Below are 109,014 nucleotides of genomic sequence, written 5' to 3'. Positions count from 1 at the left end.
TATAGGTGGTAGAGATCAACCGCGCGCCGCCCCCAGCCTTCGGGCGATAGCTGGCAGGTTCCATCGTGCAGGATGTAGGCCCGGCCATCGATGCCCAGCCCCGCGACGACGATACCGATGTCGTCCCCGCCGCCATCCCCGCGCGTGCCGGACGGGTCAACCGAGACGACGATGCGGCGCATGTCGGGTGCCGTGGCAACGCGGTTGGCATCGATGCCCGGAATGGTCTTGCCATCCGGGGCCGTGCGATCCTCCAGCGACCAGAGCGCGCCGTTGATCTCGCTAGCCCACTCCCCAGCCTCGAACCGCAAGCGCTTGGCGGCCGACATCGATGCGAGCACGTCGAAATATTTGGGCGGCAGGTTTTCGGCATTGTCGGAAGGGTTGACCTTCATCTCGGCATAGTCTTCGGGGTTCGGCAGCGGTTCCTTGGTGCCGGGCTTCACCTTCGCGCGAAACATCTGGTAGGACCAGTGCAGCTTGGAGGGCGGGTTGCAGTCGAAATAGGCCTTCAACGGCAGATGCGTGCGCCCCGTGGCAGCGGCGATGGCAGGTGCGAGCTCGACGCTCTGCGCAAGGCGAGACAATGCCACTTCGACCGACGACCACGGAATCTGGCTGCTCTCGTTGAAGTACAGGGTCGCATATTCCGCGCCCAGCACCTTCTCGACGCGCTCCTTGTCGTCCAGGCCGGCGATCCAGATTTGCGAGCCGTTCGGAAGCTCGACGTAGAAATCGCTCTTGTCGAACCGCACGCGCAGTGTCGGGAAGCACAGCTTGAGCACCTTGGGCAGGGTATCGGCCCAGATGCTGGTCTTGGCGTGGTTGAACCGGAAGCGAAATATCACATGCCGGGAGCCAGGCGCGTTGATGGCTCGCTGGACGATCGCACGGCACAGCAGGAAGGTCTTGCCCGAGCGCGAGCCGCCGCGCAGCATGATGTAGGTTGCTGCCGACGCCAGCAGCTTGTTGGCGAGGCGCTGCTTAGGGGTGAGCTTGGCGATCGGCGGGCCGCCGTTGTGGCCGATAGTGGCAGGGGCAGGGGCGGTGGTCATTCAATCAACAAATCGACCGCCTTAATCAGCAACGCAGCCAAAGCGATTGACCCAAAGAATGCCAGCGGGCCAAGCGTGGGGCCTATTGCGTGATGCATGATCATAAAAATGATCACCCCGAACATTGTGAGTATTGTCGCACCCAAAGCGTTCCGCGGGCTCACAGCGCCGCATCCTCGGGCAGCACGTTGATGGACATCTCGCCGCTGTGCTCGATCTTGTCCTTGAACGCCTGCACCCCGACATGCTTGCCGATCAATTCAAGGTTTTTGACCTTATCCGGCCATTTGATCTTCTTCAGGATGCCGACCATCCTGCGGTCATCCCCGCTGCCCTCGAACATCTCGGCTACATCCACCCCCGAGAGGTATTGCCGCCAGACCTTGGGCCAGTCCGAAACGGGCTTCAGGCTCATGGCATCGTCCAGGATGTCGAGCACGTCCATCTGGTCGATCTCGACAAGGCGATTGAGTACATAGGCGGCATCGATACCGGTCTGCTCGGCGCGCTTGGCCTGACCGTCCGTAACGGCGGCCTGCACGTCAACATTCGTCAACAGACGCTGCCCCTGCTGCTTTGCCGTCTTGGCGCTGTAGCCCGCCCGTATGGCCGCCTGCGTGGCGTTGAGATCAATCAGGTACTCCCTGACGAAAGCCTCCTGTTTCGGTGTCAGCGCCATGCTCAATCCCCCTTGGCCGCGGTCAATCGCAGCCCCATCACATACCGCTTGGCCCGGTCGGACCTGCGGTGCGGGCGAACCGGGCAACCGGTGATCCGGCTGCGCGCGGCCCGCAGTTCGTCGCCGCCCGATTCTTCGATCCATCGGGCGATCACGCGCCAGTTGGTGCGGTAATGCTCCGTCAGTTCCTTCGAGTGCCCCATCTCCAGGAAGCGCTCGCGGAAATCGCGGGGGCAGGGGCGCTGCGGACGCTCGAGCCCGGTGTCGTGCCGCTTGCCATCGGATCTGCGGCTTTCGGTTGCCATCATTGCGCGCCCTCTTTGCTGAACCGCAGCGTGCCGTCTGCGTCGAGATAGCCCTGCGTAATGCCGATCTGGCGCCAGCGGGGAGGCCAGGCGTCGACATCGGCCTGCGTGACGCGCCCAGCCCTGAGGGCGGCGATATCGCGGTCTAGCCGCGCCTGCATTTCCTCGGCGATTTGCTCCCGGGCCCCTTGGCGCGGGTCTGCCGGTCGTTTCCACTTCGCCAAGATCTCGTTGCATTCAGCGATGGTCGGAAACCACTTGCATGTCGCGATTGCCTGTTTGGCGAGGAACGCCAGCGCGGGCTCTGGCTGGTGTCCAAACATCCGGTGGTAGATCTTCAACATCGCCTCTCCGGTCGCATCGTCGACGTTACGCTTGGGCAGCACAGCGGCCATCGAGCCCATGATCTTGGCGAACCGCTTAGGATCCACCGGTGGCAAGGCGCAGGCGGGGCTGCGGGCGATCATCGCCAGCTCCGCCATCTGGTCGTCCGAAAGGGTCGCCGGCATCGTGCCCGCCCATGGCTGCGTCAGCGCAGGCGTTGAAAAACCCGTCGCGCGATCGGGATTGACCACCGCTGCCGCCAGATTTCCGATTGTCTGTTCCATTCCCGAATTTCCTGCTGTTCAGAACCCATGTTGCCCAGGCGGCTTGCCAGTCTCGAAACCTGTCGCCGCGCTTGCGATGGTGGGCGACGAAGTGCTCGACCTGGTGTTCGAGCGTTCCGGGCGGCCAACTGTCTACGATCTTGCGGGACTTGGTATCGGGGCCGAATTCAGCGGGTTGCCAGTCGTCGGGCAAAACCGTCTCGACGCTCGCGCGCTTTCTCTTCCCTTTATCTGTTTCTGTATCTGCTTCTGTCTCTGGGGCCGTTTCAGAAACGTTTCCCTTTGCGCGATGCTTCTGGACCCGCTCGGTCGATGTGTCTGATTTATATTGGAATTTTGACCAGTGATGCGGCTCATAGCCGTCGTCTAGGGCATCGATAAGACCCCCGCTTATCAGTCGATTAAGACCCCCTTTAAGATGGTCTAAGCGCATGCCTAAGACCAGCTTAAGGACGTCATCAGCAGGGATGTGCCCATCGTTTTCGGATGCGACGGCGAGCAGGTTCACCCACAGCCGGAAGTCCTTATCGGACAGCCGCAGCACCTTCGGATTGCGCATCGCCTCGGCGTAGAATCGGAACCACCGGCTCATAGCGTCCATCCCATTTCTTGAGGTGTGTGAGCGCGCTTGAGCGAGTTGCAGGCCCTGCAGGCAACGACCAGATTTGCGATCGTGTCCAGCCCGCCACGAGAGTGAGGAACGACGTGATCAAACTCGAACGGGCCATCAACGCAGCCGCAATACCGGCATTTATCGCCATCCCGATCGCGAACCGCGCTGCGAACTGCTGCCGGTATCGTGTCCCGACCGCGGCCGAAAACTGGCCTGCGCTTGCGGTTCGGCGATGTCGCGGTAGCGATAAGGCCCGATCCATTGCCCTCGAACCGATCAACTGCAAACGTCGATCGATCCAGGATGGTCACAACAACGCCGCGCCCAACCATGCAACGCGAGATCATGCCCGCCATCTCCAGACGCTTCAAAAATCGGTTTACGGACAGGTCATTCCAGCCAAAGGCGGAGCCAAACTGCTTGATCGTTCCGTAGACCTGGCCGCCTGAGAGGGTCATTTGCGCGCCATTGACCGCGACGGTGACAGGCTCAAATGCAGCGCTGGCGACCAGCTTGAACCAGCCCACCAAACGCTCTGCGCCTTGCAGCTCAGGGTGCTCGAGCATCGCCCGCGACATGACGGCAAAGCCGCTCACCCCAGCATCCTCCGCTTGGAGAAATATGCCTCGTAGACGACATCGATCTCGGCATCGTGCGCGAGCGTCGCCAAGTCAGGGTTGCGCCTGATACGCTCGCGGATCAGCTTCTGGCCGTGAATGATGGTGCTGTGATCGCGCCCGCCGAACAGCTTGCCGATCTGCGGATAGGACAGGTTGGGCCGCCACTGGCGAATGAGTGCCGCAGCCAGGTGTCGCGCGGTGACGAGCTCCGAATATCGGCGTGGGCTTTTCATGTCCTCGACCGAAACCTCGGTGTGCTTGGCGACGATCTCGATGATCCGCTTGGCGGTGATAGGCGCGCTCGTCGGTGCAGGCTGTGCCATGTCGATCATGCCTCACCCCCGATCGTGACCTCAAGCCGCCCCGGCTTTTCAGGCTGGGCGAACTCATAGGAAGGCAGGAACCGGGCGTCGTTGACCTTGAGCGCGTCGGCGATACCGTCAAACACGGGCTTGATCCGGTTCGGGAAGTTCGTGCGGTCGCCACGCCGATCAGGCGGCACGAAGCGGACATGGACGCGGATATCGCCTTTTGCCGCGACGCTGATCTTGGCGTTCAGGGTCTCTGCCCAAGCTGTCTTGCGATGCGCCGCGACCGTGGGCGATTTCCCGCGCCAATGGCCCTTGTTGTGCCCGCTCAGGCTCGATGGCGGCCAGGGCAGAGTGATGGTGACCGCTGCCATCGGTCAAGCCGCCTTCGAAAGCGCGTAGTCACCCAGCGGCGTGCCAGCGAGCATTCCCAGGGCGATCTTGTAGGTCTCGAGCACCGCTTCCATTTCCGCGCGGTCATGAGGTTCCATCTTCCGGAGCTTCACGACCTGGCGCATGATCTTGACGTCGTAACCCTGCGCCTTCGCCTCGGCGTAGGTGTCGCGGATGTCGTCGGCGACGCCCTTCTTTTCCTCTTCCAAGCGCTCAATGCGCTCGATGAAAAGGCGCAATTGCTGGTCGGCCGTCACGGTGGAATCGCTCATCGTCTGGTTCCTCGAATTATGCCCGATCAGCTCAAACGCCTCGGGCGGTGGTGGATTTCGCGCGTCCTCGGCATCGGTCAGCCGGGCCTCACCGAGCGTCAGGCCGGATATCTCGCAGGCGCGTTCAAGCGTCTCGCCATCTCGGCGTGCGCGGCGGTAGAGGCGGAGATTGAGGGAGCCGCCGGTCATGTCAGGCGACCTCGATGAACAGGTCAGTCTGCAAGCGTGCCTGCTCGAGCCGCTTGACAGCGCGCTCGAAATATTCCGGGTTCTGCTCAATGCCGATAAACCGGCGACCAAGCTGAACAGCGGCAACGCCAGTCGAACCAGTGCCCATGAACGGGTCTAGGATAGTCTGGCCCTCGTTCGTGAAGTCGACGATTATCTCGGCCATCAAGCGACGCGGCTTTTCGGTGGGGTGCAGCCCGTCGCGCTCAGAGCCATTGACGCAATGCGTGTAGACCCCGCGCTTGCCGCCAGCATTCCAGCGCGCAAAGCCCTTGCCAGCCCAGCCACAGACAAACATCTCGGCCCCTTGTGCAGGCCCTTGGCCATTCATCTGCGGCGTGCTGTCCGGCTTTATCCAGACGCAGGCGCGCTTGTATTTGATCGGGCTGGGATTGATGGCATCGGCCCACCGGGCAACACCCTCAGCCGTGCAGAATGCTATGAACCAGCCGTCGCAATTACCCGATGCCAGCGACACTACATCGGCACGGATTTCGTCGATCGGGGCGAAGTCCAGCGGCTTCCAATGATGGGAGCCATCAGGCCGAACCAGCCCCTTCATGCCCGATTTGCTGTCGTGCATTATCTTCTCGTATGGCGGGTCGGTAATCCAGTGATCGAGCCGGCCAAGCGTCGGCACGATCTGCAGGCTGTCGCCGCAGTAGAGCGTTGCGCTGCCGATGTTGACGCAAGCATTCATCGCGACAACACCCTCACAGCCTTATCCAGCCCACGATTGCGCGCCATTTCCAGCGCCCGCGCCCGCACAGCCTGTCGATAGGTCAGCTGCCGTGCCTCGCGCTCAGCGGCGGCGAGCTGCGACAGCGTGCGTCCGGCGTCGGCGGGGTTGGGCTTGCGGCGGAAGGGGTTCCAGCGGATCATGCTGCGGGCTCCAACAATGCGGCGTGTGCCGTTAAAGCAAGAGCGGTCATCGCCTGCGCTGGCCAAGACGGTTTGGGCAGATCGAGGTGCAGGCCTTCGTCGAAGCGGACCAGGGTTTGCTTGTCGCAGTGCGCAACATCAGGCCCCATGGATGCGTCTGCCGATACGCTGCAGTCACCAGACGACCACCACCAGCCCTTGGGGACCAACGAGATCGATGCCTCAAAATCAGAGGTATACGGTTGCGAGAGCCACGGCATGTCGGGGAATAGCGCTCGGCAAATCTCTTGCTCGATCGCAAAGTTGGGAGCTGTGAGAGCCTTTACGCGCTCCGCGAGCGCTACCAGTTCCTTTCTCGACGCGCTCACGACCGCCCAACCTTCACAGCCAGGTTGCCGATCCGCCGCGCGCGTTCAGCCAGCGCCGCCTTGTCCTTGTGGCAGATCGTGCCATCGGCCATCCGCTCGATATGGTCGGCGGCATAGCCCGAGGTCTCGACCAGCAGTTCGTGCAGCAGGCCGTCACCGCTGCCGTCATCGACGATCTGCTTGCCAGCCGGCTCAAGGCACAGGCTGGTCAGGTGATCGGGAATGATGCGGCAGACGGCCACGAAATCACCCAGCGCCATCTGGGCCGGTGCAAGACTGCGTTTCCAGCTTTGCACGGTCGAAAGGGGGATGCCGGTTTCAGCAGCGATGCGCTTGGCGGTCAGGCCGTAATCGCGCTCGGCGAGGCGCAGCATGGCCTCCTGCTGGGCCAGAACGTCGTGTTTTGTTCCGTCTCGGTCAGCCATGATCGTATCGACTTTCCTTGCTAATTCAGGGGTCATGAAACCTGCGATTTCATCAATCCGTGCTTGCGATGCTTCCAGGCGCTCTGCGGACCCCGGATCCCCCGCACGCCTTTTGAACCGAAGCAGCATCGCCTTCGCAGCCGCGCACGGTGTCGGCTGTCAGGGAGTAGCGGGGGCCGGTGTTCTGTGTGGCGGGATAGGCGCTGAAGGGGGCCACCTCTCCCGCCGTGCCCAAGGCGCGACCCGAGGGCAAAGGAAGTTCGGAAACGGGAATGAAGCGCAGGGGCTCGACAACCATGCCCGGCCCGCCGTCGATCAGGGTGACCAAGCATGGCGCGGGGTGGCCGTAGACCTTCATGCGCAGCCCTCCGCTGGCGGGATTGCCGCCCCGCCAGCATCGGCTACAATCGTGTTAGGACTCACGATCGAAAGGACAGGCCAGCCATGGCCACTACAATCAACGGCCACATTCCCGTCACGGGCGATTGCGGCCACAAGTTCGATGTACCGCTGGCTGGGCTTGAGAGCGCATTCCAATGCCCCGTCTGCGGTGCGGAGGACAGGTTCAGCGAAGAGCAGGTCAACAGCATCCTCGCGCAGGTCCGCGCCAAGGTCGCTGCCGAGGCCCGCAAAGAAGTCGTCAAATCCCTGCGGGGCAGTGCCCGACGCTTCAATCGCCGCAAGCGCTGACTGGATCGATTCCACCGCGTTGTCGGCAATGCAGGTGAGGGTCAGGGTGACCGGGCCGATCTGCGCCATGTCAGCGGCCTCCCGTGGTGCGCGGCGCGCTCATGCGGCGGCGTCCTGCTGGGCGGGGCGCGACATTTCCCTCTTGCGAGATGCGTCCCGAGGCGCGCCGAAAATCAAATCGTGCGCCGTGACCTTGCCGTCAGTCGCATCAACTATCGCCTTGATGGCGCTATGCGACGCCTGCTGTTCACCGAAGAGAATACGCCCGATCGATGCGGCACTAAGCCCGGTCTTTCTGGCAAGCTCTGCTGGCGTCATCGCGCCGCTGTCGAAATAGGTGTCTAGGGTCATGCCGCATACTTACACCCCATGTAAGTTAACGGTCAAGCCCGAATTACACCGGGCGGCATTATCTGCTTACACCGGGCGTAGTATGATCGCGGCCATGGCTGAGCGACGCATCTATCTCAAGGAATGGCGAAAATTCGCCGGAAAAACTCAGGCGCAAGTTGTCAGCGCGATGCAGGGTTTCGACGATCCGAACCTGCCCACGACCGAGGCCAGCCTGTCACGGCTCGAAAATGGCAAGCAGCAGTATAGCGAGCGGGTGTTGCTGGCACTCGCCGATGTGTACGGTTGTCAGCCATGGGAGTTGATCGGCCGCAACCCGCTGAAGGAGGGCAAGGTCATCGACATGATGATCCACCTGAATGCGCGTGAGCAGGAGCGTGTTATGGCGTATATAGAAGGCTTGAAGGCTGCCAATAGCGGGGATTGATCGCGTGAAAATGAGGCTTGCACTGGGGCTCGCGGCGCTGGCATTGATCGCCACGCCCGCTGTTGCCGGGAAAAAGCAAGCCCAGGCCGATGCCGACTGGTGGGCTCGCCTGTCCTCGAGTAAGCCCGATGATATCTCGGATCTGATCGGCGTCGTAGATGATCCCATGGAAACCTTTGTTCGCGTCGATAGCAGGGCGGTCTATCAGGCGCAGAATATGGAGGGCGGTGTCAGCAAAGCCGACTCCTATCTCATAGCCGAGATCGATCGCAAAACCGGGCAGGCGACCTATACCTATGTCTTTCACGCGGTTTACAGCGCGCGTTCTGGCTTTCGATTGGTCCGTATGAATGCCGAGGGGCCGGAAGGCGCGGTCCCGCTGGATATGGTGAACCTGCCAGGCGATGTGGACGGCTGCCAGCGCTACGGGTGCCTATTCGCCATGGAGGCACATGCGATCGTGCCGCGCGCGGTGCTCGACTATGCCGCAGCGAAGCCCGCTGACAGCCCTTGGAAGATGCGCCTTGCATTTGACGGCGGCCATGGCGATCGCGAAACCGCGCCGGTAGAGGTTGCCGCGTTCCTCGCCAAGGTCGATGCCGTCACCGCCCAGCTCGCGCGCTAGGCAAAAACCAGTTTCCTACATCGCCAGCACATGCCACCGTGTAAGCGGGCGATTCGTCGCGACCATGGCGGCGATAAAAAAGTTACGCCCCATGCAATTTAGGCTTGCAGGGAACTTACACGGGGTGTAATTATGTCTCCACACCACGGAGACAGTCCATGCAGCACAATCCCAAGCACTGGCACACCGCCCCCGCCGCGCAGGCGCTGATCGGCCTGATCGCCGCATCTGGCATTGAGCCGACGAACCGCCCGTTCCGCAACGCCCTGTCGGCGGATTACGCGCCGCACTACATCGACAACCTGGTCTATGATTGCTTCGAGTTCGAGCAGCTTGCCGGACTGCAGCAGCAGGCGCTGACCGATGCGCTGAATGCTCGCCATGCGACGCCGGAAGGCGGGAAGCCGGGCAGCGCGACCTATGACGACTTCGGGTATCTGGTGAGCCAGAACCTTGGCGAGCTGGTCGCAGCCGAGATTGCCGCTCGTCGGCAGGTGGTGGCAGCATGAGCGCGCCCCTGACGATCGAAGACGCCCTGCTGAAAATTGCGACGGACAATGACCTGACCACCGTTACGATCTGCGTCACTCCGCAGTTCACTCCCGGTCCCTACGCTTTTCACGCGCGCGGTCATTATGACGGCCCGGCAAAGTCTGGCATCGGGTGCAGCGGGGGATATGGCGCGACTGTTGCCGACGCTTTGCAGGCCATGCTCATCGAAGCGCGCGCCAATCGGGTGCCCGATGTTGCCTGTTTGCCTGCGCTGGAATTGCAGGTGACAGCATGAGCGCCCGCCTGCATCGCGAAGCCGCCTGCATTCGCAGCGTCGAGACGGACGGCATCAGCTACGTCCCGCACGGCAGCGACGTGTCGTTCGACTGTCCGACGCTCGCCCGCTGGTGCGCTGACCCGGCCTATCGCGCCGAGGTTGCCGCCACCGAACAGCACCAGCGCGACCTGCACAACACCATTATCGACTGCGCCATGATCCAGGCTGGCACTCGCTGGCCTGCGCATTGGAGCGACGAGGAGAAGGCCGACGCGACTGCGCGGCTGTTGAACAAGAAGGAGATTACGGCATGACCCTTGAAGAGCAGCTTGTCGCACTCATGGAAGCGCACAACCTCACCAGCATCAGCGTCGGCCTGATCCGCAGCAGCGATCCCGATCTTGGCATTTTCCCGAACGTATATGCGCAGGCAGATGGCCTGTGCGGAACATGCGGCCATCCCGGCGACGGTCTGGTTTCGGCTGTGCAGATGGCCTTGAGCGATCTTGCCGCACGGCGCGCGGGCCCGCCTGTTGTCGAGCTTCCGGCCATGGAAGGTGTCAGCGCATGACCAGCGACGACGTAACCGCGCTGCGCATGTGGGCGGCCATGTTTGCGCTCAGCTTCATTGGCTGGGCTGCTGTCATCGCATGGTGGCTCGCATGACCCCGCACGCAACCCGCATCCTCACGCTCGCATGGCGCACCCAGCGCCCGCTGGTCGGGTGGCTGGTCGCAGGATGGACCGTTTTTACCGCCGCCGTTGTGGTGATTGGAGGATAATCGAATGTCTGCTGTCTACAAAGCAATCGCTGCCGTGCAAGGCGAGCTGGCCAAGGTTGGCATTTCCAAGAACGGGCAAAACACCCAGCAAAACTATAGGTTTCGCGGCATCGATCAGGTCTATGGCGCGCTTTCGCCATTGCTTGCCAAGCATGGCCTGTGCGTCCTGCCCCGCATCATTGAACGCGAGATGCACGAGCGCGTCACCGTCAAAGAATGGAACGGGCAGAAAAAGGAAAGCGTCCTTTTCTATGTGACCGTGACAGCCGAATTTGACTTCGTGTCGGTCGAGGATGGCAGCACTCACACCGTCCGCACCTATGGCGAGGCGATGGACAGCGGCGACAAGGCCACCAACAAGGCCATGAGCGCGGCTTACAAATACGCGGCATTCATGGCGTTCGCGATCCCCACCGAGGGCGACAATGACGCGGATGCGACGACGCATGACGTTGCGCCGCGTCAGGCAAAGCAAGAGCCGCAGCGCAAGGCCAAGCCGACCGCCGGAATCACCGAACAGCAGCTCGACGAAATGAAGGCGCTGATCCCCAACCAGACGGCCCTTACCACGCAGATCATCGTCGAGGGATGGAACGTCAGCGCGCTCACCGAACTGACCGCAGAGCAAGCCGCCAAGACCATCAACCGGCTCAAGGCAGAATGCCGGAAGGCCGCGCCGCAGCGGGATGAAATCCTGGCTGACGAAATTCCTTACTGAGAGGGAAAAAGTCATGATGTATCTATCTAGCAAAGGCCCGGTCGCAATCGACACGATGCCGTTCCGTTATGCCAAAAACGCTCTGGAAAAGTTGCGGCGGGAGGCTCCCGAGCGCATTGAAGAAATTGCCGCGCTCGAAAAACATGTCGCCGCGCTGGATGCCAACAAGGACGAGAACCCGCGCGTTGCCCCCGGCGACAATAACCCGCCCGAGGAAGCGCCGGCCAAATCAGATGGCCGAGCGGCTGTCGATATTCACGTCGCCGATCTTCTGGTCGAGGCGAAGAATTGGGCTGATGGAACCCCGATCGCCAATCAGCAGCAGGCCGATGAAGTGGCGAAGCTGCATCGCATGCTTGAGCAAGCCAAGAACCTCGTCGAAGAAACCGCAGACGCCGAAAAAAAGCCGTTAAACGAAGCGCTCAAGAACATTTCTGATTGGCAGAACGGCTACACCGCTAAGGGCAAGAAGACGATTCCTGACGGGTTGCTGACAAATGCGCACCGGGCAACTGGCTTGCTCACGGCCAGATGGCTGCAAAAGCTGGAAGACGACCGGAAGGCGCGCGAAAAAGAAGCCGCAGATCGTGCGGCTGAAGCAGCCAAGGTGGCGATCGCCGAACATCAGCAGGCCAAGGACAGCACAGACCTTGAGGTCATTGACCGCGCCGAGGACTCTCTCGCCATTGCAAAGTCGCTTTTGCAGCAGGCCGAGGGTGTGTCGAGAGAACGGGTGCGCGTTGGCGGCGCTGGCTTTCGCGCGGTTTCGCTGCGGACTGTCTACCACGCCGAGAGCACTGGCGAGCCGGGGTGCTGGGCCCAAGCTTATGGTCATTACAAGCAGATCCCCGAGTTCATGGATGAGTTTCGCGCACTGATCCAGCGCTGGGCGGATCGTGACGCTCGCATTGAGGCGCACCGGGTGCGCGGCGTGCCTGGCTTCAATTTCCGCGAAGAAAAGGTAGTTTGAATATGTCCGACCTCAACCAACTTACCTTCACCGGGCGCTTGGGCGCTGACGTTGAAGTGCGCAGCTTCCAGAACGGGGGCAGGGTGGCCAACTTCCGCCTTGCCGTTGGCGAGCAGTGGAAGACCAAGGAAGGCGAAAAGCGCGAGCGCACCGAATGGGTATCCGTCGCGGTGTTCAGCGATGGCCTGGTCGGCATCTGCGAGCGGTTCTTGCGCAAGGGCAGCCGCGTGCTGGTGCAGGGCAAGCAGCAGACCCGCGAATGGACCGATCAGCAGGGCAATAAGCGCTACTCGACCGAATGCGTCCTGCAAGGCTTCGACGCCAAGATCGTGCTGCTCGACGGCAAGCCGCAGGGCGGTGCGCCGGGCAGCGCATCGCGCGACGATGACCTGAACGACGATTGGCCGTCTGATGACGGTTCGGACGTGCCCTTCTGATGTTGCCGCCCCGCATCTCCCGCAAGAGCGACAAGGCCGAGAAGCCCCGGCGCTGCCCTGCGCACCGCGCTTGGGTCCGTGGCCACGCCTGCTGCGCCTGCGGATCGCAGACCGCTATCGAATGCGCGCATGTCCGCACGGGCACTGATGGCGGGACGGGCATCAAGCCATCCGACCGCTGGACCATATCGCTCTGCAAGGAATGCCATGCTCGCCAGCATCAGCAGGGCGAACAGACATTTGAGCGGGAAACCGGCCTGGACATGAAGGCGATGGCGGAATCGTTCTACCGCGCCAGCCCGCACCGCCACAAGATGGAGAGGGAACATGCCTGAAAGCGCCCCCCTGCTGTGCACCAAGAGGCTTGGCGGCCTGTTCCCAGCGAACCCTGCCACGGAAAAGGCTCTGGCTGCTCTGGATCACAATGGCCCGGTGCGGATCGAGATCAAGCGGACGCGCGGCAACATGAAGCGGATGGCGCTTTATTGGGTCGTGCTGGGCAAAGTCGCGCCGATCCTGTCCGACATGTGTCAGGGCGATGCGATCGACGAAAATATGCTGCACCGCATCCTGAAGGACCGGCGCGGGCTGTTCACTGAAACCGTGCTGCCGTCTGGCGAGGTCATCAAGAACTACGACAGCGTGTCGTTCCACAAGATGACCGAGAACGAGCGCGCTGCCTACATCGACTGGGCATTCGAGACGCTGGCCAAGTGGCTCAATGTGCCGGTCACGACACTGACGGAATTTTAGCCTTCCACCCCGGAACCGGGCGGCGCGGTAACCAGAATGCCGCCCGGTCACTTTTTCGAGGAGATGATTGATGTTCGGATTTGTCACCAAGGCCAAGCACGAGGCGGCGCTGGCGAAATGGCACGAGAGCAGCGAGCGCACCAACGCGCTGATGAAGGAGGCGGCGGACAAGATCGCTGAACTCCGCGCCGAGATCGACCACCTGCGCCCGCTGGCGAACAAGTGGACGGCCGACATCGCCCAGGCGAGCAAGAACCTCAAGCAGAACAAGGGGAAGGGGAAGTGACCCAGGCCCTGCTTCACCCCGTCAACCAGCCGATCTGCGAGGTCGATGTCTATCTCTCTGAGGAAGGATCGACGTTCTACAGGGTCGGGCGCAATGGCGTCACCCGCATTGAGGCCTGCGCTAAGCCGGGCGTCTACTGCGACATTCCCTACGTCCGCGTCTGGAAGGGCGAGGTCTGCGAGGCCGAGTTCTGCCAGCACAACATCGCGGGCGTCTATTTCGGAGATCCGGAATGACCCCCGCCGACCGCACCCGCCGCATCCTGCGCGAACACCTCGGCGTCGATGCCGAGCAGCTGACCGATGATGCGCACCTGGCCGATGACCTCGGCGCTGACAGTCTCGATCCGGTCGAACTGGCGCTGGCCGTCGAGGACGAGTTCTCGATCACGGTGACCGACGACGAAACCGCCGCCTGCACCACGGTCGGCGACTGGATCAAGCTGGTCGAGGGGAGGGTGGGATGACGAGCGAGCAAATCGAATTAGCCCGCCATGCTCTGGGCTTGGACGGCCAGCGCAAGCGGTCATACCGCAATCGCTACGTCACCGGCCCTGGTGGCAGCGATCATCCGGCTTGGCTGGCGATGGTGGAAGCTGGGGACGCCAAGAAGCGCGACGGCAGCACGTTGCCATTTGGCGGGGACGATATCTTCTGGCTGACCCGCCAAGGCGCGGAAAAGGCTCTGCGCAAGGGTGAGAAGCTTTGCCCCGAGGATTTCCCATCATGACCGCCCCCGCCCTTAGTGAGCCGCTGAAAGCCTCTAGTAGCCACGCCTTCGCGCGCCAGGTCTCAAACCGGGGCTTCCAACCGCTCTACCACGCTGGCGAGCCGAACCGCTGCCCCGGGTGCGGCGGCCAGCACTGGCATGTCGGGCGGATGTCGGCCGAGTGCGCCACCTGTGCCACCGCGATCCCGCTCGCCGATGTCGCCGCGCAGCCGATGGAGCCGCTGTTCACTGTCACCCGCAGCGCGACGGCGGGGAAGTTTCCGAGGATGCAGAACGATGGTTGAGATGAAAGCCTACGCCGTTCTTGAAGGATTTGAGAACACGGGCAGCATTATTTTTGCCCGCCACGCCGTCACCGCCCGCAGGATGGGCGCGGACCGCTACGCCGATGGCGATTTCAGCCTCGTCTCATGCTGCCGAGCCAAATGGGCTGATCAGTATGCAGAAACCGGGATTGTTCCGGCATCCGACATGGTTTGGAATGGATGGAACTTTGAGTGCCACTATTGCGGCGCGCGGATTTGCGCCGACTATCGCGCATTCAAAAGCTGGACCCCCGACTATGTGATTGGATATGGCGAGGGGGCCGTTTTCTGCCACAAGGGATGCCAGACCGCGCACGAACACGAAGCCGCTTTTGATGAACGCCTGAAGGTGCGGACTGTCGCGCACTATGCGCAGCGGCTCGCTAATCGCTTTCCCGGCATCACGCCCAAGCCGATCGGTTCGGGTTTCCACGGCTCGCATGTCTACATCGACGGCGGGCGCATCAAGCAAGTGATCATTGAGTTTGACTGGCCCGGTCAAAAGATAGGCCCCGCTGCGTTTCGATGGGACCGCAATGTCAGCGGCACACATGGTGTCACCTGCTGCTTTGGCGACAAAGAGGCTTTTGAGGCTTTCGCTGCCGCTTCGAAGGAACCCGCCCATGCCTGACACCCCCGAAATCGAATGCCCGGCCTGCAATGGCTGCGGCGAAGTTCAGACGACGATCCCGAGCGCGTCGCGTGCACGCATGGTCGGCCACGATGATCTCGACCCGAGCGACTTTACGGCCCCGTGCGGGGAGTGCGAAGGCGCTGGCTGGCGTCCGATGACCGACGAGGAGCGCGACAACGCTGCGGCGGATGCGTTCAGCGATATTTGCGAGGGCGAGCCGCTGATCACGATGGACGAGCGCCACGCGATGGCCTGGCGCGAAAAGCAGGGGTTGCGGTGATGGTTGACCAGACCGATTACGCGATCAACGCCGACGATGCCGAGTGGCTTGCGGGTGCAACGATGCTGCCTTCCGACATGCGAAGGGAGGTCATGTCTGCGATGATGGAGCACATTGGACCTGACCGCATGGCCGCCCTGTTTTCCGAGTTCATCGGACTTGCCAATTCGGTCTGCGCGAATGCTGCCGAGATGGTGAGCATGCAGCGCATCATCGACGGGCACGAACACCCTGACCGGGAAAGCGATCGGGTCAACCTGCCGACGCCTTTTGGCGCGCTGCAAGGCGTCATTTTGGCCAGCAAGGTCGATGCGCCCGAAGCCTGCGGCGGCTGTGCTTTCCGCTTGGGCACCATCGCCAATCAGTCACCGATCACGACTGCCGATGCCGACTTTTGCAGCGACCCGCTGTCACCGCCGTTCATGTGCCACGAGCATCTGGACGATCAGGGCAACCCGACGAGGGGATGCGCGGGCTTTGCGAAACTACGCGCCGCACGAAAGGCCGAAGTCCATGCCTGACACCCCGCCAGCCACCCGCGCGGCAGAGGCGCAGATCACGTTCGAGCGTATCGAGCTTGCCGCAGGCCCCCGCATTCTGCCGCCATGGGCGCGCGATCTGCACGTCGAGTTCATGCACGGATGGGGCAACCGTCCGCGCTACAAGGTGCGCTGCCGAACCGATCCCTTGGAGTTCACCCGCGACGGATCGCCGGTCTGGACATGGCAGAAGCACAAGGCCGATTCCCGGTGTTGGAAAGCAGAGCGCGATGGCGTTGCTGCCGTCCACTATCACGGCGGGCGCATTTCGATGCAGACGTTCGATAAGCACGTTCGCTGGATCGAAAAGCCGTCAAAGGAGAACAATTGGAACGGCGAGGAGGAACGCAGCGAGTATCGGATGCTGGCCACGTCTCACAGCGAGGGTTACGGCGGGCGGCACTTCGATATCACGATGGCCGAATGCGAGCTGCCAGTCTTTGCCGATGGCGTCACCACGCTGACCAAGGTTGAGGCTGGCACGCCGCTGCGGCTGCGCGGCCCCTGGCACGGCGGCGCACCGGATGGCTACCTAGAAATCAGCTACGATATCGACGAGAAAATCGACGAGTCTATGGGCTGGCGAGCGCATCGGCGTCCACCATGGTATCGGCGTGGCGGCTATTTCGGCCTCTACATCAAGTCCGAGGTCTTTCTCGACATAGCCGCGACCTTCCAGCCTCATCTCGAATGGGCATGGGTCACCGATCGCGTTGGCCGTCAACTTGAGCCGCTGATCCCGCAGACCGGCCTGCCCAAGGGGCTTCATGTCGATCCGGCTGACTGCCCCGGCCATGACTATACGCGCAGCGGCAGCTCGACGAAGGACAATCCCTTTGATCAGTGCAAGTTCTGTGGCGAGCGACGCGATCCGAACTGGGCTTCGCCCTACGGAAAGGCCGCAGCATGACCACCACCCCCACCCGCGCGCAGATCGAGCGCGAGATAGCCGAGGGGCTGGACCGGCTTGCGGCGGAGAGGAACTTGAGCCTCAGAGACATACCCGAGGATAGCTATCTGTGGACGCAGAACCGGCACTTCGCCCGCGCTTTTCGCATGGCCGCCGATCATGTCCGGGCGGGGCTTTATTTGGAGGAGAAGGCGCGTGGCTAAAGACGGCTGCACCGGCAAGGTCCGGCACCCCGACAAGACCTCTGCGTGCATCGCTGCCCGGCGCATGAAAAGCGCCGCCATGGATGTCTATCAGTGCCGCAAATGCGCTGGCTGGCACATCGGCAACAGCCGCAAGCCCAACCGGGTGCAGAAGCGCATCGACCAGATTTTGCAGCGGACCGATCGGGACGCTGCCAGGCGCGCGGCGCGTTATCGTGCGGCGGCCTATGTGGAGGAGCGGAAGGGATGACGGCAGCGGCGCGCAACCAGCAGGCGGATATGCCGTTCAGCGTTCGCAGCCTAGCCGAACGATGGTCATGCTCGGAGGGCATGATCCGCAAGATGATCAAGGACGGAACCTTGCAATGCTTCACGATCGGGACGTTAATCCGCATCCCCGTCGCCGAAGTGGAGAGAATCGAATGCAATCCCAGCCAGAATACACCGTCCAAAGGTTCAGGGGAGGGTTCGCCCTCGTCTGGGCCAAAGACCGGTCCCGACCCATCGGAGCCCCCGGCAACCGGGGAAGGCGCACCCTCTACGCCGCCGATCGGGCGGGCGCGGAATCCGAGGCGCGTCGCATCTGGGCGGGAAGCGACAATTCACCGTGGACCCTGGGCAGGATCGTGACCGCCTACATCGCCACGCTCGAGGCAGACCAGAAGCCGTCGACGCAGCGCCGCAAGGATGGCTGGCGCGCGATGCGGACGTTTTGGGAGAACACCGACCCTGAGTTGATCGATGAAGCGATGTGCCGGTCCTATGCCGACCAGCGCAAGGCCAGCGCCTCCACCGTGCGCTATGAGCTCCTGATGGTCAGCACGGCGGTTGGCTGGGCCCGCAAGGCCGGTCACACCAGCGCGCGGCCCGAAATGTGGTTGCCGTCCGCGCCCGAGCGCCAGACCCGGCACCTGACGCACAAGCAGTTCGAGCAGTTCTATGCTGAGGTGAAGGCTCCCCATGCCCGCCTCTATGTGCTGCTCGGCCTTTTCACCATGGCCCGGCCGTCCGCAATTCTGGATCTGACATGGGATCGCGTCGATTTTGACCGCGGCCTGATCGATCTCAACCCGCCTGGGCGCAAGCAGACCGCCAAGCGCCGGCCAGTGGTGCCGATGAACGACGAGCTGCGCGCTGCGCTCGAGGACGCATACCGAGCGCGGCAATGCGCCTATGTGGTGGAGCGCGGTGGCAAGCAGGTCGCGAACATCAAGAAGGCGTTCCAAGCGGCGTCGGAACGATCGGGAATCCATGCCACGCCCTATAGCCTTCGCCATACCGGCGCGGTCTGGGCGGCAGAGGCGGGCGTCAGCATGGACGAGCTCGCCCAGTTCATGGGTCACGACGACGCGGCAACGACCTCTCGGCATTACGCCAGGTACAGTCCCGACTATCTGCGGACGGTCGCAAACAGGGTTCAGAGGAGGGCTTCTTGAGGTTCGAGGTTCAAAATGTGGCGTCGGCCCCTGTCTGCCGGGGTGCGAAAAACGCCGGAATTTCAGCGGTTAAATGGTCGGGGAGAGAGGATTCGAACCTCCGGCCCCTGCCTCCCGAAGACAGTGCTCTACCAGGCTGAGCTACTCCCCGACCCAGACTTCATGGTGCCTTGCGGCGCCTGGGAGGCAGGGGCGTGCCTATAGCCACGGGTTTCGCAGACTGCAAGCGGCCTTTTGCGCTTTTCTTGTCGGCCCCGCGTTGGCGGCGATCGGACGCGCGTGCTAGGCATGCGCGCATGGAAACAGCAGTGCAGAGTCGCCCGGCAGATATTGCCGCAGAAGATCATTTCGAATGGCAGTATCTGGACCTGATGCGCCGGGTCTGGACGCGCGGGCACGAGCGGTCCGATCGCACCGGTGTCGGCACGCGCTCGGTCTTCGGCGCGACCATGCGCTTCGACCTTTCGGGCGATGCCATTCCGCTGCTCACCACCAAGCGCGTCTACTGGAAGGCGGCCGCGCGCGAGATGCTGTGGTTCCTGACCGGCGAGACGAATATCCGCCCGCTGGTCGAGCAGGGGGTGCATATCTGGACCGACTGGCCGCTCGATGCCTATCGCAAGGCAACCGGTGAGGTAATCGACCGCGACGCGTTCGAGGCGCGAATCATCGCCGATGCGGAGTTCGCCGAACGCTGGGGCGATCTCGGCCCGGTCTATGGCAAGCAATGGGTGAACTGGCCCGTGTACGAGCCAGTGGGCGAGGGGCTGTTTCGCCAGCGCGCGCAGGGCATCAACCAGATTGCCGAGCTGGTCGAGAGCCTCAAGCACAATCCCGGATCGCGCCGCCATATCTTCGAGGGCTGGAATGTCGCCGAGCTGGACCGGATGGCGCTGCCGCCGTGCCACAAGACCTATCAGTTCTTTGTGGCCGACGGAAAGCTCACGGGATTGCTCTATCAGCGCTCGTGCGATCTGGCGCTGGGCGTCCCGTTCAACATCTTCTCCGCCGCGCTGATCACTCGGATGCTGGCGCAGCAATGCGATCTTGAGCCGGGCGAACTGATCTGGAACGGCGGCGACGTGCATCTGTATCTCAACCATCAGCACCTGGTGGAAACCCAGCTCGCCCGCTCGCCCTCCGGCGCGCCGAAGCTGGCGATCACCCGGCGGCCCGACAGTATTTTCGACTACCGGATCGAGGATTTCGAGGTCCGCAATTATGCGCCCCAGGCGCATATCGCGGCACCCGTCGCAGTGTGAAGGGCAGCACTATTGACCTATCGCGAATCTTGAAATAATATGTCCGGGTAGGGCAATTAGTCGAAAGGCCAGCAAGAGCCGCCCCGACGCGTCGCCCACCAGCCCGAGAGGATATTTGATGGCCGATGGTCCAGCCCGCACGAACCTGCTGCCGCTTGCGCTGCACGTTCCAGAGCCCCGCTCGCGCCCCGGCGATCCGGTCGATTTCAGCGATGTCGTGATCCCCGCAGCCGGGAGCATGGCGCGCCCCGACGAGGCAATCTCTCCCCACGACATGCGCGATGCCGCGTTCGGCCTTGTCCGCGTGCTTGACGAGGAACACCAGGCGGTCGGTCCCTGGGACCCGCGCCTGCCCGCCGAAACGCTGCTGAAGATCCTGCGCACCATGGCGCTCACCCGCGCGTTCGACGAGCGTCTCTATCGCGCGCAGCGTCAGGGCAAGACCAGCTTCTACATGAAATGCACCGGGGAAGAGGCGACCTCGGTTTCCGCCGCCGCGGCGATGCAGGGCGATGACATGGTCTTCCCCAGCTATCGCCAGCAGGGCATCCTGATGTGGCGCGGCTATCCGCTGGTCGAGATGGTCAACCAGATCTATTCGAACGCGGGCGACAAGCTGAAGGGCCGTCAGCTGCCGATCATGTATTCGGTGCCGGAACTGAGCTTCTTCACGATCAGCGGCAATCTGACGACGCAATATCCGCAGGCGGTGGGCTGGGCGATGGCCAGCGCGATCAAGGGCGATACGCGCATTGCCAGCTGCTGGTGCGGCGAAGGCTCGACGGCGGAAGGTGACTTCCACAGCGCGATGACCTTTGCCTCGGTGTATAACGCGCCGGTCATCCTCAATGTCGTCAACAACCAATGGGCGATCTCGAGCTTCTCGGGCTTTGCCGGGGCCGAGCGCACGACCTTTGCCGCGCGCGCTTTGGGCTATGGCATCGCGGGCCTTCGCGTCGACGGCAATGATGCGCTCGCGGTCTATGCCGCGACGCGCTGGGCCGCCGAGCGCGCGCGCGCCAACAAGGGGGCGACGCTGATCGAGCATTTCACCTATCGCGCCGAAGGGCACAGCACGTCCGATGACCCATCCGCCTATCGCAGCGCACAGGAAAGCGCCGAATGGCCGCTGGGTGATCCGATCCACCGGTTGAAGCAGCATTGCATCGGCCTTGGTATCTGGGACGAGGAACGCCACGCCGCGATGGACCTGGAACTGGCAGAGATGGTCAAGCAGGCTACCAAGGAGGCCGAGAAGAACGGCGTTCTGGGACACGGCATGCACCAGCCGTTCGAGACGATGTTCGAAGACGTGTTCGAGGAACTGCCCTGGCATCTGCAGGAACAGATGGCGCAGGCGCTGGAAGAAAGGGCCGCAAAATGGCCGAAGTGATCGAAGCCGCGAGCGACACCCGCACCATGAACATGATCGAGGCGATCAACAGCGCGCTCGACGTGATGATGGAGCGCGATGACAATGTCGTCATCATGGGCGAGGATGTCGGCTATTTCGGCGGTGTCTTCCGCTGCACCGCCGGCCTGCAGAAGAAATACGGCAAGACGCGCGTGTTCGACACGCCGATCAGCGAGTGCGGCATTGTCGGCGTTGCGGTCGGCATGGGGGCCTATGGCCTGCGCCCGGTGCCGGAGATCCAGTTTGCCGACTATATCTACCCCGGCATCGACCAGCTGATCTCCGAAGCGGCGCGGCTGCGCTATCGCTCGGCGGGTGAGTATATTGCGCCGATCACGGTGCGTTCGCCCTTTGGCGGCGGCATCTTCGGCGGCCAGACGCACAGCCAGAGCCCCGAAAGCCTGTTCACCCACGTTGCGGGCCTGAAGACGGTGATCCCCTCGACGCCCTATGACGCCAAGGGGTTGCTGATCTCGGCGATCGAGGACAATGACCCGGTCATATTCTTCGAGCCCAAGCGCATCTATAACGGCCCGTTCAGCGGCTATTACGACCGCCCGGTAGAACCCTGGTCGAAGCATGCAGCGTCGGCAGTTCCTGCCGGCCATTATCGCATCCCGCTGGGCAAGGCGAATATCGTGCGTGAAGGCGAGGGGCTGACCATCCTGGCCTATGGCACGATGGTTCATGTCGCGCTGGCCGTGGTCGAGGCCAACAATGTCGATGCCGAAGTGATCGATCTGCGCACGCTGCTGCCGCTCGACATCGAGACCATCGAGGCCTCGGTGAAGAAGACCGGGCGCTGCCTCATCGTCCACGAGGCGACGCGCACCAGCGGCTTTGGCGCCGAGCTTTCGGCATTGGTGCAGGAGCGCTGCTTCTATCATCTCGAGGCCCCGGTCGAGCGCGTGACCGGTTTCGACACGCCCTATCCGCACAGCCTGGAATGGGCGTATTTCCCCGGCCCGATCCGCATCGGTCGCGCCATTGCCAAGATCATGAAGGACTGACGCTGATGGCCACCTATACCTTCAACCTGCCCGATATCGGCGAAGGCATTGCCGAGGCGGAAATCGTGGCGTGGCACGTCAAGGTCGGCGACCGGATCGAGGAAGACGGCCGCATTGCCGACATGATGACCGACAAGGCGACGGTCGAGATGGAATCGCCTGTCTCGGGCGTGATCCGCAAGGTCGCCGGGGCCGAGGGCGATGTCATCGCGATCGGATCGATGCTGGTCGAGATCGAGACCGAGGGTGAGGATGCGCCTGCGATCGGATCCGCGCCTGAGCCGGAGCCCGAGGTGATCGAGGCGGAGACGCCCAAGGCACCTCCGGTCGAAGTTCCTGTCCTCGCGCCCGCGCCTGTTCAAGCTCCGGCAGCGCCCAAGGCTGCGTCCGCTCCGACGGCCGTAGAGGCTGATGCGTCTGCCAAGGTGCTGGCATCGCCGGTCGTCCGCCAGCGCGCGCGTGATCTGGGCATCGACCTTGCCAAGGTGCGCCCGGCTGAAGGCAATCGCATTCGTCACGCCGACCTAGACGCGTATCTGAACTATGGTGGGACCCGCGCTGGGCCGGGCCGCCCGGCGGACGAGGAAATCCGGGTCATCGGCATGCGCAAGCGCATTGCGCAGAACATGGCTGAATCCAAGCGCCACATCCCGCACTTCACCTATGTCGAGGAAATCGACGTGACGAAGATGGAGGAGATGCGCGCCGAGATGAATGAATCGCGCGGGAACAGGCCAAAGCTGACCGCGCTGCCGATCCTGATCGCAGCAATCTGCAAGACGCTGCGCGACTATCCGATGCTCAATGCACGCTATGACGACGAGGCCAATGTCGTCACTCGTTTCGGCGCAGTGCACCTTGGCATCGCCACCCAGACCGATGCCGGGCTGATGGTGCCGGTGCTGCGCGGAGCCGAATCCTTGAGCGTCTGGGACATGGCGAGCGAGATTGCGCGTCTCGCTGACGCCGCGCGCAGCGGCAAGGCGAAGAGCGAGGAACTTTCGGGTTCGACGCTGACGCTGACGTCGCTTGGACCGCTTGGCGGCATTGCGACCACTCCGGTGATCAACCGGCCCGAGGTTGCCATCATCGGGCCCAACAAGATCGTCGAGCGTCCGGTGGTGGTGAACGGCGCTATCGGCATCGCCAAGATGATGAATCTGTCGATCTCGTGCGATCATCGCGTCGTCGACGGGTACGATGCAGCAAGCTTCGTCCAGGCACTCAAGCGCCGGATCGAGACGCCGATCTATATCTTCGCGGATTGAGTGTCAGTCAAAACGAATGGGTATCGTCACCCCCGCGAAGGCGGGGGTGACGCTTCTTCTCGATCCTGGCGCAGCAGCGGGATTCCCGCGTTCGCGGGAATGACTAGCGAGCCGCTTTGCTGGCTTTATCGCACGATCGCCCGGAACGTCACCCGGCGGCTCTCGCCCTGCATCAGCGTGTCTCCGACGCGCCAACGCAGGTGCGTCACGTCCTCCGGGTTGGCTGGACGCCATCCGCCATTGCCTAGCGGCACGCGCAGTTCCGGCAGGGCGCCCCATGTCCGACCCCCGTCAATTGACACGAGCTCGCTGCCATCGACGGTCTCGTCGAGGCGGACAGTCCGGGGCAGGGGATTGGTCACGGTGAAGCCCTGGACGGGGCGATTGCCGGTGTTGCGATATTCGACGACATAGATCAGCCGCTCGCCCGGGCTTACCTGGCGCGCCGGTTCGAGGCGGATACGCCGCGCGCCGCCAGCCTGCGGCGCGATTCGTTCCACGAAAATGGAAGCCCTGGTCATGACATCGCTCGATGCCAGGGCCGCGCCAGGCATCAGCATGGCGGTCAGCGCGAGTGCGGTGCGCAGAAGCATTCAAATCCCCGATTTGCCCCCACCGGCAGAAGTCCGGCTTGGCTGACCGGGTAAATGCCATTGGCCAACATATGGTTAACGCAGGCAAAGGAATTGATCGCGCGCTCGGCGCGATGCCGCTGGATTGTGGGGGCCATCGGGTGCAGATATAGGCTTGATGGGCCCGATGTGCGGGCCAAGGACCATGCATTCCATGTCATTACCTTCCGACGAGCGCGCCGTTGCCGATGAACTCAGGCGTGACCGATTGCTGGCAGCGCTGGCTTTGATTGCCGGGGTTGCGCTGTTTCTTGCCTTTCCCTTTGCGATGCGGGCCGGAGCCGAATTCTTCCTGCCGCTCGCCGTCGCCATCGTCCTGTCGATCGCGCTGGTCCCTGCGCTCGAATGGATGGAGCGCCGCGGATTGCCGTCCATGGCAGCGGCCTTTCTCTGCCTGGTCCTTTTCCTGACCATCGCCAATGGCGCACTCGCTGTAATCGTCGTGCCAGCGACCGACTGGTTTCTGCTGCTGCCCGACCGGATCCCCAAGATCATGGAGAACCTGGCGCCGCTGATCGATCTCTATTCGGATCTGCAGAAATTCGTCGATGATACCACGCGTCTTGTTTCGGGCTCGATGGTCAAGGCACAGGCTGCGGCGACGGCATCACCCGAATCGCTGCTTGACCTGTTTGCAAGCGCCGCGCCTGGCGTCGCGCTGCAGATGGCCTTTGTCATCCTGCTGATCTTCTTCTTTCTGGCGGGTTGGACGCGGCTGCGCGAAAACGCGATCAGCAGCCGGGGGAGTTTCACCGGGGCCATGGCGACCGCACGCGTCATCCAGAATGTCGTCTCGGCGACCTCGGCCTATCTGACCACGATCACCGTCATCAATCTGCTGCTCGGCGTTTCTGTCGGCGTCGTGGTCTGGTTGCTGGGCATGGAATCGCCTGCCATGTGGGGTGGCATCGTCGCGCTGCTCAATTTCATTCCCTATCTGGGGCCCGTTCTGGCAGCCGTTCTGCTCGCTTTGGGCGGGTTGATGAGCTTCGGCGATCTGTGGACGGCGCTCATTCCTGCCAGCGTGCAGATCGTGTTCCATCTGGTCGAGGCGAATCTGATCACGCCGGCGGTTCTGGGCCGCAGGCTGACGATGAACCCGCTGCTGATTCTTGTTTCGCTGAGCTATTGGGCATGGGTCTGGGGCACGACAGGCGCGTTGCTGGCCGTTCCGCTGCTGATCATCATCCAGACGGTCGTTGCAGCCGCTGGCAAGCCGGATATCGCAGGTTTCCTGTTCGAATCGGGTACCCTGACCCGCAACCCGCGGGATGGCGAAGCTCCGCCGACAGAGCCACTTTCCCCTGTTCGCGGGAAAAATTGAAAGAGCTGTTGACAGGCGGCGAGGTCGCTTCTAGTGGCAGCGCTCCAACGCGATGCGGGTGTAGCTCAGTTGGTTAGAGCGCCGGCCTGTCACGCCGGAGGTCGCGGGTTCGAGCCCCGTCACTCGCGCCATTGGTCTGGTGATAAATCACCTCAATGGTCACCTGCATGCGTTGGAAATCATTCAGAAAAATCGATAAAGTAATCAGGCCCGCCAACGACCTGTTTCCATCCAGATCATCAGCGGTCGCATCGGTGCGATCCAGATGATCCCGGCGATGCAGTAGATCACCGATTGCACCGCGATGTGCCAGTTTCCGATCACACTGGAAAAGCTCGCCACGATGACAGCCCATATCGTGATGATGGCGAGAATCGCGAAAATTCCCACCGGCTTGCGCATTGTCGGTTTCATGGCGCCATTCTTTCGTTGATCGGCAGCAGCACCTGCTGCTCGGTTATGACTGCATCCAGTGGCATGTCGTGCGAATCAGCAGGGACGGTATCGGCCTGCTGAACCGTCCAGGCGAGCCCGATTCGGCGTACAGCCGGATGCGCGGAGCACCAGCCGTCGTAATGCCCGCCGCCCTGACCCAGCCGATTCAGAGCCGAATCGAACGCCACCAGCGGCATGAACAGGGCATCTGGCACCACCTCTGGCATGGCAGCATGGGGCTGCAACCCCCATGGGCCCCGTTCGAGCGTTTCATCAGAACCGGTCCAGAGCCGGAAGGTCATCGGACCTGCATGTTCTCTGGTCGCGGGCAGGGCGATCATCTTGCCGAGATCAAGCATGTGCATCGCGTAGCGCTGGGTCGGCACTTCGCCCGGCACGGCGTGATATAGTCCGACAATCTCCGCGCTCTCGATCAAGGGCAGGATGGCGCGCGGCGGACGGCCGAAGATCAGGGCGCGGTGCGTTTGCGGAAGCGCCTGCCAGTGCTGCAGGCGCGCGGCGCGCATCGCTCGCCGCATCTCGCGCTTCTGGCTGAGTAGATCGGTCAAAAGCGCACCTGCATGTCTGGTGGGGAGGGGTGCCCCTTGTCGGGCACGGGTTGGAACCGCCTTGGCCGTTTGCTGGAATATCCTCTGACGCCAGTAACGTCAGGTGGGCGCCGTGTGCCTCTGGCCGGAGCCAGGACAGGGACAGCTCCCTTGGAAGATGTATCGCCTCAGGGATGTTCTCTGCAGCTCGTACCAGGCAGTCCCGCTACGCAATCTAGGTCCGTGCTGTGTGGTTCTCAAGCCCCGCCGCCAGATTCTCGATCCGTTGTGCCAGTTTCTCGATAGCGCGCGCAGCCAGTTCGGTGTCGTTGTCGTGCGCAAGCAGGTCGCCTTGTTGCGGCCGAGCGCTCTCGGCCTGGGCCGCTTGTGCAGCCAGCGCCTCGGCGGCCCGATCCTGCGTCTCGGCCAGCTCGTCGGCCAGCAGCAGGCCGGCAAACAATAGCGTGCGCGTTTCGGTCAGCCCGCCGGTGGCGCCCGCCTTGCGGGCCGCGGCGTCCAGCATGGTACCGAGCCGCGCCAGATGCTGTTCCTCGCCCGGCTGGCAGGTCACGCTGTAAATCCGTCCGGCAATGGTGAGGCGCATATCGGGCATGGCGTTTATCCTGCCTTGGCGAGAAGGGAGTCGATCTGGGCCAGCGCGTCGGACGCGGCGGCCTTCAACTGGTCATGACGGCGGGCAAGATCCGCATCGGGCACGCCCATTCCCGCAGAAAGCTCTTTTGCGAGGCGCACATGGGCCGATTCAAGCCGCGCCAAAGCTCTTTCCATTTGTCCGATAGCAAGGATAAGTCGTTCATTTGCCATGGAATGAATTTACCAGCAATCGCGGCAAAAGCAACGTTTCGGCAAACTGTGGCTTTTGCGGAACTTGACGCGGTGCACCATGGACACCAAAGGGTGACGCCAAAGCCGACTCGGCCTGCGCACACGCTAACGCGAAATCCTATTACGTGCAGGCACATAGGCTCTGATCGAGGATCAGCAGGGAGTTTCAAAGGGCGATGAGCGTTCAATTTCAAGATCTCGCCAATGCCATTCGCGCACTGTCGATGGATGCGGTTCAAGCGGCCAATAGCGGCCATCCGGGAATGCCGATGGGCATGGCCGATGTCGCAACGGTTCTGTTCGGCGAATATCTTAAGTTCGATGCCAGCGCGCCAGGCTGGGCCGATCGCGACCGCTTCGTACTGTCTGCCGGTCACGGATCGATGCTCATCTATTCGCTGCTGCATCTGACCGGCTATGCGGCGCCGACAATGGATGACATTCGCAATTTCCGGCAGATGCACAGCCCCTGTGCGGGGCATCCGGAAAATTTCGAACTTGCGGGCGTGGAATGCACGACCGGTCCGCTCGGCCAGGGACTGGCGATGGCGGTTGGCATGGCGATGGCCGAACGCCATCTCAATGCCGAGTTCGGCGACGATCTTGTCAACCACCGCACCTGGGTGATCGCGGGTGATGGTTGCCTGATGGAAGGCATCAACCACGAGGCGGTCGGGCTTGCCGGCCATCTGAAGCTCGGCCAGCTCAACGTGCTGTGGGATGACAACCGCATTACCATCGACGGTGCGACCGATCTGTCGACCAGCGAGGACATTCGCGCGCGCCATCTGGCTTCCGGCTGGCATGTCGTGGACTGCGATGGTCATGATCCCGTTTCGATCCGCGCCGCCATGGATGCCGCCATTGCAGACCCGCGCCCCTCGCTGATCGCCTGCGCCACGGTAATCGGCAAGGGTGCGCCGAACAAGCAGGGCACATCGGCGACGCACGGGTCGCCGCTGGGCGCGGCCGAGGTCGATGCGGCGCGCGCAGCCCTTGGCTGGTCGCATGCCCCGTTCGTCATCCCTGACGATATTCGTGCCGTCTGGGCAGAATTCGGTCGTCGGGGTGCTGGAGAGCACGCCGCCTGGTCGCAGCGTCTGGCGGCATCGGACAAGGCCACCGAACTCAACCGCCGCATGGCGGGCGAACTGCCCGCCGGTTTCAGCCTTTCGCAGCATGTCGCCGCGCTGCTGGCCGAGCCGCAGAAGGTGGCCACCCGCAAGGCGTCGGAACTGGCGCTCGAGGCGATCAATCCCCGGCTGCCCGAAACCGTGGGCGGCTCGGCCGACCTTACCGGTTCGAACAATACCAAGACTGCCGGCCTCGGAGTCATGAACGCCACCAATTATGGTGGGCGCTATGTCAATTACGGAATCCGCGAATTCGGCATGGCCGCCGCAATGAACGGCATGGCGCTGCACGGAGGCGTCATTCCCTATGGCGGCACGTTCCTCGTGTTCTCCGACTATTGCCGTGCGGCGATCCGCCTCTCGGCAGTGCAGCGTCAGCGCGTGATCTATGTGATGACGCACGACAGCATCGGCCTCGGCGAAGACGGCCCGACCCATCAGCCGGTCGAACATGTCATGAGCCTCAGGATGATGCCCAACCTGCTCACCTTCCGCCCGGGCGATGCAGTGGAAACCGCAGAATGCTGGGAGCTTGCGCTGCAGGCATCCTCCACGCCCACTGTCCTGGCGCTGACCCGGCAGAATCTGCCGCAGTTCCGCCGCGTCGAGGCCGAGGGCAACCAGTGCGCGCGCGGCGCCTATCGGATCAAGACGGCAGGCAACAAGCGCCAGGTGGTGCTGATCGGCACGGGTTCGGAAGTATCGCTGGCGCTCGCCGTCGCCGACCAGCTCGAGGCCGCAGGCATCGGCGCGGATGTCGTCTCGATGCCGTGCTGGTCGCTGTTCGATGCGCAGCCGGAAAGCTACCGCGCCGATCTGCTCCCCGCCGATATCCTCAAGGTGTCGATGGAGGCAGGCGTGACCTTTGGATGGGAACGCTATGTTGGCCGTGATGGCCTGACATTCGGGATCGACAGCTTCGGTGCGTCGGCCCCGGCTGAGGCGCTGTTCGACCATTTCGGCCTCACGCCTGACAAGATCACGCCAGCCGTGCGCGCAGCGCTTGGCCAGGGTTGAGCTGGGGCTGACCCCAAATACAACGAATTGAAAGCAGGAGAATTCCCATGGCAGTCAAGGTTGCAATCAACGGTTTTGGCCGCATCGGCCGTCTGGTCGCGCGCGCGATCCTCGAGCGCACCGACCATGACCTCGAGCTGGTCGCGATCAACGACCTGGGCGATGCCAAGGCCAATGCCCTGCTGTTCAAGCGCGACAGCGTGCACGGCGCGTTCCCCGGCACGGTGAGCGCCGAGGGCGACAGCATGATCGTCAACGGCAAGGCGATCAAGGTGACCGCCGAGCGCGACCCCGCCAAGCTGCCGCATGGCGAGATGGGCGTTGACATTGCGCTGGAATGCACCGGCTTCTTCGCTGACAAGGCCAAGGCGAGCGCGCATCTGACCGCAGGCGCCAAGCGCGTGCTGATTTCGGCCCCGGCAACCGGTGCGGACAAGACCATCGTGTTTGGCGTCAACCATGACGTGCTGACCGCCGACGATCTGGTCGTCTCGAACGCCAGCTGCACCACCAACTGCCTTGCGCCGATGGCCAAGGTGCTCAACGACCTCGTCGGCATCGAGCGCGGCCTGATGACCACGGTGCACAGCTATACCAACGACCAGAAGATCCTCGACCAGATCCATGGCGACATGCGCCGCGCGCGCGCTGCTGCGATGTCGATGATCCCGACCACCACCGGTGCAGCACGCGCCGTCGGGCTGGTGCTGCCCGAGCTCAAGGGCAAGCTCGATGGCTCTGCCATCCGCGTGCCGACCCCGAATGTGAGCCTTGTCGATCTGACCTTCACCCCGGGCCGCGACACCACGGTCGAGGAAATCAACGGCGCGCTCAAGGCCGCCGCCGAAGGTCCGCTCAAGGGCGTGCTCGCCTATACCGACGAGCCCTTGGTCTCGATCGACTTCAATCACGATCCGGCGAGCTCGACCATCGACAGCCTGGAAACCGCAGTGATCGACGGCAAGCTGGTCCGCGTGATCAGCTGGTACGACAATGAATGGGGCTTCTCCAACCGCATGGTGGATACCGCAGGCGTGATCGCCGACCTGCTCTGATCGGAACGACACAACGGAGGAAGACCAGCGCATGTTCAAGACCCTCGATGACCTGATTGCCGACCGCCACGGACTGGCGGGCAAGCCCGTCCTGGTTCGCGAAGACTTGAATGTGCCGATGCACGAAGGCCGGGTGTCCGACGATACCCGGCTGCGTGCCGCTATGCCGACCCTCGCCGAACTCGCCGACCATGGCGCCAAGGTATTGGTGCTCGCGCATTTCGGCCGCCCCAAGGGCAAGGTCGATCCCGAATATACGCTGCGCCCGATCGCGCACGCGCTGGCCGATGTGATGGGCCGCCCGGTCGGCTTTCTCGAATCGCCCGATCGCCACGCGATCGACGTGCTCGATCCGGGCAGCATTACGGTGCTCGAGAACAGTCGCTTTTTCCCCGGCGAGGAGAAGAATGATCCCGTCCTGGCCAGGCAGATGGCGGCGCTCGGCGATTTCTATGTCAACGACGCATTTTCCGCTGCGCACCGTGCGCATGTGACCACCGAAGGCCTCGCACATCTGCTGCCCGCCTTTGCCGGTCGGCAGATGGAAGCGGAATTGAAAGCGCTCGAAGCCGCGCTCGGCAAGCCCGAGCATCCGGTCGCTGCCGTGGTCGGTGGCTCGAAGGTATCGACCAAGCTCGACGTGCTGACCAATCTCGTCGGCAAGGTCGATCATCTGATCATCGGCGGCGGCATGGCCAATACCTTCCTTGCCGCGCGCGGTGTCGATGTCGGCAAGTCGCTGTGCGAGCATGATCTGGCCGATACCGCCAATGCCATTTTCGACGCTGCTGACGCAGCAGGCTGCACCGTGCATCTGCCTTATGACGTGGTGGTGGCGAGGGAGTTCGGTGCCAACGTGCCTTGCCGCACTGCCAATGTGCATGAGGTCGAAGCCGACGAGATGATCCTCGATGTCGGCGCGGCGGCGGTCGAGGCGCTGTCCGATGTGCTCAAGACCTGCCGCACCCTCGTGTGGAACGGCCCGCTCGGCGCGTTCGAATATCCGCCCTTTGACACGGCCACGGTGGCTTTGGCGCGCACCGCAGCCGCGCTGACCCGCGAAGGCACTCTTGTCTCGGTGGCAGGCGGCGGCGATACCGTGGCGGCGCTCAACCATGCCGGCGCAGCGGATGATTTTTCTTTTGTTTCAACCGCTGGCGGCGCCTTTCTCGAATGGATGGAAGGCAAGGAACTGCCGGGCGTCAAGTCGCTCGAAAGCTGAGCGCCGATCGTCAACAATCAACCAATAAGCCTAAAATCAGGGAAGAGTGACAATGACCGACACCGCCGTTTTCAACGAGATGCTGGCCAAGATCGAATCGGGTCAGGGTTTCATCGCCGCGCTCGACCAGAGCGGCGGTTCGACGCCCAAGGCGCTCAAGGGCTATGGCATCGAGGACGGCGCATGGAACAATGACGAGGAAATGTTCGCACTGATCCACGGCATGCGCAGCCGTATCGTGACCTCGCCCTGCTTCAATGGCGACAAGGTGATCGGCGCGATCCTGTTCGAGCGCACCATGGACGGTGAAGCCGGCGGCAAGCCGGTTCCGGCGCTGCTCTGGGAACGCGGTGTCGTGCCATTCCTCAAGGTCGACAAGGGTCTGGAGGACGAGGCTTATGGCGTACAGCTGATGAAGCCCATGCCGGGCCTTGGCGATCTGCTCGATCGGGCAAAGGCGCTCGGCATTTTCGGCACCAAGATGCGCTCGGTGATCAATTCGGCGTCGGAAAGTGGCATCGCGGCGATTGTGAAGCAGCAGTTCGAGGTTGCTGGCGAAATCCTCGACCATGGCCTGATCCCGATCATCGAGCCCGAGGTGAACATCAAGAGCGATACGCGTGGGGAATGCGACGCAATCCTTAATGCAGAACTCAAAAAGGCGCTCGACGCGCTGCCTGAAGGCCGCCGCGTGATGCTCAAGCTCTCGCTGCCCGAGCACGCCGGCCTGTTCGCCGATCTGGTCGCCCATCCGGCGGTCGTCCGCGTCGTTGCGCTGTCGGGCGGTTTCAGCCGCGCCGAAGCCTGTGTCGAACTGGCCAGGAACCCCGGCGTCATCGCCAGCTTCTCGCGCGCGCTGCTCAACGATCTCAAGCACCAGATGAGCGACGAGGAATTCGACGCCTCGCTCGGTGGGGCGATCGACGAGATCCACGCTGCATCGGTCGCCTGATCTCATGACCGACCCCGGCTGCCAGCTCTATCTGATCTCTCCGCTCGACGTCAGCGGGGATTTTCCGGACCGGCTGCGCGCGGCGATCGAGGCCGGGCCGGTCGCGGCGTTCCAGTTCCGGGTCAAGGATATCGACCAGCACGCAGCGGCCCGGCTCGCCGCCCCGCTCCAGGCGATCTGCGCGGAGCATGATTGCGCGTTCATCGTAAATGACAGCATATCGCTTGCCAAGCGGCTCGGCGCGGATGGCGTTCATCTGGGGCAGGGCGATGGCGACCCGCGCGAGGCACGCGACGTGCTGGGCCGCGATGCGCAGATTGGCGTCACCTGCCACAATAGCCGCCATCTGGCTCTCGAAGCCGGCGAGGCGGGGGCTGATTATGTGGCCTTCGGTGCGTTCTTTCCCAGCGAAACAAAGCAGGCAAAATATCAGGCCGAGCCCGAGATTCTGAACTGGTGGTCATCCATGATGGAACTGCCCTGTGTTGCAATTGGCGGAATCACCACCGCCAATGCCGCCTCGCTGGTGGAGGCTGGTGCGGACTTTCTGGCTGTATCCGGCGGGGTCTGGAACCATCCGGATGGGCCGCAATCAGCTGTGCGAGAATTCCTTGCGATCATGGCCGAACACCGAAGCGCAGACGCGGGGTGAGCTTTCGAGCCGGTTGAGATAGCTCACGAAGTCTGCTTCGAACTCGTCGACATCGGGCATGCCGTCACCACGCCCGGAATGTGCGGACGCGACCTCGTTGAGGGTGCGGCCGAAAATTCCTGCAGCGGGTGTCTTGATGCTGAACAATGGCATGACAGTATGATCCAATCCCGTTGGCGTTATAGCCGATTTGGGGTTAATTGGCATCTACTATCTTCGGTAAGCGCTAGATAGGAAGAAAGCGTCACCGCGCCGCTGCCTCGACCAATCGGCCACTCGGGCCGACAGATGGCATCGGTCGATGCTGTCCTGTGCCATACGGCAGGCCAAAGTCCTTGCCATGCCCGCATCATGCGCCTAGAGGGCCTGTCCATCCCTGAAATCCAATGGAAACGAGCCTCGCATGAAGATCAGCGGTGTCGATATTCGCCCCGGTAACATTCTGGAATATGAAGGCGGCATCTGGAAGGTTGCCAAGATCCAGCACACGCAGCCCGGCAAGGGCGGTGCGTTCATGCAGGTCGAGATGAAGAACCTCGAAGATGGCCGCAAGACCAACGTCCGGTTCCGCAGCGCCGACACGGTCGAGAAGGTTCGGCTCGATACCAAGGACTTCCAGTTCCTGTTCGCCGATGGGGACAGCTTTGTCTTCATGGACCAGGAAACCTACGACCAGATCACCATCGCCGAAAAGCTGCTCGGAGACGAGGCTGCCTTTTTGCAGGATGGCATGCAGGTGACGCTGGAAATGTATGACGAGCGTCCGATTTCGGTGCAGCTCCCCGATCAGATCGAAGCGACGATCGTAGAGGCCGATGCCGTGGTGAAGGGGCAGACTGCCTCTTCGAGCTACAAGCCGGCGATCCTCGACAATGGCGTGCGCGTGATGGTGCCGCCGCATATCAGCAGCGGCACGCGCATTGTCGTCGATGTCTATGCCAAGGAATATGTCCGCAAGGCGGACTGATCGGACCTGTATTCATGCCTGCCATTTCAGCCATCATCCGTGTCATGGAAAGCGCCGCGCGCAAGGCGGGCGGCCGCTTGCGGCGTGACTTTGGCGAGGTGGAACATCTCCAGGTCTCGAAAAAGGGCCCGGCGGATTTCGTGTCCAAGGCCGACCAGCATGCCGAGCGCGTGCTGTACGATGAGCTGAGCAAGGCGCGTCCGGGCTGGGGATTCCTGCTCGAAGAGGGCGGCGACATTCCCGCCGAGCCCGGCAAGCCGCGCTTCATCATCGATCCGCTCGATGGCACCAGCAACTTCCTTCATGGCATTCCGCATTTCGCGATCTCGATCGCAGTTCAGGAGCCGACGATCGATGGCAAGGGCTGGGGCGAGATCAGCGCCGCGCTGATCTATCAGCCGGTTACCGACGAGAGCTATTGGGCCGAAAAGTCCCGCGGCGCCTGGCTGCACGATCGCCGTTTGCGCGTTTCGGGCCGCCGCAATCTCAGCGAAGCCCTGATCGCGACCGGCATCCCGTTCCTGGGCCATGGCGACATGGTGGAATGGACGCGCATTTTCGGTGCAATTGCGCCTGAAGTCGCAGGCATCCGCCGCTTCGGTGCCGCCTCGCTCGATCTGGCCTGGCTTGCAGCTGGCAAGTTCGACGGTTTCTGGGAAAGCGGGCTCAAGCCCTGGGACGTCGCCGCTGGCATCCTGCTGGTGCGCGAAGCAGGCGGCTTCGTCACCGATTATCGCGGCGGCAGCCAGCCAATCGAGCGCCAGCAGGTCATTGCTGGCAATGACGCGCTGCATTCGCGCTTGCACAAGCTGCTGGTCGGCGCGTTGCGCTGAGCCTCCCCTTCAGGCAGTTTTCCGTCAGTCCCGCGAACGCGGGAATTCCGCTATTGAGTCCAACTGGGTGATAGTAGCGGGACCCCCGCTTTCGCGGGGGTGACGAGTCAGGGCAGTCCGAATCATTCCGTCACGAATCTTCGATATTGCTGCATCTGGTCCAGCCAGACGCTCAGATTCTCGTTGAAGACAGCTTCGGGCACTCCGCCCTTGTCGGTGTCGACATCCATGACCAGCACCGGATCGTTCTCGCTGTCGCGATAGGCGCGAACGAAACGTTTGGTAGCGTTCCACTCGTTGAGCTTTTCGAGATCGAAGCCCTTCCGGTCGTTGAAGCCGAAATAGAACTGGACCGTGGCGCAATTCGCCTTGGCCTCGTCGCAGTTCATCAGGGCAATCAGGAACGGCATGTCATCATAGGCACTGCGGATATAAGGGTTGCCTTCGCCCTGTTTCAGTTCCGAAGGGAGCCCGCGCTCCTTCAGGATGGCTTCGATGGTGGCTGGCCTGCTGGCGGTCACATTCTGGGCCTTGGCTGGCAGATCGCCGACGGCCATCAGGGCCATAAGTCCGAAAAATACAGATTTCTTCCCCACGAGGCCCCCCGATTCCCTCCGGATTGATCGCGCAGATTGCACTGCGCCGACTGTCTGGCGTCACGTCGTTTCGCGATTGTGCAGAAATCCAAAGAAATACGCAACTTTTTGCCGCTTTGGACGGCGTCATCAACACGTCAAAAAAGGGGGGTGTTGCGGCTTGCGATAGGCCGTTTGCTGGCCTAAAGACGCCCCAAGCAACACGCACGAATGGGACGCGCGCATGGCCGAATATCTGCCGATCCTGCTGTTCCTGGCGGTCGCTCTGCTCTTGTCGGTGGCGTTTGTCTTTCTGCCGATCGGGGTGTCGCGGCTCACAGGAGCGCACAAACCTACCGTCGCCAAGCTGAGCGAGTATGAATGCGGATTCCCTGCATTCGAAGACTCGCGCAGCCAGTTCGACGTCCGTTTCTATCTGGTCGCCATCCTGTTCATTATCTTCGATCTGGAAGCCGCGTTCCTGTTCCCCTGGGCAGTGTCGCTTGAGCAGATCGGCTGGGCGGGTTGGGCAACGATGATGGTGTTCCTGTTCGAACTGATCATCGGCCTGATTTACGCATGGAAAGTGGGAGCACTCGATTGGGAGTAAATCCGCAAAATCCCGGTCTTGTCACCGGTTCCTCGAGTGCGGTCATTCCTGCACCCGGGACCCTGCCTGATACCGGATTCTTCAATGACCTCAATTCCGAGGTTTCGGACAAGGGCTTTCTGGTCACTTCGACCGAAGAGCTGTTCCAATGGGCGCGCACCGGCTCGCTCTGGTGGATGACCTTCGGCCTGGCCTGTTGCGCGGTGGAGATGATCCACGTGAACATGCCGCGGTACGATATGGAGCGTTTCGGCGTCGCGCCCCGCGCCTCGCCGCGCCAGTCGGACGTAATGATTGTCGCAGGGACTCTCTGCAACAAGATGGCCCCGGCGCTTCGCCGCGTTTATGATCAGATGTCCGAACCGAAATATGTGATTTCGATGGGCAGCTGCGCCAATGGCGGCGGCTATTATCATTACAGCTATTCGGTGGTGCGTGGCTGCGACCGCATCGTTCCGGTGGACATTTACGTCCCCGGGTGCCCGCCGACGGCCGAGGCGCTGCTCTACGGCGTGATGCAGTTGCAGCGCAAGATCCGCCGGGTAGGCACGATCGAACGTTGATCAGAGTGAAAGGCCTGCTGTGGAGGCGGGTCGATTAAGGGACGCACATGGGACATTCGGCACCACGTTATGCCGTTCTCGATGGCTTGGGCGATTCTGTCGCCGCCACGCTGGGTGACCGGTTGCTGGCGACGCGCTTCACGCAGGGAGAATATTGCTTCACCGTCCGTCGCGAGGCGGTGGCCGAAGCACTCGATCTGTTGCGTGATGTACACGAGTATCAGCAGCTCATGGAAATTGCAGGCGTAGACTATCCGGACCGTGCCGAGCGGTTCGAGGTGGTCTATTGCCTGCTCAGCCTGACGAAGAACCACCGCATCCGCGTCGCCTGCACGACCGATGAGGACACTCCGGTGCCGACCGTCACCCATATCTGGGAAGTGGCCGGCTGGCTCGAGCGCGAAGTGTACGACATGTACGGCGTGATCTTCGCCGGAAACCAGGATCTCCGCCGCATCCTTACCGATTACGGTTTTCGCGGTCATCCCTTCCGCAAGGATTTCCCGCTCACCGGCTATAGCGAGATGCGCTATTCCGAAGAGCAGGGCCGGGTGGTCTATGAGCCGGTGAAGCTGGCGCAGGACTTCCGCAATTTCGATTTCACCTCGCCCTGGGAGGGCGCGGATTATGTGCTGCCGGGTGATGAGAAGTCGCTGGGCGGTCCGCCGCCGACTGCAACTCCCAAGACGACCGACAAGCCGTCGGACACCGGTGCCGGCGCGGCTGCCAACAAGGAAGCTGCCAAGCCGAGCGAAAATGCAGACGCCAAGGAGGGCAAGGCATGATGGCTGAGTCGCTTCAGGACATGACCGTCGACGGGCTGGTCGAACAGGATTCGACCAGCGGCGATCTGGAAATCCAGAATTACACGATCAACTTCGGGCCTCAGCATCCGGCGGCGCATGGCGTGTTGCGGATGGTGATGGAGCTCGATGGCGAGATCGTCGAGCGGATCGACCCGCATGTCGGCCTGCTGCACCGCGGGACCGAGAAGCTGATCGAGTACAAGACCTATCTGCAGGCGCTGCCTTATTTCGACCGGCTCGATTACTGCTCGCCGCTTGCGATGGAATATAGCTATGTGCTGGCGATCGAGAAGCTGCTCGATCTGGAAGTGCCTCTGCGGGCCCAGTATCTGCGCGTGCTGTTCGCCGAGCTGACCCGCATCTGCAACCACATGCTCAACCTGGGCGCGCACGTGATGGACGTGGGCGCGATGACGCCGAACCTGTGGCTGTTCGAAATTCGCGAGGATTGCCTCAACTTTTTCGAGCGCGCCTCGGGCGCCCGCATGCACAGCGCCTGGTTTCGCCCCGGCGGCGTGCACCAGGATGTACCGCTCAAGCTGCTGACTGATCTGGCCGACTGGCTCGACACCTTCCCCAAGCTGTTCGAGGATTCGATGAGCCTGGTGGTCGACAACCGCATCTTCAAGCAGCGCAATGTCGATATCGCCGTGGTGTCGAAGGACGATGCGGTGCGCTGGGGCTTTTCGGGCCCGATGATCCGCGGCAGCGGCATTCCATGGGACCTGCGCAAGTCGCAGCCTTACGATGTGTATGACCGGATGGAGTTCGACGTGCCCGTCGGTACGCGCGGCGACTGCTATGACCGGTTCATGGTGCGCGTCGAGGAAGTGCGTCAGTCCGCACGGATCATGCGCCAGTGCCTGAACGAGATGCCCGAAGGCCCTATCGCCTCGTCGGACCGCAAGGTCGTCCCGCCCAAGCGCGGAGAGATGAAGCAGTCGATGGAAGCGCTGATCCATCACTTCAAGCTCTACACCGAAGGCTTCCACGTGCCTGCGGGCGAAGTCTATGTCGCGACCGAAAGCCCCAAGGGCGAGTTCGGCGTGTACCTGGTCAGCGACGGCACCAACAAGCCCTATCGCTGCAAGATCCGTCCGACGGCATTCTCGCACCTTCAGGCGATGGAGTTCATGAGCAAGGGGCACATGCTGTCCGACGCCACCGCCATTCTGGGTGCGATCGATGTGGTGTTCGGGGAGTGCGACCGGTGATTGAGCGGTTGGCCGTCGCTGAGGCGATGATCGCGCATTACAATGCGCAGGACGCCGACGCATATGTCGCGCTGATGACCGAGGATGCCTGCGAGGCGGGTTATCGCGGTGCGGTGTTGCGCGAAGGGCGCGAAGGCGTGCGTTCGGGGCTGAAGGCGATGTTCGCCGAATTCCCTGACAATCGCGCCGACATCCTTTCGGGCCATGTGCTCGGCGAGACGGTGGTCCTGCACGAAAAGGTCCGGCGCTCGGCAGAGTCCGAACCGTTCGAGGTCATGTCGATCTACAGTTTTGAAGGCGACAAGGTGTCGCGCGTGGAGTTTGTCCGCTGATGGCTGAAGCAGCCCATATTCCCGATGAAGCCGAAACTCGCGCCCGCTGGGGTGCATTCGCGTTCACCGACGAGAATCTCGCCAAGGCGAAAACGATCATCGCGCGCTATCCCGATGGACGTCAGCGCAGCGCGGTGATGCCGTTGCTCGATCTGGCGCAGCGCCAGGTGGGGGCAGAAACGCAGACGCAGGGCTGGCTGCCAGTCCCGGTGATCGAATATGTCGCAGCGATGCTGGATATGCCGTACATTCGGGCGTACGAGGTTGCGAGTTTCTACACCATGTACAATCTCGCACCGGTTGGTCGCTATCACGTGCAGGTGTGCGGGACGACACCTTGCCTGTTGCGCGGATCGGACGATGTGATGGCCGCATGCGCCAACAAGGGGCTGGTGAAGGGCAAGACGACGCCCGACGGCTTGTTCACGCTGACTGAGGTCGAGTGCATGGGCAATTGCGCCAACGCGCCGATGGTTCAGATCAACGACGACAATTTCGAGGACCTCGATTACGACCGCACGATCGGAATTCTCGAGGCGCTGGCGGCTGGCGAAAGCCCCAAGGCCGGAACCCAGATCCCGGGCCGTCATACCAGCGAACCTGAAGGCGGACCGACCACGCTCAAGCAGATGGTCGATGCCAACCATGATTATCGTGGGGAATGGTGATGAGCTTTGATTTTCTTGCCGACAAGGACCGCATCTTCACCAATGTCTATGGGTTCCAGCCCTGGAACCTGAAGGCGGCACAGGCGCGCGGTGACTGGGACAAGACCAAGGACCTGATCGCCTGGGGCCAGGACAGGATCATCGAGGAAGTCAAGGCATCGGGCCTGCGCGGCCGCGGCGGTGCGGGCTTCCCGACGGGCATGAAATGGAGCTTCATGCCCAAGGAATCGAAGGATGGTCGCCCGAGCTTCCTGGTGATCAATGCCGACGAATCCGAGCCCGGCAGCTGCAAGGACCGCGAAATCCTGCGCCACGATCCGCACAAGCTGATCGAGGGCGCGCTGATCGCCGGTTTCGCCATGCGCGCGCGTGCAGCCTATATCTATGTGCGCGGTGAATATATCCGCGAGGCCGAAGTGCTGCAGGCAGCGGTCGATGAGGCCTATGAGGCCGGTCTGATCGGCAAGAACGCGTCCAAATCGGGCTATGATTTCGACGTCTTCGTCCATCGCGGCGCCGGTGCCTATATTTGCGGTGAAGAAACCGCGATGATCGAGAGTCTCGAGGGCAAGAAGGGGCAGCCTCGCCTCAAGCCGCCGTTCCCGGCTGGTGCCGGTCTTTATGGCTGCCCGACCACGGTCAACAACGTGGAATCGATCGCGGTAGTGCCCACCATCCTGCGGCGCGGCGCGAGCTGGTTTGCCAGCTTCGGGCGCGAGAACAACAAGGGCACCAAGCTCTTCCAGATCAGCGGGCATGTCGAAAAGCCCTGTGTGGTTGAGGAAGCGATGAGCATTCCGTTCCGCGATCTGATCGAGAAGCATTGCGGCGGCATTCGCGGCGGCTGGGACAATCTGCTCGCTGTCATCCCCGGCGGTTCGTCGGTGCCGCTGGTTCCGGCGGCGCAGATCATGGATGCGCCGATGGATTTCGATGGCCTGCGCGAACTGGGTTCGGGCCTTGGCACTGCCGCGATCATCGTGATGGATAAATCCACCGACATCGTCCAGGCGATCAGCCGCCTCAGCTATTTCTACAAGCACGAGAGCTGCGGCCAGTGCACACCGTGCCGTGAAGGAACCGGCTGGATGTGGCGCGTCATGGAGCGCATGCGCACCGGCGATGCCGATCTCAGCGAAATCGATACGCTGTATGAAGTCACCAAGCAGGTCGAAGGTCACACCATCTGCGCTCTTGGCGATGCTGCCGCCTGGCCGATCCAGGGCCTGATCCGCCATTTCCGCCCGGAAATGGAGCGCCGCATCATCGAGAAGCAGGGCGGTGGGCTGATGGAGGCTGCGGAGTAATTATGCCCAAACTTACCGTAGACGGGATCGAGGTCGAAGTCCCCCAAGGTGCCACGGTGCTGCAGGCCTGCGAGGCTGCCGGCAAGGAAATCCCGCGCTTCTGCTATCACGAGCGGCTGAGCATTGCCGGCAACTGCCGCATGTGCCTGGTCGAGGTGAAGCCCGGGCCGCCCAAGCCGCAGGCAAGCTGCGCGCTGCCCGCGATGGACAACCAGGAAGTCCGCACCAACAGCGAGATGGTGAAGAAGGCGCGCGAAGGCGTGATGGAATTCCTTCTCATCAACCATCCGCTCGATTGCCCGATCTGCGATCAGGGCGGCGAGTGTGACCTGCAGGACCAGTCGGTCGCTTATGGTCGCGGCGGATCGCGCTATGACGAGAACAAGCGCGCCGTTACCGAAAAATACATGGGCCCCATCATCAAGACGGTGATGACCCGCTGCATCCACTGTACCCGCTGCGTGCGCTTTGCCGAGGAAGTTGCCGGCACCGAGCAGATCGGTGCGATCGGTCGCGGCGAGAACATGCAGATCACCAGCTATCTGGAGAAGGCGGTCTCTTCCGAGCTTTCGGGTAATGTCATCGATCTGTGCCCGGTCGGTGCGCTGACGTCTCGCCCGTACGCCTATGAGGCGCGGCCGTGGGAGCTCAAGAAGACGCTTGGCATCGACGTGATGGACGCGGTCGGCACCAATATCCGTTTCGACAGCCGGGGCAGGGAAGTGCTGCGCGTGCTGCCGCGCGTCAACGATGACGTGAACGAGGAATGGGCGCACGACAAGACCCGCTATGCGGTCGATGGCCTGATGCGCCGCCGTCTCGACAAGCCCTATGTGCGCCGTGACGGCAAGCTGGTGCCCGCCAGCTGGGCCGAAGCTTTCCAGGCGATAGCCGATGTGCAGGCAGGATCGAGCGTTGCCGCCGTTGCAGGGGATCTGCTCGATTGCGAAACGATGTTCGCTGCGCGCGAACTGCTCGCGAAGATGGGCTCGACGTTGATCGAGGGCCGTCAGACTGGTCTGAAATATGACGTATCAAGCCTAGCCGCCGTCAATTTCAACACGACGCTGAACGGAATCGAGACGGCTGACGCGATCCTGCTGGTCGGCACCAATCCGCGCTGGGAAGCGCCGCTGGTCAACACGCGCATCCGCAAGGCGATCAAGCATGGTGCCAAGGTCTATGGCATCGGCGCCGAGATCGATCTGACCTACAAGGTCGAATGGCTGGGCAACGACATGAGCTTGCTGGCCAGCTTGCCTGAGGCGGTGGCCGAAGCGTTCAAGGGCGCCAAGCGTCCGGCGATCATTCTGGGCGGCGGCGCGCTGGCGGTCGAAGGCGCACATGGCGCGGCACTGGCGCTGGCCGAGACCTTCAATCTGGTCCGCGACACCGAGGACGGTCCGTGGAACGGCTTCAACGTGCTGCACATGGCGGCATCGCGCATGGGCGGGCTGATGCTCGGCTGGGCGCAGCCCGGCGGCATGGCCGATCTGGTCGCTGCCAGGCCGAAGCTGCTGTTCGCGCTGGGCGCGGACGAGGTCGATTTCAGCAAGTTCGATGGCAGCTTCAAGGTCTTTGTCGGCCACCACGGAGACAAGGGCGCGGCGGCTGCCGATGTCATTCTTCCCTCGGCGGCCTATCCCGAAAAGAACGGCACCTATGTCAATATCGAGGGCCGGGTGCAGATGAGCGACAAGGCCGTGTTCGCGCCGGGCGATGCCCGCGAGGACTGGTCGATCCTGCGCGCGCTGTCCGAAGTGCTGGGCCACAAGCTGCCCTTCGACAGCTTTGCCGAATGCCGTGCTGCGATGATTGCAGCGGTCCCGGCGCTCGGCTTCGAGGGCCTGGCCAGCTATGACTGGTCGCCGCCCAAGCTGGCTGCCAGCCCGTCGGGCGAGGTCGGTTATCCGATCAAGGACTTCTACCTCACCAACGCCATCGCGCGCGCCTCTGCGACGATGCAGCGCTGTTCGGCCGAACTGCTGCACGGCGAAGAAATGCTGGAGGCCGCGGAATGACCGAGTTTTTCCAAGCGACGCTGGGCACCGGCTGGGGCTGGTTCGTTGCCAATCTCATCCTGATCCTGCTCATCGCGCTGCCGGTGATGCTGTCCGTGGCGATCGTCATCTATTTCGACCGCAAGATCTGGGCGGCCATGGCGCTGCGGCGCGGGCCGAACGTTGTCGGACCCTTGGGCATCCTGCAGAGCTTTGCCGACGCGGCCAAGGTGTTCCTGCAGGAAACGATCATTCCGTCGGGTGCGAACAAGGGTCTGTTCCTGCTTGCGCCGATCATCACCTTCACGGTCGCGCTGCTCAGCTGGGCTGTGATCCCGTTCGATCAGGACATGGTGCTGGCAGATATCAATGTCGGCCTGCTCTACATTCTCGCCGTCAGCTCGCTGGGCGTCTATGGCGTGGTGATCGCCGGATGGGCCTCCAACTCGAAATACCCGTTCTTCTCGGCGCTGCGTGCCTCGGCGCAGATGATCTCGTACGAGGTCTCGATCGGCTTCATCATCGTAACGGTCGTCCTGTGGACCGGCAGCTTCAACCTAAACGACATTGTCGAGGCGCAGCGTGGCCATGGCCTGGGCTTCATCAACTGGTACGGGTTCAACCTGCTGCTCTACCCGATGGCGGTGATGTTCCTGATCTCGTCGCTGGCAGAAACCGCGCGCGCGCCGTTCGACCTGACCGAGGCGGAGAGCGAACTGGTAGCAGGCTATCAGACCGAATATTCGTCGATGGCCTTTGCGCTGTTCTGGCTGGGCGAATATGCCAACGTTCTGCTGATGTGCACGCTCAATGCCGTGCTGTTCTGGGGTGGCTGGCTGCCGCCGTTCGAATGGGAGCCGCTTTATGCCGTGCCCGGCATCGTGTGGCTGATCATCAAGATTTCGGCATTCTTCTTCATCTTCAGCTGGGTCAAGGCGACCGTTCCCCGGTACCGCTATGACCAGCTGATGCGGCTGGGCTGGAAGGTGTTCCTGCCCATCTCGCTGCTGTGGATTTTCCTGGTGTCGGGTTACCTGATGCTCACGAGATACGGGGTCTGATAGACATGTTGCAGACGATCAAGGCATTCACGCTCTATGAGTTCGTGAAGGCCCACGCACTGACGCTGAAGTATTTCTTCAAGCCCAAGGCGACGATCAACTATCCGTTCGAAAAGAACCCGCTGAGCCCGCGCTTCCGCGGCGAGCATGCGCTGCGCCGTTATCCCAACGGTGAAGAGCGCTGCATCGCGTGCAAGCTGTGCGAGGCGGTATGCCCGGCCCAGGCGATCACGATCGAGGCCGAACCGCGCGAAGACGGATCGCGGCGCACCACCCGCTACGATATCGACATGACCAAGTGCATCTATTGCGGTTTCTGTCAGGAAGCCTGCCCGGTTGACGCGATCGTCGAGGGGCCGAATTTCGAATATGCGACGGAAACCCGCGAGGAGCTGATCTACGACAAGGGCAAGCTTCTTGAGAATGGCGACAAATGGGAAAGAGCCATTGCCGCCAACCTTGAAGCCGATGCCCCTTATCGTTAAGGCGCACTCGAATTCGATTCACGCACGGTCCTGATGTCCGCTGGGAGAGGCGGGCAGGGGCTTGACACAAGACCAGCTCGATTGGGCGCATCGGGGGCTGTAAAGCTTTGATCCAGATTTTTGCCTTCTATCTGTTTGCCTCGGTGGTGATCGCCAGCGGTGCATTCACGATCCTCGCGCGCAACCCGGTGCACTCGGTGCTCTGGCTGATCCTTGCGTTCTTCAATGCCGCAGGCCTGATGGTGCTCATCGGCGCGGAGTTCATCGCGATGCTGCTTGTCATCGTCTATGTCGGCGCGGTCGCTGTGCTGTTCCTGTTCGTCGTGATGATGCTCGACATCGATTTTGCCGAGCTGCGTGGCGGTTTCATGAAGAACCTGCCGCTCGGCCTTGCACTCGCGGCCGTGTTCCTGGCGGAGCTGATCTTCGGCATCGGAGCCTATCAGGCCGGCAATATTGCGCTCGGCGAGAACGCACTGAACCCGGCGCGCATGGGCGCGAGCAACATCCAGGCGGTGGGTGAACTGCTCTACACCCGCTATATCTTTCTCTTCGAAAGCGCCGGGGTCGTTCTGCTGGTCGCGATGGTCGGCGCGATCGTGCTGACGCACCGCAAGCGCGCTGGCGTTCGTCCGCAGAATATCGGCTCGCAGGTCCGCCGCCGTCCGGAAGAGGCGACGCGCAACACCCAGCCTGCGGTTGGCCAGGGGGTCCAGCTATGATCGGCATCGAGCATTATCTGGTGGTCAGCTCCATCCTGTTCGTGATGGGCGTGCTGGGCATCTTCCTCAACCGCAAAAACGTGATCATCATCCTGATGGCGATCGAGCTCATCCTGCTCGCGGTGAACATCAACCTCGTCGCGTTCAGCGTGTTCCTGGGCGACATGGTGGGCCAGGTATTCGCGATGTTCGTGCTGACCGTCGCTGCTGGCGAAGCAGCCGTCGGCCTCGCGATCCTCGTCATCTATTTCCGTGGCCGCGGTACGATCGCGGTTGACGACATCAACCAGATGAAGGGTTGAGGCACATGAGCATTACCCTCATCGTTTTCCTGCCGCTTCTGGCAGCGATGATCGCGGGCCTGGGCAACCGCATCATCGGCAACGTCCCGGCCAAGCTGGTGACGACTGCCGCGCTGTTCGTCGCCTGCGGTCTCAGCTGGCCGATCTTCATCGGTTTCCTGTCGGGCAGCACCACCGAATATGTCGTGCCGGTGCTGTCCTGGCTGCGTTCGGGTGATCTGCAGTTTGACTGGGCGCTGCGCGTCGACACGCTGACTGCGGTGATGCTCGTCGTCGTGACCTCGGTCTCGGCGCTCGTCCACCTCTATAGCTGGGGCTATATGGACGAGGATCCGGATCAGCCGCGCTTCTTCGCCTATCTGTCGCTCTTCACCTTCGCCATGCTGATGCTGGTGACCGCCGACAACCTCGTCCAGATGTTCTTCGGCTGGGAAGGCGTGGGCCTTGCCTCGTACCTGCTCATCGGCTTCTGGTTCCGCAAGCCAAGCGCCAATGCCGCCGCGATCAAGGCGTTCGTCGTCAACCGCGTCGGCGACCTCGGCTTCATGATGGGCATTTTCGGCACCTTCCTGGTGTTCGGCACCGTCTCGATCCCCGCGATCCTCGAAGCCGCGCCTGGCATGGCCGGATCGACCATCGGCTTCCTGGGTGGCCGCTTCGATCTGATGACCGTTCTGTGCCTGCTGCTGTTCGTCGGCGCGATGGGCAAGTCGGCGCAGCTCGGCCTGCACACCTGGCTTCCCGATGCGATGGAGGGCCCGACCCCGGTGTCGGCGCTGATCCATGCCGCGACCATGGTGACCGCCGGCGTGTTCATGGTGTGCCGCCTGTCGCCGATGTTCGAAACCAGCCCGACCGCGCTTACCGTGGTGACCGTCGTCGGTGCGTGCACCGCCTTGTTCGCTGCGACCGTCGGTCTGGTGCAGACCGATATCAAGCGCGTCATCGCCTATTCGACCTGTTCGCAGCTGGGATACATGTTCTTTGCTGCGGGCGTTGGCGCTTATGGTGCGGCGATGTTCCACCTGTTCACGCACGCCTTCTTCAAGGCGCTGCTGTTCCTCGGCGCAGGCTCGGTGATCCATGCGATGCACCACGAGCAGGACATGCGCTATTATGGCGGTCTGCGTAAGCACATCCCGCTCACCTTCTGGGCGATGATGGCGGGCACTCTTGCTATCACCGGCGTCGGCATCGTCGGCGTGGCGGGCTTTGCCGGTTTCTATTCGAAGGACGGCATCATCGAAGCTGCCTTTGCCAGCGGCACGCAGGTCGGCCAGTTTGCCTTTACCATCGGCGTGTTCGCGGCGCTGCTGACCAGCTTCTACAGCTGGCGCCTGATCTTCCTGACTTTCTTCGGCACGCCCCGCTGGATCGAATCCGAGCATATCCAGCACAGCGTCCACAAGACCCCGGCTCAGGCTGGTGCGGACATGACGGGCGGCTATCATCCGCATGAAAGCCCGCTGCCGATGCTGATCCCGCTGGGCGTGCTGACCATAGGCGCGGTGGCTGCCGGTTTCGTCTTCCACCACGCGTTCATCGATGCTGAACATGGCGCGGCGTTCTGGAACGGCAGCCTGTTCTTCAATACGCACCTGATGCACGAAATGCATGAAGTGCCGCTATGGGTGAAGCTGGCGTCGACCGTCGCGATGCTGATCGGCCTGCTGACCGCGATCCTGATGTATCTGGTCAACAACAGCCTTCCGGCCAAGCTCGCGACCGCGCTGTCGCCGCTCTACCGGTTCTTCCTCAACAAGTGGTATTTTGACGAGCTGTACAACCACATCTTCGTCAAGCCGAGCTTCGCGCTGGGCCGCTTCTTCTGGCAGGTGGGTGACGAGGGTACGATCAATCGCTTCGGCCCCGATGGTGCCGCAGTACTGGTCACCTCGGGCAGCCGCATCGCGATGAAGCTGCAATCGGGTTTTCTCTACAGTTATGCGCTGGTGATGCTGCTGGGCCTTGTGGCCGCGCTGACCTGGCTGATGGTGCGCTGACATGAACGAACTGGGCTTTCCTATCCTGTCGCTGATGCTCGCCGTACCGATGGCGGCGTCGATTGCGTGCCTGTTCGTCGGTGCCAATGCCGCGCGCTGGATCGCGCTGCTGGCGACGCTGATCGATTTCGCGCTCGGCATCGTGCTTTGGATGCATTTCGACATCGGCGGCGTACAGTGGCAGTTCGTCGAGAAGGCGGCGCTGTTTGATCGGTTCAGCTGGGCGCTGGGCATAGACGGCATCGCCCTCATGCTCATCATGCTCTCGGTCTTCCTGATGCCGATCTGCATTGGCGCGAGCTGGGAAGCGATTCAAACGCGCGTCGGAGAATACATGGCCGCGTTCCTGCTGATGGAAGTGCTGATGATCGGCGTCTTCGCCGCGCAGGACATCTTCCTGTTCTACATCTTCTTCGAGGCCGGCCTGATCCCGATGTATCTGATCATCGGCATCTGGGGCGGCGCAAACCGGATCTACGCGTCGTACAAGTTCTTCCTCTTCACCCTGCTCGGATCGGTCCTGATGCTGATCGCGATGTTCTGGATGGTGAACGAGGCGGGCACGTCTGATATCCCGACACTGATGGCCTATGATTTCCCGGTCGAGGCGCAGGCCTGGCTGTGGCTCGCATTCTTCGCGAGCTTTGCGGTCAAGATGCCGATGTGGCCGGTGCACACCTGGCTGCCCGACGCGCACGTGCAGGCGCCGACAGCTGGCTCGGTGATTCTCGCCGGTGTGCTGCTCAAGATGGGCGGCTATGGGTTCATCCGGTTCTCGCTCCCGATGTTCCCGGAAGCTTCGGTCGATTACATGTGGCTGGTGCTGGCGTTGTCCATGGTCGCGGTGGTCTACACCTCGCTGATCGCGCTGGTGCAGAGCGACATGAAGAAGCTCATTGCCTATTCGTCGGTCGCGCACATGGCGATCGTGACCGTGGGCCTGTTCGCGTTCAACCGTCAGGGTCTGGAAGGCGCGCTCGTCGTGATGCTCAGCCATGGCCTGGTTTCGGGCGCGCTGTTCCTGTGCGTCGGCGTGATCTACGACCGGCTGCACACCCGCGAGATCGACCGTTACGGCGGCCTTTCGATCAACATGCCGCGTTATGCACTGCTGTTCCTGCTGTTCACTATGGCCTCGATCGGCCTGCCGGGCACCAGCGGGTTCGTCGGCGAATTCCTCTCGCTGGTCGGCGTTTACGAAGTGTCGAGCTGGGCTGCGATCGTCTGCACCACCGGCATCATCTTGGGCGCGGCCTACATGCTCTATCTGTATCGCCGCGTGGCCTATGGCGTGATCAAGTCCGATGACGTCGCCGCCATGCCCGACCTGAACAAGCGCGAGATCGCGCTGCTGCTGCCCATTGCGCTCGTCGTGCTGTGGATGGGCGTATACCCTGAAAGTTTCATGGCACCGATGCGCAAGGATGTGGGCGCGCTCGAAGCGCGGCTCGCCTCGGTCAAGCCTGCGGGCGACGCGCAGGTGAAGATGGGCAAAGCGCCTGTGCTGATGCCTGCCGCCCATGCTGAAGAAGGCCATCACTGATGAATTACGCGCTCTGGTTCCAGCTGGCCTCGCCGGAAATCGTTCTCAGCATCTCCAGCCTCGTCCTGCTGCTCATTGCGGCATGGGGCGGCGTGCAGTCATCACGTCTTGTCAGCATCCTGACCGTGACCGCGTTGTTCGGCGCGCTGGCTCTCTCGTTCAACTTCCTGCTGAACCCTTCGTTCGCGGAAGGCGCGGATGCGTTCTATGGCCAGTACCGCATGGACCGCTTCGCATCCTTGTCGAAGATCCTGGTGTTCCTCTCGGCCATCGGCTGCATCATCGTGGCGCCCAAGTTCTTTGCGCGCGGCAACCTGATGCGTCCCGAATATCCCATCCTGGTGCTGTTCGCGACGATCGGCATGGGCCTGATGGTGTCGGCGGTCGATTTGCTGACGCTGTATGTCGGTCTCGAGATGCAGAGCCTTGCCGCCTATGTGCTGGCGAGCTTCCTGCGGAGCGATGACCGCTCGGCCGAGGCGGGCCTGAAATATTTCGTGCTGGGCGCGCTTGCGAGTGGCATCCTGCTGTTCGGCTTGTCGCTGCTCTATGGCTTTACCGGCACCACCAGCTTCATCGGAATCCAGACTGCTTTCGGCGATGGCGTGTCGACCGGCGCACTGTTCGGCATCGTCTTCGTGCTGTCGGGCCTGGCGTTCAAGATCAGCGCGGTGCCGTTCCACATGTGGACGCCCGACGTCTATGAAGGCGCGCCGACCCCGGTGACCACCTTCTTCGCCACCGCGCCCAAGGTTGCCGCGATGGCGCTGACCATGCGCGTTGCGATCGAAGCGTTCGGCGGGCAGCAGGCGGTGTGGCAGCAGATCGTGATCTTCGTGGCCCTTGCCTCGATCATCCTTGGTGGCGTGGCGGCAATCGGTCAGCAGAATATCAAGCGTCTGCTCGCCTATTCGTCGATCAACAATATCGGCTTCATCCTGATCGGCCTTGCCACCGGCACGGAGGCAGGGGCGTCGGCGATGATGACCTACCTCATCATCTATGTCGCGATGACGCTGGGTAGCTTCATCTGCGTGCTCGACCTGAACGACCGCGAAGGCCGTCCGGTCGAGGAAATCAGCAAGCTTGCTGGACTGTCCAAGACGCGTCCTGGCCTTGCTGCTGCTCTGGCCGTTTTCATGTTCAGCCTGGCCGGCATTCCCCCGCTGTTCGGTTTCTGGGGCAAGTTCGTGGTGTTCGATGCCGCCGTGGCAGCTGGTCTCATTCCGCTTGCGGCTATTGGTATCGCTGCCTCGGTGATCGGTGCATTCTACTATCTCAAGGTCGTCAAGGTCATGTATTTTGACGAACCCGCCGACGTCATCGCGCCCAGCGACTCCGCCGCGCGCATGGCACTGGTGACGCTGACGGCGCTGTTCGTCTCGCCGCTGGGCTATTTCGCCACCCTCGCGTTGAGCCCGGTAACGGCTGGGGCTGCCAAGGCACTGTTCTGGGCAGCGTGATCGAAACGGTCGCGCTGACCGGCTCCACCAATGCCGATATGATGGTGCGCGCCGATGCGGGCGCGCCCGAAGGTTTGTGGTTGCGCGCCGAACAGCAGGACGGGGGCAGGGGGCGGCTCGGGCGCCAGTGGCTGAGCCCGGTGGGCAATCTCTATTGCAGCACGCTCGTTCGGCTCCGCCCCGACGACCCTCCGGCGCATCTGCTCGCGTTCGTCACGGCGCTCGCGGTCCACGATACCGTTCTGCATATTCTGCCCGGCTGCGGCGCGCGGCTGAAATGGCCCAATGACGTGCATGTCGAGGGGGCCAAGCTTGCAGGCATATTGCTCGAGCGGCGCGGTGATGCCGTCGTGGTCGGGATTGGAATGAATGTCGCGCTCGCACCGGATGTGCCGGGTCGTTCGGTAACCAGCCTGCGCGATCTGGGTGCCATGACACAGATCGATGCACAGGCTGTCGTCGAGTTGCTGGCCGATCATTTCGCGGCGCGATTGGCACAATGGCGGTCGGTGGCGTCTGCAACGCTGCTTGATGTCTGGTGCGCTGCGGCGCATAAGCCGGGCGATGCCATGGCGGTGCAGCGCGGGCCCGGAGACCGCATCGAAGGTGTCTTCGAAGGCCTGGCCCATGATGGTGCATTGCGACTGCGCCTATCCGATGGCCGGATTGAAACAATCAGCGCCGGAGATGTCGATCTTGTCGGCTGATGTCATCAGTTGTGCTGAAAGGGGTGTTTGAGATGCTGCTTGCGATTGATGTCGGCAATACGAATGCCGTTTTCGCCCTTTTCAATGGCCGCACGATCAAGACGCGCTGGCGCATTTCGACCGATCCGCGGCGCACGGCGGACGAATATGCGGTGTGGCTCAACCAGTTGCTGGCGATCGAGGGCTTTGTCCGGCAGGACATCGCCAATGTCATCATTTCAACCGTCGTACCCAGGGCGCTGCACAATCTGCAGATGCTCTCGCGCAAATATTTCGATGTCGAGCCCTTGATCGCCGGGGTGGAACCGGCGGACTGGCGGATCCAGATCGATGTCGATGAACCGCGCTCGCTGGGCGCCGATCGAGCGGTGAACAGTATCGCCGCACATGCCCTGCATCCGGGCGATCTGATCGTCATCGACTTTGGCACCGCAACCACCTATGACGTCGTGGATTATACCGGCGCTTACAAGGGCGGGATCATTGCGCCGGGCATCAACCTCTCGCTCGATGCGCTGGTCAATGCCGCAGCCAAGCTGCCGCGTATTGCCATAGAAATTCCGGACACTGCGGGATCGGTTATCGGGCGCAACACCGAAGACCAGATGCAGATCGGCGTCTTCTGGGGCTATGTGGCGATGATGGAAGGGCTGGTCGCCCGGATGCGCGCCGAGATTGGGCGCCCTGCCAAGGTGATTGCCACCGGCGGGCTGGCCGTGCTGTTCGATCGGCACACGACGATATTTGATGCGGTCGAGCCGGACCTGACTTTGCAGGGCCTCGCAATGATCGCCGAAAGGGCTTTTTGAGTAGATGACACCCGGTAAAGAATTGTTGTTCCTGGCCCTTGGCGGGTCGGGCGAGATCGGCATGAACGCCAATCTCTATGGTTGTGACGGCAAATGGGTCATGGTCGATCTGGGCATGACGTTCAGCGATCCCGCCTATCCGGGGGTGGAACTTGTGTTCCCGGATCTCGAGTTCATCGAGGAACGCGCCGAGGATCTGCTCGGCATCGTGCTGACCCATGGTCACGAGGACCATATCGGCGCGCTGCCTTATCTGGCGGCGGACCTTGGCGTGCCGCTGTTCGCCACTCCATTCACCGCCGATCTGATCCGCCGCAAGCTGGAAGAGCAGGGGCTGGTGAACGAGGTCACGCTGAATGTCGTCGAGAATGACGGCAGCCTGCAGCTCGGACCCTTCGGCTTTCGCTATCTGCCGCTCGCGCACTCGATTGCCGAAGGCAATGCGCTGCTGATCGACACGCCTTATGGCCGCGTCTTCCATACCGGTGACTGGAAGCTCGACGATGAGCCGCTGATCGGCGTTCCTTCCACCCCCGAAGCGCTCACGAAACTGGGCGACGAGGGCGTGCTCGCACTGGTCTGCGATTCGACCAATGTGTTCAATCCCGAAAGCTCCGGCTCCGAAGGCGATGTGCGCGATGCGCTGATCGCGGCGGTCAAACCGCTGAAAGGTCGTGCGCTGATCACCACCTTCGCCTCGAACGTCGCACGGCTGCACACGCTGGGCGAAGTGGCGCGTGCGACCAACCGCCAGCTGTGCGTTGCCGGGCGGTCGCTCGACCGGATCATCGCGGTCGCCAAGGCGAACGGCTATCTGCTTGATCTGCCGGAGCTTGTCGATTTCGACACTGCCATGGGGCTGCCGCGGCGCGAGATCCTGATCGTCGCGACCGGTGGCCAGGGCGAGCCGCGTGCGGCTTTGGCCCGCGTTGCCGAGGGCAATCACCAGATCAAGCTGGAAGAGGGTGACACAGTTCTCTTCTCGTCCAAGGTCATTCCCGGCAACGAGATCGCCATCGGCCGCATCCAGAACCGGCTGGCGGCTGACGGCATCCAGATGATCACCGACCGCCAGGCCGATATCCATGTCTCCGGCCATCCCGGACGCCCGGAACTGGCGGAAATGTACCGCTGGATCCGTCCCAGGGTTCTGGTCCCTGTGCATGGCGAGATGCGGCACATGGCGGAGCAGGCGCGGCTCGGGCTCGAACTCGGCATCCCGGCTGCGGTGGTGCAGAAGAACGGCGATCTGGTGCGCCTGGCCCCTGGCGAGCCGGGCGTGATCGGCCATGAACGAGCCGGGCGACTGGTGCTGGACGGCGATGTCATTCTGCCCGCCGATGGCCTGACGATGGGCGAACGCCGCAAGCTGGCGCTGAACGGTCAGGTCAGTGTTGCAGTGGCGCTGAATGCCAAGGGGCGTCTGGTCGGTGATCCTGTGCTGCGGCCGCTGGGCCTGCCGGTAGAGGACGATCTTGAGGCCTTCATAGCCGAGGCTGTCGAGGATGTGCGCGAGGCTATCGAAAAGCCGCCCGCCAAGGGCAAGGGCAAGGCGCGCGCAGCGCCGCAGGGCAATGATGATGTTCAGGAAGCGATCCGTCTCGCCGTGCGTCGCGCTGCCACGCGTTGGACGGGCAAGAAGCCGGTGGTTACGGTCTTGATGATCGAGGCGCAGTGACCCATTTCGGCGGCGCAATCAGGGATTACACATGAGCTGGACGAGCATCCTCGCGATCTATCTGCTGTTCTGGGTCATCACGGCGTTTGTCGTGATGCCCTTCGGCGTCCGCACGGCGGATGAACTGGGCGTCGAAAAGGTGCGCGGTCAGGCCGATAGTGCTCCGGCGAATTTCAAGCCGGTCCGCGTCATGGCAATTACCACACTGGTCTCTGCAGCCGCGTTCGGGCTTTTCTACGCCAATTACATGAATGGCTGGATCAGCCCGGATGACGTCAACATTTTCGGCAAGCCGCCCAGCGCGGACTAGGGGTTCGTGACTGATTTCACATTATCTGCAATTGGCATGCGACATTTTGGAGCTTTGCTGCTATAGCATCGTCATCGCGCGATCCTGATCCCAAGCCTACGCGCGACTGAGAGACCTGCGGCTCTGCTGCTCCACGCTCTTGCTTGTACAGCAAATTGAGCGACAGCCTTGCCCGATATCAATCAGCTTTTCGACAATCTTCACGTTGCGCATCTGCGCGCGCTACACGCCCCCACCGGAGGCGAGCGCGCGGTGCAACACGGCCATGTGCGGCGCCACCGCGAGCGCCTGCATGTCCACGCCTATCCTCAGCCGGGCAGCTTTCTGCCCTGCTGAAGTCATCGGGCCACGCCCCTTGCGGGCGATGTCCGTACTTCCCTCGCAATGGCCGGAGCCGGGCGTTGCAGGGGTCGCAATCGAACTTCCGGCTCCAACCGCGCTGCAAGGACTGTCCACATTTCTCGTGGCCTGCTGCGTTCTTCTCTTAAGGAAATGACTATGCCTATTGGCACCGTAAAGTTTTTCAACGCCGACAAGGGCTATGGCTTCATCCAGCCCGATGACGGCGGCAACGATGCGTTCGTGCACATCAGCGCGGTCGAAGCGTCGGGCATGCACACGCTCGATCGCGATCAGCGCGTGAACTTCGAACTGGAACAGGATCGTCGTGGCAAGATGGCGGCTGTCCGCCTTTCTGCCGCAGCCTGATCGGTTTGCGCACGGCCTGCGGGGTGACACCGTCGCTCCGCAGGCTGAGCGGATCAGCCAGTCGTATGTTCTGGTGACAGGCAAGAGTTTACGCTGACTTAATGCCTCAATGTTAATGCGGCCTCATAACGTCAAGAGGCTGTCTGATGCTCAACCGTTTATTGCGTGATCATGCGCTGCTCCGAGCGAGAGGCGAGACGCTTCTGGGCCTGCTGGACCTGCCAGAGCCCCCCGATCCAGCTGTTCTGGCGGATGCGCGCTGGCAGCTGACCAGTCAGATCATGCAACACCTATCTCTCGAGGATCGCCATCTTTTCGGCAAGCTGCTGGCAGACCCGCGCGAGGAGGTTCGTGCCTTGGGCAACCGCTTCCAGGCGGAGTTGGCGGACCTTTTCACTCATCATGCGGAACATGCACGCACCTGGACTCCAGAGCGGATCGCAGCAGACTGGCAGACGTTTCGGTCAGCCTCTCGTCATCGCGTTCTGGAGATGTTCGCGCGTCTGGACCGGGAGGAGGAAGAACTCTATCCATTGGCGCGCGAGGCGAAGATAGATGTCGATTCCTACGGTCCTCACAGCTTCAACTGGACGCGCGATGCTTTTGCCATCAAGGATTCCATAACCTTGGGCGCCGTCCAGGGCGGAGATTGATCGGCCTCGGTCAGATTCCACCACGCTGCAAGGTTTTCCCGCTTCGGTTAATCGTCTAAGCGCAGCGCCATGTCTGATGCGAATCCCGATATTCTGCCCGCAGGTCTGGCCGATCTGCTGCCCCCACGCGCCGAACAGGCTGCCTGGCTGACCCGCACCGCGATGCAGGTATTCTCCGCGCATGGCTATGATCGCGTTTCACCGCCCCTGGTGGAGTACGAGCGGTCGCTGGCGACGCGAATGCAGGGCACAGGCCGCCAGCATCTTTTCCGCATGGTTGACCCCTCGTCGATGCGTACGCTCGCCATCCGTTCGGACATCACGGTGCAGGTTGGCCGGGTCGCAACCACGCTGATGGCGTCCGCGCCGCGCCCCTTGCGGTTGAGCTATGCCGGGCAGGTGCTGCGTATTGCTTCTGACCAGCTTGCGCCAGAGCGTGAACGTCTGCAGATCGGCGCAGAACTGATCGGGCATGACAATGTTCCCGCCGCGCAAGAAGTCGTGCGGATTGCCATCGAGGCGCTGGTCCAGACCGGGGCTACCGGGATCACGGTAGACCTGACCCTGCCCGATCTGGTCGATACGCTCGCAACCAGCGCTTTTCCGTTACCCCCGGCGATGATCGGGGCAGTGCGGCGCGAGCTCGACATGAAGGACGCTGGCGGCCTGACAGCGCTGGGCGCCGATGCTTATCTGCCTCTGCTATATGCCATGGGGCCGTTCGACGAAGCGATCGACGCGCTGGCAGCGATCGACGCCGGCGGTGCTCTGGCCAGCCGGATCCGTGCGTTGCGAGAGATCGCTGCAGCGATCCCGGTTGATGTGAAGGTGACCCTTGACCCGACCGAACGGCATGGCTTCGAATATCAAAGCTGGTTCGGTTTCTCGGTTTATGCCGATGGATGCCCCGGTGCACTCGCACGCGGTGGAACCTATGCCATTCCCGATGGCAAGGGCGGGCAGGAGGTTGCCACGGGATTTTCGCTCTATCCAGATGCACTGCTCGACTTGGGTGCTGCGGACAGCGGGCAGGGGGCAGGCAAACTCTTCCTCCCCCTCGATCACGATCACCAAGTGGCTGCACGGCTGCGAGCAATCGGCTGGCGCACAGTCGCGGCGCTCACGCCGGACGACGACCCTGCTGCACTCGGCTGCACCCATCAGCTTGTGGGCCAGGATAGCGTTCCTCTCTAGAGACTGGCCAGAAACCTCTCGACCACGCCGGTATGCGGATGACCGGGTTCGCCAAGTTCGCGGTTGATCGTCATGTGGGATTCGTCTTCGATCGGATCGATCTGAACCGTTGCGCCAGCATTCTGCAGGGCACGCGCCAGGGCGTTTGACTGGGCGGCGGCATCTGCGCGACGGGCAACGTGAAGGATCAGCCAGCGCGGCGCGTTCGGCGCAGCGGCGTGGACGGTCGGCGAGAGCCTCGCCTGCCGGGCGGGGTCGGTACCGAATGCAGGCTCATATGTCCGTCTCGTCATGAAGCTGCCCTGCTTCATTTGTTCCGCCACATCATAGGCCGCGCCGTCGAGCAGGATGATTGCGGCCAGACTCCTCAGGTTCGGCTCGAGCCATTGCGGATCGGTGCCGACAAGCGCGGAAAGGTGCGCGCCCGCGCTATGGCCCATCAGCACGATCCGTTCGGGATCGATGCCCAGGACAGTTGCATCCCGCTTCAGCCGCGCAATGGCGGCAGCGATGTCCGCAGCCTGTTGCTCCACTGGCGCTTCGGGAAGCAGGCGATATCCGACCGAAGCAAAGGCCCAGCCCTGCGCGTTGAAGAAATCAGGCTTTTGCTGAACCATCCCCTTGTCGCCCTTGCTCCAACCGCCGCCATGGACATAGACCAAGAGCGGATAGCCTTTGGCCGGGAGCGCAGCCTTCGGCATGTAGAGGTCCAGCTTCTGCGCTGCGTTGCTGCCATAGGTGACGGTGCGCGCACGGGCGGCGGTCTGTTCGCTGGTGTCGCTCTGCTGCATGCGCCTGGCCATGGCCTTGAGCATCTCACCCTTGCAGGGCTGGGATAGCTGGTCCTTCTTCTCGCGCAGGCACTCCCGCATCTCGCCGCGATTGACGCCGCAGAGTTGCACGACCTCTCGCCGACATTCGCGCGACAGCATGCGCCCGCCCTCGCGCGCCTGCTGTGCCAGCACCGGCGCGATCAGCAACCCTGCACTCAGAATGATCAGGCCCTTTTTCAGCATGTCTCGTCCTCCAGTTCCTGCCGGGAAGCAATCTGCCGTGACGGGTCGTGCCCGGTCCATCCTTGAAGTGCATCAAATTGTATCGTGGATAAGCGCAACGGACTGGACGGGGCGGCCTACCGTCACTAGGACGGCCCCGCTTTGCGCGTGGTGGTCCCATGCGCTCCACTATCGAAAAGGGTTGGTTTGTGGCCAATGTGACCGTGATCGGCGCCCAATGGGGCGATGAGGGCAAGGGCAAGATCGTCGATTGGCTCGCAGAACGGGCCGATGCCGTGATCCGCTTTCAGGGCGGCCATAATGCAGGGCATACGCTTGTCATCGGAGAGAAGGTGTTCAAGCTTTCGCTGCTGCCTTCGGGCATCGTGCGCGGAACCTTCAGCGTCATCGGCAATGGCGTGGTACTCGATCCCTGGGCGCTGCGCGACGAGGTCGAGAAGCTGCGCGGCCAGGGCGTGGAGATCACCCCGGACAATCTGGCGATCGCCGACAACTGCCCGCTGATCCTGCCGTTCCACCGCGATCTCGACGCCCTGCGTGAAGACGCCAGCGGCCAGGGCAAGATCGGTACCACCCGGCGCGGTATCGGCCCGGCCTATGAAGACAAGGTCGGTCGCCGCGCCATTCGCGTGTGCGATCTGGCGCATCTGGATGCGCTCGACCCGCAGCTCGACCGGCTGTGCGCGCATCATGACGCATTGCGCGCCGGTTTTGGCGAACCGCCGATCGACCGCGCCAAGCTGGTTGCAGAACTTGCCGAAATCGCGCCTTTCGTGCTCGAATTCGCCCAGCCGGTGTGGAAGCGGCTTGGGGAAATCCGCCGCGCTGGTGCGCGCATGCTGTTCGAAGGCGCGCAGGGCGTGCTGCTCGATGTCGATCACGGCACATATCCCTTCGTCACCTCGTCGAACACGATCACCGGATCGGCGTCGGGCGGCAGTGGCCTCGGCCCGCAGGCGAGCGGCTTCGTGCTCGGCATCGTCAAGGCCTATACCACGCGTGTGGGATCGGGACCGTTTCCGACGGAGCTCGAAGATGAAATCGGCCAGCGGCTGGGCGAACGCGGCCATGAATTTGGCACTGTCACCGGTCGCAAGCGTCGCTGTGGCTGGTTCGATGCGACGTTGGTGCGGCAAAGCTGCGCTGTCGCAGGCGTTACCGGGATTGCGCTGACCAAGCTCGACGTGCTCGATGGTTTCGACAAGCTGAAAATCTGTACCGGCTATCGTCTCAACGGCAAGGTGCTCGACTATTTCCCGGCGCATGCCGGCGATCAGGCCAACGTCCAGCCGATCTACGAGGAAATGGATGGCTGGCATGAATCGACCGCAGGCGCGCGCAGCTGGGTTGACCTTCCCGCACAGGCCATCAAGTATATCAAGCGGGTTGAGGAACTGATCCAGTGTCCCGTGGCGCTGGTGTCCACATCACCCGAGCGGGACGACACCATTCTGGTTCGCGATCCATTCGCGGATTGAGATTGCCGGGGGGCTGAAACAGAATGTCGGAAGACACAGGCAGTCGCCTGGATCAATGGCTGGCACCGCATGGCGATGCCCTGCCGATCCATGCGGACACTTCCGACACTGCTGCACTGGTTTCCGCTGCGGGCTGGGATGTGTCTGCCGAGGGTTTCGATCACATCGGCCGTGCCGCCATCATGGTCCTGGATTGGCGTGATGGCGTGCCTGCGGGCATACCGATCGACCGTCTCGCCCAGGATTGCGGCCTGCTTGTCCTTGTCGAACTCGATGCGGTCGATCAGGCCGATGCCACGCTCGCCGGACGCGAAGTCCGCCTAGTGGTGGGGGCGAACCCTGCCTTGATCGCAACGGAACTGCACGATCTGGTCGTGCATCTGCGCACGCGTCAGGCATCGGATTCCAGTCGTGACGAGCGGGCCCGACTTGCGGCGCTGGCGCGCGAACTGGCGCAGCTGGCCGAGCGGCTGGGGACAATCTCCGATGAACAGAACTCCGGATCGGGCCAGGGACTTGCCGATCATGGACTGGATTACCACGCTGAACCTGCTGCCGACCTCAGGCGCGCAAAGCCTCCTGCGGCTCGGCTGATACGTCAATTGATCGCCATGCGGCGGATGCGCGATCGCTTCTTCAGCTCCGAACTGTTTGCCGACCCGGCCTGGGATATCCTGCTGGATCTCACCGCGTCCCGCCTTGAGCGCAAGTCGGTAGCGGTATCCAGCCTGTGTATCGCTGCAGCGGTTCCGCCGACCACGGCGCTGCGCTGGATCCGGATGATGACGGATCAGGGTCTGCTCGAGCGGCGCGCCGATACAAAGGATGCAAGGCGGATGTTCATCGATCTGTCCGATGTCGCTTTCCGTAACGTCTGCGGCTGGTTCGCTCTGGTGGAAGCGCGCGGCGGCATGGCAGGGTGAGAGCCGCCATGCTTGCCATCTTGGCAGAGCCGACCATTCTGCCTAACTTCATGGCATGAGCAGTCCGTTCACCGAACTGAACGACCGTGCACGCGATGTCTTCCGCATCGTCGTCGAAAGCTATCTTGAAACCGGCATGCCGGTCGGATCGCGCACGATCTCCAAGACGTCGACGGTCAATCTTTCGCCCGCCTCGATCCGCAACGTGATGCAGGATCTCGAGGAACTAGGCCTGCTGGCCGCGCCGCACACAAGCGCCGGGCGCATGCCGACGGAGCAGGGCCTGCGGTTGTTCGTCGATGGCATGATGCAGGTAGCCGAACCTTCTGCCGAAGAGCGCGCAGCGATCGAGAAGCAGCTCGATGGCACGGGTCCGATCGAGGCTGCTCTGGCCGCCACGACGCAGGCGCTTTCGGGCCTTTCCGCATGTGCCGGAATCGTGATGGTGCCGCGTCGTGAGCCGGTGCTCCGCCAGATGAATTTCGTTCGGTTATCTGACAGTCAGGTGTTGGCGGTTCTGGTTGGGCATGATGGCAGCATCGACAATCGCGTGCTGGAAATGGACCGGCGGGTTACCGAATCGATGCTGGTTCAGGCCGGCAATTTCATCACGGCACGCCTGGCCGGACGCAGCCTCAGCCAGGCGGTCGCGGTCCTTGATGCAGAGATCGGCATGGAAAGGGCAGCGCTCGATTCCGCCAGCTCCGATCTGGTGCGGCGGGGTCTGGCCATATGGTCGCGTGACGGATCGGATCGTCCGGTGCTGATCGTCCGCGGCCAGGCCAATTTGCTCGATAATGAGGCCGCAGCCGATCTGGAGCGCGTACGGCGATTGCTCGACGAGCTTGAAGCGATGCAGGAGATTGCCCATCTTCTCGACAGCGCTCGCGAGGCTGGATCGGCCCGTATCTTCATCGGAGCGGAAAACAAATTGTTTTCGCTTTCGGGGTCATCCGTGATAGCGGCGCCCTATCGTGATGGCGAAGGCCGTGTTGTGGGGGTTGTGGGCGTTATCGGCCCGACCCGTCTCAATTACGCGCGGATCGTGCCGATGGTCGATTTCACCGCGCAGAGCCTGACCCGATTGTTGAAATGAGCAGGAACACCGTGATTCAGGACGAAACAGTGACCCAGAACGACCCCAGCAAGCCCGCCGATCTCGACGCCGAAGCGGCTGCCGAACTCGAGGGTGTGCCGGACAGCCTGAAGGAGCCGGGCGAGGGCCAGGCGGCGCTCGAAGAACGCATCGCCACGCTCGAGGCCCAGCTCGCCGAGGCCAAGCAGGACGTGCTCTATGCCCGCGCTGACACGCAGAACGTGCGCCGTCGTCTGGAAAAGGACGCTCAGGATGCCCGTGCCTATGCCGCCACCGGGTTCGCACGCGACATCCTCTCGGTCTCCGACAATCTTACCCGCGCGCTGCAGGCGATCCCAGAGGATGCCCGCAATGACGAGGCGTGGAAGGGGCTGGTGGTCGGCCTCGAAGCTACGGGCCGCGAGCTTGAAAGCGTTTTCGGCAAGCACGGCATCTCGCGCATCGCCGCGATCGGCTTGCCGCTGGATCCCAACCAGCATCAGGCGATGATCGAATTGCCCAGCGACGAGGCGGAACCCGGCACCGTGGTGCAGGAGCTTCAGGCCGGTTACATGATCAAGGACCGTCTGCTGCGCCCGGCGCTGGTCGCGGTCGCCAAGAAGCCCGATTGATCTGCTCTTACAGCTAACTCCACGTCATTCCCGCGAAAGCGGGAATCCCGCTTCTCAGCCGGGATCGTGAAGCTAGCGGGACCCCCGCTTTTGCGGGGGTGACGATGGAGGATAATAAGTCCGCTACACCGGAAACGGCACGATCTGGCGATAGGTCTCTATCGATGGCGCGCCCGGAACCTTGACTCCCTGGCGCAGCATGAACGCGTGGCGCACCAGCTCGGCCTGCTGCTCGATGCCGTATTTGCCGAAGCGCTGTCCCGGCTTGATCGCGTAATCATATCGGCAGAACGGGTGGCGCTTCAGCGGCAGGAAAATGCCCTGCTGATATTGCCAGACATGCACCATTTCGTGGATGAACAAGCCCTGGCGTGACAGGCTGGCGCAGCTAAAATCGTCGCAATAGGCCGCCCCGGCGGGGTGGAAATGGATGTGCCCCATCGGCGCCATGACCGTGCGCTTTGGCTGGAAGAAAATCCATTTCTTCAGCCGGATGCGCACCCTGTCATAAGCGATGGCATCGCCGAAGACCGAACGAGAGAGATCGATCTCGGCTTGTGTGAGTGGCCGGTCGATCAGCGGTGGTGCCATTAGTGGTGCGCCATGCCGTCTTCTGGCTTCATTTCCTTCAATGCGGCGTCGACTGAGATTTTCTCGCCGTTGGAGAAGGAGAAGACAAACTCCGCCTTGCCCGCCTTGCGCGAGGCATTGTCGAATCCCCAGACCATCACATGCTTGCCGCCCGGCTCGAACGCGACCTTGCCGCGCGTCGGTACCGCGACGGCGGTGATTGGCTTCATCATCGACATGCCGTTTTCCTCGACCGTCTCGTGCATTTCCAGCCGCAGGATGTTGGGAGAGGTGATCGAGCGCAGCACGGTGTCGCTCGGCCCACCCTTTATGGTGAAATACAGAACCGAAGGACTGCCTTCGACGGGCGAAAGCTTCACATAGGCCTTTTCGACCAGCAATTGGGCAGGCGGCTGGCACGCAGCGAGCAGCGTCATCGCAAGCCCTGCGATCATCAGCGTCAGTGTACGCAGCATCGGTGATTTCTCCCTCGTCATCCTGTGCCGGATCGGGCCGGTTCAGCCCGGTGCGTGATGTAGATACTGCGATGCCTTGTGCCAAGCGAAAGCAACCCTATATCCGCCGACGGGGACGGAATTGCCGGATGCTTGGGGGCATGACGGCGGTTCGTATTCTTTCATCTGCATATCGAAAGTTACGTGGGAAAAGCATTATGGCAAAAGTAATCGGTATCGACCTTGGCACCACCAACAGCTGCGTGTCGGTGATGGATGGCGACAAGCCCAAGGTGATCGAAAACGCCGAAGGCGCGCGCACGACGCCGTCGATCGTCGCCTTCACCAAGGATGGCGAGCGTCTCGTCGGTCAGCCGGCCAAGCGCCAGGCAGTTACCAACCCTGAAAACACCGTGTTCGCAGTCAAGCGTCTGATCGGCCGTCGTTTCGACGATCCGCTGACCAAGAAGGACATGGAGCTGGTGCCCTATAACATCGTCAAGGGCGGCAACGGCGACGCCTGGGTGCAGGCGGGCGGCAAGGACTATTCGCCTTCGGAAATCAGCGCGTTCACGCTGCAGAAGATGAAGGAAACGGCTGAAAGCTATCTGGGCGAAACCGTGACCCAGGCAGTCATCACCGTGCCGGCCTATTTCAACGACGCCCAGCGTCAGGCCACCAAGGACGCGGGCAAGATCGCCGGCCTCGAAGTGCTGCGCATCATCAATGAACCGACCGCTGCGGCGCTCGCCTACGGCCTCGACAAGAACGACGGCAAGACCATCGCGGTCTATGACCTTGGCGGCGGCACGTTCGACATCTCGATCCTCGAGATCGGCGATGGCGTGTTCGAGGTGAAGGCGACCAATGGCGACACCTTCCTGGGCGGCGAGGACTTCGACTCCAAGCTGGTCGAGTTCCTGGCCGATGAGTTCAGGAAGGCCGAAGGCATTGACCTCACCAAGGACAAGCTGGCCCTCCAGCGTCTGAAGGAAGCGGCTGAAAAGGCGAAGATCGAGCTTAGCTCGGCGCAGACGACCGAGGTCAACCTGCCCTTCATCACCGCCGACCAGAACGGTCCCAAGCATCTGGTGAAGACCATCAGTCGCGCCGACCTCGAAAAGCTGGTCGCCGATCTGATCAAGCGCACGCTCGATCCGTGCAAGAAGGCGCTCGAAGATGCCGGCCTCAAGGCGGCCGATATCGACGACGTCGTGCTCGTCGGCGGCATGACCCGCATGCCGCGAGTGCGCGAAGTGGTGAAGGAATTTTTCGGCAAGGAACCGCATACCGGCGTGAACCCCGACGAAGTCGTCGCCATGGGCGCGGCGATCCAGGCGGGTGTGCTGCAGGGCGACGTCAAGGACGTGCTGCTGCTCGACGTGACCCCGCTGTCGCTGGGCATCGAGACGCTGGGCGGCGTGTTCACCCGCATGATCGACCGCAACACCACGATCCCGACCAAGAAGTCGCAGACCTATTCGACCGCTGACGACAACCAGCAGGCCGTGACGATCCGCGTCTTCCAGGGCGAGCGCGAAATGGCGGCGGACAACAAGCTGCTGGGTCAGTTCGACCTGGTCGGCATTCCGCCGGCACCGCGCGGCGTGCCGCAGATCGAGGTGACGTTCGACATCGACGCCAACGGCATCGTCAACGTTTCGGCCAAGGACAAGGGTACCGGCAAGGAACAGCAGATTCGCATCCAGGCATCGGGCGGTCTCAGCGATGCTGACATCGATCAGATGGTCAAGGATGCCGAGCGCTTTGCCGAGGAAGACAAGAAGCGCCGCGAAACCGCCGAGGCGAAGAACAACGCCGAAAGCCTGCTGCACAGCACCGAAAAGCAGCTCGAAGAGCATGGCGACAAGGTGGACGCTGCAGTCAAGGGCGAGATCGAGACCGCCATTGCCGAGCTGAAGACTGCGGTCGAGGGCGGCGAGGCCGAGGCGATGAAGTCGAAGACCGAAGCGCTCGCGCAGGCCGCGATGAAGCTGGGTCAGGCGATCTACGAGAAGGAGCAGGCGGCCGCGGCTTCTCCGGCGGCTGATGCTGCCCCGGCTGAGGACAATGTCGTCGACGCCGAGTTCTCGGAAGTTGACGGCGACGCGAAAAACTGATTGCCGGATTGATGTTCGACAGTCCGGCCGGGCGGGACTGCGGGGCAGGGGTGGCCAATGCCATCCCAGCGCCGCGATCCCGCCCGGTCGCTGCATGATGAATCGCGACCCATGACCATGACCACAGCCAAAGATTATTACGAGCGCCTTGGCGTCTCGCGCAATGCGGACGATGCCGCGCTCAAATCCGCCTATCGCAAATTGGCGATGCAATGGCACCCGGACCGCAACCCTGGAGATGCTGAGGCGGAAGCAAAGTTCAAGGCGATCAGCCAGGCTTATGACACTCTGAAGGACCCGCAGAAGCGCGCGGCCTATGACCGTTATGGGCATGAGGCTTATGAAAGCGGAATGTCCGGCGGCGGTGGCGGTCATGGGGCTGCGGGCGGCTTTTCCGATCTCGGCGATATTTTCGACACGATCTTCGGCGGCGGTTTCGGCGGCGCCGGCGGACGGCGTGGACCCGTTCGCGGTGCGGATCTGCGCTACGACATGGAGATCACGCTCGAAGAGGCCTATCACGGCAAATCAAGCGAGATCACCATCGACGTGGCAGCGACCTGCGATACCTGCGACGGTTCGGGCGCAGAGCCTGGTACCAAGGTACGCACCTGCAACCTGTGCGGTGGCAGCGGCAAGATGCGTGCGCAGCAGGGCTTCTTCGTCGTGGAGCGCACCTGCCCCAACTGTCACGGCAGCGGCCAGGTGATCGAGAACCCATGCCGCACCTGTCGCGGCGAGGGCCGAGTCGACAAGCAGCAGACGCTGTCGGTCGATATTCCGCCCGGGGTCGACAATGGCACGCGAATCCGTCTGTCGGGCAAGGGGGAAGCTGGTCCCAAGGGCTCGCCTCCGGGAGACCTGTACATCTTCATTCATGTCGCACGGCACCGCATTTTCGAACGCGACGGCACGACGCTGATCACGCGCTGCCCGATCAGCATCACGACGGCGGCTCTCGGCGGCGAACTGGAAATCCCCGGCCTCGACGGCAAGCGCCACCGGATCAACATTCCTGCAGGCATCCAGTCGGGCAAGCAGCTGCGTCAGCGCGGTGCGGGCATGCCGGTGCTGCAGGGTCGCGGAACGGGCGACATGGTCATTCAGATCGATGTCGAAACGCCAACCAGGCTCAGCGCCCGGCAGAAGGAACTGCTGCGCGAGTTCCAGGCCACCGAAACTGGTCAGGAAAGCCCGGAAAGCACGGGCTTTTTCGCCAAGCTGAAGGAAATGTGGGACGGGATCGGTGAATAAGGCAGGATCATCGCTCCCGCCTCACTGATCAGATATCCTCGGCGAGCCGCCCGTAGAGCTGCGGGCGGCGATCGCGGAAAAAGCCCATGCCCGCCCGGTGCTTGCGCGCCTGGGCAAGATCAAGTGTCGCGACCAGCACGCCGGTTTCGTCAGCGCCATATTCCAGGATCAGGTCACCCCATTCGTTGGTGATGAAGCTGTGGCCGTAAAAGCTCTGATTTCCCTCGGTGCCGATGCGGTTGCTGGCAATCACCGGCATGCAGTTCGATACCGAATGCCCCTGCATCGCGCGACGCCACATGCGGCTGGTGTCGAGGTCCGCGTCATAGGGTTCCGATCCGATCGCGGTCGGATAGAAGAGCAGCTCCGCCCCCATCAGCGCCATCGCGCGCGCACATTCCGGATACCATTGATCCCAGCAGATGCCGACGCCGATCCGCGTGCCGCACACCTCCCAGACCTTGAAGCCGGTATTGCCGGGACGGAAATAGTATTTTTCCTCATAACCCGGGCCATCAGGAATATGGCTTTTGCGGTAGACGCCCATGATCTCGCCATCGGTGTCGATCATTGCCAGCGAGTTGTAGTGATGCGGCCCATCGCGTTCGAAAAAGCTGGTCGGGATGGCAACCTTGAGCTGCTTTGCCAGCTTCGCCATCGCGCGCACGACAGGGTGTTCGGCGGTCGGGTGCGCGGTCGCGAACAGCGCTTCGTCCTCGACCTGGCAGAAATAGGGTCCTTCGAACAGTTCGGGCGGCAGGATGATATCGGCGCCCTTGTCCGCTGCATGGGCTACCAGATCGCTCACCGCTTTGATATTTTCAGCCACGCCGCCACCCAGCGGCAGTTGCAGAGCGGCAACGGTGATGTCGGTCATAGCGAAACGTTGATCCCAATGCGGGGCAGGAGTGCAATCATGCCCAGATACAGAATGATGGTGAGGCCGCAGCCTGCGCTCAATGATAGCCAGAAGCTCACGCCTGAACGGAGCATCCACGGAATGAGCAGGAACATGGGCAGTGTCGGCAGGAAATACCAGAAGGCAGCAGAGACATAATTGGCTACGACCTCGCGGTCGCCGGTGTCATTCCAAAGCCAGATCATGCCCAGCGTAGAGACCAGCGGGATCGAGGCGATGAGGCCGCCCAGACCGGGACTACGGCGGGCAACGATGGCAATGATCGCGACCAGTATACCCGATATCACCGCCCGCAGCACCAACGCGCCCATACATGCCCCCCGGCGTCAAATCGCCGCCGACAGCCCGCAAGCTGACGGCGGCGTGCGCATCACTTCTTGCGGAACAGCAGGGTCATGCGGTCGGATTCGCCGATCCCGGCATATTTGGCCTTGTCCTGGTCCTTCAGCGCGTAATTGGGCGGCAGCGTCCAGACGCCATCGGGATAGTCGGCCGTGTCCTTGGGATTGGCGTTGATCTCGCTCTTGCCGACCAGTTCGAAGCCGTGCTTTTCGAACATCGCGATGACATCGGCCTCCTTGAGATATCCCTTCGAGCCATCGGTATAGCTGGCGGGCGCATCGGCCTTGGCGCGGTGCTGTTCAATGCCGATCATGCCACCGGGCTTCAGCATCTTGTGCATGGCGTCGAGCTCGCTGCCCAGGATGCCCCAGCGGTTCATGTTGTGCAGCATGCGCAGGATGAGGATGCGGTCGACCTTGCCGTTGAGTTCGGCGGGTACGGCATTGGTGACATAGGCGTGGATCTTGTCCGGTGCGATGCCCGTCGCCTTGGTTGCGCGTTCGGGAAAGCTGGTCGGATAGGCCGCCATTGCTGCCTTGCGCTGTTCGTTGAACGACGCAGCGGTCGGAGAGACGCCGAGCGCAACATATTTGCCATTGGTCGAAGTCAGCGGCGCGAGGATCTTGGTGTACCAGCCTGCATCCGCCGCATATTCGGCAACGACCATGTTCGGACCGACCTGGAAAAATTCGAGCGTTTCCTTCGGATGCCGATACTTGTCGCGAGCCTTGTCCTCGCCGCGAAGATCGGCGGCTACGGCAGCATCGATGGCCGAGGAAGCGCTGGCGGTCTCGGCGGCTATAGCGGGGGCAGCGACCATCAGGGGCAGGGCGGTGCCTGCAATCAGGGCAGACAGGATCATTGAGCGCATCGGGGGCAATCCTCTTTGTGGTTGTTGCTGGGGAATACAGGACGGATCCTGGCACAGGCTATACCCGGCAGGGCCCGCCTGATCAATCGAGCAGCGGCATTTGCTGGCTGGCGCAGTGGAAGCTGCCACCCCCCGCCAGCACGGCATCCGCGCGCAGACCGATAGTACGGCGATCGGGGAAACATGCACCGATTGCCTCGACCGCCGGACCATCGGATGCCGTGCCATAGGTCGGCACCACGACGAGGTGGCTGGTAATCGCGAAATTCATATGGCTGGCCGGCTGCACCTTGACCTCGCCCTCGGCATCGACGCGCTCGACCAGACCGGGCGAGGGGATCGGCACCACCTTCAGGCCGAAGGCCTCCGCCCGGTGCTTTGCATTGGCATAGATCGCCGCATTGGGATCATTATGGCCGCTCGGCACCGGCAATGCCAACGTCCCCGGCGCCACGAACCGCGCCAGATTGTCGACATGCCCGTCGGTATGATCGTTGATCAGGCCATCGCCAAGCCAGAGCAGCCGCTCGATTCCAAGGTCGCGTCGCAGCCGCGCCTCGATCTCTTCGCGCGTCAGATGCGGGTTGCGATTGGGATTGAGCAGGCACTGCTCGGTGGTGACGCCGAGCCCGGTGCCATCGACATCGATCGCACCGCCCTCCAGCACCCAGTCCGCTTCTGCACTTGCCAGCCCCGCTTCCGCAGCCAGCAGCCCACCGATCTGCGTATCGCCGGGCATCACGTATTTTCCACCCCAGCCATTGAAACCGAAACGTTGCGCGAACCCCTTGCGCTCCGCGTCGCGGACCACCAGCGGTCCGGTGTCGCGCAGCCAGATATCGCCATAGGGGTGAACGCAGATGGTCACCGCATCACCCGCCAGGTCGCGCGCCAGAGCGGCATGCGCCTCGTCGGGCACGACCAGCCGCGCTTCCTGTCCGCTTTCCGACACGGCACGGGCGAATGCGGCGATTTCGGCCTGGGCGGCGGCGAGGAACCCGTTCCACTCATCAGCGAGATGCGGAAAGCCGATCCATATCCAGCGTTGCGGTGTCCATTCGGGCGGCATCATCTGCTTTGCCATGGCGAGTTACTTGCCTTCCCGGCTCTTGTCGCGGATGGCGCGGAACTCGTCACCCTCGACCCAGTTCGGCCAGGCGGTGGACATCGCAAGGCTGCGGCCGATGCTGTAATAGAGCGAAAGATCCTGCATGACGCCCGACCAGTTCCAGTCGGGATTATATTCGTCCTTGGGGCCATGATAGCGGTTGACGGTATAGTCCTTGGCCGCAGCCTCGCCGGCCGCCTTGCCACCCTCGAGCAGATCGTCGCCACCATCGATATACAGCATCGGCACACCCTGCTTGGCGAGGCTGAAATGATCGGAGCGGTAATAATAGCCATTTTGCGGCATCGAATCCGGTTGCGCCACGCGGCCGACCGACTTCAGCGCGGCATCGAGATAATCGTCGAGCTCCGACTTGCCCTGGCCGACCACGGTGACGTTGCGCGAAGGACCCGCCATCAGAAATGCGTCCATGTTGATGCCGCCTACGGTCTGAGCCAGCGGATAGATGGGGTTCTCGCCATAATAGGACGAACCGAGCAATCCTGATTCCTCAGCCGTCACCGCAAGGAACACGACGCTGCGATCGGGCGCCCCGGCCTTGCTGAACGCTTCGGCAAGCGCCACCAAAGCTGCCGTTCCCGTGGCATTATCGACCGCGCCGTTGCAGATGTCGTCGCCGTCATCGGCGGGCTTGCAGCGGCCCAGATGATCCCAGTGCGCGGTGTAGAGCACATATTCGTCAGGCCGCTTGGCCCCGGGCAAAATGCCTATGATGTTGTTGGACATCGTGGTGTCGATGGCATTGGCGAAAGACACCGACGCCTTCACGCCAAGCGGCACGGGCTTGAAGCCCTTGCGCTTGGCCGCCGCGCTCAGCGCCGCCAGGTCCTGCCCCGCGCTGGCGAGCAGTTTTTCTGCCGCTTCTTTCTGGATCCAGCCATTGGCGCGGGTTTCGCTCGCGCCCTTGTCGGCGCTCTGCGCAAAGAATTGCGGGCCGGTCCAGCTCGATTCCACCACGCCCCAGCCATAGGCGGCGGGCACCGTATCGTGCACGATCAGCGCAGCGGCAGCGCCCTGGCGTGCGGCTTCCTCGTACTTGTAGGTCCAGCGACCGTAATAGGTCATGGCCTTGCCGCCGAAATCGCCGTTCAGGTCGGGGCTGTCATAGTCGGGATCGTTGACCAGGATGATGACCGTCTTGCCCTTCACATCGAGCCCGGCATAGTCGTTCCAGCCCTTTTCGGGTGCGTTGATGCCATAGCCGACGAACACCACGTCGCTGTTCGCAATGTCGATGGTCGGCGCCTCGCGATAGGTGCCGATCACCATGTCCTGGCCATATTCGAAGCTGAGCGGCGTCTTGCCGCCTGAAATCGTCAACGCGCTGATCTTGCCCGCCTCGATGCTGACCAGCGGCACTTTCTGCAGCCAGTTTTGCCCATTGCCCGGCTTGAGACCTGCCCGGGCGAACCGCTCGGTCAGCAACGCGATGGTCTTCTGCTCGCCGACGCTGCCAGGCGCTCTGCCCTCGAACTCGTCCGAGGAGAGCATCCGGGTCACCTCTTTCATCGTATCTTCAGAGATTGGCGGGGGGGAAGCTGCGGAACTATCGGACGAGTTGGCCGGTTGGGCAGCCAATGGGCTTGCTGCGAGTATAGCCAGCGGAGCGCTTGCGATTTTGAAAAGGGTCTTGAGGTACATGGTCGCTCTTTCCGCCAGGGACAGGGATGGGCAAGGGCAATCCCCCTGCTGCGGCGGTGTTTGCCACCGGCCGGTCATGCAGGCAAGTCATCCCAACGTCGAAGCGTCGACGCATGCTTGTGATATGCAACGAATTTCCGTATCCCGACGTTTCGGGTTAACATGTGTTAGTGACAGGTCCGCGACTGCATCGTCGGGGGAGGGCCTGTCTTTTTTCCGATGGGTGAAAGTCAGGCCTCTCCACTATGGCGTTTGATAGCACTGCAGACGCCGCGTCAGAGGGTGGTCCGCCGCTGGATGATGATGCCTTCAAGGCGCAGCTCGCGTCGCTGATCCCGCATCTTCGTGCTTATGGTCGCTCGCTCAGCGGCAATCGCGATGTCGCGGATGATCTGGTGCAGGATACCATGCTGAAGGCCTGGGCCGCACGCGGCCGGTTTGCGGCAGGGACCAACATGCGGGCCTGGACCTTCATCATCCTGCGCAACTCGTTCCTCTCGCAACGGCGGCGCGCCCGATTTACCACCGAGTGGGACGATGTCGTTGCCGATCGCATCCTGTCGATGCCGGCAGGCCAGGGTGATCAGCTGCACCTTGCCGATGTGCAGCGGGCACTGATGCAGTTGCCGGAGAGCCAGCGCGAAGCCCTGATCCTCGTCGGCGCAGGCGGCTTTTCCTATGAGGAAGCGGCGGACATCTGCGGCGTGGCCCTGGGCACCATCAAGAGTCGCGTCGCGCGCGGGCGCGCGGCCCTGCTGGCCTTGATCGAGGATACGACCGCGAGCGAGGGCCGAGCCGAACGGACGACCGATCCTATGGCGGCGATCATGGCCGATGTCGATCGGGTCAGCGGCGGGCTGATCGGGCGACCCGAAGCCGACGACTGATCGCCATCGTGCGGGCGATTGCCTGGCGTCTTCGCACGGGCTAGCACCTCCGCCATGATCCAGCCAACGGACCTTTCCGACGCTCAGGCCCGCGCCGAACGCCATGCACCCTTTCTGGCCTCTGCCATGGAACGCAATCCCGATCTGGTCGGGGTCCTGAGGACGCACGGTCTTTCGGCTGCGCGCGCCCGGATCGAACAGCTTTATGCGGCAATGCCCGCAGCTGAGGGGTTGCGCCGACGGAAGAATGCGCTGGCGATGGTCCTTGCTCTTGCAGATCTTGCGGAAATGATCTCGGTCGATCAGGTGACCCGCGCCCTGTCTGACTTTGCGGACCAGGCGCTCGACCTTGCGCTGGCAGACGTGATCGAGCGCCGGACGCCGGGCGCCGAGCCAAGCGGATTCGCAGTGATCGCGCTGGGCAAGCATGGTGGCCAGGAGCTCAACTACTCGTCCGACATCGATCCGATCTTCATCTACGATCCGGCGACGCTGCCTCGCCGTCCGCGCGAGGAGGCAGCCGATGCTGCACAGCGTATTGCGCGGCAACTCATTGATATCATGAGCCAGAGAGATGGTAACGGCTATGTTTTCCGGATGGATCTGCGGCTGCGCCCCGCAGCGGAGGTCACGCCTCTGGCCATACCGGTTGATGCTGCCCTGTCGCATTATGAATCGCAGGCCCTGACCTGGGAGCAGGCAGCCTTCATCCGCGCCCGCGCAGCAGCGGGGGACCGCAGCCTCGGCCAGTATTTCATGGACTCGCTCCGGCCATTCATCTGGCGCCGATCGCTTGATTTCGGCACTATTGACGAGATTGCTGCGCTGACCCGCCAGATCCGGGACCATTACAACAAGGGCCAGGTGCTCGGCCCTGGCTTCGATCTCAAACGAGGACGGGGTGGCATCCGAGAAGTCGAATTCTTCACCCAGGCGCATCAGCTGATTCATGGCGGGCGCAACGCTGCGCTTCGGGTCCGTTCGACGGTGGACGCACTGGCTGCACTGGCGGCAGAGGGGATCATTCCTGCTGAGGAGGCGAGTCTGCTGGCAGGGCATTATCGCACGCTGCGTACCTTTGAACACCGGCTGCAGATGGTCGAGGATCAGCAGACGCACAGCCTCCCGGGCGATCCCGGCGCTCTGGACAATGTCGCCCGGTTGCATGGACTGGACGATGGCCGCGCCATGATTGCGGCGCTGGAGCCGGTCACCCGCGATGTCGCCGCCATCTATGACGGGCTGATCGCCTCTCAGCGGGGCCAGGCGGACGAGGCCGTCGTCCCGCTGAGCAATGATCCCGAGTTGCTGGCCGAGGCTCTGGCGCAGGCAGGGTTCGATCACCCGTCAGCGCTGGCGGACCGGGTGCAGGGCTGGCGGGGCGGGGCGGTGCGCTCGCTGCGCACTGCGGCTGGGCGCAAGGCGTTCGAGGAAGTGCTGCCTGCATTGCTGGCGGCCTTTGCCGATGCACCCGATCAGGCCGGCGCCCTGAACCGTTTCGACGATCTGCTTCGGCAGCTGCCCAGTACGGTCAACATCTTCCGCCTCCTTCAAGCGCGCCCGGCGCTGATGCAAACCCTGGTCGACATATTGAGCCACGCTCCGCCGCTTGCAGAATCCCTGGCGCGCAGGGGCGATCTGCTCGATGGGCTGATCGATGCGAGCGCCTACGATCTTGTCGGCAGCGTGGAGGAAATTGGCGAGTATCTCTCGCGCGAAGAGCCCGGAGACGATTATCAGCAGCGGCTTGATGCGGCGCGGGTCCGGGTGGGGGACATGCGGTTTGCGCTGGGTGTCCAGCTTATCGAGCGGCGGCATGACCCGATCGCGATCGCGGGCGGCTATGCTCGGGTGGCCGAAGCGGCAATCCGGCGACTGGCCGATTGCGCGGTGCAGGAATTCACGGCGGTGCATGGCGTGATACCGGGTAGCGAGCCGGTCATTCTGGCGCTGGGCAGGCTGGGCGGAGGGGCGCTGACCCATGCCTCCGATCTGGACCTGGTGTTTCTGTTCAGCGGCGATATCGGTGGCGAGTCCGATGGCAGGCGGCCGTTGGGGAGCACGCAATATTACAACCGGCTGGCACAGCGGATCATCGCGGCGCTATCGGTGCCGACTGCAGCGGGGGCGCTGTACGAGGTGGATACACGGCTGAGGCCCAATGGCGCACAAGGATTGCTGTCGGTTTCGTTTGCCAGCTTTGCGCAATATCAGCGCGAACAGGCCTGGACCTGGGAGCATATGGCGCTGTGCCGGGCGAGAGTCGTCTATGGATCGGATCAAAGTCGTTCGCAGCTCGAGAGCCTGATCGCCGAGGTGCTGAATACGCCGCGATCCGCAGATGAAGTTCGCGCTGCCGCGCTGAAGATGCGCACGGACATTGCCAATCACAAAAGGCCTATGGGTCCGCTGGACGTAAAGCTATTGCCCGGCGGTCTGGTCGATCTGGAATTTGTCGTCCACACGCTGCAGCTGACCCACCGGGAAGGGTTTCATCCGGATCTCCGCCAAGCCATCGAGGCGCTGTCGCGTTGCGGACTGCTGGAGACGGAACTGGCACAGGCGCATGATCTCATGACTCGACTACTTGTGTCGCTGCGGTTGATCGCACCCGATTGTGCCGAACCTCCGGCGGCCAGTCAGCGGCTCATCGCGCGAGCATGTGGCCATGAATCCTGGCAGGATTTGCTGGCGGAGGTCGAAAAAGCACGAGCAAGTGTTGAAACTGCCTGGCAACACCTATTTGGAACCCGCACGCCATCCGTGCCCGTCTGAAAGAGAAGGACAGATGATGACCGATATTGGTGACAGCATTCCCGACATTGCCCTGGCCCGGCCCGATGGCAGCAGCGTATCGGCAGCCGATTATGCCGGGAAGGCGTGGGTGCTGTATTTCTACCCCAAGGATGACACCAGCGGCTGCACCAGGGAAGCGCAGGAATTCAGCGCCCAACTGGCAGATTTCGAGGGAGCGGGCGTCTCCGTGCTCGGCGTGTCGAAGGATCCCCCGAAAAAACATCAGAAGTTCATCGAGAAATATGGGCTAACTGTCCCGCTTGCCAGCGATGCCGAAGCCGATGGGCTTGCCGAGGCGATGGGCGTGTGGGTCGAGAAATCGATGTACGGCAAAAAATACATGGGCATGGACCGTTCGACCTTTCTCATCGGCAAGGATGGCAAGGTCGTGCGCATCTGGCGCAAGGTGAAGGTTCCTGGTCATGTCGACGAGGTGCTTGCCGCAGCCCAGGCGCTCTGACGGCCTGAACCCGAATCATCCATCAATTGCCATGGCCCGCCACCCGAAATGGCGGGCCATTTTTGTGTCCATGGCGGAAATTTCCAATCGGTGAGGGCGGTGAAAGGTTAACACCATTGGCCTCAGCACCCTTCCGAGACCCGATTCTTCTGCCTTTCAGGGCGGAAATCGATGCTCAAAACGTCACAATTTGACACGATTAAACGGTTCAACGTGCCAGCCGGACGGTTTAACGCTCCGTCGGCGGTTGCGGGTTGCGGTGCACAATCCTTTCCCTCTACCCATCATCCAACGAAATCGGAGGGAAGGGGTTCCAACGATTTTTGTGTTTTTGTGCCCTGCTTCTCACGAAGCTGCAGGGGACGGGGAGCATCTGCCAGGACCCAATCGTCCGACAGATGACCCAGGAAAAGGTGCAGAATATTCATGGTCGCAACCAGAATTGTCGCAACGGTCCTTACCACCACCACAGCCGGTCTGCTGTGCGCTGCATCACCCGCTTTCGCTGAAGGCAACGCCACCGATGTCGCCGCTGCCGTGCCGCAGGTTTCGACCGAAAGCGCTCTGGGAGCCCAGGATACGGAATTCCGCGCTCTGTTTGCGGACTGGAAATCGCTCGAGAAGCGCGATACCGGCCGCGTCTCCATTCCTTCGCGCAAGCCGGTCGACAGCTTCAAGCTGACCAGCCAGTACGGCTTCCGCGCTGATCCTTTTGCCGGACGCCGCGCTCGTCACAAGGGTGTCGATATGGCAGGCCCGATCGGCACGCCGATCTATGCCACTGCAGACGGCATTGTCGGACGCGCCCAGTGGGTCGGCGGCTACGGCCAATATGTTGAAGTCAATCACGGCGGCGAAATCCAGACGCGCTATGGTCATCTCAGCCAAATCCTGGTTCAGCCTAATCAGCGGGTCACCAAGGGCCAGGTCATTGGCCTGATGGGTTCGACCGGCCGCTCCACTGGCAGCCATCTGCATTATGAAGTGCGCATCGCCGGAAATTCGGTGAATCCGATGCCCTTCATCTCCTCGCGCGATTATCTGCTCGCCATGCAGGACGGCAGCAAGGTGGCCCAGGGCGGCCCCGCCGAATAATCCTTGCGGAACATTTCGGATCAAGCATCAAGCGCCGGGCTGTCCGGCGCTTTTTGTTTGTGCGTGACAGGCGTACCGCTTTCCCATTGCTTTAATCGCGCGATTAAACAATGATGCTTCTGTAACGGGAATCGCTACGGAACACGCCGAATGGCGGGCCGGCGCTCTCCCAGTATCAGGAGGGAATGTCGCAATGCATCCATCGGTTCATGCCCAATCGCAGGCAGACAAGCCTGCTGTCATCATGGCGGGTTCCGGGCTTTCGGTCAGCTATGCAGAGCTGGACAGCCGCTCGAATCAGATTGCGCACTATCTGCGGCAACAAGGCGTCGGCATCGGTGACACGGTGGCCCTGTGCATGGAGAACCGGGCGGAGTATTTCAACGTGGTCTGGGGCGCGCAGCGCGCTGGCCTCATTTTCGTGGCGATTTCCAACAGGCTGACGGCGGACGAGATCAGTTATATCCTGGCGGACAGCGGCGCCAAGCTGCTCTTCACTTCCGACTATCTCGCCCCGCAGCTCGATGCGATCACCCGGGCCTGTCCCTCGACGCCGGTTGTCAATCTGGACGATGCCAGCGCTGCAACGGCCATCGCCGCCATGCCCGACACACCGATTGCCGATCAGCGCGCGGGCTCAGACATGCTCTATTCGTCGGGCACCACCGGTCGCCCCAAGGGCGTTCGCCTGCCGCTGCCCGAAGATGGCGATATTGCTGCGAGCAACACCCTCGTCATGCTGGCCCAGGGGGCGTTTGGCTTCGGCCCGGACAGCATCTATCTGTCGCCCGCACCGCTTTATCACGCCGCACCCCTGCGCTGGTGCATGACGGTGCACAAGCTGGGCGGCACGGTGATCGTCATGGAAAAGTTCGATCCTGAAAACGCGCTGCAGCTGATCGAACGGTACAAGGTCAATGTCAGCCAGTGGGTGCCCACGCATTTCACCCGCATGCTCAAGCTGCCCGAAGAGGTGCGTACCCGCTATGACGTGTCAAGCCTCACGTCTGCGGTCCATGCCGCTGCACCCTGCCCGGTACCGGTCAAGCAGGCGATGATCGACTGGTGGGGGCCGGTGCTCAAGGAATATTATGCCGGGACCGAGGGCAATGGCTTCACCTTCATCTCGAGCGAGGACTGGCTGACCCATCAGGGATCGGTCGGGCGATCGCTGCTCGGCACTATCCGCATCTGCGACGAAGAGGGTAACGAGGTGCCCGCGCGCACCGAAGGCACAGTCTATTTCGAGGGCGGCGGCAAGTTCGAATATCACAACGACGCCGGAAAGACCAAGGAAGCGACGCATCCGCAAGGCTGGACCACGCTCGGCGATGTCGGCTGGGTCGACGAAGAGGGCTTTCTCTACCTTACCGACCGCAAGAGCTTCATGATCATCTCTGGCGGCGTGAACATCTATCCGCAGGAGATCGAGAACCTGCTGGTCAGCCATCCCAAGGTCGCCGATGCGGCGGTGATCGGCGCGCCTTGCCCCGACATGGGCGAACGCGTCGTCGCGATCGTGCAGCCGCTCGACCTTGCCGAGGCGGGCGATGCGCTCGCGGCAGAGCTCAGTACCTATCTGCGCGGGTCGCTGTCGGGCGTGAAGATGCCGCGTCAGATCGATTTTCGCGAGGAACTTCCCCGTCACGCGACCGGGAAGCTCTACAAGCGCCTGCTGCGCGACGAATACTGGGCCAAGGCCAAACAGACCGAAGCGGTAGGAGGAGCCTGAGCCATGGCGACCATAGCCCCTGCCGTGCTGCCGCCCGAGATCGCCTCGGCCATCGTCAATCCGGTCGCCTATGGCGAGTGGAACGGGATCAAGGAAAAGTTCCGCTGGGCGCGCGACAACATGCCCGTGGGGCTGGTACAGGCAGAGGGCTATATGCCCTTTTGGGCGATCACCCGGCATGAGGACATCATGACGGTGAGCAAGGACAATGCCCGCTTCCTCAACGCGCCCAAATCGGTGGTGCTGGGGCCGATCGCAGTCCAGATGCTCACCCACATGATCACCGGCGGCAGCCCGCATCTGGTGCGATCTCTGGTGACCATGGATGCGCCCGAGCACATGGACTATCGCAAGCTGACTCAGAGCTGGTTCATGCCCAAGAATCTGGCCAGTCTGGAAGAGAAGATCAGGGGTATCGCTCGTGCTTCGGTCGATGCGATGCTGGCGACGGGCGGCAGTTGCGATTTCGTGCATCAGGTCTCGGCCCTCTATCCGCTGCATGTTGTCATGCAGATCCTTGGCGTGCCGCACGAGGATGAACCGTTGATGCTCAAGCTGACGCAGGAAATGTTCGGCGGCGAGGACCCCGATCTCAACCGCGCTCGGTCGGTCGAGCTGACGCCCGAGCAGGTGACGCAGTTCGTGATCGAGGCGGTGCGCGACTTCGAGGGCTATTTCATGAAGCTGGCGGCGGCCCGGCGCGCCGATCCAAAGGATGACGTCGCCACGGTCATCGCCAACGCGGTGATCGACGGCGAGCCGATCAGCGACCGTAATGCCGCAGGCTATTATATTATCGTCGCGGCGGCCGGGCATGATACGACCTCGGCTTCGACTGCGGGCGCAATGTGGGCACTGGCCAAGGACCCCGAGCAGTTTGCCCGGATCAAGGCCGATCGCAGCCTTCTGCCGGGTCTGATCGAGGAGGCGATCCGCTGGACGACGCCGGTGCAGCATTTCATGCGTACGGCGGCGGAGGATTGCGAGATCGGCGGACAAGCAATTGCCAAGGATGACTGGCTGATGCTCTGCTATGTATCGGGCAACCATGACGAGCGGGTCTTTCCCGATCCCGACCGGTTCGATGCCTCGCGTGGGCCCAACCGCCATGTCGCGTTCGGGGCCGGGGTGCACCAGTGCCTCGGTCTGCATCTGGCCCGGCTCGAAATGCGCATCCTGTTCGATGAACTGCTGGACCGCATCGACAGCGTCGAACTGGCAGGCACGCCGCTGCGCGCAAGCAGCACCTTCGTCGGGGGGCCCAAGACGCTGCCGATCCGCTTTGTCCCGAGTTGAATTGACAGTGGTCTGCGGCGGGCGCTCAGGCTAGCGTGTCGCGCGGCATTATATGACAAAAGCCCGGATCGTTTGAAACCGGGCGCGCTTCACAGGAAAGGAATGTTCCGATGGTTCAGCAGTACAGCGTTCTCATCAACGGCAAGCTCGAAAAGCCCGGCAAGTGGATCGATGTCGTCAACCCGGCCAACGAGCAGGTTATTGGCCAGGTCCCCGATTGCGGGCAGGAAGAGCTGGATCGTGCGGTCGCGGCTGCGCGCTCGGCCTTCAAGACGTGGAAGAACGTGCCGATCGACGAACGCCGCGCGGTCATCCAGATGATTTCCGCCGCGATCAAGGCCAATGCCGACGAGCTGATGCGCCTGCTGACCAGCGAGCAGGGCAAGCCGCACGCTCAGGCAGCGGGCGAGATTCATGGCGCCGCCGCGATGGCCGCAGCGCAATCGACGCTCACCTTGGAAGACGAGATCAACGAGGACAGCGACACCCGCCTGTCGCGCACCCGCCGCGTGCCTGTCGGCGTGGTCGGCGGCATCGTGCCGTGGAACTTCCCGGTAATGATGGCGGTCCAGAAGATCGTGCCCGCATTGCTTTCGGGTTGTACCATGGTGCTAAAGCCCTCGCCCTTCACCCCGCTGGCCACGCTGCGCATCGTCGAACTGATTGCTGACGAGGTACCGGCAGGCGTGCTCAATGTCATTACCGGAGGCGACGATCTCGGCCCGCTGATCACCTCGCATCCCGATATCGACAAGATCACCTTCACCGGGTCGACCGCGACTGGCAAGCGCGTGATGGAATCCGCCTCGAAGGATCTGAAGCGTATCACGCTCGAGCTCGGCGGCAACGATGCCTCGATCGTTCTGCCCGATGCCGACGTCAAGAAGGTGGCCGAGCAGCTGTTCTGGTCGAGCTTCACCAATGCAGGCCAGATCTGCGTCGCGGCCAAGCGCATCTACATCCATGAGGATATCTATGACGAGCTGTCCGCCGCGATTGCCGAATATGCACGGCATGTGAAGGTTGGCGACGGCGCGGAGCAGGGTACGGCCGTCGGTCCGATCCAGAACAAGAAGCAGTATGAGCGCGTGCTCGACCTGATTCAGGACGCCAAGGACAATGGCTACAAGTTCCTGTTGGGCGGCGATCACGATCCGTCGATCCCCGGCTATTATGTGCCGATCACCATTCTCGACAACCCGCCCGAAGATGCGCGTATCGTCGCCGAGGAGCAGTTCGGCCCGGTCATGCCGCTGATGAAATTCTCGACCGTCGAGGAAGCGATCCAGCGCGCCAATGCTTCGGATTATGGTCTTGCAGGCGCGGTGTGGACCGGCAATCCGGAAGAGGGCGTCAAGGTTGCCGAGCAGCTTGAAACCGGGACCGTCTGGGTGAACGAATATCTCCACCTCTCGCCCTTCGCGCCGTTTGCAGGTCACAAGCAGTCGGGCTTCGGTGCCGAATATGGCAAGGAGGGTCTGCTCGAGTTCACCTATCCGCAGGTGATCACGGTGAAGCGCGAAAAGGCGATGGCATAATCAGCCTGTCATTTGGGTTTTGATCGTCATTCCCGCGAACGCGGGAATCCCGCTTGAGCAATGGTGTTTGAAGTGCAGCGGGACCCCCGCGTTCGCGGGGGTGACGATGGTGGCAGATATTGTTCCTGTGCTCTTTCCGTTGACGTAAGTCACGACGCGGTTTAACCGTTCGATTAAATCCATTGCGGAGTCGGTCTGAAAAGCGCCGACCCGCACATCTGCAAGGAGAGGCCCTTATGGCTCATGCTTATATCGTAGACGCAGTCCGCACTGCTGGTGGCCGTCGTGGCGGCCGCCTTGCCGGTGTTCACCCGGTCGACCTCGGCGCGGCCGTGTTCGATGCCATTGCGGCGCGCAACGATTTCGATCCCAAGGCGATCGACGATGTCATCACCGGCTGCGTCATGCAGGGCGGCGAGCAGACCATGGACCTGGGCCGCAACGCCATTCTGGCTTCGAAACTGCCCGACAGCATTCCTGCCGTCACCATCGACCGCCAGTGCGGATCGTCGCAGCAGTCGATGCAGTTTGCCGCGCAGGCTGTGATGAGCGGCACGCAGGACATCGTGCTGGCCAGCGGCATCGAGAGCATGACCCGCGTGCCGATGGGCTCGACCGCCGTACTCTACATGAAGGCCGGCATGGGCAACTACAAGTCTGCGCGGCTGGAGGAAGCGTTTCCGGGCGTGATGTTCAGCCAGTTCGATGGCGCGGAAATGATCGTCAAGAAGCACGGCCAGACCAAGGAAGCGCTCGACGCCTACTCGCTCGAGAGCCATCGCCGCGCGGCTGCCGCGACTAAGGCGGGTGCGTTTGACAACGAGATCGTTCCGGTCGAGATCGAAACCCCCGAGGGCAAGGAATGGCACAAGGTCGATGAGGGCATCCGCTTTGACGCCACGCTTGAAGGCATTGCCGGGGTAAAGCCGATTTCGGAAACCGGCGTGCTGTCTGCGGCCAATGCCAGCCAGATCTGCGATGGTGCCTCGGCGGTGCTGATCGTGTCCGAGCAGGCGCTGAAGGACCATGGCCTGACGCCGCGCGCGCGCATCCATCATGTCTCGGTGACCGCTGGCGATCCGGTGATCATGCTTGAAGAACCGCTGTTCGCGACCGAGCGGGCGCTCAAGCGGGCAGGCATGAAGATCGACGATATCGACCTGTATGAAGTCAACGAGGCATTTGCGCCGGTTCCGCTTGCCTGGATGTCCTATCTGGGTGCCAGCCACGACCGGCTCAACGTCCATGGCGGCGCGATCGCGCTTGGCCACCCGCTCGGCGCTTCGGGCACCAAGCTGATGGCGACATTGCTCAACGCGCTCGAAAAGCGCGGCGGCAAATACGGCTTGCAGACGATGTGCGAAGGCGGCGGTCAGGCCAACGTCACGATCATCGAACGCCTGAGCTGACTTATCGCTCTTCCCCGACTCGGGGAGGGGGACCGCGAAGCGGTGGAGGGGAAGCGTCCAGGTGCATTGCCTCGATCGAGGCACAATCCCGCTACCCCTCCGTCAGTCCTTCGGACTGCCTCCTCCCCGCGGCGGGGAGGATTGAAACTGGACCATCCTTCAGGAGATACCTCAATGAAACTCGATTCCTCCATTTCCGCTGTCGTGACCGGCGGCGCTTCGGGCCTCGGCGCCGCAACCGCGCGCGCTCTCGCCGCCAAGGGCGTAAAGGTCGCGATTTTCGATCTTCAGGAAGAAAAGGGCACCGCACTCGCCAACGAGATCGGCGGCGTATTCTGCGAAGTGAACGTCACCGACGATGCCAGTGTCGACGCCGGTTTTGCTAAGGCCCGCGCCGCTATCGGTCAGGAGCGCATCCTGGTGAACTGCGCCGGAACCGGTAACGCGATCAAGACCGCCAGCCGCTCGAAGGAAGATGGCAGCATCAAGCATTTTCCGCTCGATGCCTTCAACTGGATCGTCCAGATCAACCTGGTCGGCACCTTCCGCTGCATCGCCAAGTCGGCTGCCGGCATGATGACGCTCGATCCGCTGCCCGATGGCGATCGCGGCGCCATCGTCAACACTGCTTCGGTCGCGGCCGAGGACGGCCAGATCGGTCAGGCGGCCTATTCGGCATCGAAGGGTGGTGTCGTCGGCATGACGCTTCCCATCGCGCGCGACCTTTCGAGCGAGGCGATCCGCGTCAACACCATCCTGCCCGGCATTTTCAACACCCCGCTGCTCGCCGCCGCGCCGCAGCCGGTCAAGGACGCGCTGGGCGCATCGGTGCCGTTCCCCAAGCGTCTCGGCAATCCGGAAGAATATGCGCAGCTCGCGCTCACCATGATCGAATGCGGCTATTTCAACGGCGAGGATGTCCGCCTGGATGGCGGTATCCGCATGGCCCCGCGCTGATCATTCACGGCCCCGTCTGCTTGGCGGGGCCATTTTCTCCGGGAGGCAGCCATGGACTATAGTACGATCCGCTACGACGTCGCCGACGGCATAGCCACGATTACGCTCAACCGCCCGGAAAAGATGAATGCCTTCACCAACCGGATGATGGCCGAGATGATCGCGGCATTCGACGCGATCGATGCCGATGATGCCGTTCGCGCGGTCATCGTGACTGGCGAGGGCAGGGCGTTCTGCGCCGGCGCGGATCTGACGCCCGATGGCGGCGGCGGCCCCTTTTCAAGCGATGAGCCGGTCACAGACCTTTCGGACGATCGGGTCCGCGATGGCGGTGGCATGCTCACGCTGCGCATCTTCCAGTGCCAGAAACCGGTGATCGGTGCGATCAATGGCGCTGCGGTCGGCATCGGGGTCACCATGCAGCTGCCGATGGACATGCGGCTGGCCTCGACAAGTGCGCGCTTCGGTTTCGTGTTTGCCCGTCGAGGGATCGTGCCCGAAGCGGCGTCGTCCTGGTTCCTGCCGCGCCTCGTCGGCCAGCAACAGGCGCTCGAATGGTGCATGACCGGACGCGTCTTCGATGCGGACGAAGCGCTCGCAGGCGGCCTCGTTCGTTCGGTGCATGCTCCTGGGGAGCTTTTGCCAGCGGCCACGGCACTGGCGCGCGAGATCATAGACAACACCGCGCCTGTGTCGGTAGCGCTCACCCGGGCGATGCTGTGGCGCATTCCTTCTGCTCCGCATCCGATGCACGCACACCGGATCGACAGCCGTGCCATCTACACGCGCGCTCGTTCCGGCGATGCTGCGGAAGGCATTTCCAGCTTCCTCGAAAAGCGAACGGCCAATTATCCTGACCGGGTTGCATCCGACATGCCGCAATTCTATCCATGGTGGGATGAACCCGGATATGAATGACATTGCGCCCGAGGGGGAACTCAACGCGCGCGATCAACTGATTGAAGCCGCCAGCCAGATCATGCGCGATGGCGATCAGGTCGATCTGTCGCTGAGTGAACTTTCGCTGCGATCCGGCCTCAACAGCGCGCTGGTCAAATATTATTTTGGCAACAAGCAAGGATTGATGCTGGCGCTGCTCGAAAGGGACATGCGCAATATCGTCAACAGCCTCGATGCGCTGGTCGCCAAGGACTTTTCTCCGGACGAGAAGCTGCGCGTTCATATCCGCGCGGTGATTGGCACCTATTTCCGTTTCCCCTATCTCAATCGCCTGCTGATGCGGATGGTGCGCGATGCCGCGCCCGAGGTATCCCGCAAGATCGCGGATGACTATCTCGTTCCCATCTCCAACGCGTACAAGCGGCTGATCGACGAAGGCGTCCAGAAGGGGCTGTTCCGCCCCATCGATCCTGGTCTGTTCTATTTCACTGTCACTGGGGCGGCAGATCGGTTCTTCTCGGCCCGTCTGGTGCTGCATCATTGCTTTGGCCAGAGCGAAATGACCGAGCAGATGCGTGACGATTATGCCGATCATACACTTGATTTGATCATGCCCGGCCTGCTTAGCCGGAATTCGGCCTAGTGACACCGGTTAACCGTAACGTTCCGTCAGTGCGAGAGTTACATACGATCGAAATACGGTAATAAACTTACACATCGTCGCAACATTCTTTAATGAGGCGGCATGTCAAACTCTGTCGCCCGATTCCCGAATGATCGCCCAGGCTCTGCCGAGGGTGAAACCGCTGGTTCCCGTTCTGTCTCTGCAATCGATGAGCAGGCGTTCGTTGACGCCAGCGATAAGCTTTCACGCGCGCTCGATCAGGCTGCGGCGGGCCGTCAGCATGGCGACATCGTTGCCGCGCGCACGCGGTTGCGGGAATTGGCGGTGAAACTGCGGGATGCGGGCTACTGGCGGACCGACAAGCATGGCCTGCGCGCAACTGTGTCGTTGCTATGGCAGGCAGATCGCTATGTCAGCGAGCTCGCCCTGAAGAGCGATCAGGAACAGAAGCCTCGCGGCTCTGCAGAATAGATATCAGCTTCAAACCTGCCGGGTCGCAACCGGAAGCAGGAATGGAGTGGCGGGCCGGCTGCGGCTTTGAGGCAAGCACTGCGCCGGCCCGCCATTTGCCGACATTTTGAATGTTACTGTTTCATGACAGTGCAAATGCCACAATGTAACCCGCCAAGAAACGGGTGACGCGTTACTTGGCGGGGGTCCAGGTTTGAGCCTGGCAGAACATCGCAATGCAACCCTCGACACTCAGCGTGCCGTTCTTTCCGGCAGTCACGATCGACCGATAGGTTCTTCCGCTTTCGGGATCATAGATCTTGCCGCGCCACTTGTTGCCGTCGGGGGTGAAGCCGGTAAGGATCGGCAGCCCTACCAGCTTGCGCTTGCGCAGTGCCGGATCCGGGTTGTTGACATCGGTCGTCACGCCCTCGCGCGGTTGTTCGATGAACCGCGTGAGCCTGCCGCAAAGGTTCTGACCGCAGGGCGCGATCGTCACGACGGCGCGCTTGCCCTTGGTATACCATTGGCCCTGGATCGATTCCGCAGCGAGAGCTGGCGTTATAGAGGCGCACATTGCCCCCAAAATTGCGGCGAAAGCCGACCAGCGCATATTGTTCTCCATACAGCTTGTGACTAGCCTGCATCCCAATCTCCGCACCAGTCGGAGAATGGCCACCGTCATGTGCGGTGATAACGCGGGGAGGCAAGAGCATGAAGCGGAATTTTGCAGTGTCGGGATCGTTGCTGCTGACGGCTCTGGCTATGCCCGCCTCGGCCAAGGATATGGCCGTTGCGGCAGGGGCAGGTGCGCAGGAACGGCTTCAGGAGGCATTGATTCTCGCTGAGCCTGGCGATGTGGTTACGCTGGGGGAAGGACGCTTCGAGCTCACCGACGGCCTTTCGCTCGATGTCGCGGGCGTCACCGTTCGAGGCGCCGGTCCCGACAAATCCGTGTTGAGCTTCAAGGGCCAACTGGCTGCCGGAGAGGGCCTGCTTGTCACATCGGACAATGTCGTGCTCCGGGATTTCGCGGTCGAGGACAGCAAGGGCGATGCCATCAAGTCCAAGGGGGCCGACAACATCGTCTATCACAATATCCGAGTCGAATGGACCGGCGGCCCCAAGGAAACCAACGGCGCCTATGGCATCTATCCCGTCGAGTCGCAGAACGTTCTCATCGACTCCGTGCTCGTCATCGGTGCTTCGGACGCAGGGATTTATGTCGGTCAGTCGCGCAACATCATCGTGCGCGATTCGGTTGCCCGCTTCAATGTCGCCGGGATAGAGATCGAGAACAGCTTCGATGCGGACGTGCACGACAATGTCGCCACCAAGAATACCGGCGGCATCCTGGTGTTCGACCTGCCCAATCTGCCGCAGCAGGGCGGGCACAATGTGCGCGTGTTCGACAATTTGGTGGTCGAGAACGACACGCCCAATTTTGCGCCCAAGGGCAATATCGTCGCCAGCGTGCCTACTGGCACTGGCGTTATGGTGATGGCGAACCGCGATATCGAGATTTTCGATAATGTCTTCGATGGCAACGGATCTTCGAACATCATGATTATCGGCTATCGTCAGAAATTCGACGATGCCAAATATCAGCCAATGGTCCGCAATGTCCGCATCAGCGACAATGCGCATGGCAAGACCGGTTTTGCGCCCAGGTTCGATGGCGGAGAGATGCTTGCCGCTGCCTTTGGCGGCACCGTTCCCCCGATCATCTGGGACGGGGTGGGCGGCGCCGACGCCAACGTCTATTCGAGCGACGACGTACCGGTGCTGAACCTCGGCATGACCAAGTCCGATCAGCCGATCGACACGGCGCAGCCCGCGCTCGCCAAGCTTGCGGGTGATGCCGCACCGAAGCTGCCGAAGATCGTGATGCCCGAAGCGATGGAAGCGGCCATCCGGTGAAGCGCTGGGGAGTTCTTGGCGCGGTTGCTGCGGCAGCGTTGCTGGCAGGAGCGCTGCCCGATCCTGCCAGCGTCAACGACAGCGCCATTATCGAGCCGGCGTTTCCGCGCAAGCTGTCCGAATTCCGATTTTTTGCAGGGCCGGGTGCGACACGTCCGACCCCCGCGCTGGTCGCCTACAGCCTCCGCACGCCCTTGTTTTCGGATTATGCCGAAAAGCAGCGGTTCGTCTACGTGCCCGACGGCGAGCGCATATCGGCAGATGGCCGGGGAAGGCTTGCGTTTCCTGTCGGCAGCGCGCTGATCAAGACATTCGGTTATGGCAACGGCAAGGCCTTTCGTCCGATCGAAACCCGGGTTCTCCTCCGCCGCGCCAACGGCTGGGAGGCATTGCCCTATGTCTGGAATGCCGACCTGAGCGATGCTGATCTGAAAGTGGCCGGTACGCGACTGCCAGTCACGCTGACGCTGTCCGATGGCACCAGCACCCAGATCAGCTATGCGGTACCCAACAAGAACCAGTGCAAGGAATGCCATTCGTCGTCGGGCAATATCGTGCCGATCGGCCCGATTGCGGCCAATATGGAAATCGCTCCGACAAGCGCGGCGGCGTTTCGTGCGCGGATCGACTGGGCTGGCTCGCCGATCAGGGCAGATGGTCCGGTTTGGAACGATCCCGCTACCGGATCACTTGATCAGCGGGCGCGGGCCTATCTCATGGTCAACTGTGCCCATTGTCACAATCCCACGGGTTCGGCGAGCAATTCGGGGCTGTTTCTCGACGCCGATGCCGGGTCGAGCCGGACGGCCCTGGGGATCTACAAGCGGCCTGTTGCGGCAGGCCGCGGCAGTGGCGGACATGAATTCGCGATCGAACCCGGCCAACCTGCCAGGTCGATCATGATCCATCGCATGGCATCGACAGAGCCGGGGGTCGCGATGCCCGAGGTCGGCCGCTCGCTGGTTCATGAAGAAGGCGTAGCACTGATCCGCCAATGGATTTCCTCATTGCCTGCCGATTAGGGTTTGCCTGCTGCCCAAGCTGGTCTAGCAGGCGGTTTCTGAAGCATCGGGGAGGCGTGGTGCAATGAGCGAGTGGACCATCGGGGTAATCGGCGGATCGGGTCTGTATGCCATTGACGGGCTTGAAGACGCTCAGTCAATCCGCGTCGACAGCCCCTTTGGCGAGGCTTCCGACGATATCGTCATCGGCACGCTGCACGGTCACAGGTTCGTGTTCCTGCCCAGGCACGGCAAGGGACACCGGCTCAGCCCCAGCGACGTCAATGCGCGCGCGAATATCGATGTGCTCAAGCGCGCCGGCTGCACCGATATCCTGGCAATCTCAGCGATTGGATCATTGCGTGAGGAGTTGCCGCCGGGCCAGTTCGTGCTGGTCGATCAGTTCATCGACCGGACCGTTCATCGCCCGAGCAGCTTTTTCGGCACCGGCATGGTCGCGCATGTTTCTATGGCCGATCCGGTCTGCCCCCGGCTGTCTGCGCTGGCGGGCGAGGCTGCACGAGCAGCGGGTGCGCCGGTTCGTGAAGGCTGTACCTATCTGGCGATGGAGGGGCCGCAATTCTCCAGCCGCGCCGAGAGCCACATGTACCGCGCCTGGGGTTGCGATGTGATCGGCATGACGGCGATGCCAGAGGCGAAGCTCGCGCGTGAGGCGGAGCTGCCCTATGCGCTTGTCGGGATGGTCACCGATTACGACTGCTGGCGAGAGGGGGAAGACCATGTCGAGGTCGGCGCGATCCTGGCACAGATGCAGGACAATTCGGCAAAAGCCCGGCAACTGGTGATCGAGCTGGCAAAAATCCTTCCCGCCAGGCGAGAGTCCAGCCCGATCGACACCTGTCTCGATTTTGCCCTGATCACGGCCCCTGATGCACGGGATCCGGCATTGCTGGCGCGGCTGGATGCGGTCGCGGGAAGGGCCCTTCGGGCACGTTGAGCCGGATCAGGCTTCGGCGGCGCGGACCGTGCGCCCGGGTGCCAGCGCCCAGCGCGTGACGGCGGCAATGCCAGTCGTCCCGCCGCGTACGGCGAGGCGCGCCGGCAGCGAGATCGAGAGCCCATGCATGCTCCGGGCCCAGCGAGGCAGGAGATCGACACCGGCCTGCATCGTCATGTGGTGAAATGGTGCCAGACGAGATGTTGCAGGCGGCTGGCGCAACAGCAGATCGGCAATTTCCCGGGTGCGCTCGTCAAAACGCAGCATCGGTCGTGACTTATGCACCAGGCGCTGGGCCTCGCGATAGGTGAAGGGGACCGGATCTGCGCCGAGCAGCTTTCCGATTTGCGCCATTTCGGCAAAATAGCGGTCTCGCTCTGCGCCGCTCATGTGCGGCTTGCGGTAACGAATATAGCCTTCCAGGAAGCACAGGCTCTCGGTGACATGAACCCAGGCAAGCGATGCCGGATCATTGGCATGATAGGGCGTGCCATCGGGCAGTGTGCCGCGGACATGATCGTGGATGCGCCGAATTCGGCTGATCTCTCCCAGCGCCTGTTCGCGGTCACCATAGGTCGTGCGCGCCAGAAAGGCTGCGGTCCGACGCAAGCGCCCCCGCATGTCCTGCCGAAAGACGGAATGGTCCCATACGCCTGCAAGAACCCTGGGATCGAGCATCTGGAGCAGCAGTGACGCGATGCCGCCGATCATCATCGAGGTGACATCGCCATGCACCTGCCAGCTGACCGAGCCCGGCCCGAACAGGCCGGCATCGTTGCGCGAAATCTCTATCGTCTGACCGCCAGGTTCCGCGAAGATGCGGCGGATCTCGTCTCCGATGGTATCACGCAGCGTCGGCATGGCCTTAATATGGTGCAGATCGCTGCATTTGCCAACTTGTCGATGGGCGCCATTTGCTTGGTGAGTCATCGCTGATTTTACATGCGTTGAACCGGTCCGACGCGGGGTTGGTAACGCTTTGCTAATCGCGAAGGCTTATCGATTCAGCGATGTTCGGACAGAAGCAATCAGAACTGGCAATGAGTGAAGCGCCAGCATCTGGCCTGCTGTCCGCTCGGTCGCTGCTGGCCATGTGCGCATTGTGGCCGATCGTCATGGGTGTCCGCCTGACGGCGCTGCTTCTCGCCGCTGCCGCGCATGGCTTCTCGGCGGCCATGGTTACCGTTCCTTTCGTGACGGCGGCGGTGCTGGCTGCGCTGATCGATCTCGCCATATTCCTGCCAGGTCGCAGCAATATGGCTCGCAAGACGCTCGGCGACAGATTTCCTGCCATGCTCACGGCGCTGATCTGCGCATCGACCGTCGCCTTTTCCTACGCTGTGGTCGATCTGGTCTCGACCGGGCCGGAAGCCGGCATCATTATCGGCAGCATGGCGCTGCTTGGCGCGCTCCTGCCGACACTGGCCGTACTCGTTCCTCATCGCATGCTGATGTTCCTTGCCAGCGTGGCAACCGGGCTCGGCGCGCTGCTGGCGGCATGGGATCTGCGGCTTGCCCTCGGCACGCTGGTGTTCCTGCCCGCAATGCTGCTCGTCGCGCTGATCCGTGCCAAGGATGACCGCGAGGAGGAGGCCGCGCTTGACCAGCAGAAGCTGAACAATGAACGCGCCCGGCGCCTGCTGTCGGATTACGAGAAATCAGGCCGCGGCTGGTTCTGGGAAACCGATCGCCACGGTCGCATCGTCTACATCAGTGCCGAGGCGGTGAGCGCCATCCAGGCTGATCCTGCCACGATCATCGGCCAGCCGCTCAGTTCGGTCATCTGCTCGCCCGGATCGCAGGGAGGCGGAAGCGAACGGACCTTCAACTTCCATTTCTCGGCGAGAACGGCATTCAGCGATCTTGCCGTGCGCGTGGCACAGCTTCAGGAGGAACGCGCCTGGTCGCTTTCCGGTGCACCATTCTACAATGAATTCGGTCAGTTCGTCGGCTTTCGCGGCCATGGAACAGACCTGACCGAAGTGAAGCGATCGCATGAGGCGGTCACGCAACTGGCGCGGTATGACAATCTCACCGGCCTGGCCAATCGCCTCTACATCAAGGAACTGTTCGAAAAGGCTCTGGTGGGCCATCGTGGCGAGCCCAGCCCCTGTTCGCTGTTCCTGCTCGATCTCGACCGGTTCAAGCAGGTCAACGATACGCTCGGCCACCCGATCGGCGACGCGCTGCTCAAGCAGGTCTCGGAGCGCCTCAAGCGGACGATCAATGACAGCGGCGAGGTGGGTCGCCTCGGCGGGGACGAATTCCAGGTTGTGCTGCCCGGCATCATCAGCGAGGACCGGCTTGCCGATCTTGCTCGCTCGGTCATCATCAATCTCAGCCATCCGTATATGGTCGAGGGCAATCAGATCGTGATCGGCGCATCGGTCGGCATCGCCATCGCCGATGGCCGCCACCATTCGGGTGCCGAGACGCTGATCCGCAATGCCGATCTTGCGCTGTACTCCGCCAAGGAAAACGGTCGCGGTATCTGGAAGTTCTACAGCGAGGACATGCACAAGGTCGCGCACGAACGCCGTGCGCTCGAAAGCGAACTGCGTGCGGCGCTGCAGGCCGGCGGGATGAGCATTGCCTATCAGCCGGTGGTCAATGTCGCTACCGAGACGATCAGCGGATTTGAGGCACTGGCGCGCTGGAACCACCCTGTCCGCGGTCCCATCAGCCCTGCGGCATTTGTTCCGATTGCCGAGGAATCCGGTCTGATCATGCAACTGGGTGAATGGGTGTTGCGCACCGCCTGCGCCGATGCGGCCACCTGGCCAAGACAGGTGCGCATCGCAGTCAACGTTTCACCGATACAATTTGCCGATCCAGCCTTTCCCTCGATCGTCCTCAATGCCCTGGCGCAAAGCGGTCTCGAGCCTGAGCGGCTCGAACTCGAAATCACCGAAAGCGTGTTTCTCGATGACAAGCTGGATGCGACGCGCATCTTTGAGCGCCTGAAGGGCATCGGCGTGCGTCTCGCTCTGGATGATTTCGGTACTGGATATTCAGCGCTGGGCTATTTGCGCAGTGCGCCTTTCGACAAGATCAAGATCGATCAGAGCTTTGTGCGCGGCGCGGCGCAATCGGGCAGCGCGAACAGCGCCATCATTCGCTCGATCGTCTCGCTCGCCGAAGCGCTGAACATGGAAACCACTGCAGAGGGTGCCGAGACGATCGACGAGCTGGAACTGATCCGGTCGCTGGGCTGCAGTCATGTCCAGGGCTATATCTACGGCAAGCCAGTAGGCCTGGCAGAGGCCACGGAGCGGCTCGCCGGGGTCGAGAACCATGTCGAACCGGTTGGACACAAGCGCAGCCGCGAGGCGCGGTACAAGGTATTGCGCACGATCGGCATCTATCATGACGGCTACTGCTATCCTGCGCGCATCAAGAACATCTCGCCGGGTGGCGCGCTGATTGAAGGCCTTTGGGACGTACCACCCGGCACCGAGTTCGAAGTGGCGCTGGGAGCCAATCTGAAGGTTCTGGCCATAGCGCGCTGGTCGGTGGAAGACCGCTGCGGCCTGCAATTCCAGACGCCGATCAGCCTCGAGCGCTTCCGCCAGTCGAGCCCGCCCCAGATTGCGACGGGCTATCCCGAACAGATGCGCGCCTGATCGCGTGACAGCGCCGCAATGCGCGGATAAACATGGGCGACCAATTCCGTCTGGAGGTTCCCCGATGATCCGTTCGTTCCTGCCCGTTGCAGCACTGTCCCTGGCTTTCGCACTCTCCGCTTGCGGTGGCGCTGCGGACAAGGCCGAGGCACCGCTGCCCGATGGCGCCTGGCAGCTGGTCGCCGATCAGTCGAATATCGGTTTCGTCTCGGTCAAGGCAGGCAATGTGGGCGAAGCGCACAGCTTCACGAAGCTGTCCGGCTCTGTGCAGCCCGACGGCACAGTGGGCGTGGCCATCGATCTTGCCAGCGTCGATACCGGTATCGATGTGCGCAATCAGCGGATGCGCGACATGCTGTTCGAAGTTGCGAGCTTTCCCGATGCCAAACTCACCGCGAAGATCGATCCTGCTGCGGTCAAGGCGCTGAAACCGGGCGAACGAAAGATGATGAACGTGCCGGTGACGCTCGACCTGCACGGCACCACCAACAGCATCGAGGCGCCGCTGACGGTCACGCGGCTGGCCGGCGATTCTGTTCTCGTTGAAACCGCCAAGCCCCTGATCCTCGATGCGTCGGCTGTCGGCCTCGAGGCGGGACTGGGCAAGCTGCAGGAAATCGCCAAGCTGCCCGCGATCAGCCCAGCCGTTCCGGTCACCGCGTCGCTGGTATTCAGACCCTCGGCCTGACATCGTTTGCACAGGTTGCGCTGAGGGAATATCTGTCATACCCTCTGTCAAAAGGTGATCGTGATCACCGGATGGGAGAGGGCGCATGGCCAAATTCGGGCTGCTGGCGGGATTAGGCGCAGGGCTGCTTCTGGTAGCTGCCGCGCCCCCGTCAGCGCCACCTTCCGTCAAGGCCCCGTCTGGCAAGGCCCCGTCTGGCAAGGCAGCGCCTACCGTTTCGTCGGCCCTGCGCTCGCCGAATTTCGTCGTCCTTCTGGCCGACGACCTAGCGCTGATGGATCTTGGCATTTACGGCGGCGAGGCGCGTACGCCCCATATCGACGCGCTGGCGCGGCGCGGACGGATGTTCACGCGCTACTACAGCTCGCCGCTCTGCTCGCCCTCCCGAGCGATGCTGCTGACCGGTCTCGACAATCATCGCACCGGCGTATCGACCATACCCGAGGTCATCCCTGAGGAGCATATCGGCAAGCCGGGCTATGCGCTGAGGTTCGAGCCTGGCGTGACGACCATTGCAGCCCGGCTCAAGACGCGCGGCTATCGGACCTACATGACCGGCAAATGGCATCTGGGTCACGAAGCCGGCGACCTGCCCGATGCGCATGGCTTTGACCGTTCGTTCGTGCTCGACGCATCGGGCGCGGACAACTGGGAACAGAAATCGTACATGCCCTATTATGCCGACGCCCCCTGGTTCGAGGATGGCAAGCCGGCGACGCTGCCCGGGGACTTCTACTCGTCGCGCTTTCTGGTCGACCGGATGATCGACTATATTGGGGAGGGTGACCAGCAAAAGCCGTTCCTGGCCTATATCGGATTCCAGGCCATCCATATCCCGGTTCAGGCGCCGCCCGAATTCACCCGCAAATACAAGGACACCTATCGTCAGGGCTGGGCAGCCATGCGCAAGGCCCGATGGCAGCGCGCGCAGGAGATCGGACTGATCCCCAAGGGGGCGCCGCTGGCCGACCCGCCGCGTGGACTGCGGCAATGGGAGAGCCTGTCGTCGCAGGAACAGGCGCTGTTCGCCCGCAACATGGCGATCAATGCAGGCATGATCGAGGCTATGGATCATCATGTCGGCAGACTGGTCGCGCATCTGAAACGCACTGGCGAATATGACAATACGGTGTTCGTCTTTACGTCCGACAATGGACCCGAACCCAGCAATCCTCTGGCTTCGTCGCGCTCCATGCAGTGGTGGCTGGACAGCAACGGCTACAGCGTATCCGCCGACAATTGGGGCGGCAAGGGCACCTATGCCTTTATCGGCCCGGAATTCGCCAATGCCTCGGCATCGCCCGGTGCGATGTTCAAGTTCTACAGCAGTGAAGGCGGCCTGCACGTACCGATGATCATGGCAGGGCCCGGCATTGCCGCTGCACCCCCGAGCGCGGCCATGGCTACGGTGAGCGACATCGCGCCGACCTTGCTGGCGATGGCAGGCGGGACAGTCGATGACGATGCCTTTGACGGCCGATCGCTGCTTCCGGTGCTGGCGGGGCAGGCCGACGCTGTGCGCTCGCCCGAGGTTGCGACCGGTTTCGAGGTGTCGGGCAATGCCGCCTTGTTCAAGGGCAGCTACAAGCTGGTCCGCAATCTCAAACCCTATGGCGACGGTGTCTGGCGTCTGTACGACCTCGCTCAGGATCCCGGTGAAACCCGTGATCTGAGAAACAGCGATCCTGCCAAGTTCAAGGAAATGATGGACGAATATCGCGACTATGCCCGGCGCAATGGCGTGCTGGAAATGCCCGAGGGGTACGACTCCAGCGCGCAGATCGCCAGTAACACGGTCCGCAGGATGGCCGCGCGCTATTGGTACATTTTGCTCGCCGCCGGGGTGGTGGGGCTGGGGATGGTTTTTGGCCTGTATCGCTTTGGACGCAGGGCGTTGCGAAAGCGTCCGGCTTGACCGGTCAATGATATTGACATAGCCTATGCCAATATAACGGTGGAGGATGCCATGCAGATGATCGAACTGCTCGGGGCGCCGGGTTCGCCCTATACGCGCAAGATGCTGGCGTTGCTGCGCTATCGCTGCATCGCGCATCGCATGATCTGGGGCAGCCATATGCAGCCCCCCGCAGGTTATCCTGTCCCCAAGGTGAAGCTGCTGCCGACCTTCTATTTCGGGGAAGGTGAAAGCCGCGAGGCTTTGGTCGATTCCACGCCGATCATCCGGCGGCTTGAAGCAGAGCATGCTGGCCGCTCGGTGCTGCCCGAAGATGAGCTGCTCGGCTTTCTCGACCTGCTGATCGAGGATTTTGCCGACGAGTGGATGACCAAGATGATGTTCCACTATCGCTGGCATTATGCGGCAGATGCCGACAACGCCGCAGCGCTGATCGTGTTCTGGCAGAACCCGACCTATTCGGACGAGATGGGCAGGCAGATGGCAGACAGCTTTGCCCGCCGACAGATCGATCGGCTTTATGTCGTCGGTTCGAATGATTTAACCGCGCCCATCATCGAGGCAAGCTACGAGCGGCTGGTCGCAATTCTCGACCGGGTGATTGCCCGCACCGGCTTCGTGCTGGGCACCCGGCCATCGGCGGCAGATTTTGCAATCTATGGTCAGCTCACCCAGCTCGGCATCGTCGATCCGACGCCCGCCGCGATCATGGCCAGAACTGCTCCCCGCCTGCGTGCCTGGCTGGACAGGGTAGAAGATCTGTCCGGATTGCCTGATGGACAATGGCTCGAACACGGTGCCGTGGCCGATCATCTCGGCGCGCTGCTGGCTGAGATCGGCCGCACCTATGCACCTTTCCTGCTCGCCAATGCGCGCGCTGCTGCGGCGGAAGAGAGCGACTTCGAAACCGAAATCGATGGCAGGCGCTGGACCCAGCCTGTCTTTCCGTATCAGGCCAAATGCCTGGTCACGTTGCGGGCAGCGCGCGAAAGCCTCTCTGCGGCGGCCAAGGACAGACTTGACGCACTGGTTGCCGGAACGGGGTGCGAGGCGATGTTCGCACCCGAGTCAGTCGCATGATCCGCCGTATCCTGCTCGGCCTGCTGGTCGTCCTTGTCGCTGCAGGAACCTGGGCCTGGTTCAACAAGAGCACCGTTCTGCTCTTTGCCGCGTCGCACATGGGCAAGCACGAGATAGCGCCGCATCGCGATGTCGTCTGGCAGAAGGGCCCCGCCAGTCCTGCCGTGCCTGCAGACAAGCGGCCGCCGAACATCGTGTTCATCCTTGCGGACGACCTTGGCATCAACGACATCTCGACCTTCGGAGGAGGGGTGGCCGGCGGGAAAGTGCCCACGCCCAATATCGACCGGCTGGCAGCCGAAGGCGCCATCTATTCGCAGGCTTATGCCGGCACTGCGAGTTGCGCCCCATCGCGCGCGATGATCCTCACCGGACGATACCCCACCCGCACCGGCTTCGAATTTACCCCGACACCCGACGGCATGGGCCGTATCGTCAAGGCCTTGTCCGACGAAATGGATTCCGGCCTGCCTCCGGTAACCTATCTGGATGCCGCAGTGGAAGGCGCGCCCGATTTCGATGGTCAGGGCCTGCCAGGCAGCGAGCGGACAATTGCCGAGATACTGAAACCTGCCGGCTATCACAGCGTGCATATCGGCAAATGGCACCTCGGCGACGGACCCGAGTTCAGCGCCAATGCGCAGGGATTTGACGAAAGCCTGTTGATGGCAAGCGCCATGCACCTGCCCGAGGACGATCCGAACGTCGTCAATGCAAAGGTCGATTTCGACCCGATCGACAAGTTCCTCTGGGCGCGCATGCAGTTCGCCACCAGCTATAACGGCGGAAAATGGTTCAAACCAGGCGGCTATCTGGCCGACTACTGGACCGACGAGGCGATCAAGGTTATCGAAGCGAACCGCAATCGCCCGTTCTTCCTCTATCTCGCGCACTGGAACGTTCATACTCCACTCCAGGCGACCAGGGCCGATTACGACGCCGTGGGCGACATCAAGCCGCACCGGCTGCGCGTCTATGCCGCGATGGTCCGCGCGCTCGACCGTTCGGTAGGCCGCATCATGCAGTCTCTCAAGGATCAGGGTCTCGACGACAATACCATCATCGTGTTTTCCAGCGACAATGGCGGGGCCGGCTATATCGGCCTGCCACAGGTCAATGCTCCCTATCGCGGCTGGAAGCTCACGCTTTTCGAGGGCGGCATTCGCGTGCCGATGTTCGTGCGCTGGCCTGGCCGCGTGAAGCCGGGGACCCGGGTCGACACGCCCGTGGCGCATATCGATCTGATGCCTACCTTTGCGAGGGCGGGCGGTGCAAAGCTTCCGGCTGACCTGGAGATCGACGGGGTTGATCTGCTTGGCGACGACCCGGCAAACCCGGTCGGCCAGCGTCCCGATGACGCCATTTTCTGGCAGAGCGCTTATTATCGCGTGGTGCGTCAGGGCGACTGGAAACTTCAGGTGACCGAACGCCCGCGCAAGACCTGGCTGTTCAACCTCAAGGACGATCCGACCGAGCAGCGCGATCTGGCGGCCGCCAATCCGACCAAGGTCGCCGAGCTCAAGGCTCTGCTCGCCAGGCACCAGCAAGGCGCTCGCAAGCCGCTCTACCCGCACACGATCGAGGCGCCGGTCGCCATCGACAAGCCCCTTGGCGTGAAGTTCAGGAAGGGCGACGCGCTGATCTACTGGCCCAACTGATGGCGATGCGGCTGCCCGGGATCGAACCGGCTCAACCCTCTGCCTCATCGCGGTTCCTGGCGCTATGCGGCGTTCTGGCGGTTATCCCGGGCGTCATCCACGTGTTCCTGCCTGATGGCGGGGCGGGCGTGATTGCCGGCATCGATCTTTCTGGCGATGGCAGCCGGATCGTCTCCATATTTGCCTGGGCTGGGGCAACGCAGATCGCCTGGGGGCTGATGATGCTCGCAATCGGCCTGTTCCACCGGGCACTGGTGCCGCTGGCACTTGCGCTGCTGCTGCTTGAAAGAGTTCTGCACGTCTTGAGCTTCTGGGTCCTGAAACCCAGCGATCATCACCCGCCGGAAAGCTATGCGGTGCTGGTCGCCGTGCCGCTTATCGCTTGGTTCCTGGTGCTGGCGCTGCGCCGTCGCGAATGATCCGGAAGCCGATATGGTTGGATGAAAAGTCGCTTTCCTGAGGCTGGCGTGCTGCGGGCCGATAGCGCGCGCAGAAATTCGCTGCACAGAGCCAGCTTCCGCCCTTGATGATCATGCGTGCGTCATCCGCCGGGCTGTCGGTCCATTCCCAGACATTGCCGATCAGATCGTGCACGCCGTTGCGATCGGCGGAAAAACAGCCTGCGGGCGCCGTGCCCGAAAAGCCGTCCTTGCCCTCGTCCCGCACCGGAAAAACCCCTTGCCAGTGATTGGCGCGGGGTTGGCCCTGATCATCGACCGCACCCGAAAAGCGGTTGGCAGGGTCAGGCAGGCCGCTGCTGGCAGCATATTCCCATTCCTCTTCGCTGGGGAGGCGCCCTCCGGCCCAGCTGGCATAGGCGCGCGCATCGGCGAGCGTGACATGCACCACCGGATGCCGCCCCTTGCCCGCGATATTCGAACCTTTGCCTTCAGGGGCCCGCCATGTCGCCCCCTTGCGAAGCAGCCATCGTCCGTTCATGCCTCTGCCATCGCGCATGAACACCGCAGAGCCCGCTGCAGGATCATCGCTCGTCGCAGCTCTTTCGGCCTCGGTGACATAGCCGGTCGCCCTGACGAAGGCAGCGAACTGATCGTTCGTCACTTCATGCGCCTGAATCGCAAAGCCTTCGACTTGCAGTCGGACAGACGGCCGCTCTTCGGGATAAAGCCGGTCCGCGCCTTTCAGATAAGAGCCAGAAGGAAGGGCGACAAACCTGCCCTGCTCGATGGCGGCGGGGCATTCGCGGCTTGCGACTTGCTTCGGAGCGTTTTCCGGCACCGCTTGGGGGCCGCAGCCGGCAATGACGTAAACCAGGGCAATCCCGGGAAACCAGGATGCACGCGGCAAGGTCAGTCCACCAGCCGCGAAATGGTCAGCCGGACGACATCGGCCGCCTGCTGGGTCGTCAGGCCTTGATCCTGGCGCAACCGCCGCCAGGTCTGGAACCCTGCACACATTTCTATCGCCGAAAACAGCGTCGAATCCTTGCGAATCGCAGATGGGAGAAGGGACTCGAGGCCCGTCCGCTCCAGATGCACGAAACGCTCGTAATTCAGCATCAGATAGTCCGAGCTGAACCGGCGGATGCTGGCTGCGATCTTCAGCGGCATGACTCGTTCATAGATCATTGCGCGGCGTTCGATCATCTGGTCGAGCTGGGCCCGCCAGCCTTCGCCGGTAAACGGCTGCTGGATGATCGGCATGATCTCCGCCTCCATCCGTTCAGTCATCTCGCTGTAAAGGCTATCCATTTCTTCGAAATGGCGAAAGACGGTACGCGCGCTGACCCCCGCCTTTTCTGCTATTTCAGCAGCGCTGGGTTCCATTTTGCCGCCCATGATGATCTCGAGCATGGCATCGACAATGGCCTGGCGGCTGCGTTCGCTGCGTTGCTTGCGACCATCGGGATGGCGCGGGGAGGGGGTCTGGATCATGTAAATTCGCTTATCCCCAAGCTGGGCCTATGTCACCCCTTGTGACCAACCAGTGACATGATCTGCTGCATCCATGGCATGTTCGCTGCTTCGGGTGACAAAACCGTCTCGATGTTCAGCTGGCCATCAAGGCCCGCACTGCGATGGACGGCGATCTCGCGCCATTCATCGGACATGGACATGCGCACCATGTCGCCGCGCTTGGGATAGACCCCGATTGCAACTTCATCCCAAAGTTCGCCGACCTGACCGAGCGACAGGAACGTGACGTCTGCCGCGAACATCGCGACACCGCCGAATTTGGGCAGCAACTGCGATACCGCCCGCCCGTAGATCATATAGGCTTCGCGTCCCGTCAGATCGGTGGCACGACCGTCTTCATATTCGGCCTTTTCCTTGAACTTCAGCAGATTGATCATGAAGATCGGGCCGTCCGGCCCCGTCTGCATCAAGCCTGCAAGCGTATCCGGATTGGCTGGAAAAACTTCATTCAAGACGGTGAAGGGTTGTGGCACGATCCTGTCCTCTCGGCATGTTTCTGTCCGAAAGGCTATATATTGACACTATGAATGTCAATAAATCAGCCGTGCTCGCGCAGCACCTGCAGAAATGCCTCACCATAAGCTTCCAGCTTGCGCGTTCCGATGCCCGAAATGCGTGACAAGGCATCGAGGGTCCGGGGCATCCTTTCCGTCATCTCGCGCAGCGTGCTGTCATGGAAGATCACGTAAGGCGGTACGCCTGCCTCCATGGCCAGATCGCGTCGACACGCGCGCAAGGCCTCGAACAGCGGATTGCTGACCGGGTTGACGGCATCGCCTCCCCGCCGACTCCGACGCGCACGCTTGGGCGGCAGCACCAGTGGCAGTTGCACCTCGTCGCGCAGGATCGCACGGGCTTCCGGGCCAAGCATCAGCCCGCCATGCTCGTTGGTCGCCAGCGCATCGCGCACCTGCAGGGCACGCGCGACAGGCTTGAGCAGCACCGCCTCCTCGCCATCGACGATGCCGAATACGGACAGACGATCATGGCCTCGCTGCTGGACCTTGTCGGTGGACTGTCCGCGAAGCACCGCCTCGACATGTCCCAGCCCAAAGCTCTGGCCGGTCCGGTATACGGCAGACAGCAGCTTGCGCGCAGTCTGGGTCGCATCGACGCTGTCCGGCGGGCTTAGGCAATTGTCACAATTGCCGCATTGCTCCGGTGGCGATTCGCCGAAATGCCGTAACAGCACCGCACGGCGGCAGCCGCCGGTTTCGACCAGCGCACCCAGCGCCGCGATGCGTGCGCGCTCACCAGCCTGCCGCTCTGCCTCTATCTCGCCGATTCGCATGCGCGCGCGGGCGAAATCTTCAGCTCCCCAGAACAGGTGCGCCTCTGCGGGCTCCCCATCACGGCCCGCACGCCCGGATTCCTGGTAATAGCCCTCGATCGATTTCGGCAGCCCGGCATGCACGACGAACCGGACGTCTGGCTTGTCGATACCCATGCCGAAGGCCACGGTGGCCACCATCACCATGTCCTCGCTGGCGATGAAGGCATCCTGGTTGGCGCGGCGTTCCTCGGGCGGCATTCCGGCGTGATAGGCGCGGACCGGGCGACGGCCGTCGCGACCCAGCTGCTCGGCGAGCTTTTCGGTGGCAGCGCGGGTCTGCGCGTAGACGATGCCGGGCCCGGGGTTGGTAGCGACGAGATCACCGATCTGCCGCGTCAGACCGTCGCGCGGGTGCACGGCATAGCGGATATTGGGCCGATCGAACCCGGCGATCACCATGCCATCGGGCGCGATGCCAAGCTGTTTCAATATGTCCTCGCGCGTATGCGCGTCGGCAGTCGCGGTCAGCGCGAGGCGAGGGCAGTCGGGAAAGCTGTCGAGCAGAGGGCGCAACAGCCGGTAATCGGGACGGAAATCATGCCCCCATTCGGAAACGCAATGCGCCTCGTCGATCGCGAAGAGCGCAATCGGCGCGCGCGCCAGCAGGCTGCGAAAGCCATCCGAGCTCGCACGTTCCGGAGCGACGTAGAGCAGGTCGAGTTCGCCGGCGCGAAACCGGTCCTGCGTCTCCTGCCAATCGGTATCGACCGAGGTCAGGCTGGCCGCGCGAATCCCGAGCGCCTGCGCCGCGCGGAGCTGGTCGTGCATCAGGGCAATCAGCGGCGAGATGACAATGCAGCAGCCGTCGAGCGCGACAGCCGGCAGCTGATAGCACAGCGATTTTCCGGCGCCTGTCGGCATGATGGCCAGCGTGTTCTGCCGCGCGAGCACGCGCGTCACCACTTGCTGCTGGACTCCGCGAAAGGCGGGAAAGCCGAAGGTTTCGTGCAGGACGTCGAGGGGATCGCGGGTCATCCCCCCGCTCTTATGAGCGAGGATCAATGCAGGGAAGCGCAAATAATGGCCTGATGGCCAGATCAGGCGGCGTTGTCGATCCCGAGTTCCGTCAGCTTGCGATACAGCGTCGATCGACCGATCCCGAGCCGCCGGGCAACCTCGGTCATTCGCCCGCGATAGTGACCGATGGCAAGGCGGATGACGTCGGCTTCGATTTCCTCGAGCGGGCGCAGGTTGCCGTCCTCGGCATAAAGCGTGATGCCGATGCCATCATGCGGGCTTGATGTCCGGCGCGGCTCCTCTTCGCCCAGCATCGTGGTCAGCTGCGGAAATTCGGCGGTCGTCAGCGCATCGCCATCGCAGAAGATCGCGGCGCGAAAGAGCGCATTCTGGAGCTGACGAACGTTCCCGGGCCAGTCGAAGGACGAGAGCAGCGACAGCGCCTCGTCGGTAATGCCCAAACCGCGGAGCCCGGGCTGCTCTGCAATGCGCGCCAGGAAATGGCGGACCAGGGCAGGGATGTCGCTGGTACGGTCACGCAGCGCGGGAATGGTGATCTGCACAGGCGCGATCGCGTAATAGAGGTCCTCGCGGAATGTCCCCGCTTCCACCATGGGCTTGAGCGGCGCGTTGCTGGCGCAGATGAACCGGACATCGCAGCGGAAGCCATGGCGGGCGCCGAGCGGGCGGACCTCGCCCGAGCGGATCGCATCGGCAAGCTTGGCCTGCGATTCGAGGGGCAGCTGATCGACCTCGTCGATGAACAGCGTCCCGCCCTCGACCCGCTGTATGATGCCCACATGGCGATCGAAGGCACCGGGAAATGCTCCACGTTCATGGCCGAAAAGCTGCGATTCTATCTGTCCGCTGGAAGCCCCGGCGCAGGTCACGAGACGCAGCGCGAGCTTGGAGCGCGGGCTCGCGGCATGGATGGCACGCGCGATCATCTCCTTGCCCGTGCCGCTTTCGCCCTCGATCAGCACCGGGCTGTGCGTGCGCGCAGACTTGGCGGCGATGGCAAGCGCCGCGCGGAACCGCGGCGAAGAGCCGATCATCTCGTCGAAATCGAGCGGAGCTGCGATCTTTTCAGTCAGCGGTCGCAGTTCGTCCACATCGTCCTTGCGCGCGGCAGCGTTCAGGGCAGCGATCAGCCGGTCCGGCGCAATCGGCTTGATCAGGTAATCGGTCGCGCCGGCGCGCATGGCCTCCACCGCAAGCAGTGGCGAGGTGCTGGTCGTCAGCATCAGGATCGGCAGGGCAGGGCGGCGCGCCTTCAGTTCCTTGATCAGTTCGGCCGCCTCGTCGCCCGGCACCCACTGATCGAGAATGATCGCATCCAGCATCATCCCTTCCTGGGTACCCAGCATGGCAATCGCTGTTTCCGAATCATGGGCGAAGATCGTGCGCCATCCGGCCTTGGTCGCAAGCGCTGCGACCAGGCGGCATTGCGCCGGCTCGTTATCGATCAGCATTACCCGGCGGATCTGCTGGTCTGCGTCTGTGCGTTCCTTGGCCATCGCCCAGATGTTTAACGCCATGTGGTAAAAACCCCATTAAAGCTAAGCTTTGGTCCACCCTAGCGATTTGAAGCTTGCGGGATTGAGCGACACCCGGCATTCGGTTAAGGCGAACCGATATCAATTTCGGCATTAATCACCGGGGAAGGCTCTGACTATGGCCCAAGACACACCTAACAACATTGAATATGCCCGCCAGACCTATGAAGGCTTCATGGGCCTGCTGAAGACCGGCACGATCGTTGCGGCGCTGGTCACGGCGTTCGTCGTCGTCCTCATCGCCAGCTGACCGGCGGCGGCATGAAGATCGCGGTCCTCAAGGAGCAGGCATCGGGCGAACGGCGCGTTTCGGCGAGCCCTGAAACAGTCAAGAAGTTCATCGGATTGGGAGCGACCGTGGCGGTGGAAACCGGCGCCGGCGAATACGCGTCGATCTCCGATGCGGATTTTGCAGCTGCCGGCGCCAGCGTTGCCGGACGTGCCGATGTGCTGGCGGATGCCGACATCATTTTCGGTATCCAGGGGCCTGATCCTGCCAGCCTTGCCGGGGCCAAGCCCGGGGCCATGATCGCTGCCTCGCTCAATCCTTTTGGGGAGCGCGCGCGCATCGACGCCTACGCGGCGGCCGGCTTCCAGGCTCTGGCGCTCGAATTCATGCCGCGCATCACCCGGGCGCAGTCGATGGACATCCTGTCCTCGCAGTCGAACCTGGCGGGTTACAAGGCGGTCATCGATGGCGCTGCCGAATATGGCAAGGCCTTCCCGATGATGATGACCGCAGCGGGCACGGTGTCTGCTGCCAAGGTTTTCATCATGGGCGTCGGTGTTGCGGGCTTGCAGGCGATCGCAACGGCCCGGCGTCTAGGGGCGCAGGTGTCTGCGACCGACGTTCGCTCTGCCACCAAGGAACAGATCCAGTCGCTGGGCGCCAAGCCCATCTTCGTCGAGAATGTCGCCGGGATCGAAGGCGAGGGTGCGGGCGGCTATGCCACCGAAATGTCCGACGAATACAAGGCGGCGCAGGCCGAACTGGTCTCGTCGCATATTGCCAAGCAGGACATCGTGATCACCACCGCGCTGATCCCGGGCCGGCCCGCGCCGCGTCTGATTTCGGACGCGCAGATCGCCAGCATGAAGCCGGGCAGCGTGATCGTCGACCTCGCAGTCGAGCAGGGCGGCAATGTCGAGGGTGCGGTAGCAGGCGAGATCGTCGTCAAGCACGGCGTCAAGATCGTCGGCCACCGCAATGTGCCCTCGCGTCTGGCCACCGACGCCTCGGCGCTGTTCGCGCGCAACCTCTTCAACTTCTTTTCGGCCTTCTGGGACAAGGAAGCGAAAGCCCCCGTGTTCCCCGATGACGACGAGATCGTTCAGGGTGTCCGCGTGACCATGGGCGGCAAGGTCGTCAGTGAAAGGCTGCTGGCAGGCTGATGGCCTGACAATCGAACATCTGACCGGCATGGCCCGGACCCCTCCCGCAGCAAGGCAAAGCCGACCCTGCGGGACGAATGGAGAATGTGAAGATGGACTTCATCTCAATCCTCTCGATCTTCGTAATGGCCTGTTTCGTGGGCTATTATGTCGTCTGGTCGGTGACACCTGCACTGCACACGCCGCTGATGGCAGTGACCAATGCGATCTCGTCGGTGATCATCGTGGGCGCACTCGTGGCCAGCGCCGAGGCGATTTCTCCGGTCGCGAAATATCTGGGCCTGCTCGCAGTGGTGTTTGCGGCGGTCAATATCTTCGGCGGCTTTGCCGTCACCGAGCGCATGCTTGCGATGTACAAGAAGAAGGAGCGCAAGTGATGGCTCTGGGGGCAGCAATGAACATCAACCGTCCACTCGCTTTTGCCGCCGCAGCCTGCAGCGCGCTCACCTCTGTTCCGGCCTTTGCCTCGGGCGGCGATGCCGCTCCGGTAAGCCCCTGGGTGTCGCTGGCCTATCTGGTCGCGGGCGTGTTCTTCATCCTCGCGCTGCGCGGTCTTTCCAGTCCGGAAACAAGCCGCAGCGGCAACCGTTTCGGCATGATCGGCATGGCGATCGCGGTCATCACGACACTGCTGACGCATGAGATTGCCAACATTGCCGAGATCCTGATCGCCATCGCGATCGGCGGTGTCGCCGGCTTCGTCATCGCGCGCAAGATCAAGATGACCGACATGCCTCAGTTGGTGGCAGCCTTCCACTCGCTGGTCGGTCTCGCCGCCGTGCTGGTCGCGCTCGCTGCCTGGCTCAACCCCGAAGCCTTCGGCATTCTCGATGCCAATGGCCAGATCCTGGCCGTAAGCCGCGTCGAAATGGGGCTTGGCGTCGCGATCGGTGCGATCACCTTCTCCGGCTCGGTCATCGCGTTCCTCAAACTGAACGGCAACATGTCCGGCTCGCCGATCATGCTGCCGGGCCGTCATGTCATCAATCTGGGCGTGCTCGCCGCGATCCTCGGCATGATCGCGGTCTATACCGTGTCGCCCGATGGCGGCGCGGGCGAGGGCTGGCTGTTCCTGGCAATCACCGTGCTCTCGTTCATCATCGGCTTCCTGCTGATCATCCCGATCGGCGGCGCGGACATGCCGGTCGTCGTCTCGATGCTCAACAGCTATTCGGGCTGGGCAGCTGCGGCGATGGGCTTCACCCTGTCGAATACCGCGATGATCATCACGGGTGCGCTGGTCGGTTCCTCGGGCGCTATCCTCTCGTACATCATGTGCAAGGCGATGAACCGCAGCTTCATCTCGGTGATCGCTGGCGGCTTCGGTGCCGAGGCGAGCAGCGGCGGCGACGGCGCGGCCAAGGTCGATCGCCCATGGAAGCGCGGCAGCGCCGAAGATGCGGCGTACATGATGAAGCAGGCCGAAAGCGTGATCATCGTGCCTGGATACGGCATGGCGGTGGCCCAGGCGCAGCACGCTCTGCGCGAAATGGGCGACCTGCTCAAGAAGGAAGGCGTCAGCGTCAAATACGCCATCCATCCGGTGGCAGGCCGCATGCCGGGGCACATGAACGTGCTGCTCGCAGAAGCAAACGTGCCTTATGACGAGGTGTTCGAGCTAGAGGACATCAACAGCGAGTTTTCGCAGACCGACGTCGCCTTCATCATCGGCGCGAACGATGTGGTCAATCCGGCGGCGAAGACCGACAAGTCCTCGCCGATCTACGGCATGCCCGTGTTCGATGTCGACAAGGCCAAGACGGTTTTCTTCATCAAGCGATCGATGGGCGGCGTGGGCTATGCGGGCGTCGACAACGACGTGTTCTACATGGACCAGACGATGATGCTGCTCGCTGACGCCAAGAAGATGGTCGAGGATATCGTCAAGAATCTGGGGCACTGAGCCGCATGCGGAAAATCGGCCTGATCGGCGGGATGAGCTGGGTTTCGACCGAGACCTATTATCGGCTGATCAACAAGGGGGTGCAAAAGCGCGCCGGATCGCTGTGCAGCGGCCCGATCGTGATCGAGAGCCTCAACTTCTGCGATCTGGCACAAATCCGCACGCCCGAAGGCTGGGACCATGCGACCGAGAAGCTGACCGTGGCGGCGCGCTCGCTCGAAGCGGCGGGCGCGACCGCGATCCTGATCTGCGCCAATTCGATGCACAAGGTCTATGACCGGGTGCAGGGCGCGGTCAGTGTGCCGATCATCCATATCGCCGATTGCGTCGGCGAGAAGATGCAGGCCGATGGCATCAAGCGCGCTGCTATCATCGGCACGCGCAATGTGATGCTCGAAAGCTTCTACCGCCAGCGCCTCGTCAAGCACGGCATCGGCCTGCTCGCCCCCGAGATGGAGCGCGTCGAGGAGATCGACCGGATCATCTACGAGGAGCTTATGGAGGGCAGGGTCGTGCGCGAGTCCGAGCGCACCATGAAGACCTTCCTCACCAATATCGCCAAGGAAGACGTGCAGGCGGTGGTGCTGGGTTGCACCGAGCTCGAGATGATCGTCGATACCAAGGCGAATGTGCTGCCGATCTATGACGGCACCGAGATCCATGCCCGGGCCGCAGTCGACTGGATCATGGGCGAGGCTTGATCTTTTAACCCATGTGGGCGAGGGCGATCCTGTTTTCCGTCGAAAACCGGAATCCAGAGTCATCTGGCACAATCTGACCGCTGGGCTCCGGCTTTCGCCGGAGAACGGCTTGGCGCTATTGGAGTCTTCAGGTCACCATGCACCCCCGCGCGCCTTATGCCAGTGATCCGTCGCGTTCGCGCGGGCGCCAATATGCCGAGGGCGGCGAGCCGACGCGCGGACCGCGCAGTGCTTTTCAGCGCGACCGCGACCGGATCATTCATTCGATCAGCTTTCGCCGGCTGCGCCACAAGACCCAGGTATTCGTCGCGCCCGATGGTGACCATTATCGTGTCCGGCTGACGCACAGCATCGAGGTCGCGCAGATCGGGAGAACCATTGCCCGCGTGCTGGGTCTGGACGAAGACCTGACCGAAGCCTTGTGCCTGGCACATGACATCGGGCACCCGCCTTTCGGCCATGCCGGAGAGGACGCTCTTGAGGCGGCAATGGCCGGGCAGGGAGGGTTCGACCACAATGCCCATACCTTGCGCGCGCTGCATGTGCTCGATTCGCCCTATCCGCGCTGGCAGGGGCTGAACCTCAGCTGGGAAGTGCTTGAAGGCCTGGCCAAGCACAACGGTCCTGTTGCGCGCGCGACCTGGGCGCTTGATGGTATCAACGCCGGAATCGATCTGGATCTGGCGCGCTACTCGTCGCTGGAAGCCCAGGTGGCGGCGGTGGCTGACGACATTGCCTATGACAATCACGATATAGAGGTGGCCTGGCAAAACTGGACATCGGGATAAGTGGATTTTCTGCCTGACGGGGGCCATTGTGCGGCCTGACAGGAGACGAGATGAGCAGACGACCGCGCCGTAACCACAGTCCGGCATTCAAGGCGAAGGTGGCATTGGCTGCCGTGAGGGGCGAGAAGACGCTGGCCGAGTTGGCGCAGCT

The 109,014-nt window shown here is 62.3% G+C and carries 126 protein-coding genes, 2 tRNA genes, 1 other RNA gene and 1 pseudogene (1 of these 130 only partly in view); 92 read left to right on the top strand and 38 right to left on the bottom strand.

The window, feature by feature from the left end:
* The 14 genes from C7451_RS09095 to C7451_RS09020 all read right to left on the bottom strand — a co-directional run.
* Positions 1-1,055 carry the 5' portion of a phage terminase large subunit gene (locus C7451_RS09095; RefSeq protein WP_110298648.1) on the bottom strand. The gene continues 328 nt to the left of window position 1, outside the view, so 1,055 of the gene's 1,383 nt are visible here — the first part of the coding sequence; it begins with the start codon at positions 1,053-1,055; its stop codon lies off the left edge, out of view.
* A gap of 160 nt (positions 1,056-1,215) precedes the next feature.
* The gene (locus C7451_RS09090) at positions 1,216-1,734 is read right to left on the bottom strand and encodes a terminase small subunit (RefSeq protein WP_110298647.1); all 519 of its coding nucleotides are present in this window, start codon (positions 1,732-1,734) and stop codon (positions 1,216-1,218) included.
* 2 nt (positions 1,735-1,736) lie between these two features.
* Positions 1,737-2,042, bottom strand: a complete 306-nt coding sequence (locus C7451_RS09085; protein ID WP_110298646.1) for a hypothetical protein — start codon at positions 2,040-2,042, stop codon at positions 1,737-1,739.
* Complete coding sequence (locus C7451_RS09080; RefSeq protein ID WP_146215327.1) at positions 2,039-2,506, bottom strand: hypothetical protein; 468 nt, start codon at positions 2,504-2,506, stop codon at positions 2,039-2,041. The genes C7451_RS09085 and C7451_RS09080 overlap by 4 nt, the downstream gene beginning before the upstream one ends.
* Positions 2,460-3,239 carry a hypothetical protein gene (locus C7451_RS19760; protein ID WP_146215326.1) on the bottom strand — a complete coding sequence of 260 codons (780 nt, stop codon included), beginning with the start codon at positions 3,237-3,239 and terminating at the stop codon, positions 2,460-2,462. Before C7451_RS19760 ends, C7451_RS09080 begins: the two co-directional genes overlap by 47 nt.
* Positions 3,236-3,856 carry an HNH endonuclease gene (locus C7451_RS20105; RefSeq protein ID WP_208625173.1) on the bottom strand — a complete coding sequence of 207 codons (621 nt, stop codon included), beginning with the start codon at positions 3,854-3,856 and terminating at the stop codon, positions 3,236-3,238. Before C7451_RS20105 ends, C7451_RS19760 begins: the two co-directional genes overlap by 4 nt.
* A complete protein-coding gene (locus C7451_RS09065) occupies positions 3,853-4,212 on the bottom strand; it encodes a helix-turn-helix domain-containing protein (RefSeq protein ID WP_110298643.1) in 360 nt (119 codons plus the stop codon). The genes C7451_RS20105 and C7451_RS09065 overlap by 4 nt, the downstream gene beginning before the upstream one ends.
* The gene (locus C7451_RS09060; protein WP_110298642.1) at positions 4,209-4,562 is read right to left on the bottom strand and encodes a RusA family crossover junction endodeoxyribonuclease; all 354 of its coding nucleotides are present in this window, start codon (positions 4,560-4,562) and stop codon (positions 4,209-4,211) included. The genes C7451_RS09065 and C7451_RS09060 overlap by 4 nt, the downstream gene beginning before the upstream one ends.
* Positions 4,563-4,565: 3 nt before the next feature.
* Positions 4,566-4,853, bottom strand: coding sequence for a DUF2312 domain-containing protein (locus tag C7451_RS09055; protein ID WP_110298782.1), 288 nt, complete (start codon positions 4,851-4,853; stop codon positions 4,566-4,568).
* A 190-nt stretch (positions 4,854-5,043) separates the two neighbouring features.
* Positions 5,044-5,781, bottom strand: a complete 738-nt coding sequence (locus tag C7451_RS09050) for a DNA-methyltransferase (RefSeq protein WP_110298641.1) — start codon at positions 5,779-5,781, stop codon at positions 5,044-5,046.
* Positions 5,778-5,963 carry a hypothetical protein gene (locus C7451_RS09045; protein ID WP_110298640.1) on the bottom strand — a complete coding sequence of 62 codons (186 nt, stop codon included), beginning with the start codon at positions 5,961-5,963 and terminating at the stop codon, positions 5,778-5,780. The genes C7451_RS09050 and C7451_RS09045 overlap by 4 nt, the downstream gene beginning before the upstream one ends.
* A 364-nt stretch (positions 5,964-6,327) precedes the next feature.
* Positions 6,328-6,756, bottom strand: coding sequence for a helix-turn-helix domain-containing protein (locus C7451_RS09035; protein WP_146215325.1), 429 nt, complete (start codon positions 6,754-6,756; stop codon positions 6,328-6,330).
* A 354-nt stretch (positions 6,757-7,110) separates the two neighbouring features.
* The gene (locus tag C7451_RS09025; protein WP_110298636.1) at positions 7,111-7,515 is read right to left on the bottom strand and encodes a hypothetical protein; all 405 of its coding nucleotides are present in this window, start codon (positions 7,513-7,515) and stop codon (positions 7,111-7,113) included.
* Between the two features lie 30 nt (positions 7,516-7,545).
* Positions 7,546-7,797, bottom strand: a complete 252-nt coding sequence (locus C7451_RS09020) for a helix-turn-helix domain-containing protein (protein ID WP_110298635.1) — start codon at positions 7,795-7,797, stop codon at positions 7,546-7,548.
* 94 nt (positions 7,798-7,891) lie between these two features.
* Here C7451_RS09020 and C7451_RS09015 point away from each other — a divergent pair, with 94 nt between their 5' ends.
* From C7451_RS09015 to C7451_RS19945, 23 genes are all read left to right on the top strand, one after another.
* The gene (locus C7451_RS09015) at positions 7,892-8,224 is read left to right on the top strand and encodes a helix-turn-helix domain-containing protein (protein WP_167398490.1); all 333 of its coding nucleotides are present in this window, start codon (positions 7,892-7,894) and stop codon (positions 8,222-8,224) included.
* A 4-nt stretch (positions 8,225-8,228) separates the two neighbouring features.
* A complete protein-coding gene (locus tag C7451_RS09010; RefSeq protein WP_146215324.1) occupies positions 8,229-8,849 on the top strand; it encodes a hypothetical protein in 621 nt (206 codons plus the stop codon).
* Positions 8,850-9,007: 158 nt separating this feature from the next.
* Positions 9,008-9,358, top strand: a complete 351-nt coding sequence (locus C7451_RS09005; protein WP_110298632.1) for a hypothetical protein — start codon at positions 9,008-9,010, stop codon at positions 9,356-9,358.
* A complete protein-coding gene (locus C7451_RS09000; RefSeq protein WP_110298631.1) occupies positions 9,355-9,636 on the top strand; it encodes a hypothetical protein in 282 nt (93 codons plus the stop codon). Before C7451_RS09005 ends, C7451_RS09000 begins: the two co-directional genes overlap by 4 nt.
* Positions 9,633-9,932: a hypothetical protein gene (locus C7451_RS08995; protein WP_110298630.1), complete on the top strand. Its 300-nt coding sequence runs from the start codon at positions 9,633-9,635 to the stop codon at positions 9,930-9,932. The genes C7451_RS09000 and C7451_RS08995 overlap by 4 nt, the downstream gene beginning before the upstream one ends.
* Positions 9,929-10,189 carry a hypothetical protein gene (locus C7451_RS08990; protein WP_110298629.1) on the top strand — a complete coding sequence of 87 codons (261 nt, stop codon included), beginning with the start codon at positions 9,929-9,931 and terminating at the stop codon, positions 10,187-10,189. The genes C7451_RS08995 and C7451_RS08990 overlap by 4 nt, the downstream gene beginning before the upstream one ends.
* A gap of 215 nt (positions 10,190-10,404) precedes the next feature.
* Entirely contained in the window at positions 10,405-11,118 is a 714-nt protein-coding gene (locus C7451_RS08985) for an ERF family protein (protein WP_110298628.1), read from the top strand.
* A 13-nt stretch (positions 11,119-11,131) separates the two neighbouring features.
* Positions 11,132-12,088: a hypothetical protein gene (locus tag C7451_RS08980; protein WP_146215323.1), complete on the top strand. Its 957-nt coding sequence runs from the start codon at positions 11,132-11,134 to the stop codon at positions 12,086-12,088.
* A 2-nt stretch (positions 12,089-12,090) separates the two neighbouring features.
* Positions 12,091-12,525 carry a single-stranded DNA-binding protein gene (locus tag C7451_RS08975; RefSeq protein WP_110298626.1) on the top strand — a complete coding sequence of 145 codons (435 nt, stop codon included), beginning with the start codon at positions 12,091-12,093 and terminating at the stop codon, positions 12,523-12,525.
* Positions 12,525-12,860, top strand: coding sequence for a DUF968 domain-containing protein (locus tag C7451_RS08970; RefSeq protein WP_110298625.1), 336 nt, complete (start codon positions 12,525-12,527; stop codon positions 12,858-12,860). The genes C7451_RS08975 and C7451_RS08970 overlap by 1 nt, the downstream gene beginning before the upstream one ends.
* Entirely contained in the window at positions 12,853-13,278 is a 426-nt protein-coding gene (locus C7451_RS08965) for a hypothetical protein (RefSeq protein ID WP_110298624.1), read from the top strand. Before C7451_RS08970 ends, C7451_RS08965 begins: the two co-directional genes overlap by 8 nt.
* Before the next feature lie 70 nt (positions 13,279-13,348).
* Positions 13,349-13,564, top strand: coding sequence for a hypothetical protein (locus C7451_RS08960; protein ID WP_110298623.1), 216 nt, complete (start codon positions 13,349-13,351; stop codon positions 13,562-13,564).
* Positions 13,561-13,800: a hypothetical protein gene (locus tag C7451_RS08955; protein WP_110298622.1), complete on the top strand. Its 240-nt coding sequence runs from the start codon at positions 13,561-13,563 to the stop codon at positions 13,798-13,800. The genes C7451_RS08960 and C7451_RS08955 overlap by 4 nt, the downstream gene beginning before the upstream one ends.
* Positions 13,797-14,030: an acyl carrier protein gene (locus C7451_RS08950; protein WP_110298621.1), complete on the top strand. Its 234-nt coding sequence runs from the start codon at positions 13,797-13,799 to the stop codon at positions 14,028-14,030. Before C7451_RS08955 ends, C7451_RS08950 begins: the two co-directional genes overlap by 4 nt.
* Complete coding sequence (locus C7451_RS08945; RefSeq protein ID WP_110298620.1) at positions 14,027-14,293, top strand: hypothetical protein; 267 nt, start codon at positions 14,027-14,029, stop codon at positions 14,291-14,293. Before C7451_RS08950 ends, C7451_RS08945 begins: the two co-directional genes overlap by 4 nt.
* Positions 14,290-14,577, top strand: coding sequence for a hypothetical protein (locus C7451_RS08940; protein WP_110298619.1), 288 nt, complete (start codon positions 14,290-14,292; stop codon positions 14,575-14,577). The genes C7451_RS08945 and C7451_RS08940 overlap by 4 nt, the downstream gene beginning before the upstream one ends.
* The gene (locus C7451_RS08935; protein ID WP_146215322.1) at positions 14,570-15,229 is read left to right on the top strand and encodes a hypothetical protein; all 660 of its coding nucleotides are present in this window, start codon (positions 14,570-14,572) and stop codon (positions 15,227-15,229) included. The genes C7451_RS08940 and C7451_RS08935 overlap by 8 nt, the downstream gene beginning before the upstream one ends.
* Positions 15,222-15,512 carry a hypothetical protein gene (locus C7451_RS08930; RefSeq protein ID WP_110298617.1) on the top strand — a complete coding sequence of 97 codons (291 nt, stop codon included), beginning with the start codon at positions 15,222-15,224 and terminating at the stop codon, positions 15,510-15,512. The genes C7451_RS08935 and C7451_RS08930 overlap by 8 nt, the downstream gene beginning before the upstream one ends.
* On the top strand, positions 15,512-16,033 hold the full coding sequence (locus C7451_RS08925; protein ID WP_110298616.1) for a hypothetical protein: 522 nt from the start codon (positions 15,512-15,514) through the stop codon (positions 16,031-16,033). Before C7451_RS08930 ends, C7451_RS08925 begins: the two co-directional genes overlap by 1 nt.
* Positions 16,026-16,961, top strand: coding sequence for a hypothetical protein (locus tag C7451_RS08920; protein ID WP_110298615.1), 936 nt, complete (start codon positions 16,026-16,028; stop codon positions 16,959-16,961). The genes C7451_RS08925 and C7451_RS08920 overlap by 8 nt, the downstream gene beginning before the upstream one ends.
* Positions 16,958-17,164, top strand: coding sequence for a hypothetical protein (locus tag C7451_RS19755; RefSeq protein ID WP_146215321.1), 207 nt, complete (start codon positions 16,958-16,960; stop codon positions 17,162-17,164). The genes C7451_RS08920 and C7451_RS19755 overlap by 4 nt, the downstream gene beginning before the upstream one ends.
* Complete coding sequence (locus C7451_RS20100; protein ID WP_208625172.1) at positions 17,157-17,414, top strand: hypothetical protein; 258 nt, start codon at positions 17,157-17,159, stop codon at positions 17,412-17,414. The genes C7451_RS19755 and C7451_RS20100 overlap by 8 nt, the downstream gene beginning before the upstream one ends.
* A 376-nt stretch (positions 17,415-17,790) precedes the next feature.
* Entirely contained in the window at positions 17,791-18,600 is an 810-nt protein-coding gene (locus tag C7451_RS19945) for a tyrosine-type recombinase/integrase (RefSeq protein ID WP_167398489.1), read from the top strand.
* Positions 18,601-18,674: 74 nt separating this feature from the next.
* On the opposite strand, the gene C7451_RS08905 is transcribed toward C7451_RS19945, so the two are convergent.
* Positions 18,675-18,751 (bottom strand) — tRNA-Pro (locus C7451_RS08905).
* A 145-nt stretch (positions 18,752-18,896) separates the two neighbouring features.
* Here C7451_RS08905 and thyA point away from each other — a divergent pair.
* From thyA to C7451_RS08885, 4 genes are all read left to right on the top strand, one after another.
* The gene (thyA, locus tag C7451_RS08900) at positions 18,897-19,862 is read left to right on the top strand and encodes a thymidylate synthase (protein WP_110298613.1); all 966 of its coding nucleotides are present in this window, start codon (positions 18,897-18,899) and stop codon (positions 19,860-19,862) included.
* 118 nt (positions 19,863-19,980) lie between these two features.
* Positions 19,981-21,255 (top strand): 3-methyl-2-oxobutanoate dehydrogenase (2-methylpropanoyl-transferring) subunit alpha, encoded by a 1,275-nt coding sequence (locus C7451_RS08895; protein WP_110298612.1) that lies wholly within the window; start codon positions 19,981-19,983, stop codon positions 21,253-21,255.
* Positions 21,256-21,281: 26 nt separating this feature from the next.
* On the top strand, positions 21,282-22,286 hold the full coding sequence (locus C7451_RS08890) for an alpha-ketoacid dehydrogenase subunit beta (protein ID WP_110298781.1): 1,005 nt from the start codon (positions 21,282-21,284) through the stop codon (positions 22,284-22,286).
* Between the two features lie 5 nt (positions 22,287-22,291).
* Positions 22,292-23,554, top strand: coding sequence for a dihydrolipoamide acetyltransferase family protein (locus tag C7451_RS08885; protein WP_110298611.1), 1,263 nt, complete (start codon positions 22,292-22,294; stop codon positions 23,552-23,554).
* 125 nt (positions 23,555-23,679) lie between these two features.
* Here the strand turns inward: C7451_RS08885 and C7451_RS08880 are convergent, their stop codons facing one another.
* Entirely contained in the window at positions 23,680-24,147 is a 468-nt protein-coding gene (locus tag C7451_RS08880; protein WP_110298610.1) for a DUF11 domain-containing protein, read from the bottom strand.
* Positions 24,148-24,340: 193 nt separating this feature from the next.
* Here C7451_RS08880 and C7451_RS08875 point away from each other — a divergent pair, with 193 nt between their 5' ends.
* Entirely contained in the window at positions 24,341-25,510 is a 1,170-nt protein-coding gene (locus C7451_RS08875) for an AI-2E family transporter (RefSeq protein ID WP_110298780.1), read from the top strand.
* A 54-nt stretch (positions 25,511-25,564) separates the two neighbouring features.
* A tRNA-Asp gene (locus C7451_RS08870) sits at positions 25,565-25,641 on the top strand.
* 73 nt (positions 25,642-25,714) lie between these two features.
* Here the strand turns inward: C7451_RS08870 and C7451_RS08865 are convergent.
* The 5 genes from C7451_RS08865 to C7451_RS19940 form a co-directional block, all read right to left on the bottom strand.
* Complete coding sequence (locus tag C7451_RS08865) at positions 25,715-25,924, bottom strand: DUF2842 domain-containing protein (RefSeq protein ID WP_110298609.1); 210 nt, start codon at positions 25,922-25,924, stop codon at positions 25,715-25,717.
* Entirely contained in the window at positions 25,921-26,514 is a 594-nt protein-coding gene (locus C7451_RS08860; RefSeq protein WP_244181753.1) for a 5-formyltetrahydrofolate cyclo-ligase, read from the bottom strand. The genes C7451_RS08865 and C7451_RS08860 overlap by 4 nt, the downstream gene beginning before the upstream one ends.
* 49 nt (positions 26,515-26,563) lie before the next feature.
* Positions 26,564-26,720: non-coding RNA, 6S RNA (ssrS, locus tag C7451_RS08855), on the bottom strand.
* A gap of 8 nt (positions 26,721-26,728) precedes the next feature.
* On the bottom strand, positions 26,729-27,106 hold the full coding sequence (locus C7451_RS08850) for a cell division protein ZapA (protein WP_110298607.1): 378 nt from the start codon (positions 27,104-27,106) through the stop codon (positions 26,729-26,731).
* Between the two features lie 5 nt (positions 27,107-27,111).
* Positions 27,112-27,270, bottom strand: a complete 159-nt coding sequence (locus C7451_RS19940) for a hypothetical protein (RefSeq protein WP_167398488.1) — start codon at positions 27,268-27,270, stop codon at positions 27,112-27,114.
* A 245-nt stretch (positions 27,271-27,515) separates the two neighbouring features.
* Between C7451_RS19940 and tkt the strand changes: the two genes are divergently transcribed.
* The 5 genes from tkt to thiE are packed head-to-tail and all read left to right on the top strand — an operon-like array spanning position 27,516 to position 33,370.
* A complete protein-coding gene (tkt, locus tag C7451_RS08840) occupies positions 27,516-29,489 on the top strand; it encodes a transketolase (RefSeq protein ID WP_110298605.1) in 1,974 nt (657 codons plus the stop codon).
* 47 nt (positions 29,490-29,536) lie between these two features.
* Positions 29,537-30,544: a type I glyceraldehyde-3-phosphate dehydrogenase gene (gene gap, locus C7451_RS08835; RefSeq protein WP_110298604.1), complete on the top strand. Its 1,008-nt coding sequence runs from the start codon at positions 29,537-29,539 to the stop codon at positions 30,542-30,544.
* Between the two features lie 31 nt (positions 30,545-30,575).
* Positions 30,576-31,766 carry a phosphoglycerate kinase gene (locus C7451_RS08830; RefSeq protein WP_110298603.1) on the top strand — a complete coding sequence of 397 codons (1,191 nt, stop codon included), beginning with the start codon at positions 30,576-30,578 and terminating at the stop codon, positions 31,764-31,766.
* A gap of 52 nt (positions 31,767-31,818) precedes the next feature.
* The gene (locus C7451_RS08825; protein ID WP_110298602.1) at positions 31,819-32,718 is read left to right on the top strand and encodes a fructose bisphosphate aldolase; all 900 of its coding nucleotides are present in this window, start codon (positions 31,819-31,821) and stop codon (positions 32,716-32,718) included.
* Positions 32,719-32,722: 4 nt separating this feature from the next.
* The gene (thiE, locus tag C7451_RS08820; protein ID WP_110298601.1) at positions 32,723-33,370 is read left to right on the top strand and encodes a thiamine phosphate synthase; all 648 of its coding nucleotides are present in this window, start codon (positions 32,723-32,725) and stop codon (positions 33,368-33,370) included.
* Here thiE and C7451_RS08815 read toward each other — a convergent pair.
* Complete coding sequence (locus tag C7451_RS08815; protein ID WP_110298600.1) at positions 33,311-33,523, bottom strand: hypothetical protein; 213 nt, start codon at positions 33,521-33,523, stop codon at positions 33,311-33,313. The genes thiE and C7451_RS08815 overlap by 60 nt on opposite strands.
* Before the next feature lie 250 nt (positions 33,524-33,773).
* On the opposite strand from C7451_RS08815, the gene efp reads away from it, so the two are divergent.
* Complete coding sequence (gene efp / locus C7451_RS08810; protein WP_110298599.1) at positions 33,774-34,337, top strand: elongation factor P; 564 nt, start codon at positions 33,774-33,776, stop codon at positions 34,335-34,337.
* 14 nt (positions 34,338-34,351) lie between these two features.
* Complete coding sequence (locus tag C7451_RS08805) at positions 34,352-35,170, top strand: inositol monophosphatase family protein (RefSeq protein ID WP_110298598.1); 819 nt, start codon at positions 34,352-34,354, stop codon at positions 35,168-35,170.
* A 122-nt stretch (positions 35,171-35,292) separates the two neighbouring features.
* Here C7451_RS08805 and C7451_RS08800 read toward each other — a convergent pair whose 3' ends face one another.
* A complete protein-coding gene (locus tag C7451_RS08800; protein WP_208625171.1) occupies positions 35,293-35,727 on the bottom strand; it encodes a YbjN domain-containing protein in 435 nt (144 codons plus the stop codon).
* Between the two features lie 262 nt (positions 35,728-35,989).
* Here C7451_RS08800 and ndhC point away from each other — a divergent pair, with 262 nt between their 5' ends.
* From ndhC to C7451_RS08690, 23 genes are all read left to right on the top strand, one after another.
* Positions 35,990-36,355, top strand: coding sequence for an NADH-quinone oxidoreductase subunit A (gene ndhC, locus C7451_RS08795; protein WP_054133019.1), 366 nt, complete (start codon positions 35,990-35,992; stop codon positions 36,353-36,355).
* A 44-nt stretch (positions 36,356-36,399) separates the two neighbouring features.
* Positions 36,400-36,918: a NuoB/complex I 20 kDa subunit family protein gene (locus tag C7451_RS08790; RefSeq protein ID WP_110298779.1), complete on the top strand. Its 519-nt coding sequence runs from the start codon at positions 36,400-36,402 to the stop codon at positions 36,916-36,918.
* A gap of 47 nt (positions 36,919-36,965) precedes the next feature.
* Positions 36,966-37,703 carry an NADH-quinone oxidoreductase subunit C gene (locus C7451_RS08785; RefSeq protein WP_110298596.1) on the top strand — a complete coding sequence of 246 codons (738 nt, stop codon included), beginning with the start codon at positions 36,966-36,968 and terminating at the stop codon, positions 37,701-37,703.
* 20 nt (positions 37,704-37,723) lie between these two features.
* Positions 37,724-38,938, top strand: a complete 1,215-nt coding sequence (locus tag C7451_RS08780; protein ID WP_425266474.1) for an NADH-quinone oxidoreductase subunit D — start codon at positions 37,724-37,726, stop codon at positions 38,936-38,938.
* A gap of 26 nt (positions 38,939-38,964) precedes the next feature.
* Positions 38,965-39,270, top strand: a complete 306-nt coding sequence (locus C7451_RS08775; RefSeq protein WP_110298595.1) for a nuclear transport factor 2 family protein — start codon at positions 38,965-38,967, stop codon at positions 39,268-39,270.
* Positions 39,270-39,938, top strand: a complete 669-nt coding sequence (gene nuoE / locus C7451_RS08770) for an NADH-quinone oxidoreductase subunit NuoE (protein ID WP_110298594.1) — start codon at positions 39,270-39,272, stop codon at positions 39,936-39,938. The genes C7451_RS08775 and nuoE overlap by 1 nt, the downstream gene beginning before the upstream one ends.
* Positions 39,938-41,245, top strand: a complete 1,308-nt coding sequence (gene nuoF / locus C7451_RS08765; protein WP_110298777.1) for an NADH-quinone oxidoreductase subunit NuoF — start codon at positions 39,938-39,940, stop codon at positions 41,243-41,245. Before nuoE ends, nuoF begins: the two co-directional genes overlap by 1 nt.
* Positions 41,246-41,247: 2 nt before the next feature.
* Entirely contained in the window at positions 41,248-43,266 is a 2,019-nt protein-coding gene (nuoG, locus tag C7451_RS08760) for an NADH-quinone oxidoreductase subunit NuoG (protein WP_110298593.1), read from the top strand.
* Positions 43,263-44,306, top strand: coding sequence for an NADH-quinone oxidoreductase subunit NuoH (gene nuoH / locus C7451_RS08755; protein ID WP_110298592.1), 1,044 nt, complete (start codon positions 43,263-43,265; stop codon positions 44,304-44,306). The genes nuoG and nuoH overlap by 4 nt, the downstream gene beginning before the upstream one ends.
* Positions 44,307-44,311: 5 nt before the next feature.
* On the top strand, positions 44,312-44,791 hold the full coding sequence (nuoI, locus tag C7451_RS08750; protein ID WP_066275282.1) for an NADH-quinone oxidoreductase subunit NuoI: 480 nt from the start codon (positions 44,312-44,314) through the stop codon (positions 44,789-44,791).
* A 107-nt stretch (positions 44,792-44,898) separates the two neighbouring features.
* Positions 44,899-45,513, top strand: coding sequence for an NADH-quinone oxidoreductase subunit J (locus C7451_RS08745; protein ID WP_110298591.1), 615 nt, complete (start codon positions 44,899-44,901; stop codon positions 45,511-45,513).
* The gene (gene nuoK / locus C7451_RS08740; protein ID WP_017671024.1) at positions 45,510-45,815 is read left to right on the top strand and encodes an NADH-quinone oxidoreductase subunit NuoK; all 306 of its coding nucleotides are present in this window, start codon (positions 45,510-45,512) and stop codon (positions 45,813-45,815) included. Before C7451_RS08745 ends, nuoK begins: the two co-directional genes overlap by 4 nt.
* 5 nt (positions 45,816-45,820) lie before the next feature.
* Entirely contained in the window at positions 45,821-47,818 is a 1,998-nt protein-coding gene (nuoL, locus tag C7451_RS08735; protein WP_110298590.1) for an NADH-quinone oxidoreductase subunit L, read from the top strand.
* A 1-nt stretch (position 47,819) separates the two neighbouring features.
* A complete protein-coding gene (locus tag C7451_RS08730; RefSeq protein ID WP_110298589.1) occupies positions 47,820-49,361 on the top strand; it encodes an NADH-quinone oxidoreductase subunit M in 1,542 nt (513 codons plus the stop codon).
* Positions 49,361-50,824, top strand: a complete 1,464-nt coding sequence (gene nuoN / locus C7451_RS08725; RefSeq protein WP_110298588.1) for an NADH-quinone oxidoreductase subunit NuoN — start codon at positions 49,361-49,363, stop codon at positions 50,822-50,824. The genes C7451_RS08730 and nuoN overlap by 1 nt, the downstream gene beginning before the upstream one ends.
* Entirely contained in the window at positions 50,821-51,531 is a 711-nt protein-coding gene (locus C7451_RS08720) for a biotin--[acetyl-CoA-carboxylase] ligase (RefSeq protein ID WP_110298587.1), read from the top strand. Before nuoN ends, C7451_RS08720 begins: the two co-directional genes overlap by 4 nt.
* A gap of 32 nt (positions 51,532-51,563) precedes the next feature.
* The gene (locus tag C7451_RS08715; RefSeq protein WP_110298776.1) at positions 51,564-52,340 is read left to right on the top strand and encodes a type III pantothenate kinase; all 777 of its coding nucleotides are present in this window, start codon (positions 51,564-51,566) and stop codon (positions 52,338-52,340) included.
* A 4-nt stretch (positions 52,341-52,344) separates the two neighbouring features.
* Complete coding sequence (locus tag C7451_RS08710; protein WP_110298586.1) at positions 52,345-54,018, top strand: ribonuclease J; 1,674 nt, start codon at positions 52,345-52,347, stop codon at positions 54,016-54,018.
* A 31-nt stretch (positions 54,019-54,049) separates the two neighbouring features.
* Positions 54,050-54,328 carry a DUF1467 family protein gene (locus tag C7451_RS08705; protein WP_110298585.1) on the top strand — a complete coding sequence of 93 codons (279 nt, stop codon included), beginning with the start codon at positions 54,050-54,052 and terminating at the stop codon, positions 54,326-54,328.
* Between the two features lie 168 nt (positions 54,329-54,496).
* Complete coding sequence (locus tag C7451_RS19935; RefSeq protein WP_167398486.1) at positions 54,497-54,664, top strand: hypothetical protein; 168 nt, start codon at positions 54,497-54,499, stop codon at positions 54,662-54,664.
* A gap of 162 nt (positions 54,665-54,826) precedes the next feature.
* The gene (locus tag C7451_RS08700) at positions 54,827-55,036 is read left to right on the top strand and encodes a cold-shock protein (RefSeq protein WP_110298775.1); all 210 of its coding nucleotides are present in this window, start codon (positions 54,827-54,829) and stop codon (positions 55,034-55,036) included.
* 146 nt (positions 55,037-55,182) lie between these two features.
* Positions 55,183-55,689: a hypothetical protein gene (locus C7451_RS08695; RefSeq protein WP_110298584.1), complete on the top strand. Its 507-nt coding sequence runs from the start codon at positions 55,183-55,185 to the stop codon at positions 55,687-55,689.
* Between the two features lie 69 nt (positions 55,690-55,758).
* Positions 55,759-56,883, top strand: coding sequence for an ATP phosphoribosyltransferase regulatory subunit (locus C7451_RS08690; protein ID WP_110298583.1), 1,125 nt, complete (start codon positions 55,759-55,761; stop codon positions 56,881-56,883).
* Here C7451_RS08690 and C7451_RS08685 read toward each other — a convergent pair.
* On the bottom strand, positions 56,880-57,899 hold the full coding sequence (locus C7451_RS08685) for an alpha/beta hydrolase (protein WP_244181750.1): 1,020 nt from the start codon (positions 57,897-57,899) through the stop codon (positions 56,880-56,882). The two genes, C7451_RS08690 and C7451_RS08685, sit on opposite strands and share 4 nt — an antisense overlap.
* Before the next feature lie 188 nt (positions 57,900-58,087).
* On the opposite strand from C7451_RS08685, the gene C7451_RS08680 reads away from it, so the two are divergent.
* Genes C7451_RS08680 through grpE form a run of 4 tightly spaced genes read left to right on the top strand, consistent with a single transcriptional unit; the run spans position 58,088 to position 62,007 of the window.
* A complete protein-coding gene (locus C7451_RS08680) occupies positions 58,088-59,377 on the top strand; it encodes an adenylosuccinate synthase (protein WP_110298773.1) in 1,290 nt (429 codons plus the stop codon).
* A 23-nt stretch (positions 59,378-59,400) separates the two neighbouring features.
* Positions 59,401-60,300, top strand: a complete 900-nt coding sequence (locus tag C7451_RS08675; protein ID WP_110298582.1) for a MarR family winged helix-turn-helix transcriptional regulator — start codon at positions 59,401-59,403, stop codon at positions 60,298-60,300.
* Between the two features lie 55 nt (positions 60,301-60,355).
* Positions 60,356-61,396 carry a heat-inducible transcriptional repressor HrcA gene (hrcA, locus tag C7451_RS08670; RefSeq protein WP_110298581.1) on the top strand — a complete coding sequence of 347 codons (1,041 nt, stop codon included), beginning with the start codon at positions 60,356-60,358 and terminating at the stop codon, positions 61,394-61,396.
* Positions 61,393-62,007: a nucleotide exchange factor GrpE gene (gene grpE / locus C7451_RS08665; protein WP_110298580.1), complete on the top strand. Its 615-nt coding sequence runs from the start codon at positions 61,393-61,395 to the stop codon at positions 62,005-62,007. Before hrcA ends, grpE begins: the two co-directional genes overlap by 4 nt.
* 123 nt (positions 62,008-62,130) lie before the next feature.
* Here the strand turns inward: grpE and C7451_RS08660 are convergent, their stop codons facing one another.
* The gene (locus tag C7451_RS08660; protein ID WP_110298579.1) at positions 62,131-62,598 is read right to left on the bottom strand and encodes a vgr related protein; all 468 of its coding nucleotides are present in this window, start codon (positions 62,596-62,598) and stop codon (positions 62,131-62,133) included.
* Positions 62,598-63,053: a copper chaperone PCu(A)C gene (locus C7451_RS08655; RefSeq protein ID WP_167398485.1), complete on the bottom strand. Its 456-nt coding sequence runs from the start codon at positions 63,051-63,053 to the stop codon at positions 62,598-62,600. The genes C7451_RS08660 and C7451_RS08655 overlap by 1 nt, the downstream gene beginning before the upstream one ends.
* 197 nt (positions 63,054-63,250) lie before the next feature.
* Here C7451_RS08655 and dnaK point away from each other — a divergent pair, with 197 nt between their 5' ends.
* Together dnaK and dnaJ are read left to right on the top strand one after the other, a co-directional pair.
* Positions 63,251-65,152 carry a molecular chaperone DnaK gene (gene dnaK, locus C7451_RS08650; protein ID WP_110298577.1) on the top strand — a complete coding sequence of 634 codons (1,902 nt, stop codon included), beginning with the start codon at positions 63,251-63,253 and terminating at the stop codon, positions 65,150-65,152.
* A gap of 117 nt (positions 65,153-65,269) precedes the next feature.
* Positions 65,270-66,406 carry a molecular chaperone DnaJ gene (gene dnaJ / locus C7451_RS08645; protein ID WP_110298772.1) on the top strand — a complete coding sequence of 379 codons (1,137 nt, stop codon included), beginning with the start codon at positions 65,270-65,272 and terminating at the stop codon, positions 66,404-66,406.
* 28 nt (positions 66,407-66,434) lie between these two features.
* Here the strand turns inward: dnaJ and aguB are convergent, their stop codons facing one another.
* From aguB to C7451_RS08620, 5 genes are all read right to left on the bottom strand, one after another.
* Positions 66,435-67,283, bottom strand: a complete 849-nt coding sequence (gene aguB, locus C7451_RS08640; protein WP_110298576.1) for an N-carbamoylputrescine amidase — start codon at positions 67,281-67,283, stop codon at positions 66,435-66,437.
* Entirely contained in the window at positions 67,280-67,636 is a 357-nt protein-coding gene (locus tag C7451_RS08635) for a DUF3147 family protein (protein WP_110298575.1), read from the bottom strand. Before C7451_RS08635 ends, aguB begins: the two co-directional genes overlap by 4 nt.
* Before the next feature lie 59 nt (positions 67,637-67,695).
* A complete protein-coding gene (locus C7451_RS08630; RefSeq protein ID WP_110298574.1) occupies positions 67,696-68,538 on the bottom strand; it encodes a class I SAM-dependent methyltransferase in 843 nt (280 codons plus the stop codon).
* Positions 68,539-68,620: 82 nt separating this feature from the next.
* Complete coding sequence (locus C7451_RS08625; protein ID WP_110298573.1) at positions 68,621-69,622, bottom strand: agmatine deiminase family protein; 1,002 nt, start codon at positions 69,620-69,622, stop codon at positions 68,621-68,623.
* A gap of 6 nt (positions 69,623-69,628) precedes the next feature.
* The gene (locus C7451_RS08620) at positions 69,629-71,308 is read right to left on the bottom strand and encodes a M28 family metallopeptidase (protein WP_110298572.1); all 1,680 of its coding nucleotides are present in this window, start codon (positions 71,306-71,308) and stop codon (positions 69,629-69,631) included.
* 245 nt (positions 71,309-71,553) lie between these two features.
* Here C7451_RS08620 and C7451_RS08615 point away from each other — a divergent pair, with 245 nt between their 5' ends.
* The 12 genes from C7451_RS08615 (at position 71,554) to C7451_RS08555 (ending at position 85,474) form a co-directional block, all read left to right on the top strand.
* Entirely contained in the window at positions 71,554-72,195 is a 642-nt protein-coding gene (locus tag C7451_RS08615; RefSeq protein WP_208625170.1) for a sigma-70 family RNA polymerase sigma factor, read from the top strand.
* Positions 72,196-72,249: 54 nt separating this feature from the next.
* The gene (locus tag C7451_RS08610; protein WP_110298571.1) at positions 72,250-74,970 is read left to right on the top strand and encodes a bifunctional [glutamine synthetase] adenylyltransferase/[glutamine synthetase]-adenylyl-L-tyrosine phosphorylase; all 2,721 of its coding nucleotides are present in this window, start codon (positions 72,250-72,252) and stop codon (positions 74,968-74,970) included.
* Between the two features lie 13 nt (positions 74,971-74,983).
* The gene (locus C7451_RS08605; protein ID WP_110298570.1) at positions 74,984-75,451 is read left to right on the top strand and encodes a peroxiredoxin; all 468 of its coding nucleotides are present in this window, start codon (positions 74,984-74,986) and stop codon (positions 75,449-75,451) included.
* 426 nt (positions 75,452-75,877) lie between these two features.
* Positions 75,878-76,546, top strand: coding sequence for a M23 family metallopeptidase (locus tag C7451_RS08600; RefSeq protein ID WP_110298569.1), 669 nt, complete (start codon positions 75,878-75,880; stop codon positions 76,544-76,546).
* 193 nt (positions 76,547-76,739) lie between these two features.
* Positions 76,740-78,278 carry an acyl-CoA synthetase gene (locus tag C7451_RS08595; RefSeq protein ID WP_110298568.1) on the top strand — a complete coding sequence of 513 codons (1,539 nt, stop codon included), beginning with the start codon at positions 76,740-76,742 and terminating at the stop codon, positions 78,276-78,278.
* A 3-nt stretch (positions 78,279-78,281) separates the two neighbouring features.
* Entirely contained in the window at positions 78,282-79,574 is a 1,293-nt protein-coding gene (locus tag C7451_RS08590) for a cytochrome P450 (RefSeq protein WP_110298567.1), read from the top strand.
* Positions 79,575-79,684: 110 nt separating this feature from the next.
* Complete coding sequence (locus C7451_RS08585) at positions 79,685-81,112, top strand: aldehyde dehydrogenase family protein (RefSeq protein ID WP_110298566.1); 1,428 nt, start codon at positions 79,685-79,687, stop codon at positions 81,110-81,112.
* 236 nt (positions 81,113-81,348) lie between these two features.
* Positions 81,349-82,521: an acetyl-CoA C-acetyltransferase gene (locus C7451_RS08575; protein ID WP_110298564.1), complete on the top strand. Its 1,173-nt coding sequence runs from the start codon at positions 81,349-81,351 to the stop codon at positions 82,519-82,521.
* Positions 82,522-82,695: 174 nt separating this feature from the next.
* Positions 82,696-83,478, top strand: coding sequence for an SDR family NAD(P)-dependent oxidoreductase (locus C7451_RS08570; protein ID WP_110298563.1), 783 nt, complete (start codon positions 82,696-82,698; stop codon positions 83,476-83,478).
* 51 nt (positions 83,479-83,529) lie between these two features.
* Positions 83,530-84,396, top strand: coding sequence for a crotonase/enoyl-CoA hydratase family protein (locus C7451_RS08565; protein WP_110298562.1), 867 nt, complete (start codon positions 83,530-83,532; stop codon positions 84,394-84,396).
* A complete protein-coding gene (locus tag C7451_RS08560) occupies positions 84,389-85,021 on the top strand; it encodes a TetR family transcriptional regulator C-terminal domain-containing protein (protein WP_110298561.1) in 633 nt (210 codons plus the stop codon). Before C7451_RS08565 ends, C7451_RS08560 begins: the two co-directional genes overlap by 8 nt.
* 102 nt (positions 85,022-85,123) lie before the next feature.
* A complete protein-coding gene (locus tag C7451_RS08555; protein ID WP_110298560.1) occupies positions 85,124-85,474 on the top strand; it encodes a hypothetical protein in 351 nt (116 codons plus the stop codon).
* Positions 85,475-85,646: 172 nt separating this feature from the next.
* Here the strand turns inward: C7451_RS08555 and C7451_RS08550 are convergent, their stop codons facing one another.
* Entirely contained in the window at positions 85,647-86,066 is a 420-nt protein-coding gene (locus C7451_RS08550) for a DUF2147 domain-containing protein (RefSeq protein ID WP_244181749.1), read from the bottom strand.
* Between the two features lie 101 nt (positions 86,067-86,167).
* Here C7451_RS08550 and C7451_RS08545 point away from each other — a divergent pair, with 101 nt between their 5' ends.
* From C7451_RS08545 to C7451_RS08535, 3 genes are all read left to right on the top strand, one after another.
* Entirely contained in the window at positions 86,168-87,373 is a 1,206-nt protein-coding gene (locus C7451_RS08545) for a parallel beta-helix domain-containing protein (RefSeq protein WP_110298558.1), read from the top strand.
* Complete coding sequence (locus C7451_RS08540) at positions 87,370-88,395, top strand: SO2930 family diheme c-type cytochrome (protein ID WP_110298557.1); 1,026 nt, start codon at positions 87,370-87,372, stop codon at positions 88,393-88,395. Before C7451_RS08545 ends, C7451_RS08540 begins: the two co-directional genes overlap by 4 nt.
* 64 nt (positions 88,396-88,459) lie before the next feature.
* A complete protein-coding gene (locus C7451_RS08535; protein ID WP_110298556.1) occupies positions 88,460-89,332 on the top strand; it encodes an S-methyl-5'-thioadenosine phosphorylase in 873 nt (290 codons plus the stop codon).
* Between the two features lie 6 nt (positions 89,333-89,338).
* On the opposite strand, the gene C7451_RS08530 is transcribed toward C7451_RS08535, so the two are convergent.
* Entirely contained in the window at positions 89,339-90,193 is an 855-nt protein-coding gene (locus C7451_RS08530) for an oxygenase MpaB family protein (RefSeq protein ID WP_110298555.1), read from the bottom strand.
* A 179-nt stretch (positions 90,194-90,372) separates the two neighbouring features.
* Here C7451_RS08530 and C7451_RS08525 point away from each other — a divergent pair, with 179 nt between their 5' ends.
* From C7451_RS08525 to C7451_RS08500, 6 genes are all read left to right on the top strand, one after another.
* Positions 90,373-92,955, top strand: a complete 2,583-nt coding sequence (locus tag C7451_RS08525) for an EAL domain-containing protein (RefSeq protein ID WP_244181748.1) — start codon at positions 90,373-90,375, stop codon at positions 92,953-92,955.
* Between the two features lie 64 nt (positions 92,956-93,019).
* The gene (locus C7451_RS08520) at positions 93,020-93,643 is read left to right on the top strand and encodes a YceI family protein (protein ID WP_110298553.1); all 624 of its coding nucleotides are present in this window, start codon (positions 93,020-93,022) and stop codon (positions 93,641-93,643) included.
* Between the two features lie 85 nt (positions 93,644-93,728).
* A complete protein-coding gene (locus tag C7451_RS08515) occupies positions 93,729-95,558 on the top strand; it encodes an arylsulfatase (RefSeq protein WP_110298552.1) in 1,830 nt (609 codons plus the stop codon).
* 51 nt (positions 95,559-95,609) lie between these two features.
* On the top strand, positions 95,610-96,638 hold the full coding sequence (locus C7451_RS08510; RefSeq protein ID WP_110298770.1) for a glutathione S-transferase C-terminal domain-containing protein: 1,029 nt from the start codon (positions 95,610-95,612) through the stop codon (positions 96,636-96,638).
* Positions 96,635-98,296 (top strand): sulfatase, encoded by a 1,662-nt coding sequence (locus C7451_RS08505; RefSeq protein WP_208625169.1) that lies wholly within the window; start codon positions 96,635-96,637, stop codon positions 98,294-98,296. The genes C7451_RS08510 and C7451_RS08505 overlap by 4 nt, the downstream gene beginning before the upstream one ends.
* Entirely contained in the window at positions 98,296-98,715 is a 420-nt protein-coding gene (locus tag C7451_RS08500) for a hypothetical protein (RefSeq protein WP_110298551.1), read from the top strand. Before C7451_RS08505 ends, C7451_RS08500 begins: the two co-directional genes overlap by 1 nt.
* Here C7451_RS08500 and C7451_RS08495 read toward each other — a convergent pair.
* From C7451_RS08495 to C7451_RS08475, 5 genes are all read right to left on the bottom strand, one after another.
* A complete protein-coding gene (locus C7451_RS08495) occupies positions 98,672-99,604 on the bottom strand; it encodes an SUMF1/EgtB/PvdO family nonheme iron enzyme (protein WP_167398484.1) in 933 nt (310 codons plus the stop codon). The genes C7451_RS08500 and C7451_RS08495 overlap by 44 nt on opposite strands.
* A gap of 2 nt (positions 99,605-99,606) precedes the next feature.
* The gene (locus C7451_RS08490) at positions 99,607-100,191 is read right to left on the bottom strand and encodes a TetR/AcrR family transcriptional regulator (protein WP_244181747.1); all 585 of its coding nucleotides are present in this window, start codon (positions 100,189-100,191) and stop codon (positions 99,607-99,609) included.
* A 32-nt stretch (positions 100,192-100,223) separates the two neighbouring features.
* On the bottom strand, positions 100,224-100,706 hold the full coding sequence (locus C7451_RS08485) for a DUF1330 domain-containing protein (protein ID WP_110298550.1): 483 nt from the start codon (positions 100,704-100,706) through the stop codon (positions 100,224-100,226).
* A 65-nt stretch (positions 100,707-100,771) separates the two neighbouring features.
* The gene (gene recQ, locus C7451_RS08480; protein WP_110298549.1) at positions 100,772-102,541 is read right to left on the bottom strand and encodes a DNA helicase RecQ; all 1,770 of its coding nucleotides are present in this window, start codon (positions 102,539-102,541) and stop codon (positions 100,772-100,774) included.
* A 62-nt stretch (positions 102,542-102,603) separates the two neighbouring features.
* On the bottom strand, positions 102,604-104,061 hold the full coding sequence (locus C7451_RS08475) for a sigma-54-dependent transcriptional regulator (protein ID WP_244181746.1): 1,458 nt from the start codon (positions 104,059-104,061) through the stop codon (positions 102,604-102,606).
* A 136-nt stretch (positions 104,062-104,197) separates the two neighbouring features.
* Between C7451_RS08475 and C7451_RS08470 the strand changes: the two genes are divergently transcribed.
* From C7451_RS08470 to dgt, 6 genes and pseudogenes are all read left to right on the top strand, one after another.
* Entirely contained in the window at positions 104,198-104,329 is a 132-nt protein-coding gene (locus tag C7451_RS08470; protein WP_110298548.1) for an aa3-type cytochrome c oxidase subunit IV, read from the top strand.
* Positions 104,330-104,340: 11 nt separating this feature from the next.
* Positions 104,341-105,471 carry an NAD(P) transhydrogenase subunit alpha gene (locus tag C7451_RS08465; RefSeq protein WP_110298547.1) on the top strand — a complete coding sequence of 377 codons (1,131 nt, stop codon included), beginning with the start codon at positions 104,341-104,343 and terminating at the stop codon, positions 105,469-105,471.
* 92 nt (positions 105,472-105,563) lie between these two features.
* Positions 105,564-105,848, top strand: coding sequence for an NAD(P) transhydrogenase subunit alpha part 2 (locus tag C7451_RS08460; protein ID WP_110298765.1), 285 nt, complete (start codon positions 105,564-105,566; stop codon positions 105,846-105,848).
* Positions 105,848-107,374: an NAD(P)(+) transhydrogenase (Re/Si-specific) subunit beta gene (locus C7451_RS08455; protein WP_425266471.1), complete on the top strand. Its 1,527-nt coding sequence runs from the start codon at positions 105,848-105,850 to the stop codon at positions 107,372-107,374. The genes C7451_RS08460 and C7451_RS08455 overlap by 1 nt, the downstream gene beginning before the upstream one ends.
* A gap of 5 nt (positions 107,375-107,379) precedes the next feature.
* Complete coding sequence (locus C7451_RS08450; protein WP_110298546.1) at positions 107,380-108,075, top strand: aspartate/glutamate racemase family protein; 696 nt, start codon at positions 107,380-107,382, stop codon at positions 108,073-108,075.
* Between the two features lie 137 nt (positions 108,076-108,212).
* A pseudogene (gene dgt, locus C7451_RS08445) lies at positions 108,213-108,833 on the top strand (dGTP triphosphohydrolase); the annotation flags it as partial.
* Positions 108,834-109,014 lie beyond the last annotated feature (181 nt).

The organism is Blastomonas natatoria (genome assembly GCF_003201955.1).
GTDB classification, from domain to species: Bacteria; Pseudomonadota; Alphaproteobacteria; order Sphingomonadales; family Sphingomonadaceae; genus Blastomonas; species Blastomonas natatoria.
The sequence above is the reverse complement of the archived record's forward strand: the minus strand, read 5'-3'. Positions and strand labels throughout refer to the sequence as shown.

Bases quoted from the DNA above. Each gene is read 5' to 3' on its own strand.
- nuoK (WP_017671024.1), top strand. From the start codon at position 45,510: ATGATCGGCATCGAGCATTATCTGGTGGTCAGCTCCATCCTGTTCGTG.
- C7451_RS08475 (WP_244181746.1), bottom strand. From the start codon at position 104,061: ATGGCGTTAAACATCTGGGCGATGGCCAAGGAACGCACAGACGCAGAC.
- C7451_RS08920 (WP_110298615.1), top strand. From the start codon at position 16,026: ATGCCTGACACCCCGCCAGCCACCCGCGCGGCAGAGGCGCAGATCACG.
- efp (WP_110298599.1), top strand. From the start codon at position 33,774: ATGAAGATCAGCGGTGTCGATATTCGCCCCGGTAACATTCTGGAATAT.
- C7451_RS08695 (WP_110298584.1), top strand. From the start codon at position 55,183: ATGCTCAACCGTTTATTGCGTGATCATGCGCTGCTCCGAGCGAGAGGC.
- C7451_RS08535 (WP_110298556.1), top strand. From the start codon at position 88,460: ATGAGCGAGTGGACCATCGGGGTAATCGGCGGATCGGGTCTGTATGCC.
- C7451_RS09025 (WP_110298636.1), bottom strand. From the start codon at position 7,515: ATGGCGCAGATCGGCCCGGTCACCCTGACCCTCACCTGCATTGCCGAC.
- C7451_RS08660 (WP_110298579.1), bottom strand. From the start codon at position 62,598: ATGGCACCACCGCTGATCGACCGGCCACTCACACAAGCCGAGATCGAT.
- C7451_RS08560 (WP_110298561.1), top strand. From the start codon at position 84,389: ATGAATGACATTGCGCCCGAGGGGGAACTCAACGCGCGCGATCAACTG.
- C7451_RS08655 (WP_167398485.1), bottom strand. From the start codon at position 63,053: ATGCTGCGTACACTGACGCTGATGATCGCAGGGCTTGCGATGACGCTG.
- C7451_RS08530 (WP_110298555.1), bottom strand. From the start codon at position 90,193: ATGCCGACGCTGCGTGATACCATCGGAGACGAGATCCGCCGCATCTTC.
- C7451_RS08710 (WP_110298586.1), top strand. From the start codon at position 52,345: ATGACACCCGGTAAAGAATTGTTGTTCCTGGCCCTTGGCGGGTCGGGC.
- C7451_RS08565 (WP_110298562.1), top strand. From the start codon at position 83,530: ATGGACTATAGTACGATCCGCTACGACGTCGCCGACGGCATAGCCACG.
- C7451_RS08990 (WP_110298629.1), top strand. From the start codon at position 9,929: ATGACCCTTGAAGAGCAGCTTGTCGCACTCATGGAAGCGCACAACCTC.
- C7451_RS08505 (WP_208625169.1), top strand. From the start codon at position 96,635: ATGATCCGCCGTATCCTGCTCGGCCTGCTGGTCGTCCTTGTCGCTGCA.
- C7451_RS08930 (WP_110298617.1), top strand. From the start codon at position 15,222: ATGCCTGACACCCCCGAAATCGAATGCCCGGCCTGCAATGGCTGCGGC.
- C7451_RS08775 (WP_110298595.1), top strand. From the start codon at position 38,965: ATGATCGCGCATTACAATGCGCAGGACGCCGACGCATATGTCGCGCTG.
- C7451_RS08960 (WP_110298623.1), top strand. From the start codon at position 13,349: ATGTTCGGATTTGTCACCAAGGCCAAGCACGAGGCGGCGCTGGCGAAA.
- C7451_RS08465 (WP_110298547.1), top strand. From the start codon at position 104,341: ATGAAGATCGCGGTCCTCAAGGAGCAGGCATCGGGCGAACGGCGCGTT.
- C7451_RS08700 (WP_110298775.1), top strand. From the start codon at position 54,827: ATGCCTATTGGCACCGTAAAGTTTTTCAACGCCGACAAGGGCTATGGC.
- C7451_RS08685 (WP_244181750.1), bottom strand. From the start codon at position 57,899: ATGCTGAAAAAGGGCCTGATCATTCTGAGTGCAGGGTTGCTGATCGCG.
- C7451_RS08470 (WP_110298548.1), top strand. From the start codon at position 104,198: ATGGCCCAAGACACACCTAACAACATTGAATATGCCCGCCAGACCTAT.
- hrcA (WP_110298581.1), top strand. From the start codon at position 60,356: ATGAGCAGTCCGTTCACCGAACTGAACGACCGTGCACGCGATGTCTTC.
- dnaK (WP_110298577.1), top strand. From the start codon at position 63,251: ATGGCAAAAGTAATCGGTATCGACCTTGGCACCACCAACAGCTGCGTG.
- C7451_RS08975 (WP_110298626.1), top strand. From the start codon at position 12,091: ATGTCCGACCTCAACCAACTTACCTTCACCGGGCGCTTGGGCGCTGAC.
- C7451_RS08985 (WP_110298628.1), top strand. From the start codon at position 10,405: ATGTCTGCTGTCTACAAAGCAATCGCTGCCGTGCAAGGCGAGCTGGCC.
- C7451_RS08935 (WP_146215322.1), top strand. From the start codon at position 14,570: ATGGTTGAGATGAAAGCCTACGCCGTTCTTGAAGGATTTGAGAACACG.
- C7451_RS08550 (WP_244181749.1), bottom strand. From the start codon at position 86,066: ATGCGCTGGTCGGCTTTCGCCGCAATTTTGGGGGCAATGTGCGCCTCT.
- C7451_RS08970 (WP_110298625.1), top strand. From the start codon at position 12,525: ATGTTGCCGCCCCGCATCTCCCGCAAGAGCGACAAGGCCGAGAAGCCC.
- C7451_RS08630 (WP_110298574.1), bottom strand. From the start codon at position 68,538: ATGCGCTCAATGATCCTGTCTGCCCTGATTGCAGGCACCGCCCTGCCC.
- C7451_RS08715 (WP_110298776.1), top strand. From the start codon at position 51,564: ATGCTGCTTGCGATTGATGTCGGCAATACGAATGCCGTTTTCGCCCTT.
- C7451_RS19760 (WP_146215326.1), bottom strand. From the start codon at position 3,239: ATGAGCCGGTGGTTCCGATTCTACGCCGAGGCGATGCGCAATCCGAAG.
- C7451_RS08605 (WP_110298570.1), top strand. From the start codon at position 74,984: ATGATGACCGATATTGGTGACAGCATTCCCGACATTGCCCTGGCCCGG.
- C7451_RS09065 (WP_110298643.1), bottom strand. From the start codon at position 4,212: ATGATCGACATGGCACAGCCTGCACCGACGAGCGCGCCTATCACCGCC.
- C7451_RS08635 (WP_110298575.1), bottom strand. From the start codon at position 67,636: ATGGGCGCGTTGGTGCTGCGGGCGGTGATATCGGGTATACTGGTCGCG.
- C7451_RS08940 (WP_110298619.1), top strand. From the start codon at position 14,290: ATGACCGCCCCCGCCCTTAGTGAGCCGCTGAAAGCCTCTAGTAGCCAC.
- nuoL (WP_110298590.1), top strand. From the start codon at position 45,821: ATGAGCATTACCCTCATCGTTTTCCTGCCGCTTCTGGCAGCGATGATC.
- C7451_RS09000 (WP_110298631.1), top strand. From the start codon at position 9,355: ATGAGCGCGCCCCTGACGATCGAAGACGCCCTGCTGAAAATTGCGACG.
- nuoE (WP_110298594.1), top strand. From the start codon at position 39,270: ATGGCTGAAGCAGCCCATATTCCCGATGAAGCCGAAACTCGCGCCCGC.
- C7451_RS08610 (WP_110298571.1), top strand. From the start codon at position 72,250: ATGATCCAGCCAACGGACCTTTCCGACGCTCAGGCCCGCGCCGAACGC.
- nuoI (WP_066275282.1), top strand. From the start codon at position 44,312: ATGTTGCAGACGATCAAGGCATTCACGCTCTATGAGTTCGTGAAGGCC.
- C7451_RS08850 (WP_110298607.1), bottom strand. From the start codon at position 27,106: ATGCCCGATATGCGCCTCACCATTGCCGGACGGATTTACAGCGTGACC.
- grpE (WP_110298580.1), top strand. From the start codon at position 61,393: ATGAGCAGGAACACCGTGATTCAGGACGAAACAGTGACCCAGAACGAC.
- C7451_RS08600 (WP_110298569.1), top strand. From the start codon at position 75,878: ATGGTCGCAACCAGAATTGTCGCAACGGTCCTTACCACCACCACAGCC.
- C7451_RS08830 (WP_110298603.1), top strand. From the start codon at position 30,576: ATGTTCAAGACCCTCGATGACCTGATTGCCGACCGCCACGGACTGGCG.
- C7451_RS09020 (WP_110298635.1), bottom strand. From the start codon at position 7,797: ATGACCCTAGACACCTATTTCGACAGCGGCGCGATGACGCCAGCAGAG.
- C7451_RS08490 (WP_244181747.1), bottom strand. From the start codon at position 100,191: ATGATCCAGACCCCCTCCCCGCGCCATCCCGATGGTCGCAAGCAACGC.
- C7451_RS08780 (WP_425266474.1), top strand. From the start codon at position 37,724: ATGACCGTCGACGGGCTGGTCGAACAGGATTCGACCAGCGGCGATCTG.
- C7451_RS08525 (WP_244181748.1), top strand. From the start codon at position 90,373: ATGAGTGAAGCGCCAGCATCTGGCCTGCTGTCCGCTCGGTCGCTGCTG.
- C7451_RS08950 (WP_110298621.1), top strand. From the start codon at position 13,797: ATGACCCCCGCCGACCGCACCCGCCGCATCCTGCGCGAACACCTCGGC.
- C7451_RS08995 (WP_110298630.1), top strand. From the start codon at position 9,633: ATGAGCGCCCGCCTGCATCGCGAAGCCGCCTGCATTCGCAGCGTCGAG.
- C7451_RS08455 (WP_425266471.1), top strand. From the start codon at position 105,848: ATGGCTCTGGGGGCAGCAATGAACATCAACCGTCCACTCGCTTTTGCC.
- gap (WP_110298604.1), top strand. From the start codon at position 29,537: ATGGCAGTCAAGGTTGCAATCAACGGTTTTGGCCGCATCGGCCGTCTG.
- C7451_RS09035 (WP_146215325.1), bottom strand. From the start codon at position 6,756: ATGGCTGACCGAGACGGAACAAAACACGACGTTCTGGCCCAGCAGGAG.
- C7451_RS08885 (WP_110298611.1), top strand. From the start codon at position 22,292: ATGGCCACCTATACCTTCAACCTGCCCGATATCGGCGAAGGCATTGCC.
- C7451_RS09050 (WP_110298641.1), bottom strand. From the start codon at position 5,781: ATGAATGCTTGCGTCAACATCGGCAGCGCAACGCTCTACTGCGGCGAC.
- nuoN (WP_110298588.1), top strand. From the start codon at position 49,361: ATGAATTACGCGCTCTGGTTCCAGCTGGCCTCGCCGGAAATCGTTCTC.
- thyA (WP_110298613.1), top strand. From the start codon at position 18,897: ATGGAAACAGCAGTGCAGAGTCGCCCGGCAGATATTGCCGCAGAAGAT.
- C7451_RS08555 (WP_110298560.1), top strand. From the start codon at position 85,124: ATGTCAAACTCTGTCGCCCGATTCCCGAATGATCGCCCAGGCTCTGCC.
- C7451_RS09090 (WP_110298647.1), bottom strand. From the start codon at position 1,734: ATGGCGCTGACACCGAAACAGGAGGCTTTCGTCAGGGAGTACCTGATT.
- ndhC (WP_054133019.1), top strand. From the start codon at position 35,990: ATGGCCGAATATCTGCCGATCCTGCTGTTCCTGGCGGTCGCTCTGCTC.
- C7451_RS08925 (WP_110298616.1), top strand. From the start codon at position 15,512: ATGGTTGACCAGACCGATTACGCGATCAACGCCGACGATGCCGAGTGG.
- C7451_RS08675 (WP_110298582.1), top strand. From the start codon at position 59,401: ATGTCGGAAGACACAGGCAGTCGCCTGGATCAATGGCTGGCACCGCAT.
- C7451_RS08825 (WP_110298602.1), top strand. From the start codon at position 31,819: ATGACCGACACCGCCGTTTTCAACGAGATGCTGGCCAAGATCGAATCG.
- C7451_RS09015 (WP_167398490.1), top strand. From the start codon at position 7,892: ATGGCTGAGCGACGCATCTATCTCAAGGAATGGCGAAAATTCGCCGGA.
- thiE (WP_110298601.1), top strand. From the start codon at position 32,723: ATGACCGACCCCGGCTGCCAGCTCTATCTGATCTCTCCGCTCGACGTC.
- C7451_RS08450 (WP_110298546.1), top strand. From the start codon at position 107,380: ATGCGGAAAATCGGCCTGATCGGCGGGATGAGCTGGGTTTCGACCGAG.
- C7451_RS08945 (WP_110298620.1), top strand. From the start codon at position 14,027: ATGACGAGCGAGCAAATCGAATTAGCCCGCCATGCTCTGGGCTTGGAC.
- C7451_RS08575 (WP_110298564.1), top strand. From the start codon at position 81,349: ATGGCTCATGCTTATATCGTAGACGCAGTCCGCACTGCTGGTGGCCGT.
- C7451_RS08570 (WP_110298563.1), top strand. From the start codon at position 82,696: ATGAAACTCGATTCCTCCATTTCCGCTGTCGTGACCGGCGGCGCTTCG.
- C7451_RS09085 (WP_110298646.1), bottom strand. From the start codon at position 2,042: ATGATGGCAACCGAAAGCCGCAGATCCGATGGCAAGCGGCACGACACC.
- C7451_RS08615 (WP_208625170.1), top strand. From the start codon at position 71,554: ATGGCGTTTGATAGCACTGCAGACGCCGCGTCAGAGGGTGGTCCGCCG.
- C7451_RS08625 (WP_110298573.1), bottom strand. From the start codon at position 69,622: ATGGCAAAGCAGATGATGCCGCCCGAATGGACACCGCAACGCTGGATA.
- C7451_RS08690 (WP_110298583.1), top strand. From the start codon at position 55,759: ATGTCTGATGCGAATCCCGATATTCTGCCCGCAGGTCTGGCCGATCTG.
- C7451_RS09005 (WP_110298632.1), top strand. From the start codon at position 9,008: ATGCAGCACAATCCCAAGCACTGGCACACCGCCCCCGCCGCGCAGGCG.
- nuoG (WP_110298593.1), top strand. From the start codon at position 41,248: ATGCCCAAACTTACCGTAGACGGGATCGAGGTCGAAGTCCCCCAAGGT.
- recQ (WP_110298549.1), bottom strand. From the start codon at position 102,541: ATGACCCGCGATCCCCTCGACGTCCTGCACGAAACCTTCGGCTTTCCC.
- C7451_RS08590 (WP_110298567.1), top strand. From the start codon at position 78,282: ATGGCGACCATAGCCCCTGCCGTGCTGCCGCCCGAGATCGCCTCGGCC.
- nuoH (WP_110298592.1), top strand. From the start codon at position 43,263: ATGACCGAGTTTTTCCAAGCGACGCTGGGCACCGGCTGGGGCTGGTTC.
- C7451_RS08800 (WP_208625171.1), bottom strand. From the start codon at position 35,727: ATGGCCGTCGGCGATCTGCCAGCCAAGGCCCAGAATGTGACCGCCAGC.
- C7451_RS08785 (WP_110298596.1), top strand. From the start codon at position 36,966: ATGGGACATTCGGCACCACGTTATGCCGTTCTCGATGGCTTGGGCGAT.
- C7451_RS08460 (WP_110298765.1), top strand. From the start codon at position 105,564: ATGGACTTCATCTCAATCCTCTCGATCTTCGTAATGGCCTGTTTCGTG.
- C7451_RS08815 (WP_110298600.1), bottom strand. From the start codon at position 33,523: ATGCCATTGTTCAGCATCAAGACACCCGCTGCAGGAATTTTCGGCCGC.
- C7451_RS08520 (WP_110298553.1), top strand. From the start codon at position 93,020: ATGATCCGTTCGTTCCTGCCCGTTGCAGCACTGTCCCTGGCTTTCGCA.
- C7451_RS08585 (WP_110298566.1), top strand. From the start codon at position 79,685: ATGGTTCAGCAGTACAGCGTTCTCATCAACGGCAAGCTCGAAAAGCCC.
- C7451_RS08620 (WP_110298572.1), bottom strand. From the start codon at position 71,308: ATGTACCTCAAGACCCTTTTCAAAATCGCAAGCGCTCCGCTGGCTATA.
- C7451_RS08705 (WP_110298585.1), top strand. From the start codon at position 54,050: ATGAGCTGGACGAGCATCCTCGCGATCTATCTGCTGTTCTGGGTCATC.
- nuoF (WP_110298777.1), top strand. From the start codon at position 39,938: ATGAGCTTTGATTTTCTTGCCGACAAGGACCGCATCTTCACCAATGTC.
- C7451_RS08980 (WP_146215323.1), top strand. From the start codon at position 11,132: ATGATGTATCTATCTAGCAAAGGCCCGGTCGCAATCGACACGATGCCG.
- C7451_RS08895 (WP_110298612.1), top strand. From the start codon at position 19,981: ATGGCCGATGGTCCAGCCCGCACGAACCTGCTGCCGCTTGCGCTGCAC.
- C7451_RS08515 (WP_110298552.1), top strand. From the start codon at position 93,729: ATGGCCAAATTCGGGCTGCTGGCGGGATTAGGCGCAGGGCTGCTTCTG.
- tkt (WP_110298605.1), top strand. From the start codon at position 27,516: ATGAGCGTTCAATTTCAAGATCTCGCCAATGCCATTCGCGCACTGTCG.
- C7451_RS09060 (WP_110298642.1), bottom strand. From the start codon at position 4,562: ATGGCAGCGGTCACCATCACTCTGCCCTGGCCGCCATCGAGCCTGAGC.
- C7451_RS08875 (WP_110298780.1), top strand. From the start codon at position 24,341: ATGTCATTACCTTCCGACGAGCGCGCCGTTGCCGATGAACTCAGGCGT.
- C7451_RS08965 (WP_110298624.1), top strand. From the start codon at position 12,853: ATGCCTGAAAGCGCCCCCCTGCTGTGCACCAAGAGGCTTGGCGGCCTG.
- aguB (WP_110298576.1), bottom strand. From the start codon at position 67,283: ATGACCGACATCACCGTTGCCGCTCTGCAACTGCCGCTGGGTGGCGGC.
- C7451_RS08510 (WP_110298770.1), top strand. From the start codon at position 95,610: ATGCAGATGATCGAACTGCTCGGGGCGCCGGGTTCGCCCTATACGCGC.
- C7451_RS08595 (WP_110298568.1), top strand. From the start codon at position 76,740: ATGCATCCATCGGTTCATGCCCAATCGCAGGCAGACAAGCCTGCTGTC.
- C7451_RS08545 (WP_110298558.1), top strand. From the start codon at position 86,168: ATGAAGCGGAATTTTGCAGTGTCGGGATCGTTGCTGCTGACGGCTCTG.
- C7451_RS08890 (WP_110298781.1), top strand. From the start codon at position 21,282: ATGAACATGATCGAGGCGATCAACAGCGCGCTCGACGTGATGATGGAG.
- C7451_RS09045 (WP_110298640.1), bottom strand. From the start codon at position 5,963: ATGATCCGCTGGAACCCCTTCCGCCGCAAGCCCAACCCCGCCGACGCC.
- dnaJ (WP_110298772.1), top strand. From the start codon at position 65,270: ATGACCACAGCCAAAGATTATTACGAGCGCCTTGGCGTCTCGCGCAAT.
- C7451_RS08500 (WP_110298551.1), top strand. From the start codon at position 98,296: ATGGCGATGCGGCTGCCCGGGATCGAACCGGCTCAACCCTCTGCCTCA.
- C7451_RS19755 (WP_146215321.1), top strand. From the start codon at position 16,958: ATGACCACCACCCCCACCCGCGCGCAGATCGAGCGCGAGATAGCCGAG.
- C7451_RS08805 (WP_110298598.1), top strand. From the start codon at position 34,352: ATGCCTGCCATTTCAGCCATCATCCGTGTCATGGAAAGCGCCGCGCGC.
- C7451_RS09080 (WP_146215327.1), bottom strand. From the start codon at position 2,506: ATGATCGCCCGCAGCCCCGCCTGCGCCTTGCCACCGGTGGATCCTAAG.
- C7451_RS09055 (WP_110298782.1), bottom strand. From the start codon at position 4,853: ATGAGCGATTCCACCGTGACGGCCGACCAGCAATTGCGCCTTTTCATC.
- C7451_RS08865 (WP_110298609.1), bottom strand. From the start codon at position 25,924: ATGAAACCGACAATGCGCAAGCCGGTGGGAATTTTCGCGATTCTCGCC.
- C7451_RS08730 (WP_110298589.1), top strand. From the start codon at position 47,820: ATGAACGAACTGGGCTTTCCTATCCTGTCGCTGATGCTCGCCGTACCG.
- C7451_RS08880 (WP_110298610.1), bottom strand. From the start codon at position 24,147: ATGCTTCTGCGCACCGCACTCGCGCTGACCGCCATGCTGATGCCTGGC.